Source organism: Pseudomonas sp. MYb2 (assembly GCF_002979955.1).
Taxonomy (GTDB): Bacteria; Pseudomonadota; Gammaproteobacteria; order Pseudomonadales; family Pseudomonadaceae; genus Aquipseudomonas.
Window position 1 is genome coordinate 68,423 of the sequence record NZ_PCQC01000015.1, and the last position, 82,200, is coordinate 150,622.

General features: G+C 60.1%; 84 protein-coding genes. 45 read left to right on the top strand and 39 right to left on the bottom strand.

The window, feature by feature from the left end:
* The first annotated feature begins 30 nt into the window (after positions 1–30).
* The 3 genes from ggt to CQ009_RS21945 all read left to right on the top strand — a co-directional run bounded on the left by ggt (position 31) and on the right by CQ009_RS21945 (position 3,574).
* Positions 31–1,758, top strand: coding sequence for a gamma-glutamyltransferase (ggt, locus tag CQ009_RS21935; protein WP_105708696.1), 1,728 nt, complete (start codon positions 31–33; stop codon positions 1,756–1,758).
* 66 nt (positions 1,759–1,824) lie between these two features.
* Positions 1,825–2,358, top strand: a complete 534-nt coding sequence (locus CQ009_RS21940) for a cysteine hydrolase family protein (protein ID WP_105708697.1) — start codon at positions 1,825–1,827, stop codon at positions 2,356–2,358.
* Positions 2,359–2,554: 196 nt separating this feature from the next.
* Positions 2,555–3,574, top strand: a complete 1,020-nt coding sequence (locus tag CQ009_RS21945) for a lysozyme inhibitor LprI family protein (RefSeq protein WP_105708698.1) — start codon at positions 2,555–2,557, stop codon at positions 3,572–3,574.
* Positions 3,575–3,622: 48 nt separating this feature from the next.
* On the opposite strand, the gene CQ009_RS21950 is transcribed toward CQ009_RS21945, so the two are convergent.
* On the bottom strand, positions 3,623–4,267 hold the full coding sequence (locus CQ009_RS21950) for a TetR/AcrR family transcriptional regulator (protein WP_105708699.1): 645 nt from the start codon (positions 4,265–4,267) through the stop codon (positions 3,623–3,625).
* A 143-nt stretch (positions 4,268–4,410) separates the two neighbouring features.
* Here CQ009_RS21950 and CQ009_RS21955 point away from each other — a divergent pair, with 143 nt between their 5' ends.
* Positions 4,411–4,869, top strand: coding sequence for a GNAT family N-acetyltransferase (locus tag CQ009_RS21955; protein WP_105708700.1), 459 nt, complete (start codon positions 4,411–4,413; stop codon positions 4,867–4,869).
* 126 nt (positions 4,870–4,995) lie between these two features.
* The gene (locus CQ009_RS21960) at positions 4,996–5,631 is read left to right on the top strand and encodes a hypothetical protein (RefSeq protein WP_064390641.1); all 636 of its coding nucleotides are present in this window, start codon (positions 4,996–4,998) and stop codon (positions 5,629–5,631) included.
* Between the two features lie 39 nt (positions 5,632–5,670).
* Here the strand turns inward: CQ009_RS21960 and CQ009_RS21965 are convergent, their stop codons facing one another.
* Both CQ009_RS21965 and CQ009_RS21970 read right to left on the bottom strand, forming a co-directional pair.
* The gene (locus CQ009_RS21965; protein WP_105708701.1) at positions 5,671–6,216 is read right to left on the bottom strand and encodes a hypothetical protein; all 546 of its coding nucleotides are present in this window, start codon (positions 6,214–6,216) and stop codon (positions 5,671–5,673) included.
* Between the two features lie 53 nt (positions 6,217–6,269).
* Complete coding sequence (locus CQ009_RS21970) at positions 6,270–6,587, bottom strand: hypothetical protein (protein ID WP_105708702.1); 318 nt, start codon at positions 6,585–6,587, stop codon at positions 6,270–6,272.
* Between the two features lie 157 nt (positions 6,588–6,744).
* On the opposite strand from CQ009_RS21970, the gene CQ009_RS21975 reads away from it, so the two are divergent.
* The gene (locus CQ009_RS21975; RefSeq protein ID WP_064390638.1) at positions 6,745–8,190 is read left to right on the top strand and encodes a SulP family inorganic anion transporter; all 1,446 of its coding nucleotides are present in this window, start codon (positions 6,745–6,747) and stop codon (positions 8,188–8,190) included.
* Positions 8,191–8,202: 12 nt separating this feature from the next.
* Here CQ009_RS21975 and CQ009_RS21980 read toward each other — a convergent pair whose 3' ends face one another.
* Both CQ009_RS21980 and CQ009_RS21985 read right to left on the bottom strand, forming a co-directional pair.
* Positions 8,203–10,389 carry a GAF domain-containing protein gene (locus tag CQ009_RS21980; protein WP_105708703.1) on the bottom strand — a complete coding sequence of 729 codons (2,187 nt, stop codon included), beginning with the start codon at positions 10,387–10,389 and terminating at the stop codon, positions 8,203–8,205.
* A gap of 184 nt (positions 10,390–10,573) precedes the next feature.
* Positions 10,574–11,092, bottom strand: a complete 519-nt coding sequence (locus CQ009_RS21985) for a carboxymuconolactone decarboxylase family protein (protein ID WP_105708704.1) — start codon at positions 11,090–11,092, stop codon at positions 10,574–10,576.
* 132 nt (positions 11,093–11,224) lie between these two features.
* On the opposite strand from CQ009_RS21985, the gene CQ009_RS21990 reads away from it, so the two are divergent.
* Complete coding sequence (locus CQ009_RS21990; RefSeq protein WP_105708705.1) at positions 11,225–12,040, top strand: AraC family transcriptional regulator; 816 nt, start codon at positions 11,225–11,227, stop codon at positions 12,038–12,040.
* A 3-nt stretch (positions 12,041–12,043) separates the two neighbouring features.
* Here CQ009_RS21990 and CQ009_RS21995 read toward each other — a convergent pair whose 3' ends face one another.
* Positions 12,044–12,937 (bottom strand): DMT family transporter, encoded by an 894-nt coding sequence (locus CQ009_RS21995; RefSeq protein WP_105708706.1) that lies wholly within the window; start codon positions 12,935–12,937, stop codon positions 12,044–12,046.
* A 90-nt stretch (positions 12,938–13,027) separates the two neighbouring features.
* On the opposite strand from CQ009_RS21995, the gene CQ009_RS22000 reads away from it, so the two are divergent.
* Positions 13,028–14,359 (top strand): PLP-dependent aminotransferase family protein, encoded by a 1,332-nt coding sequence (locus CQ009_RS22000; RefSeq protein WP_105708707.1) that lies wholly within the window; start codon positions 13,028–13,030, stop codon positions 14,357–14,359.
* Positions 14,360–14,410: 51 nt separating this feature from the next.
* Positions 14,411–14,806, top strand: a complete 396-nt coding sequence (locus tag CQ009_RS22005) for a cytochrome c family protein (RefSeq protein WP_105708708.1) — start codon at positions 14,411–14,413, stop codon at positions 14,804–14,806.
* 9 nt (positions 14,807–14,815) lie between these two features.
* Here CQ009_RS22005 and CQ009_RS22010 read toward each other — a convergent pair whose 3' ends face one another.
* Positions 14,816–15,694, bottom strand: a complete 879-nt coding sequence (locus CQ009_RS22010) for a LysR substrate-binding domain-containing protein (RefSeq protein ID WP_105708709.1) — start codon at positions 15,692–15,694, stop codon at positions 14,816–14,818.
* A 159-nt stretch (positions 15,695–15,853) separates the two neighbouring features.
* Here CQ009_RS22010 and CQ009_RS22015 point away from each other — a divergent pair, with 159 nt between their 5' ends.
* From CQ009_RS22015 to CQ009_RS22025, 3 genes are all read left to right on the top strand, one after another.
* Positions 15,854–17,155, top strand: coding sequence for an FAD-binding oxidoreductase (locus CQ009_RS22015; RefSeq protein WP_105708710.1), 1,302 nt, complete (start codon positions 15,854–15,856; stop codon positions 17,153–17,155).
* Between the two features lie 52 nt (positions 17,156–17,207).
* On the top strand, positions 17,208–18,296 hold the full coding sequence (locus CQ009_RS22020) for a polyamine ABC transporter substrate-binding protein (RefSeq protein WP_064390629.1): 1,089 nt from the start codon (positions 17,208–17,210) through the stop codon (positions 18,294–18,296).
* Positions 18,297–18,388: 92 nt separating this feature from the next.
* Positions 18,389–18,682, top strand: a complete 294-nt coding sequence (locus tag CQ009_RS22025; protein WP_105708711.1) for a hypothetical protein — start codon at positions 18,389–18,391, stop codon at positions 18,680–18,682.
* Here CQ009_RS22025 and CQ009_RS22030 read toward each other — a convergent pair whose 3' ends face one another.
* The gene (locus CQ009_RS22030) at positions 18,683–20,326 is read right to left on the bottom strand and encodes a sensor domain-containing diguanylate cyclase (protein ID WP_105708712.1); all 1,644 of its coding nucleotides are present in this window, start codon (positions 20,324–20,326) and stop codon (positions 18,683–18,685) included. It abuts the gene before it with no gap.
* A 172-nt stretch (positions 20,327–20,498) separates the two neighbouring features.
* On the opposite strand from CQ009_RS22030, the gene CQ009_RS22035 reads away from it, so the two are divergent.
* Positions 20,499–20,834: a hypothetical protein gene (locus CQ009_RS22035; RefSeq protein ID WP_064390626.1), complete on the top strand. Its 336-nt coding sequence runs from the start codon at positions 20,499–20,501 to the stop codon at positions 20,832–20,834.
* Between the two features lie 73 nt (positions 20,835–20,907).
* Here CQ009_RS22035 and CQ009_RS22040 read toward each other — a convergent pair whose 3' ends face one another.
* Positions 20,908–21,426, bottom strand: a complete 519-nt coding sequence (locus CQ009_RS22040; RefSeq protein ID WP_105708713.1) for a phage infection protein — start codon at positions 21,424–21,426, stop codon at positions 20,908–20,910.
* Positions 21,427–21,549: 123 nt separating this feature from the next.
* The gene (locus tag CQ009_RS22045) at positions 21,550–22,119 is read right to left on the bottom strand and encodes a chorismate mutase (protein ID WP_105708714.1); all 570 of its coding nucleotides are present in this window, start codon (positions 22,117–22,119) and stop codon (positions 21,550–21,552) included.
* Between the two features lie 158 nt (positions 22,120–22,277).
* Here CQ009_RS22045 and CQ009_RS22050 point away from each other — a divergent pair, with 158 nt between their 5' ends.
* The 4 genes from CQ009_RS22050 to CQ009_RS22065 all read left to right on the top strand — a co-directional run bounded on the left by CQ009_RS22050 (position 22,278) and on the right by CQ009_RS22065 (position 26,174).
* Positions 22,278–23,636, top strand: a complete 1,359-nt coding sequence (locus tag CQ009_RS22050) for an MATE family efflux transporter (protein WP_064390623.1) — start codon at positions 22,278–22,280, stop codon at positions 23,634–23,636.
* Between the two features lie 143 nt (positions 23,637–23,779).
* Complete coding sequence (locus CQ009_RS22055; protein WP_105708715.1) at positions 23,780–24,778, top strand: acyltransferase; 999 nt, start codon at positions 23,780–23,782, stop codon at positions 24,776–24,778.
* 92 nt (positions 24,779–24,870) lie between these two features.
* The gene (locus CQ009_RS22060) at positions 24,871–25,428 is read left to right on the top strand and encodes a YceI family protein (RefSeq protein ID WP_105708716.1); all 558 of its coding nucleotides are present in this window, start codon (positions 24,871–24,873) and stop codon (positions 25,426–25,428) included.
* Positions 25,429–25,487: 59 nt separating this feature from the next.
* Complete coding sequence (locus CQ009_RS22065; RefSeq protein ID WP_105708717.1) at positions 25,488–26,174, top strand: GNAT family N-acetyltransferase; 687 nt, start codon at positions 25,488–25,490, stop codon at positions 26,172–26,174.
* A gap of 64 nt (positions 26,175–26,238) precedes the next feature.
* Here CQ009_RS22065 and CQ009_RS22070 read toward each other — a convergent pair whose 3' ends face one another.
* Positions 26,239–26,679 (bottom strand): hotdog fold domain-containing protein, encoded by a 441-nt coding sequence (locus CQ009_RS22070; RefSeq protein ID WP_064390619.1) that lies wholly within the window; start codon positions 26,677–26,679, stop codon positions 26,239–26,241.
* A 162-nt stretch (positions 26,680–26,841) separates the two neighbouring features.
* On the opposite strand from CQ009_RS22070, the gene CQ009_RS22075 reads away from it, so the two are divergent.
* Entirely contained in the window at positions 26,842–27,474 is a 633-nt protein-coding gene (locus CQ009_RS22075) for a TetR/AcrR family transcriptional regulator (RefSeq protein WP_064390618.1), read from the top strand.
* A gap of 345 nt (positions 27,475–27,819) precedes the next feature.
* On the opposite strand, the gene CQ009_RS22085 is transcribed toward CQ009_RS22075, so the two are convergent.
* On the bottom strand, positions 27,820–28,938 hold the full coding sequence (locus CQ009_RS22085) for a P1 family peptidase (RefSeq protein WP_105708718.1): 1,119 nt from the start codon (positions 28,936–28,938) through the stop codon (positions 27,820–27,822).
* A gap of 152 nt (positions 28,939–29,090) precedes the next feature.
* Positions 29,091–30,206: a polyamine ABC transporter substrate-binding protein gene (locus CQ009_RS22090; protein WP_105708719.1), complete on the bottom strand. Its 1,116-nt coding sequence runs from the start codon at positions 30,204–30,206 to the stop codon at positions 29,091–29,093.
* A 110-nt stretch (positions 30,207–30,316) separates the two neighbouring features.
* Between CQ009_RS22090 and CQ009_RS22095 the strand changes: the two genes are divergently transcribed.
* Complete coding sequence (locus tag CQ009_RS22095) at positions 30,317–31,096, top strand: helix-turn-helix transcriptional regulator (RefSeq protein WP_105708720.1); 780 nt, start codon at positions 30,317–30,319, stop codon at positions 31,094–31,096.
* 121 nt (positions 31,097–31,217) lie between these two features.
* On the opposite strand, the gene CQ009_RS22100 is transcribed toward CQ009_RS22095, so the two are convergent.
* Positions 31,218–32,159, bottom strand: a complete 942-nt coding sequence (locus CQ009_RS22100; RefSeq protein WP_105708721.1) for a class I SAM-dependent methyltransferase — start codon at positions 32,157–32,159, stop codon at positions 31,218–31,220.
* A 199-nt stretch (positions 32,160–32,358) separates the two neighbouring features.
* On the opposite strand from CQ009_RS22100, the gene CQ009_RS22105 reads away from it, so the two are divergent.
* Positions 32,359–32,772 carry a response regulator gene (locus CQ009_RS22105; RefSeq protein ID WP_064390613.1) on the top strand — a complete coding sequence of 138 codons (414 nt, stop codon included), beginning with the start codon at positions 32,359–32,361 and terminating at the stop codon, positions 32,770–32,772.
* Between the two features lie 69 nt (positions 32,773–32,841).
* The gene (locus CQ009_RS22110) at positions 32,842–33,510 is read left to right on the top strand and encodes an HAD family hydrolase (RefSeq protein WP_064390612.1); all 669 of its coding nucleotides are present in this window, start codon (positions 32,842–32,844) and stop codon (positions 33,508–33,510) included.
* A gap of 122 nt (positions 33,511–33,632) precedes the next feature.
* Here CQ009_RS22110 and CQ009_RS22115 read toward each other — a convergent pair whose 3' ends face one another.
* Positions 33,633–34,292, bottom strand: coding sequence for an isoprenylcysteine carboxylmethyltransferase family protein (locus CQ009_RS22115; RefSeq protein WP_105708722.1), 660 nt, complete (start codon positions 34,290–34,292; stop codon positions 33,633–33,635).
* Positions 34,293–34,464: 172 nt separating this feature from the next.
* A complete protein-coding gene (locus CQ009_RS22120) occupies positions 34,465–35,361 on the bottom strand; it encodes a LysR substrate-binding domain-containing protein (protein WP_105708723.1) in 897 nt (298 codons plus the stop codon).
* A gap of 113 nt (positions 35,362–35,474) precedes the next feature.
* Here CQ009_RS22120 and CQ009_RS22125 point away from each other — a divergent pair, with 113 nt between their 5' ends.
* Genes CQ009_RS22125 through CQ009_RS22135 form a run of 3 tightly spaced genes read left to right on the top strand, consistent with a single transcriptional unit; the run spans position 35,475 to position 37,755 of the window.
* The gene (locus tag CQ009_RS22125; RefSeq protein WP_105708724.1) at positions 35,475–36,527 is read left to right on the top strand and encodes an aldo/keto reductase; all 1,053 of its coding nucleotides are present in this window, start codon (positions 35,475–35,477) and stop codon (positions 36,525–36,527) included.
* Positions 36,524–37,321 (top strand): SDR family NAD(P)-dependent oxidoreductase, encoded by a 798-nt coding sequence (locus tag CQ009_RS22130; RefSeq protein WP_105708725.1) that lies wholly within the window; start codon positions 36,524–36,526, stop codon positions 37,319–37,321. Before CQ009_RS22125 ends, CQ009_RS22130 begins: the two co-directional genes overlap by 4 nt.
* Before the next feature lie 23 nt (positions 37,322–37,344).
* Positions 37,345–37,755, top strand: coding sequence for an SRPBCC family protein (locus tag CQ009_RS22135; protein ID WP_105708726.1), 411 nt, complete (start codon positions 37,345–37,347; stop codon positions 37,753–37,755).
* A 139-nt stretch (positions 37,756–37,894) separates the two neighbouring features.
* Here the strand turns inward: CQ009_RS22135 and CQ009_RS22140 are convergent, their stop codons facing one another.
* The gene (locus CQ009_RS22140; protein ID WP_064390606.1) at positions 37,895–39,289 is read right to left on the bottom strand and encodes a HAMP domain-containing sensor histidine kinase; all 1,395 of its coding nucleotides are present in this window, start codon (positions 39,287–39,289) and stop codon (positions 37,895–37,897) included.
* Positions 39,267–39,950, bottom strand: coding sequence for a response regulator transcription factor (locus tag CQ009_RS22145; protein WP_064120914.1), 684 nt, complete (start codon positions 39,948–39,950; stop codon positions 39,267–39,269). Before CQ009_RS22145 ends, CQ009_RS22140 begins: the two co-directional genes overlap by 23 nt.
* A gap of 307 nt (positions 39,951–40,257) precedes the next feature.
* Here CQ009_RS22145 and CQ009_RS22150 point away from each other — a divergent pair, with 307 nt between their 5' ends.
* The 5 genes from CQ009_RS22150 to hcnC all read left to right on the top strand — a co-directional run bounded on the left by CQ009_RS22150 (position 40,258) and on the right by hcnC (position 45,169).
* Complete coding sequence (locus tag CQ009_RS22150; RefSeq protein ID WP_064390605.1) at positions 40,258–41,187, top strand: hypothetical protein; 930 nt, start codon at positions 40,258–40,260, stop codon at positions 41,185–41,187.
* A 217-nt stretch (positions 41,188–41,404) separates the two neighbouring features.
* A complete protein-coding gene (locus tag CQ009_RS22160) occupies positions 41,405–41,953 on the top strand; it encodes a hypothetical protein (protein ID WP_241092370.1) in 549 nt (182 codons plus the stop codon).
* A gap of 243 nt (positions 41,954–42,196) precedes the next feature.
* A complete protein-coding gene (locus tag CQ009_RS22165) occupies positions 42,197–42,511 on the top strand; it encodes a (2Fe-2S)-binding protein (protein WP_064390603.1) in 315 nt (104 codons plus the stop codon).
* Positions 42,508–43,917, top strand: a complete 1,410-nt coding sequence (gene hcnB, locus CQ009_RS22170) for a cyanide-forming glycine dehydrogenase subunit HcnB (protein ID WP_105708729.1) — start codon at positions 42,508–42,510, stop codon at positions 43,915–43,917. The genes CQ009_RS22165 and hcnB overlap by 4 nt, the downstream gene beginning before the upstream one ends.
* Positions 43,910–45,169, top strand: coding sequence for a cyanide-forming glycine dehydrogenase subunit HcnC (gene hcnC, locus CQ009_RS22175; protein WP_105708730.1), 1,260 nt, complete (start codon positions 43,910–43,912; stop codon positions 45,167–45,169). The genes hcnB and hcnC overlap by 8 nt, the downstream gene beginning before the upstream one ends.
* A 116-nt stretch (positions 45,170–45,285) precedes the next feature.
* Here hcnC and CQ009_RS22180 read toward each other — a convergent pair whose 3' ends face one another.
* Positions 45,286–47,094 carry a monovalent cation:proton antiporter-2 (CPA2) family protein gene (locus tag CQ009_RS22180; RefSeq protein WP_105708731.1) on the bottom strand — a complete coding sequence of 603 codons (1,809 nt, stop codon included), beginning with the start codon at positions 47,092–47,094 and terminating at the stop codon, positions 45,286–45,288.
* A 262-nt stretch (positions 47,095–47,356) separates the two neighbouring features.
* On the opposite strand from CQ009_RS22180, the gene CQ009_RS22185 reads away from it, so the two are divergent.
* Positions 47,357–48,271, top strand: a complete 915-nt coding sequence (locus tag CQ009_RS22185) for a LysR family transcriptional regulator (RefSeq protein ID WP_105708732.1) — start codon at positions 47,357–47,359, stop codon at positions 48,269–48,271.
* Here CQ009_RS22185 and CQ009_RS22190 read toward each other — a convergent pair.
* Entirely contained in the window at positions 48,261–49,028 is a 768-nt protein-coding gene (locus CQ009_RS22190; protein ID WP_105708733.1) for a substrate-binding domain-containing protein, read from the bottom strand. The two genes, CQ009_RS22185 and CQ009_RS22190, sit on opposite strands and share 11 nt — an antisense overlap.
* Before the next feature lie 12 nt (positions 49,029–49,040).
* A complete protein-coding gene (locus tag CQ009_RS22195; protein WP_105708734.1) occupies positions 49,041–50,333 on the bottom strand; it encodes an MFS transporter in 1,293 nt (430 codons plus the stop codon).
* 427 nt (positions 50,334–50,760) lie between these two features.
* Here CQ009_RS22195 and CQ009_RS22205 point away from each other — a divergent pair, with 427 nt between their 5' ends.
* Complete coding sequence (locus CQ009_RS22205; RefSeq protein ID WP_105708736.1) at positions 50,761–51,066, top strand: RcnB family protein; 306 nt, start codon at positions 50,761–50,763, stop codon at positions 51,064–51,066.
* A 341-nt stretch (positions 51,067–51,407) separates the two neighbouring features.
* Here the strand turns inward: CQ009_RS22205 and CQ009_RS30505 are convergent, their stop codons facing one another.
* The gene (locus tag CQ009_RS30505; RefSeq protein ID WP_371920181.1) at positions 51,408–51,848 is read right to left on the bottom strand and encodes a hypothetical protein; all 441 of its coding nucleotides are present in this window, start codon (positions 51,846–51,848) and stop codon (positions 51,408–51,410) included.
* 163 nt (positions 51,849–52,011) lie between these two features.
* Here CQ009_RS30505 and CQ009_RS22220 point away from each other — a divergent pair, with 163 nt between their 5' ends.
* Together CQ009_RS22220 and CQ009_RS22225 are read left to right on the top strand one after the other, a co-directional pair.
* On the top strand, positions 52,012–52,350 hold the full coding sequence (locus tag CQ009_RS22220) for an FKBP-type peptidyl-prolyl cis-trans isomerase (protein ID WP_064390593.1): 339 nt from the start codon (positions 52,012–52,014) through the stop codon (positions 52,348–52,350).
* A 30-nt stretch (positions 52,351–52,380) separates the two neighbouring features.
* Positions 52,381–52,791 (top strand): hypothetical protein, encoded by a 411-nt coding sequence (locus CQ009_RS22225; protein WP_105708738.1) that lies wholly within the window; start codon positions 52,381–52,383, stop codon positions 52,789–52,791.
* A gap of 217 nt (positions 52,792–53,008) precedes the next feature.
* On the opposite strand, the gene CQ009_RS22230 is transcribed toward CQ009_RS22225, so the two are convergent.
* Positions 53,009–53,386 carry a DUF6124 family protein gene (locus CQ009_RS22230; protein ID WP_105708739.1) on the bottom strand — a complete coding sequence of 126 codons (378 nt, stop codon included), beginning with the start codon at positions 53,384–53,386 and terminating at the stop codon, positions 53,009–53,011.
* 589 nt (positions 53,387–53,975) lie between these two features.
* Here CQ009_RS22230 and CQ009_RS22235 point away from each other — a divergent pair.
* Both CQ009_RS22235 and dmeF read left to right on the top strand, forming a co-directional pair.
* The gene (locus CQ009_RS22235; protein ID WP_064390590.1) at positions 53,976–54,251 is read left to right on the top strand and encodes a metal/formaldehyde-sensitive transcriptional repressor; all 276 of its coding nucleotides are present in this window, start codon (positions 53,976–53,978) and stop codon (positions 54,249–54,251) included.
* A 12-nt stretch (positions 54,252–54,263) separates the two neighbouring features.
* The gene (gene dmeF / locus CQ009_RS22240) at positions 54,264–55,193 is read left to right on the top strand and encodes a CDF family Co(II)/Ni(II) efflux transporter DmeF (protein ID WP_064390589.1); all 930 of its coding nucleotides are present in this window, start codon (positions 54,264–54,266) and stop codon (positions 55,191–55,193) included.
* Here the strand turns inward: dmeF and CQ009_RS22245 are convergent.
* A complete protein-coding gene (locus tag CQ009_RS22245) occupies positions 55,190–56,293 on the bottom strand; it encodes a cytochrome P450 (RefSeq protein ID WP_105708740.1) in 1,104 nt (367 codons plus the stop codon). The genes dmeF and CQ009_RS22245 overlap by 4 nt on opposite strands.
* 78 nt (positions 56,294–56,371) lie before the next feature.
* Here CQ009_RS22245 and CQ009_RS22250 point away from each other — a divergent pair, with 78 nt between their 5' ends.
* The 3 genes from CQ009_RS22250 to CQ009_RS22260 all read left to right on the top strand — a co-directional run bounded on the left by CQ009_RS22250 (position 56,372) and on the right by CQ009_RS22260 (position 59,337).
* Entirely contained in the window at positions 56,372–57,133 is a 762-nt protein-coding gene (locus CQ009_RS22250) for a helix-turn-helix transcriptional regulator (RefSeq protein WP_105708741.1), read from the top strand.
* 162 nt (positions 57,134–57,295) lie between these two features.
* Positions 57,296–58,516, top strand: coding sequence for a putative DNA modification/repair radical SAM protein (locus tag CQ009_RS22255; RefSeq protein ID WP_064390586.1), 1,221 nt, complete (start codon positions 57,296–57,298; stop codon positions 58,514–58,516).
* Entirely contained in the window at positions 58,513–59,337 is an 825-nt protein-coding gene (locus CQ009_RS22260) for a TIGR03915 family putative DNA repair protein (RefSeq protein WP_105708742.1), read from the top strand. Before CQ009_RS22255 ends, CQ009_RS22260 begins: the two co-directional genes overlap by 4 nt.
* Before the next feature lie 284 nt (positions 59,338–59,621).
* Here the strand turns inward: CQ009_RS22260 and CQ009_RS22265 are convergent, their stop codons facing one another.
* The 5 genes from CQ009_RS22265 to CQ009_RS22290 all read right to left on the bottom strand — a co-directional run bounded on the left by CQ009_RS22265 (position 59,622) and on the right by CQ009_RS22290 (position 65,832).
* A complete protein-coding gene (locus CQ009_RS22265) occupies positions 59,622–60,641 on the bottom strand; it encodes a branched-chain amino acid aminotransferase (RefSeq protein ID WP_008086978.1) in 1,020 nt (339 codons plus the stop codon).
* A gap of 245 nt (positions 60,642–60,886) precedes the next feature.
* Positions 60,887–62,260 (bottom strand): dihydrolipoyl dehydrogenase, encoded by a 1,374-nt coding sequence (gene lpdA, locus CQ009_RS22275; RefSeq protein ID WP_105708743.1) that lies wholly within the window; start codon positions 62,258–62,260, stop codon positions 60,887–60,889.
* 4 nt (positions 62,261–62,264) lie between these two features.
* The gene (locus tag CQ009_RS22280; RefSeq protein ID WP_105708744.1) at positions 62,265–63,536 is read right to left on the bottom strand and encodes a dihydrolipoamide acetyltransferase family protein; all 1,272 of its coding nucleotides are present in this window, start codon (positions 63,534–63,536) and stop codon (positions 62,265–62,267) included.
* On the bottom strand, positions 63,537–64,595 hold the full coding sequence (locus CQ009_RS22285; protein ID WP_064390582.1) for an alpha-ketoacid dehydrogenase subunit beta: 1,059 nt from the start codon (positions 64,593–64,595) through the stop codon (positions 63,537–63,539). It lies immediately after the preceding gene.
* Between the two features lies 1 nt (position 64,596).
* Entirely contained in the window at positions 64,597–65,832 is a 1,236-nt protein-coding gene (locus CQ009_RS22290) for a 3-methyl-2-oxobutanoate dehydrogenase (2-methylpropanoyl-transferring) subunit alpha (RefSeq protein ID WP_105708745.1), read from the bottom strand.
* A 185-nt stretch (positions 65,833–66,017) separates the two neighbouring features.
* Between CQ009_RS22290 and bkdR the strand changes: the two genes are divergently transcribed.
* Positions 66,018–66,506, top strand: a complete 489-nt coding sequence (gene bkdR / locus CQ009_RS22295) for a Bkd operon transcriptional regulator BkdR (RefSeq protein WP_008059350.1) — start codon at positions 66,018–66,020, stop codon at positions 66,504–66,506.
* 87 nt (positions 66,507–66,593) lie between these two features.
* On the opposite strand, the gene CQ009_RS22300 is transcribed toward bkdR, so the two are convergent.
* The gene (locus tag CQ009_RS22300; RefSeq protein ID WP_064390579.1) at positions 66,594–67,457 is read right to left on the bottom strand and encodes an MBL fold metallo-hydrolase; all 864 of its coding nucleotides are present in this window, start codon (positions 67,455–67,457) and stop codon (positions 66,594–66,596) included.
* A gap of 91 nt (positions 67,458–67,548) precedes the next feature.
* Here CQ009_RS22300 and CQ009_RS22305 point away from each other — a divergent pair, with 91 nt between their 5' ends.
* From CQ009_RS22305 to CQ009_RS22320, 3 genes are all read left to right on the top strand, one after another.
* A complete protein-coding gene (locus CQ009_RS22305) occupies positions 67,549–67,890 on the top strand; it encodes a helix-turn-helix transcriptional regulator (protein ID WP_016775194.1) in 342 nt (113 codons plus the stop codon).
* A gap of 168 nt (positions 67,891–68,058) precedes the next feature.
* Positions 68,059–69,303, top strand: a complete 1,245-nt coding sequence (locus CQ009_RS22315) for an FAD/NAD(P)-binding oxidoreductase (RefSeq protein ID WP_105708746.1) — start codon at positions 68,059–68,061, stop codon at positions 69,301–69,303.
* A gap of 9 nt (positions 69,304–69,312) precedes the next feature.
* Positions 69,313–70,113, top strand: a complete 801-nt coding sequence (locus CQ009_RS22320) for a sulfite exporter TauE/SafE family protein (protein WP_105708747.1) — start codon at positions 69,313–69,315, stop codon at positions 70,111–70,113.
* 116 nt (positions 70,114–70,229) lie between these two features.
* Here CQ009_RS22320 and CQ009_RS22325 read toward each other — a convergent pair whose 3' ends face one another.
* The 7 genes from CQ009_RS22325 to CQ009_RS22355 form a co-directional block, all read right to left on the bottom strand.
* Positions 70,230–71,510, bottom strand: a complete 1,281-nt coding sequence (locus tag CQ009_RS22325) for a TRAP transporter large permease (RefSeq protein WP_064390576.1) — start codon at positions 71,508–71,510, stop codon at positions 70,230–70,232.
* Positions 71,510–72,037 carry a TRAP transporter small permease gene (locus CQ009_RS22330; RefSeq protein ID WP_105708748.1) on the bottom strand — a complete coding sequence of 176 codons (528 nt, stop codon included), beginning with the start codon at positions 72,035–72,037 and terminating at the stop codon, positions 71,510–71,512. Before CQ009_RS22330 ends, CQ009_RS22325 begins: the two co-directional genes overlap by 1 nt.
* Positions 72,038–72,112: 75 nt before the next feature.
* Positions 72,113–73,084, bottom strand: coding sequence for a TRAP transporter substrate-binding protein (locus CQ009_RS22335; protein ID WP_064390574.1), 972 nt, complete (start codon positions 73,082–73,084; stop codon positions 72,113–72,115).
* Positions 73,085–73,144: 60 nt separating this feature from the next.
* The gene (locus tag CQ009_RS22340) at positions 73,145–74,038 is read right to left on the bottom strand and encodes an SMP-30/gluconolactonase/LRE family protein (protein ID WP_105708749.1); all 894 of its coding nucleotides are present in this window, start codon (positions 74,036–74,038) and stop codon (positions 73,145–73,147) included.
* Between the two features lie 30 nt (positions 74,039–74,068).
* A complete protein-coding gene (locus CQ009_RS22345) occupies positions 74,069–74,893 on the bottom strand; it encodes an NAD(P)-dependent oxidoreductase (protein WP_105708750.1) in 825 nt (274 codons plus the stop codon).
* Positions 74,894–75,093: 200 nt separating this feature from the next.
* The gene (locus CQ009_RS29985) at positions 75,094–75,243 is read right to left on the bottom strand and encodes a hypothetical protein (RefSeq protein WP_162531853.1); all 150 of its coding nucleotides are present in this window, start codon (positions 75,241–75,243) and stop codon (positions 75,094–75,096) included.
* Positions 75,244–75,308: 65 nt separating this feature from the next.
* Positions 75,309–76,595, bottom strand: a complete 1,287-nt coding sequence (locus CQ009_RS22355) for an OprD family porin (RefSeq protein ID WP_064390571.1) — start codon at positions 76,593–76,595, stop codon at positions 75,309–75,311.
* Between the two features lie 315 nt (positions 76,596–76,910).
* On the opposite strand from CQ009_RS22355, the gene CQ009_RS22360 reads away from it, so the two are divergent.
* Both CQ009_RS22360 and CQ009_RS22365 read left to right on the top strand, forming a co-directional pair.
* Positions 76,911–78,566: an MFS transporter gene (locus CQ009_RS22360; protein ID WP_064390570.1), complete on the top strand. Its 1,656-nt coding sequence runs from the start codon at positions 76,911–76,913 to the stop codon at positions 78,564–78,566.
* Positions 78,563–79,705 (top strand): HlyD family secretion protein, encoded by a 1,143-nt coding sequence (locus CQ009_RS22365; protein ID WP_105708751.1) that lies wholly within the window; start codon positions 78,563–78,565, stop codon positions 79,703–79,705. The genes CQ009_RS22360 and CQ009_RS22365 overlap by 4 nt, the downstream gene beginning before the upstream one ends.
* A 115-nt stretch (positions 79,706–79,820) precedes the next feature.
* Here CQ009_RS22365 and copD read toward each other — a convergent pair whose 3' ends face one another.
* Positions 79,821–80,678 carry a copper homeostasis membrane protein CopD gene (copD, locus tag CQ009_RS22370; RefSeq protein WP_105708752.1) on the bottom strand — a complete coding sequence of 286 codons (858 nt, stop codon included), beginning with the start codon at positions 80,676–80,678 and terminating at the stop codon, positions 79,821–79,823.
* A 3-nt stretch (positions 80,679–80,681) separates the two neighbouring features.
* On the bottom strand, positions 80,682–81,044 hold the full coding sequence (gene copC, locus CQ009_RS22375) for a copper homeostasis periplasmic binding protein CopC (protein ID WP_105708753.1): 363 nt from the start codon (positions 81,042–81,044) through the stop codon (positions 80,682–80,684).
* A gap of 138 nt (positions 81,045–81,182) precedes the next feature.
* Between copC and CQ009_RS22380 the strand changes: the two genes are divergently transcribed.
* A complete protein-coding gene (locus tag CQ009_RS22380; protein ID WP_038365564.1) occupies positions 81,183–81,803 on the top strand; it encodes a TetR/AcrR family transcriptional regulator in 621 nt (206 codons plus the stop codon).
* The last annotated feature ends 397 nt before the right edge of the window (positions 81,804–82,200 follow it).

An 82,200-nucleotide genomic window follows, 5' to 3' on the forward strand; every position in this document is an offset into this window, starting at 1 on the left:
ACCCTTGAAAACAAAAAAAGAGATCGACTCATGAAGTACGAACCTTTGGCCAGATCGCTGATTGCGACCTCACTGGCACTCAGCTGTCTCATGGCTCACGCGGCGTCAGTCGCACCGGTTGCCGCCGAAAACGGCATGGTGGTTACCGCGCAGCATCTGGCCACTCACGTGGGCGTCGACGTATTGAAAAGTGGCGGCAATGCCGTCGATGCGGCGGTCGCTGTGGGTTACGCGCTGGCGGTGGTGTATCCCGCAGCCGGCAACCTCGGCGGTGGCGGCTTCATGACCATTCAATTGGCGGACGGGCGCAAGACCTTTCTCGATTTCCGCGAAAAGGCCCCGTTGGCGGCGACGGCCAATATGTACCTCGACAAGGAAGGCAACGTCATTCCCGACCTGAGCACCCGTGGCCACTTGGCCGTCGGCGTACCGGGGACCGTGTCCGGCATGGAACTAGCGCTGAGCAAGTACGGCACCAAACCGCGCAAGGAGATGATTGCCCCGGCGATCAAACTGGCGGAAGACGGTTTCGCGCTGGAGCAGGGTGACGTCGAGTTGCTGGAGTACGCCACCGACGTGTTCAAGAAGGACATGCGCGATTCCGGTTCGATTTTCCTGCACAACGGCGAGCCGATGCAGGTCGGACAGAAACTGGTGCAAAAGGAACTGGGTAAAACCCTGCGGACGATTTCCGAAAAAGGCGCCGATGGCTTCTATAAAGGCTGGGTCGCCGATGCCATCGTCACTTCCAGTCAGGCCAACAAAGGCATCATCACTCAGGCCGACCTCGACAAATACAAGACCCGCGAACTGGCCCCGGTGGAGTGCGATTACCGTGGTTACCACGTGGTCTCCGCGCCACCGCCAAGCTCCGGAGGTGTGGTGATCTGCCAGATCATGAACATCCTCGAGGGCTATCCGATGAAGGATCTGGGCTTCCATTCGGCCCAGGGCATGCATTATCAGATCGAAGCGATGCGCCATGCATACGTGGATCGCAACAGCTACCTCGGCGATCCGGATTTCGTGAAAAATCCCATCGAGCACCTGCTCGACAAGAACTACGCCACCAAACTGCGCGACGCCATCCAGCCACAGAAGGCCGGGGTCTCGGCTGAGCTGAAACCCGGCGTCGCACCGCATGAAGGCAGCAACACCACGCATTATTCGATCGTCGACAAGTGGGGCAATGCGGTCTCGGTCACTTACACCCTCAATGACTGGTTCGGCGCCGGTGTGATGGCCAGTAAAACCGGGGTGATCCTCAATGACGAGATGGACGACTTCACCTCCAAGGTCGGCGTGCCGAACATGTACGGCCTGGTGCAGGGCGAAGCCAACGCCATCGCTCCGGGCAAGGCGCCGCTGTCATCGATGAGCCCGACCATCGTCACCAAGGACGGCAAAGTGGTGATGGTGGTGGGCACGCCGGGTGGTAGCCGCATTATCACGGCGACTTTGCTGACCATGCTCAACGTCATCGACTACGGCATGGGCCTTCAGGAAGCGGTCGATGCGCCACGCTTCCATCAGCAGTGGATGCCGGAGGAAACCAACCTCGAGGACTTCGCCGCCAGCCCCGATACGCGCAAGATTCTCGAGAGCTGGGGCCACAAGTTCGCCGGCCCGCAGGACGCCAACCACATCGCCGCGATTCTGGTGGGGGCACCTTCGCTGGGCGGTAAGCCCGTTGGCAAAAACCGTTTCTACGGCGCCAATGATCCGCGCCGCAACACCGGCTTGTCACTGGGTTACTGAGGGGCGTAAAAAAGGGGCGGGCTCACGTCCGCCCCTGTCTCAAGGACTGATCAAGGAAGGCTCATCATGACCACCGCATTACTGATCATCGACGTCCAGCGCGCCCTCTGCTCGGGCGAATATCAGTGCCATGACATTCACCGGGTGATCGACACCATCAACGGTCTCAGCATCCGCGCCCGCCAGGCAGGTGTGCCAGTGGTGCTGATTCAGCACGAAGAGAAGGACAGCCCCTTGGCCCATGGTGCCGAAGGCTGGCAATTGGCCGAAGGGCTTGAGACATCGCCCAAAGACCTGCGCGTACGCAAAACCACCCCGGACTCGTTCTACCAGACTGACTTGCGCAAACTGCTGCCGAGCGAAGATTTCGAAAAACTGGTCATCTGTGGTCTGCAAACTGATTACTGCGTCAACGCCACCGTGCGTCAGGCCCATCAACTGGGTTATGACGTGGTGCTCGTTGCGGACGCCCATTCCACCGTCGACAACGGCAACATGAGCGCCGAAGACATCATCGCCGAACACAACAAGGATCTGGCGCACCTGACCGGCTCCGTGGCGCGTATCGACGTCAAACCCGCAGCCGACATCACGTTCTGACAACCCACACAAAACCTGTAGGAGTGAGCCTGCTCGCGATAGCAGTGTGTCAGTTGGCGCAGCATCGTCTGACTGGACGCTATCGCGAGCAGGCTCACTCCTACAGTGATTGCGAAACCCTGATTGCCATGTACATCAGGGATTTCCGCTGGCGGCACTGGCATACTGCCCGCCGTCCGAAGAATGGAATCTCTCGATGTTCGCGATCTCCCTGCGTCACGCCTTGCTGCTGACCGCCCTTGCGTTTGCCTCTGTTACCCACGCCAGCAGTTTCGATTGCGCCAGCGCTGCCAGCAAAACTGAAAAAGCCATTTGCGCTGATCCGGATATCTCGCGCCTCGACGAGCAACTCTCGGCGCGCTGGCGGTCGACCCTGGCCAAGGTTGCCGATCCGAAAGCGCTTAAAACGGATCAGCGAGGATGGTTGAAGCAACGTAATCAATGTGAAGACCGGGTTCCCTGTTTGCGCCGGCAGTATTTGATGCGTCTCACGGCACTTGAATACATGGTCAAACCGTTTTCCTGGGACGCCACTTGGCAGCTCATTCCCTGGGGAGTTTCGGAAGGGGCAGAAATCACCACCAGGCGCCAGGATGCTTCTCACATCGCCTTTGATATTTCAGCCGCGAACGGCTCCCACTCGGGGGAACTGGAAGGCATTGCAACGATAAAGGGGACGCAGGCCCGATACGAGCAGGGAGAATGTGTCTTGACCTTCAAGGCTCTCAACGGCCTGATCGATGTAGTACAGGATGGCGCTGATTCCGATTGCGGCGCCGGCATGGGCGTTTACTACGGTGGACGGTATGTGCCATCGAAGCAGGCAGTCTTGGTCGACTATGATTTGCTCACGCTGGGTGTGGCACAAACCCAGCGGGAAAACGCAATGTTGCACACGCTGCTCAAGGACGACTATCAGACGCTACTGCAAAACTGCGGCTTGAAGATGGACGGTGAGTCCTCCGAAGACGTGCCGAACAGTGAGGTCAGCAACTATTGGGTCCGGGGATTGCCATCGAGCAACGCGGCGATTGTCATGCGTGCACCGAATGAGCAGTTCTGGATCATAGTCCTGGTACCCCAGTCCGGGGGTAAAACCCTTGCGCGTTACTACACCAATGTTGCGCAATGGAAAGGGCGTATGCCCGACGTCCTGCACGCCTGGTATGCAAGTAAAGGCGGGGAAGGCCATATGCCTGTGGATTTCATGCCCTGACCCGCATCAATCCTGCTGGCGTCCGAGGGGTTGTGAAACCACAGCCCTTCAAGTTGCAAACAAAACCCCACGAATCTCGCCGGCTCGCGGCGCTACGACCACGCCCTCAAGCACCATACGCGTAATCGTCTGCGCCGCCATTTGATAATCCTCATCCTGCGGCACTTCGCGCCCCGTGATCCGGCCCATTTGCCAGCCAATATTGGTGTACGTCCGCGTCGCCGACCAGATGAACAGCATCAAATGCTCCGGGTCCACCGGCGCGAGCAAACCGCGTTCGATCCAGCTGCGCAGGCATTCAACATTGCGCCGCGCTTCGGTCCGCAACAGATCGCGGCACTCGTCGGGCAACTGTCGACCGCCAAGCAGTAACTCGCCACTGAACACCTTGGCAATCGCCGGATGTTCGCGGGCTATACCAATCCGCGCGGCGACGTAGGCGCGCAGCCCCGTCAGCGGATCATCGCTTTCACGCAGCACTGCCGAGGCCTCCAGCAGCGGTTCGACAAAACCCAGCAGCACTTTGCTGTAGAGGTTTTCCTTGGTCTGGAAGTAATAATACAGATTGGCCTTGGGCACCCCGGCACGCGCCGCGATATCGCGGGTCTGGGTGGCGTCGAAGCCGTTGGCGGCAAACTCTTCGCTGGCGGCGGCGAGGATCAACTGCTCGTTGCGGACGCGGATGGCACTCATGGACACACAGATTGGCTGGACGGCATGAAAAGGTTCTGGCGATTTCGGATTCGCAATATACAAAACTATATAGCGATGAGGCCAGTACACTCGACAGACAGCGCTATGATGATTCGATCATTGATTGGAAACGGAGCGAGGCCATGTCCCTTCATGCTTTGCGGGCCGACGCGACACATCTGGATGCGGTGGCGGCGTTGTTCGACGCTTATCGAAGCTTTTATCAGCAGCCGTCGAACCTTGAGCAATCGCGAGCCTTCATCGCAGAACGCATGGCTGCCAGCGAATCGGCGATTTTTCTCATTCAGGATGAAAACGGTGAAGCGCTGGGTTTCGTGCAGCTGTATCCGACATTCTCGTCAATCGATGCCCACCGCACCTGGCTGCTCAGCGACCTGTTCACTGCACCTGCCGCCCGTGGGCGCGGCGTTGGCCGACTGCTGATGAACACGGCGCGGGATTTTGCCTTGGCGACCGGCGCCAAGGGATTGGTGCTGGAAACCGCCACGGATAACTTCACGGCGCAAGGCTTGTACGAATCCCTCGGCTACGTACGCGACAGTGGTTTCTACACCTACATGCTCGACTTGCGGCAGGGCTGAGCAATTTTTTGCCGATTTCGCCATTTCAGGCTTTCGCTGGAAGGCCGCTCTCTCTAGAATCCGCCCGGCCTTCGCAATGAAGGCTCAATGCCATCATTTGGTCGTGTACACATAGGGACGGACATCATGCAATTCGGGAAAATTCTGGCGCTGGGGCTGGTACTTGCGCTGGGCGGCTGTGCCAGTTTCACCAAAGACGAAGTGGCGCCGGTGACCATGCCGTCGATGGCCAGCTACACCAACAAGCCAAACGTCTACGTCGATTTCGATTTCTATCAGGGCGAGCCGAAAAGTGGTTCCGCCGTGGAAGTGCCGCAGGCACGTGATCAACTGAAACCACAGCTGCAAAAAATTCTTACCGATTCGGGTCTGTTCGGCCGTGTCACTCTGGACGAGTTCCAGAAGCAGCCGGGCGACTACAGCCTGCGTCTGAAAATGTACAACCATCCGCCGAATGCAGGTTCCATGGTGCTGGCCTTCATCAGCGGCTTCAGCATGATGGTGATCCCGGCGTACGGCACTGATCAGTACACCTTGAGCCTGGAAGGCATGGATGGCCAAGGTCAGGCCCTGACCACTGCGAGCAACCACGATGCGGTCGGTACCTGGATCGGCATCTGGTTTATCCCGCTGATGGCCAACACGACTAAAGACGCGGTAAATGACACCTTTACCCGTCAGGTCAACGCGTTGCTCAAGCAAATGGTTGATAACAAAAACCTGAAGTACTCGGCACTCGAAACCGGTATCCCACGGGTTTGAAGCGAAAAAAGAGCCGCAATCGCGGCTCTTTTTTTGCCCTTATTTCAGGGCCTGAATGAACTGTGGATCGCTGTACAGTTCCTTCAGCAAATCGCGCACCATCGGGTTGTAAGCGTTGACCGCGTTCGGGATCGCAATGAAACCGAAGAAGCTGCTGCTCCACTGGCTGCTGACATCTTTGGTGGCGTCGTACACCACATTGTTGCCGTTGAGCAGTGTAAAGCGAGCGGCCAGTTTGCCGTCGCCGGTGCCCATGCCGGCGGACAGTTCGTTCTTCACCACCAGTACTTTCAACTGACGCTGCGCCTGTGGATCGAGCAGACCGGCCTTTCTCAGTTCTTCGGTGATCGCGTCCTGAATGTGCGCCGGGATGCTGCCGGACGGCGAGCGCACCGGGTTGGCGCGGACCACCAGCGAACCTTCACCGGATTCGGCGGTGACCTGAGGATTGCTGATCGCGTGCAGCGGCGGGGTTTGCTTGAGCTTCTGGACGTTCTCAAAGCTTGGCTCGTAGCGGGTCATGGTCATGCCACAGCCTTGCAGTAGCAGGGCCAGCATCGGGATCAACAACAGCGACTTCTTCACGGCAGTTCCTTGCGTGGGAATAGAGGAGGGCGCGAATTATGGGCAGAGTGCCATCATTGAGCAACCTCGTTCGCTTGCACGTTGAGCAAGTGCTCGATCTGCGCCAGTTCCCAGGTACTGAGCAAACTTACCGGGTCGGTGCCAAAACGCTGCCAGTGTTCTAGCGAGCCTTCTTGTCCATCGCCGCTGCGGGCATATTCACAGTGATGTAATTGCCCCCCGGCAAAATCCAGCAGCAGGCGCCAGCCGTCGATATCGACTGTGACCATTGCGGTCTCGACGGGTGCTTCGCAGACTTTGAACGCGAGCACTCCGAGTGCCGCTTCACGCAAACGCTGGCACACCTCGCGGGACGTCAGAAATGCAGACATGTCGAACTCAATGACCAGAGGAGCGCGCCAGCATAAAGCCCGAGCCGACAAGTGTCAGCGTTCACTGGCCCGATCCTGAACAATTCCGTAACATCCGCAACCCTCTTTTCCCCGAACACCTGCGGCCGTACTCGTCGGCCGCTCAGTCAGGTAAGCCATGAAACCGAAACGTCTGCGCGCCGATGTCCTGGCCGGACTCACCACCTCGTTTGCCCTGTTGCCCGAATGCATTGCGTTCGCGCTGGTGGCGCACCTCAATCCGCTGATGGGCCTGTACGGCGCTTTCATCATTTGCACACTGACCGCATTGTTCGGCGGCCGGCCGGGGATGGTCTCCGGTGCCGCAGGTTCGATGGCCGTGGTCATTGTCGCGCTGGTGGTGCAACAGGGCGTGCAGTATCTGCTGGCGACGGTGCTGCTCGGCGGTCTGATCATGATGGCGTTCGGGCTGCTGCGCCTGGGCAAACTGGTGCGCATGGTGCCGCACCCGGTGATGCTCGGCTTCGTCAATGGCCTGGCGATCATCATTGCGCTGGCGCAACTGGAGCATTTCAAGAGCGGTGAGGACTGGCTCAGCGGCACGCCGTTGTACCTGATGACCGGTCTGGTGGCGCTGACCATGGCCATCGTCTACATTCTGCCGCGCCTGACCAAAGCGGTGCCGCCGGCACTGGTGGCGATCCTTGGCGTTGGCTTGCTGGTCTACCTGTTCGGCCTGCCGACCCGCACCCTCGGCGACATGGCGCACATTGCCGGCGGCCTGCCGACGTTCGCGCTGCCGGACATTCCGTGGAACCTGGACACCCTGCGCATCATCGCCCCGTACGCGATTCTGATGGCGCTGGTCGGTCTGCTGGAAACCTTGCTGACCCTGAACCTCACCGATGAAATCACCGAAACCCGTGGCTACCCGGATCGCGAATGCGTGGCGCTCGGTGCGGCGAACGTGGTGTCCGGCGCGTTCGGTGGCATGGGCGGTTGCGCGATGATCGGCCAGACCGTGATCAACCTCAGTTCCGGTGGTCGCGGGCGTTTGTCCGGGGTGGTCGCGGGCGTGCTGATTCTGTTGTTCATTTTGTTTCTGTCACCGCTGATCGAGCGCATTCCGCTGGCCGCATTGGTCGGCGTGATGTTCGTAGTGTCGCAGCAGACCTTCGCCTGGGCGTCGCTGCGGGTGGCGAACAAGGTTCCGCTCAACGATGTGCTGGTGATCATCGCCGTGACCACGATCACCGTGTTCACCGATCTGGCCACGGCGGTGCTGTGCGGGATCATCATCGCTGCGCTCAACTTCGCCTGGCAGCAAGCCCGCGAGTTGTACGCCGATGAGCATCTGGAGAGCGACGGCAGCAAACTCTATCGCCTGCACGGCACGCTGTTCTTCGCCTCGACCACGCCGTTTCTCAACCAGTTCGACCCGGCCAACGACCCGCAAAAGGTCACGCTGGACTGTCGCCACTTGAGCTTCGTCGATTACTCGGCGATCGCCGCGTTGAAAACCCTGCGTGAACGCTACGCCAAGGCCGGCAAGCATGTGCAAGTGTTTCATCTGTCGGAGCGCTGCAAGAAGTTGCTCAAGCGCGCCGGTGTCGATCACGACTGAGTCGGGCGCCGATCAGCCCTTGAGCCAGGTCTTGCCGAGGATGCGCGAGACCTGATCGGCGGAGTAGGGCTTGGGCAGAAAGTCGTAACCTTCGTAACCGCTGCGCGCCAGTTCTTCGCTGTAGCCCGAGGTCAGCACCACCGGCAGGTCCGGGCGTCGCTGGCGCAGCTCTTTGGCCAGCGCGACGCCGCTGATCCCCGGCATCACCACGTCGGAAAACACCGCATCGAACGCCATGGCATCGGCGCCCACCAGTTGCAACGCTTCTTCGGCGTTGGTCGCCCAAGTGGTTTCGTAACCCAGATCCTCAAGGATCTGCTGGGCGAAACGGCCGACATCGAGATTGTCCTCGACCACCAGCACCCGACGGCGGATATCCGCCGTTGGCGTCTCCTTGATTTCGATGTCTTCCGGCGCTGCGACCACGCTGGCGCTGATTTGCGGCAGGTAGAGCGTAAACACCGTGCCCTCGCCAACCACGCTGGATACATCGACGTTACCGCCCGACTGCTTGGCGAAGCCGAACACCTGCGACAACCCAAGGCCGGTGCCTTTGCCGACATCCTTGGTAGTGAAGAACGGTTCGAAAATATGCTCGAGGGTTTTTGCGTCGATGCCGGTGCCGTTGTCGGTCAGGGTAATTGCCACGAACGGACTGCGTGAACCGGCATGCGCACGAATCGCCGGCAACGGTTTGCCGCCTTCCAGTCGCAGCTTCAGCAGACCCTGACCGTCCATGGCATCGCGGGCGTTGAGGGCAATGTTGATCAGCGCGGTCTCGAACTGGCTCAGGTCGGCGCGGATATAGCACGGCTGATCCGGACGCTCGACGCTGATATGAATCTGCGCGCCAGTCACTGATTCGAGCATTTCGCCAATGTTCGCCAGCCGCTCACCGGCATCGACGACTTCCGGGTTCAACGGCTGACGACGGGCGAAGGCGAGCAGTTGGCTGGTCAGTTTCGCCGCGCGTTCGACCGTATCGGACACTGCGCGCATGTAGCGCTGGCGGCGCTCGTCGGAGAGGTTCGGCAGCCGCAGGAAGTCCACCGAGGAACGAATGATCGTCAGCAGGTTGTTGAAGTCATGGGCCACGCCGCCGGTGAGCTGGCCGATGGCTTCGAGTTTCTGCGACTGGCGCAACGCCGATTCGGCATGGGCCAGGCGCACGCTGCGCTCCTCGACCCGCTGCTCCAGCGTGGCATTGAGTTCCTCCAGCGCCAGCAGGCCCTGACGCACTTCGGCGTCGGCGCGCACGCGCTCGATGTGCGCCCAGCAGCGTTCGGTCACTTCACTCAACAGCGCCTGTTCGAACCGCGACCAGGCGCGTGGTTGCTTGTCGTGAATGGCCATCAGCGCGGTCAACCGGCCTTGCTTGATCAGCGGCATGCAAATGGTCGCGGTGAGGCCGATGGCCTGGAATGTCGCCGATTCCTCGGGCGGCAGTTCGGTGCGGTTGTCGTGGATGATCAACGGCTGGCCGGCGTGCAGCAGGGTCACGGCTTTCTCGCCGAAGTCGCGCAAGCTGTAGTGCCCGACGATGCTTGGCGAGCCCGCCGCGGCAAAGTCGCCGCGAATGGTGAAGCCGTCCTCGTCGGCATCCATGTCGGCATAGGCGCAATTGGACAGGTTAAGGTGCTCGACCATCAGGCGCGTGCTCGCGGCGAGAATCGCCTCGGCGTCGCTGGCGTTGGTCACCGCGTTGCCGATCGCCTCCAGCACAGCGAGGCGCTGGTTGAGAAAAACGGTTTGAGTGGTTTCGGTCACAGTGTCGAGCAGGCCGACGATGTGGCCTTGGGAGTCGCGAATCGGGCTGTAGCAAAACGTGAAATATGCCTGTTCCGGGCCCGCGCCGCGGTCCACCACCAGAGGAAAGTTTTCGATATAGGTGGCTTTGCCGGCAAACGCAGCCTCGGCAATCGGGCTGATCTCGCGCCAGGCTTCTTGCCAGACTGTACTGAAAGGACGCCCGAGCGCCTGCGGTTTGTTGCCGAGGATCGGCCTGAACGCGTCGTTGAAGAGAGTGATCAGTTCAGGGCCCCAGACAATCGCCTGAGGAAAATGCGAAGCGAGACAGAGCGAGACGGTGGTCTTGAGTACATCCGGCCAGTGTTCCAACGGGCCGAGGGGCGTGCTCGCCCAGTCGTGCCTGCGTATCTGTTCGGCCATCTCGCCGTTGTCTTGCAACCAGTTTGTCATAGGGGGTCGGGTCTTTCCTGACGTCAGCCTGTGAAAAAAGACCCGCGCGCGTGGTGTTTGGTTTCAGAGCACCAGACCTTGGTTGGCAACGCACACGATTCGAGCCTGTGAACATCATGGCACGGCCAAACGATTTGTGGCGAGAGAGCACGCTCCCTCGCCACCGTTTCGATACAGGCGTTTATCAAGCGTCGATGGCCGGGAAATCAATGTCCGTCAGCGCGGTGTTGTTCAGATAATTGGTCAGGGTCTGAACCGCCACCAAGGCAATCACTTCGATGATTTTCAAGTCATCGATACCGGCGGCGCGGGCGGCAGCGATCTGCGTGTCGCTCAGGTGACCACGGCTCTCGGTCAGTTGGCGGGCGAGGGCGGCGTACGCATTGAGTTCGCCCTGACGCGCCGCGACGATGTCCTGCGCCGACAGCCCCGACTTGCCGGCAAACAAGGTGTGCGCCGCCAGGCAGTAGTCGCAACCGTTGACCTGAGACGTGGCGAGGTACACCGCTTCTTTTTGCTGGGCGCTCAGCGAGGTCTTGCCGAGGATCGCCGAGGCTTGCACATAGGTGTCGAGGGCAACCGGCGCTGTAGCCAGTGTCGCGAACAGATTCGGCAGGAAGCCGATTTTCTTTTTCACGCCTTCCAGCACAGTGCGGGTGGCGTCGGTGGTGGTGTCGAGGTTGATGGTGTTGATGCGGCTCATGGTGATGCTCCGAAAGTCCGGTGCGAAGTGCGCCGGCGATGGAGTGAATGGTAGGCATCGCGAGTAGCGCTTTGGCGGCAAATCGTCGAGGATATGCGACAGATCGTCCAGATATGTCGACGGGAGTCAGCCATGGATCGTTTATCCACCTTGCTCAGCCATTTTGGCGTGAACGCCGGAACCTTTCACAGCGGCACGTTCTGCGGTGTCGCCGTGCACGAGGGCGAACCCGCCGGCCATGTGCATCTGTTGCAAGCGGGTGAACTGCTGGTCAAGCCGGGTAACGAACGTGAGATCCGTCTGACCGAACCGTCGCTGATTTTCTTTCCCCGACCGTTTGCCCATCGGATGTTTGCCGACGAAGCCATGCACAGCCAGGTGGTGTGCGCAACGCTGACCTTTGACGGTGGTTCAGGCAATGCCCTGGCCGCCGCGTTGCCGGATTATCTGGTGCTGAAACTGACTGAAATCCCCGAGTTGGCGAGCACGGTCGAATGGTTGTTCAGGGAAGCTTTCGAAGGGCATTGCGGGCGGATGGCGGTGATGGATCGGCTGTTCGAACTGCTGGTGATTTTGCTGTTGCGTCATCTGATCAGCAGCCGTGAACAGCAACCGGGGATGATCGCCGGGCTGGCCGATGCACGTTTATCGCGGGCCTTGAATTCGATGCATGAGCAGCCGCAAACGCCGTGGAGCGTGGCCGAACTGGCGACGCTGGCGAACATGTCCCGCGCCAGTTTTGCCGAGCAGTTTCGCCGCGTGGTCGGGCAGACACCCGCGGATTATCTGCTGAGCTGGCGGGTCAGTCTGGCGCAGAAGCGTTTGCGCGAAGGCAAGCCGATTGCGCTGATTGCCGAGGAAGTCGGCTACGAAAGTCCGTCGGCGCTGGCCCGGGCGTTTCGGCGCAAGACCGGCCTCAGTCCACGGGAATGGAAAGCCGGTTCCTGAAGGTCATTTGGCGAATCTCTTCGCCCCGGCCACGCACACGATCACACCCAAGGTCACCGCGAGCATGCCGAGGCTGACCTGTTCGTGCAGCAAGGTCGCCGCCAATGCCAGACCGAAAAACGGTTGCAGCAACTGCAACTGACCGACCGCGGCGATCCCGCCCTGGGCCAGACCGCGATACCAGAACACAAACCCGATCAGCATGCTGAACAACGACACATACGCCAGACACAGCCACGCCGACAGGCTGATCTGGCCGAACGAGGCGGGCGCCAGCCACACACTCGACAGCGCCATCAACGGCAACGCCAACACCAGCGCCCAGCAAATCACCTGCCAGCCGCCGAGGCTGCGCGACAGCTTCGCGCCTTCGGCATAGCCGAGGCCGCAGGCCACAATCGCTGCGAGCATCAGCAAGTCGCCGGTGGGCGAGGCGGTCAGCCCCTGAGAGACCGCGTAGCCCACCACCAGCGCACTGCCCAGCACGGAAAACATCCAGAACACCGGCCGTGGACGCTCGCCGCCACGCAGCACGCCGAAAATCGCCGTGGCCAAGGGCAATAATCCGACGAACACAATCGAATGCGCCGACGTCACGTGTTGCAGGGCCAATGCCGTCAGCAACGGAAAGCCGAGCACCACACCGAGCGCCACGATCAGCAACGACAACCACTGATTGCGCGCCGGGCGCCGTTCGCGAAACAGCCACAGCAAGGCCACGGCCAGCACGCCGGCGATGGCCGCACGCAGCACCGTGAGAAACACCGGATCGAATTCCAGCACTGCCAGCCGCGTGGCCGGCAACGAGCCGCTGAAAATCACCACGCCGATAAAACCGTTGATCCAGCCACTGGTTTTTTCCCGGATCGGGGGTTTCAGGGTCGAGGTTCTTTCCATGTCTGATCGCGCTCGGCAGTGGGGTTGCGTTGTGATCATCCTAGGGTCGAGAATCAGCACAATCAAAAAATTGTCATGGATACATCTCGCATGCCGCGTTCGCGCTACAAGACCATCGTGGATGCCTACGCGGCAGACATTCGCTGCGGGCGTCTGGCGCCGGGCACGCGCTTGCCGACCCACCGGCAACTGGCGGCGCAGGAGGGGCTGGCGCTGGTCACTGCGTCGCGGGTCTATGCCGAGCTGGAAGCGATGGGGCTGGTCAGCGGCGAAACCGGGCGCGGCACCTTCGTGCGCGAAACCGTGTTGTCGCCGGGGCAGGGCATCGATCAGAAAGACGTCGCGGTGGGCATGATCGACCTCAACTTCAACTACCCGTCGTTGCCCGGTCAGGCAGAGTTATTGCGCACAGCGTTGCGGCAACTGGCGTTGTCCGGGGACCTGGAAGCGCTGCTGCGATATCAGCCCCACGCCGGTCGCGCCCATGAGCGTGCTTCGGTGGCGCGGCATCTGCTCGCGCGCGGCGTGCAGGTCGATGCCGCGCAAGTGCTGATCGTCAACGGCGCCCAGCAAGGGTTGGCGGTGACGTTGATGGCGTTGCTCAAACCCGGTGATGTGATTGCTGCCGATGCGCTGACCTATTCCGGTTTCAAAGTGCTGGCTGAGGCGCTGCATCTGGAGGTCGTGGCGATCCCGGTCGGCGCGCACGGGCCGGATCTGCAGGCGCTGGAAAAACTCTGCCGCAGCCGCTCGGTGCGCGCCGTGTACAGCATGCCGACCCTGCACAATCCGTTGGGTTGGGTGATGCCGTTAGCGGCGCGCGAACAGTTGGTGGCGATTGCCCGACAGCATGATCTGACCATCATCGAAGACGCGGCCTACGCGTTTCTCGTAGAAAATCCACCGCCTCCGTTGGTGCAATTGGCGCCGGAGCGCACCGTGTACGTGTCCGGCCTTTCGAAGAACATCGCCACCGGTTTGCGCGTCGGCTTCATCGCCGCGCCTGAACCTTCAGTGCCGGCGCTGGAACGCATCATCCGCGCCACGACCTGGAACACCCCCGGCGTGATGACGGCCATTGCCTGTGGCTGGCTCGATGACGGCACGGTCAGCGTGCTGGAAGAGCAGAAACGCAACGATGCAAAGGCACGGCAAGCACTGGCGGCCAAGGTGCTGAAGGGATTGCCGTACATCGGCCATCCGGTTTCGTATTTTCTGTGGTTGCCATTGCCAGAAGATGTGCGCGCCGATCAGATCGTGGTGGCGTTGATGCACGAGCAGATTTCCGTCACCACCGCCGAGCCGTTTTCCGTATCGGCGCATGTGCCCCATGCGATTCGCCTGGCGCTGGGTTCGGTGGACATGGCGGTTCTGCGCCAGGCCTTGACCACGGTCAGGCAGATCATCGGCGCTTACCTGTAAAAACAAATGCTACCCTTGCGCCGCCCGATTCACGCCGATCCGGAACCTTCGATGAACAACACCGCACGCCTGTCCCTCGCCCTGACGCTAACCGCCGCGCTGTTCAGCCCGCTCACTCACGCGGCGGGCGACCCCGCAGCCGGGGCGAAAATCTTCCCGCGTCTGTGCGGTGGCTGCCATCAGGTCGGCGAGTCGGCGCGACCGGGTTTCGGCCCGCAACTCAACGGCATCATCGGCCGACCGGCCGGCACCTCGGCGAACTATGTGTATTCCGATGCGATGAAAAACTCAGGACTGACCTGGAATCGCGAAACGCTGATCGCGTACCTGAAAGACCCGAAAGGCGTAGTGCCCGGCACACGGATGATTTTCTGGGGGCTGAGTGACGAGGAGAAGGTGGAAAACTTGCTGGCCTATCTGCAGAGCTTTCAAGCCACTGCGCCATAAAACTGCGGCTCAAGTCTGAGCCTGATCGGCAAACCACTGCATGACTGAACTGCACCCCGGATGCGCCGCCGAGCCCGGCTGCGGGCACAACGCGTAAACCCCTCCAGTCTTCAACGGCTCGCCAAACGGCACCCGCAACACGCCACGCTCGATCGACTCCGCTGCCAGCGTCATGTCAGTCACCGCCACGCCCAAGCCGCGTGCGGCCGCGTCCAGCGCCAACTCATCCAGATTGAACGGAATGTGCCGGTAATCCTCCAGCGGCTTACCGTCGTTGGCCGCCAGCCATTCGATCCACGCCTGACGATCCGCCGAGCGGTGCAGCAAGGCAAAGCGCTGCAATTCTTCGATCGAGCGCGGTGCATGGGCCAGATTCGGCGAGCACACCGGCACCAGGGTTTCCTCGAACAGCGTCAGGCACGCCGCGTCGCTCGATGGCTGTGGCAGGTAAAGAATGTAGGCATCGCTGTCGCTCGCCGGCTCCACCACTTCAGTCGCCACTGTTTCAATCGCTAGCGATATTTCCGGGTGGCGCAGATAGAAATCGCTGAGCTTGGGCAGTAACCAGCGCACCGCCAGCGACACATGCATGCGGATGCGAAACGGGCGCTTTTGTGGCGCGAGGCGTTCTTCGAGGGTTTTCAGTTGCTCAAGGATGCTGCGGGCGCTGGCCAGTACCAGTTCGCCTTCCGGGGTCAGGCGCAGGCTGCGGCTGGTACGCATGAACAGGGCCACCTTGAAGTGGTTTTCCAGTTGCTGGATTTGCCGGCTCACCGCGCTTTGCGTCAGGCACAGGGTCTGCGCAGCGCTGGTGAAGCTGGCGCAACGGGCGACTTCAACCAGCGTCTGCAAGGCTGGCAGGGAGGGCATGTGACGAATGTTATCCATGCGTTTTCCGAATGGCTCGATGATTTTATAGCGTTGGTCGGTTTGGCGAAGACCTTATAGATTCTAGCTCTGGTCGCGATCTTCTCAAGCGGTGCATGCGATTCACGCATGTAGAACGGGCAGAAGCAAGGCGCAGAACGACAGTCAAAGAGGTGGAGCATGGAAAATGTATGTGGCTGGATCGCGCAAGCCGGCAGCGCACCGCAAGGCGCTCGCCTGAGCGGCGCGCAAAAGGCTGACTGGCTGGTGATCGGCGCTGGCATCACCGGGCTCAGCGCGGCGCATACGCTGGCCGCATTGCATCCGCAGGCGCGCATTATCGTGGTGGATCGGCAGCGGGCGGCGCAGGGCGCTTCGGCGCGCAACTCGGGATTCGTCGTGGCCCATGAACACCCGGCGCACAGCGAATTGATCGGCGAGCCGGGTTTTGCCGGATTTGAAGTCGATACCGCCATTTCCCGCGCGGCCAGCGACGAAGTGCGCCAACGCATTGCCCGGCATGCCATCGACTGCGACTTTCGGGACAGCGGCTATTACTTCGCCGTCAACGACCGCGCCAAACTCGACCACGTCGACGCCAAACTGGCCACGCTGCGGGCCCTTGGGGCGCGGGCGGAATTTCTTCAGGGCGCGGCGTTGGCGCAAAAACTCGGTACCCGTCATTACCAAGCGGCGATCTGGTGCGGCCAAGGCAACGCGTTGCTGCAACCGGCCAAATACGTGAAAGGTTTGCTCAACGCTTTGCCGGGCAGCATTACGCTGTACGAGGACACAGACATCAGCGGTCTTGAACGCCTGAGCCATGGACGCCTGCGCGCCAATTCGGTAGACGGCAGCATTGAGGCGAAACAAGTGCTGGTCTGCCTCAACGCCTTTGTTCCCAGGGTCGGAATCGCTGACACCGCGACGTTCCCGATGGAACTCAGCGCCAGCCTCACACGGCCCCTCACCGAGCAGGAGTTTCAGGCCATCGGTGCGGTTGAGCCGTGGGGCGTGTTGTCGACCCGACCGCTGGGGGCGACGGTGCGGCTCACCCCGGATCGTCGGGTGATGATCCGCAACACCGCCGAATACCGCACGCGCGACCTGTCCAACGGCGAACTGACTTTACGCCGCCAGCATCACGTCCGTGGTCTGCAACGGCGCTTTCCGTTCCTCGGCGAGTCGGACATTCAATACACCTGGACCGGTCACCTGAGCGCGAGCCGCAGCGGTCAGGCGTATTTCGATCGGGTCGAGGAGGGCGTTTTCGCCGTCGCCGGCTGCAATGGTTCCGGCGTGGCGCGCGGCACGTTGTGGGGACGGTTGCTGGCGGAACTGGCCTCGGGCATCGATTCACCGCTGCTGCAATCGGTGATGCACAGGGCCGAGCCGGGCTGGTTGCCGCCGCGTCCATTGTTCGACATCGGCGCAATGTTGCGCATGCGTGTGGAGGCGGTCAGGGCCAGAACAGAAATCTGAATATTCACCCCATTACCCAAGAACAAAAGCCACTCAACTCAGGTGATAGAACATGCGCATCCAGCCACTTTTTCTGACGGTCGTGCTCGCGGCCGCATCGGCAACGGTTTACGCCGATGAAACCGTCAACATCTCCAACTGGAACAGCTACATCGCCCCGGACACCCTGGCCAATTTCACCCAGGCCACCGGCATTAAAACCACCTACGACATTCACGACAGCAACGAAGTGCTGGAGTCGAAACTGATGACCGGCAACACCGGTTATGACGTGGTCAGCCCGTCGAACCACTTTTTGTCGCGGCTGATCAAGGCCGGGGCGATTCAGAAACTCGACCGTTCGCAGTTGCCCAACTGGAAAAACCTCGACCCGGTGCTGATGCAGAAACTGCAGGTCAACGACCCGGGCAATCAATACGGCTTTCCGTACATGTGGGGCACCGCGGGCATCGGCTACAACGTCGAAAAGATCAAAGCCATCTTCGGCACTACGGACGTCACCCGTTCATGGAAGCTGTTGTTCGACGAAGACAACATCAAGAAACTCAGCCAGTGCGGCGTGGCGTTTATCGACAACCCGACGCAAGTGTTGCCGATCACCCTCAATTATCTGGGCCTGCCACCGCACAGCCATGAGCCCGACGATTACAAAAAGGCCGAACAGGCGTTGTTGAAGATCCGTCCGTATATCCAGTATTTCCATGCGTCCAAGTACATCAGCGATCTGGCCAACGGCAACGTCTGTGTGGTGATTGGTTTCAATGGCGATATCGTTCAGGCAGCGGCGAGTGCCCGGGAAGCGAAAAACGGCATCGATATCGCTTACTCGATTCCCGACGAAGGCACGACGTTATGGTTCGACATGCTGGTCATGCCCAAGAGCGCGCCCCACGAAAAAAGCGCCTACGCGTACATGAATTACCTGCTCGAACCGAAAGTCATCGCCAACATCAGCAACAGCATCCACTACGCCAACCCGAACGCGGCGGCCCATGAATTCCTCAATGCAGATGTGCAGCAGGATTCAGCGATCTACCCGCCGAAAAGCGTGCTGGAAAAACTGTTCACCGTGGAAGAGTTGCCGGCAAAGATTGCGCGCCTGACCACGCGGCTGTGGACCAAGTTGAAAACCAATACGTGAGACCGGATGCGGCAACAGGGCGCTGGTCTGACGGGATGATTTGCGCTATTGCTAACAGGGCCGGCACACCGCCGTTACTTGGGAGCAACACGATGAAATTGTTGATGTTGGCCGCGCCGCTGTTACTCGCCAGCGGATTGGCCCAGGCCGCAATCCCGATGTTCAACGCCACATGCCCGGGCAAGATCGAAGTCCACGCCGATGAGGGCGGGCCGATCTACATCAATGGCAAGGAAGGCAAGCTGAAGACATTCAACGACAACTACTTCGAAGCCAAGGGCGCGGGCGTGACCATTTCCTTGAGCATCAACCCCGATGGCTCGGCCGGGGTCTCGTACACCGGCAAGAACAGAGCCAACGGCATTTGCGAAGTGAAGAAGAGCTGATCACGCCACCTGATTTCGGCCTGCCGCTTTTGCCTGATACAACTGCTGGTCGGCGCGCTTGATCAGTGCGCTGTGGCTGTTGTCCGCCGGATCGGCCAGGCCGACGCCGATGCTCACGGTCACATGCTCGACGACCGGGAAGTGCGCTTCGGCGATGGCCACGCGAATCTTTTCCGCAACGACCTCGGGGGTGTCGGGTTGGGCGATTTCCGGGAGCAACACGGCGAACTCTTCGCCGCCGTAGCGGGCGACGAAATCGGTGGTGCGCAGGCTGCTCTGGATCAACTGCGCCAACTGCTTGAGCACGTCATCACCGACGGCATGGCCGTGGGTGTCGTTGATCCGTTTGAAGTGGTCGGCGTCGATCAGCAGCAGCGCAAACGGGCGCCCGGTGCGCCGTGACAGCAACGTGTACTCGGTGAGTTTTTCGTCGAAGCGCCGACGGTTGTAAACGCCGGTCAAGCCATCGTGAACGGCCAGGCTGAGCAGTTCGGCGTTGGCCTGGGTGAGGGCGGCGGTGCGTTGGGCGACGGTGGCTTCCAGCGAGGCGTTGGCCTCCTGCAGTTCGCGCTCCTTGCCGAGCAGTGATTGCGTCATCGCATCCAGTGACTGGCTGAGCTGGGCAATTTCCTGCACCGGATGCTCGAGGGGAAAACGCGCACCGGGTTCGTTGCGCTGAACCTGTTTGGCCGAACGCGCGAGCTGTTCGATCGGACGGCTCAGGTACAGCGCCAGGTAATACGCGACCAGACCGAAAAGCACCGCCGCGACGACACCCAGAATCAGCAATTTATACAGCAGCAGGCGTGCCGGTTGCAGCGCGGTTTCCAAAGGTTGGCGCACGGCAATCGACCACGACAGCGCGGTACTCGATGGCGTCGGCACGGTGACCATGCTGGTCAGGTAGCCATCGCCCACCGACCAGCCCGGCGCAGGCGAATTATTCGCCGCCAGTTGCTGGCCCATCAATGCTTCGGGGTACAACACCTTGCCGTCGTGATCGACGATCAACGCTTCGATGTCCGGTGCGGAATTCTTATGGGAAAACGCCGCCGATTCGACAATTCGCGTCACCCAGCTCCAGTGCGCATGAGCACCGAGTACGCCGATGACCTGGCCTTCGGCATTGTGAATCGGCGCAGCGAAATCGATGAAGCGCAGCGGTTCGCCATTCGGCATGCCCGGCAGCAATTTGGCCAGCAGCACGGCTTCATGGGGATCGCCGGTGTATTCGCCGCGCAAGCCGGCCTGGAACCACGGGCGCTGTTGTACCGATTGCCCGACCAGCAAATTGTTGACCGCTTGATGCACGTTACCTTCAGCATCGGTGACGCCCATCCACGCATATTCGTTGCGGGCCTGGGTGCGCAATTGCATCGATCTCAGAATCGCCGGGTTGTCCAGATCGCCGCGCTCCAGGTGCGGTGCGCGGCTGAGCAGATAAACCTCCAGTTGCCGCTCGCGCAGTTGCTCGCCCAATAACGAGGCGGCCGAACGGGCGGTGTTGAGCAAGGCATTGCCACTGGCCTGTTTCATTTGTTCGGTGGCGATATGGCCGACATAGAAGCCCACGCTCAACAGCGTCAGCAGGGACAAACCGGTAAACCAGAGGGTGAGGTGGCTGCGCAGACTGGCTTTGAGCATGGGCGATGTCGGTCTTGATTGGCGTGACGCCATGGTATGCGACATGGTCGATGGGCTGCCAGCAAAGTGCTGGATGAAACTTGTCGAGGTTGATACCAATGAGCCATCATTTTCGGTAAGGTGTGCGCCGCCCGAGAGACGGATCCCGGGCGTTTTCCTATGGAGTTAAACCGTGAAGTACTTCAGCAAAGTAGTCGCCGCCGCTCTGTTCGGTGCGGTTCTGGCAGGTTGCACCGGCACCCCGATGAACACCCAGCAGTACGACAGCAGCCAATACACCGTGGTTGGCCACAGTGAAGCCACCGCCACCGGCCTGCTGCTGTTCGGCGTGATCCCGATCCAGCAGAACAACCGCTTCGTCCGCGCCCAGACCGCTGCGATCAAAGCCAAGGGCGGCGACGCCATGATCAACACCCAAGTTCAGGAAAACTGGTTCTGGGCCTGGGTTCTGACCGGTTACACCACCAAGATTTCCGGTGACGTGGTCAAGCTCAAGACCGTGCAATAAGCCCCGGTTGAATGCAAAAAAGCCCGGCTGATCAGGCCGGGCTTTTTTGTGGGCGTGCGGTACAACTATTCAATCATGCGACGCGGCGCTCGATCAGGCGATCGGAACCACCTTCAGCGACGCGGCGCTCAATCAGGCGATCGGAACCACCTTCAGCGACGCGGCGCTCAATCAGGCGATCGGAACCACCTTCAGCAACACGGCGCTCAATCAGGCGATCGGAACCACCTTCAGCAACACGGCGCTCAATCAGGCGATCGGAACCACCTTCGGCAACGCGGCGCTCGATCAGACGATCCGAGCCACCTTCGGCAACGCGGCGTTCGAGCAGACGATCCGAGCCACCTTCGGCAACGCGGCGCTCGATCAGACGATCCGAGCCACCTTCGGCAACACGGCGCTCGATCAGACGATCCGAGCCACCTTCGGCAACGCGGCGCTCGATCAGACGATCCGAACCCCCTTCAGCCAGACGACTTTCAATCAGCTTGTCCGAACCGCCTTCGGCGATCAGGGTGTGAGCCGGAGTGGCGGCAAAAGCGTTAACTGCGAAAACCGAGAAAGCGATGCTGAGGATGGTTTGGCGTTTCATGATCGTGTGCTCCAAAAGGTTGTTTGTTTGTCTGGAGCCGATCTTACGCCGCGGATTTTTTATGAGAACTTCATTGGCGTGATGGTGACTATCAACGCCAACGATGTTTGCCAATCCCCCGGATTACGGGGTCTTCACCCGAACACACAATTCCCCGGTAGCACGCGTCAGCGCCAGTTCATGCAGCGCATCCCTGGTCAGACCGCTGCGTGCCTCGGCCAGCCATGCCGGGCAATTAGGGTCTTGGCGATAGGGCGTGAATTCGGCGTACTGCTGCAATAGACGGGTCTGCAGTTCGTCCAGTTGCGGGCGAATCTGCCCGGCGAGATCCGGACGCGGCGTATCCGGCGCCGCTCCGACGGCTTGCCACTGTGCGAGCAAACCGTACTGCACCAGTTTGTTCGCCTCCATTTGCGCGGCGAGCAGTTGCGCCACGTCTTGCGGGTCAAGCTTGCGTTCGCTGGCCAGCGTGCGGGCGTTGGCGATCACCTGCGCTTCACGGGGGCTGTCTTGAATCGGCTTGCCGCTGTCCCATTTGGTCAGCGCGACGAGATCGCCGATGTTCAGGCGTTCGTTCAGTGTTTCCAGTAACGGTTTCAGCGCTTGCGGTTGGCTGGCTGTCGGGGCTGCCTGGGCGGTCGCGGCGCAGAGGACGAAGAGCGTGCCGGTCAGCACGTGGGGCAAGCGGGGCATGGACAAAGCCTCTTTGAAGAAATTGGAAGTGCACGGTTATTTACCACAGCCGGGCGCCGACAATAAACGTCGGTGTGAAATGTTAATTGCACCCCACACGCAACTCACCGAAGCTATCCTTCATTAGCCCTCCCGCCGTCGAGATGGACCTCCAGTCAATGCAAACCCCCGCTGCCGTCAAACCCCTCTGGCACACCTACCTGTTGTTCCTCGCGCCCATGGTGCTATCGAACTTTCTGCAGTCGATGTCGGGCACGGTCAACAGCATCTACATCGGTCAGATGCTCGGTACTCAGGCGCTGGCGGCGGTGTCTGGGATGTTTCCCATCGTGTTCTTTTTCATTGCTCTGGTGATCGGTCTCGGTGCCGGCGCAGGCGTATTGATCGGCCAGGCGTGGGGCGCGCGTGAGCCGCACATGGTCAAGGCGATTGCCGGGGCGACGCTGTTGCTCGGCGTACTGATCGGTCTGGTCGCGGCGGTGCTCGGCAGTGTGTTCGCGCGCCAAGCGTTGACCGGGCTGGGGACGCCGGCGGATGTGCTCGATGATGCGGTGGCGTATGCCCATGTGATGCTGTGGATCTTGCCGTCGCTGCTGGTGTTTGTGCTGTTTACGCAATTGCTGCGCGGGGTGAGCGATACGTTGTCGCCGCTGTTGGCGTTGATCGTGTCGACGTCGGTCGGTCTGGCGCTGACGCCGGCGTTGATTCGCGGCTGGTTCGGCTTGCCGCAACTGGGCATTCAGAGCGCGGCATACGCGGGGCTGGCCGGTAATCTGGCGGCGATGGCGTGGCTGGCGTGGCGGCTGATTCGCACCGGCCATCCGCTGGCGCCGGACCGCGAGTTCTTTGCCGCTTTGCGGCTCAATGGGGCGATTCTCGGCAAGGTGCTGCGCATCGGTCTGCCGACCGGGGTGCAGATGATTGTGCTGTCGCTTTCGGAATTGGTGATCCTTGCACTGGTCAACCAACACGGCTCGCAGGCGACGGCGGCGTATGGGGCGGTGACGCAGATTGTCAACTACGTGCAGTTCCCGGCGCTGTCGATCGCGATCACCGCCTCGATTCTTGGCGCTCAAGCCATCGGTGCCGGACGCCTGGAACGCATGGGGCCGATTCTGCGCACCGGACTGTTGATCAACGTGTGCCTGACCGGTGGCTTGATTGTGCTGGGTTATCTGCTGTCGCACTGGCTGCTCGGGCTGTTCCTCACTGAAGAGCCAACCCGGGTGATGGCTGAACATCTGCTGCACATCATGTTGTGGAGCCTGCTGGTGTTCGGCTTTCAGGCGATCATCGGCGGCATCATGCGCGCCAGTGGTACGGTGCTGGTGCCGGTCGCCATCGCGATCATCTGCGTGGTCGGCGTGCAACTGCCAGCGGCGTACTGGCTCGATGCGCAATATGGTTTGCAAGGCGTGTGGATGGCGTTTCCCGTGGCGTATCTGAGCATGCTGGTGTTGCAGACGCTGTATTACCAGCTGGTCTGGCGGCATCAGAAGATCGAGCGGCTGGTGTAGAAGCTGCCGCAGGCTGCGAACAAGAACAAGATCACCGGATCGCAGTCTGCGGCAGCTCCCGTAAGGGTGGATTTTCTGCTGTTATCCGGGGAGAAAGCATCGTAGGTTACGCGCCATAACTATAAGGACGTTTGAGGGTGTAAATGGGGGCTTTTCGACTGCTGTTGGCGGTGCTGGTTGCCGTTTCGCATATGGGCGTAACCGTCGCCGGGCTCAATCCCGGTGTGGTGGCGGTGATTTCTTTTCTGATCATCAGCGGTTTTGTCATGACCTCGCTGATCGAGCGCAACTACAGCTCAACCGGTAAAATCGCATCGTTCTATCTAGACAGGGCCCTGCGCCTGTACCCGCAGTTTCTGTTCTATTTCATCGCATCATGCATCGTGGTGCATGTGCTGATGCCCGGTTCGGCACCCGACCTCGAACTGACGGTGCCGCGCGTGGCCGCGAGCCTGTCCATGGTGCCGCTGGGCTTCTATATGTTCGGGGTTTCGAGCCTGTGGATTCTGCCGCCCGCGTGGTCGTTGGGGCTGGAGATGTGTTTTTACCTGGTGATTCCCTTTCTCCTTGTCTTCAAGTGGCGCGGCGCTGCGTTCGCTTTGTCTGTCGGCGTGTTTGTGCTGGCGTGTTTCGGTTACATCAACACCGATTATTATGGCTATCGCTTGTTGCCGGGCGTTCTGTTCATGTTTCTGTGCGGCAGCTATCTGTACAAAGCCAACAGCAAAGGATTGGTAGTGGTGGCCGCGACAGCGATCAGTGCCGGGCTGTTGTTTGTGGCGATCATGGCGGGCGTGATTGAACGCCAGCCTTACAACGCCGAGGTGACGCTGGGCACCGCGCTGGGTATCCCGGCGGTGTATTGGCTGAGCAGGCTCAAGTATCACCGAGCCGACGAGTTCCTCGGCAACCTCAGCTATGGCGTGTTTCTCAATCACTTTGTGCTGATTTACTGGCTGCACGGTTTCTGGTCAGGGACGTACGATGCAGCAATCATTCTGGCTGTGTTGCTGGTCGCTTTTTTGTGCAGTGGCCTGACTTACTACTGCATCGAACGGCCAGTGTTGAAATTGCGCCATCGGCTTCGGGCAGGTGTGCGGCCGGGCGCCGCTGATGTTCGCAGCGCTGAAGCCCTGGTCTGAGCGCAGGCACGCCAGTCTGCACTGGCGTAACCGGCGGATGTTTGCTTAAGTCAATCGAGGCCCTCGATGTCAGGCGCCGACCGGAGAATCCCATGTCGATCCGATTGCTGCTGGCAGCCGCGTTTGTCCTGTGCGCCATCCCCGCTGCGCAGGCTGTCGAGTACACCCGGGTCAACACCCACGCCAGTCAGATCAGTTTCACCTACAACCAGATGGGCACGCGGATGTACGGCACCTTCGCCAGGTTCGAAGCGACGCTGGATTTCGACACTGAGCATCTCGACCGCGCCCACACCACGTTGCAGATTGACCTCACCAGCATCGACGCCGGCAGCGAGGACGCCAACACCGAACTGGTGAAACCGGCGTGGTTCGACACGGCAAAATTCCCCGTGGCAGTGTTCGAATCGAGCCACTTCACTCTGCTCGCCGGGAACCGTTATCTGATTGCCGGCCAACTGACCCTCAAAGGCATCACCCGCGATGTGCAAGTGCCGGTGGAATTGAAACCGGACAGCGCCATCGGCATTTTCGACGGCGAGTTGCTGCTCAAACGCGACGAGTTCGGCCTCGGCGCGGGGGAGTGGGCGGACAGCGTGGTGTCCAAGGACATCGCGATCAAATTCAAGGTGGTGGCGCCACAGCAGTGAGTCCGCTGGCTGGGGTGACAAGGTATGATGTCGCGGTTTTCTGCCGGAGTTCACCCGCCATGCCACGCATCACCCACTACAAGTCCCCCTGCCCGGAAGGCGTCAACAGCCAGATTCTGCAGATGGTCGTCGACTACCTGACGGACATCAGCGCCGTGGGCCTGGGCCCGAGCAATCTGCTGTACAACGTCTATCAGTACGCGGTCGGCTATGAGGTGCATTTGTATCTGGAAGCGTTGAACGGCGAGAAGGGCACCGAAGTGGAATTGCTCGTCGCCACTGCTGAGGACGACCCGGAACAGGTCACCGGTTTCCTCCTGTACCTGCCGGTGCAGGGCGATTGGGAAGCGTGCAGCGTTGCCTACATGGCGGTGCGCGAAGGGCATCGGCGTCAGGGCGTGGCGCGGGCGCTGATCAGCGAAATGGTCGGGCGCTATCCCCACGCGGAACTGGCCTGCACCGTGGGTAAAGTCCCGCACTTCGAAGCCTTGGGTTTTGAAGTGATCGGTTCACGGGAAACGCAGGTATTGATGAGCACCCGGCATTACCGCAGCAACGGCCTGCGTGGATTTATTGACACCACGCCGATTTACCGGTCGCTGGAAGTGCAGCAGATCCACACCTATCTGCTGCAGAAAAACGGCAAACGCGCGATGCTCGACGCTGAGAAACAACGCGACCGCCACCTCGATCAGACCAGCCGCCATGTCGAGGAATTTGTCCGCCAGCGCCTGACCGTGCACTGACATCTCATCAGCGAAAAAGCCCTTGCCGTGAATTCCGTAGCAAGGGCTTTTTTGTGTCCGCGATTCAGCCGAGTTTGACGTTCATGGTGATCCGCGCCGTGAACACTTTTTTGCCCTCGGTATCGTGAATGTCGACGGTTACGATTTTGTCGCCCTCGCTTTGCCAATCCACGCCTTCACCGCTGGCCACTGCCGTCACATCGGTTTTCGCCTTGGCCAGATATTCCACGCTCATGCCTTTGGGAATCCAGCGTGCGCCGGCCGGGATCGACACATCGGTCATCATTCCGGCGGCGAGTTCGGCGGCGTTGCACATTGCAATGGCATGCACGGTACCCAAGTGGTTGGTGATCTCACGGCGGAACGGTACTTGCACCGTCGCCGCGTTCGCGCGCAACTCGCTCACCAGTGGGTTGATGGTGCTGAAGTAGGGCGCGAACTGACAGGCCATCTGACTGAAGGCCTGCGCACCCACACTATTGAACATGCTAAGAGATTGACTCATGGAAAGCCTCGCGGAAGATGATTAACCGAATGATGTTCCGTAACAGAATATGATTCTATAACGGAACGGTATTCTGTCTGCGGTAAATCTGTCAACCTATGCGTGTTTTTGGCACGGGCACGGCAAGTGCCTTTCAACTCCAATCTCCAGGCAGTGAGCCGCATGGACACCGTAGATTTACTTGAACGCAGCTACCCCGGCCGCCGTGCCGAACTCAAGCGCGACATCTTTCGCAAGGCGCTGAGCCTGTTCAACGAGCAGGGGATTGAAGCCACTACTATCGAAATGATTCGCGCCGAGTGCGACACCAGTGTCGGGGCGATCTATCACCATTTCGGCAACAAGGAAGGCTTGGTAGCGGCGCTGTTTTTCACCGCGCTGGAAGACCAGGCGCGCCTGCGCGATGCCTATCTGGAGGCGGCGCAAACCACCGAGGAAGGCGTGCAAGCGCTGGTGTTCAGCTACGTCGATTGGGTCGAACGTCAACCGGAGTGGGCACGCTTCCAGTACCACGCTCGATTTGCCGTGACCAAAGGGCCGTTCAAGAACGAATTGGCGGAGCGCAACAAGACGCGCAATGTGCGTCTGCGCGACTGGCTGGCCGAATCGGGGCGCGCTGCCGAGCTCAAGGCGCTGCCCGCAGAACTGTTGCCGTCGTTGATCATTGGTCAGGCCGACAGTTATTGCCGCGCCTGGTTGGCCGGACGGGTGAAGGGCAGCCCGGCGGAATATCGCGAGTTGCTGGCGCTAGCGGCCTGGTGCTCGATTCGCACCGATTCGCTGCCGGACAGCTGATTTGCGCAGACAAAAAAAGAGCCTCAAAGCTCTTTGATGGGGAGGAAGTGGAGCCCGTGAGGCTCAAGATGCGCATGCAGCAAGGCACAGGCTTGATTGGGGTTCAGAGCACCCGTGCCTACGCAGCGCTCGAAGAGCTGAGCCGCTGCGTAATTCCATCCTGGGAGTGTGCAAGTGGCGGCTCAAGTACCGCCAGTCGCCCGGGCAACTAGACGCTGGCCTCTTTCATGAATGTTCACAGACTCCCTGTAGGAGCTGCCGAAGGCTGCGATCTTTTGATCTTGTCTTTTAAAAGCAAAATCAAAAGATCGCAGCCTTCGGCAGCTCCTACAGTGTTTTGCGGTGTCAGCGGGCGCCGGGCCAGCCTGATTTTTCGAGGGCAGCGAGCAGGGTGTCGGCGTCGAGTCCCGGTACTGAATGCCCGTTGCCCTCGGTGCTGTCGCTGGCCAGCAAGGCATTGATGATCGCTTCTTCAACCGCTTCGGTTGCGGCCAGGAACAGCTCGCTGATGTGGTCATTGTTGACCATGCGCAAACCGTCGCAGGTCGGCGCGCCTTTGCCTTCGTAGGCCGCCGGCGGAACATGAGCGTTGCCAGTGGCAAAAGCGATAAAGATGTCGCCGCTGTGATCCTCGTTGCCACCGCCGGTGCGCGCCAGACCCAGGCTCGCGCGCTGTGCCAGACGTGTGCACTGATGCGGCAACAGCGGCGCGTCGGTGGCCAGGCAGACGACAATCGAACCCATGCCCGGATGCGGCAACGATGCTCGCAAGAACGGCGAGTTTTTCTGTTCCATATAACGCCCGACCGGGTAGCCATCGACTCGCAACTCATTGCGTATACCGTGGTTGGCCTGCACGATCGCGCCGACGGTCCAGCCGCCCTGCACAGCGCTCAAACGCCGCGACGAGGTGCCGATGCCACCCTTGAATTCGTGGCAGATCATACCGCTGCCACCGCCGACGGCACCTTCCATGACGGAACCGTCGACGGCGGCGGCGAGCGCTTCTGCGACGTGTTCGGGGTGGACGTGAAAGCCGTTGATGTCGTTAAGCAAACCGTCAAAGGTTTCCAGTACCACCGGCATGTTCCAGTAGAGGCGACCGTCGTCGGGTTGCTGCTGGCGATCCAGTGCAATCAAGGCATCGCGCACCACGCCGAGGCTGTGGGTGTTGGTGAACGCAATCGGGCTGGTCAGCAGGCCCGCCTCGCGAATCCATTCAAGCCCGGTGGCGTCACCGTTGCCATTGAGCACATGTACACCGGCAAAACACGGTTGCAGATTGGTCGAGCCCGGGCGCGGTTCGATCAGCGTGACGCCGGTGCAGATGTCGCGCCCGGCGCTGCTGCGGCCGCGCACATTGCTGTGGCCGACGCGTACGCCGGGGACGTCGGTGATGGCGTTGAGCGGGCCGGGCGGCAGCTGGCCGATGCGGATATTGAGGTCACGGGCGCGAGGTTTCATTGATGGTTATCTCTCTAAAAAAGTCTGAGTTGCTCACCGTCCCCTGTAGGAGTGAGCCTGCTCGCGATAGCGTCGGCACTTTCAATACACCGGTGCCGGATCCACCGCTATCGCGAGCAGGCTCACTCCTACAGAGGGGAAATGTGTTGGATTCACTGGCCGTTCTTGACCTTGCTCCACACCCGCGTGCGCACGCGCTCGGTGGCTTTGGGCAAGGGTTCCAGGGTGTACAGCGTGGCCATCGCCGCAGCAGACGGATAAACCGCCGGGTTGTCCCGAGTCGCTGCGGCTACCAACGCTGTCGCCGCGCGATTGCCATTGGGATAAGACAGATGATCACTGACCGGCGCGATCACTTCCGGGCGCAGCAGATAGTCGATAAACGCCAGACCCTGAGGACGATTCGGCGCGTCCTTGAGCAGCACCAACGTGTCGAACCACACCGGCGCGCCTTCCTTGGGCAGGCTGTAGGCGATCTTCACGCCGTTGTTGGCCTGCTCGGCATTGGTCTTGGCTTCGAGCATGGCGCCGGACCAGCCGACCGCCACGCAAATGTTGCCGTTGGACAGGTCGCTGATGAACTTCGATGAGTTGAAGTAGGCAATGTGCGGGCGCAGTTTCAGTAGCAGCGCCTCGGCTTTTTTATAGTCTTCGGGATCGGTGCTGTTGGGTGGCAGACCGAGATAATGCAGGGCAACCGGCAGCATCTCCGACGGCGAATCGAGCATCGCCACACCGCACTGGCCGAGTTTGGCGAGGTTGTCTTCGTTGAACACCAGCTCCCACGAATCCACCGGCGCCTTGTCACCGAGCGCGGCGCGAACCTTGTCGACGTTGTAACCGATGCCGTTGGTGCCCCACAGGTACGGCACCGCGTACTGATTGCCGGGATCGTTGTTGGCCAGTTTCGCCAGCAGGTCGGCATCGAGATTCTTCCAGCCCGGCAGTTGCTCGCGCGGCAGCGGGGCGAGGGCGCCGGCCTTGATCAGCGTCGGCAGGCTGAAATTGCTCGCTACCACAACGTCGTAACCGCTGTGGCTGGTCATCAATTTGCCTTCGAGTACTTCGGCACTGTCGAAAGTGTCGTAGACCGCTTGGATACCGCTGTCGCGCTGAAAGTCGTGCAGGGTGGCCGGGCCGATGTAGTCGTACCAGTTGTAGACGTGCACGCTCGGCGCATCGCCGGCCATAACGGTCGAGCCGGCGCCAATACTGGCGAGCAGGCCCAGGTTGAGGCCCAGGTTGATATAGCCACGGTGACGACGCATGATGCGGCACTCCTGGCCTGTGCAGGCCGGTGATGAACAGGAGTGGTCAGCCTATCGGGCCGGTCGCGCCGGACCCATTCCCATCATGGGTTACTCAAAAGGGGTAGTGCGTGGACGCGTTGTTGCAGGAAATGCCGGTGCATCAAAGTCTGGCACGGGTGTTTGCCGACGTCGGGCAGGACGGCTTCTGGCGTGCGCTGGTCGACACCTTGCGCTTGCTGGTGCCGCTGGACAACGCGCTGGTGGCGTTGATGAAAGCGGGGCAGGCACCGCAATTGCTGATCGACTTCGACAGCAAGGGTCGATCCGACGAGCAGGAAGAACTGGCCGGGTACACGGCCGGGATGTACTTGCTCGATCCGTTCTATCTGACCGCGTCCACCGGCATTGCCGATGGCTTGCACAGCCTGGCCTCGGTGGCGCCGGACCAGTTTCTGCACAGTGAGTATTACCAGAGCTACTTTCGTTCGGTGGTGGGCGAAGACGAGTTGCAGTTCATGATCAACGTCGACGGCGGCGTGCTCGGTTTGTCACTGGGACGCTCGACGACGTTCACTATGGCTGAGCAAGGCCGCTTGCTCTGCGTGCGCGACTGGGTGTTGGCGGCGATGCGTCGACACGTGCAACTGGTGCCGCCGCAAGGGCCGCCTGCGGAAGGGGTGGCGGGGGATCTGGCGACCTTGCTTGACCGCTTCGATGCGCGGCTGACGGTGCGCGAAGTCGATACGGCACGGCTGATCTTGCAGGGCTTTTCCAGCAAGGCGATGGCCCAGCAGATGGGCATCTCGCCGGAAACAGTGAAGGTGCATCGGCGCAATCTGTATCACAAGCTCAATGTCACCGGGCATGGTGAGTTGTTTGCCCTGGTGCTGCGCCCACCAACTCCCTGACCCAACACAATCCCCCTGTAGGAGTGAGCCTGCTCGCGATAGCGGTCTATCAGTCAAATAAGTGCTAACTGACACACCGCTATCGCGAGCAGGCTCACTCCTACAAGGGATCTTCGGGGTGTCAGGGAGTGCGGTGGAAGATCAGGGCCTTGAGTCCGCTTTCAGGATCGACATCCGCAAACTCCGGCGGATTCTGCAGCCGCTGCTCAAAGCGCAACCCCGGCGCTTCCTGCGTCACGCCATCAATCAGAAAGTCCGAACCGAACGCCGGGTCGTTCATGCAGGCCAGCACGGTGCCTTGCGCCGTCAGCAATTCCGGCAAGCGGCGCAGCACGCGCTGGTAATCCTTGGTCAGTAGAAAACTGCCTTTCTGGAACGACGGCGGGTCGATGATCACCAGATCGTACGGGCCGCTGTTGATCACTTTGCCCCAGGATTTGAACAGGTCGTGGCCGAGGAAACTGACCTTGCTCAAGTCGTGGCCGTTCAAACGGTGATTGTCGCGCCCGCGACTCAAGGCTGCGCGGGACATGTCCAGATTGACCACATGATCGGCGCCGCCCTCGATCGCGGCCACGGAAAATCCGCAGGTGTAGGCGAACAGGTTCAACACACGCTTGCCGTTGGCCTGCTCGCGCACCCAGTTGCGACCGTAGCGCATGTCGAGAAACAAACCGGTGTTTTGTTTGAGGCCCAGATCGATCCGGTACTGCAGACCTCCCTCGACGATAGTCATTTCGTCGATCTCGGCGCCCAGCAGCCATTCAGCCGTGCTTTGCGGCAAGTAACGATGCTGGATCAACAACGTGTGCGCGCCGCACTGCTGCCACTCCGGTGAACGGCTGATCTCCAGCAGCAAGCGCTTGAGGTCGTCCAGTTGGTCGGGCAGCGGTTCCTTGAACAACGACACCAGCACCACGCCTTGCAGCCAGTCCACGGTCAACTGCTCCAGCCCCGGCCAGCAACGTCCGCGCCCGTGAAACAGGCGACGGGTTTCGCTCGGTGCCGCCGCAAGCGCAGGCAACAGATGGGCGTGGAGGGTGGCGAGGGCTTCAGGGTTCATCGGTCAGGGTCGGCAAACAAAAGGGCCGGCATTTTAACCACAAATGCGCCGTTGCGAACGATTGCCGCTGACGGGCAAAAGCGCCGTTTCGCAAAAGACCTGTATCAAAAATGAATTTCTGTAGAGCCCGCTGCTCATACCAGATAAGCAGCGGATTCAAGCCGCTAAATCGTTAATGCAATTCAGGGAGTGCAGTTTCATGTGCCCAACACCGACGGCGGACGCGCACCTTCCTGACGGATTGATTCTGGTGGTTGAGGATGATCCGTTGATTCTGGAGTTTCTCTGCGAAATTCTTCAGGAGGAAGGTTTCAAGGTCGAGCCGCACACCAGTGCTGACGCCGCATCGCTTTATCTGGAGCAACACGCCCAGCAAGTGGCGTTATTGCTCACCGATATCACCATGCCCGGCACCCTCAATGGCGCCGATCTGGCCAACCTGGTCGGTGACCGCTGGCCGGACAAGCCGGTGATGGTCATGTCCGGCTATGAAACGCCGGAGACCTCCGGGGTCAAGCATTCGGTGGCGTTTATCAAAAAGCCTTGGGCTATCGGCCAGTTGCTCGACTGTGTGGACAGCGCGTTCAAGTCCAAGGCCCCGCGCCTGCACTGACACGTTGGGTGAATCGGTCCGGCAAGTGCTACATTGCTGGCCCGGTTTCTAGCCAAAGGATGCGACGTTTTGTCTGCTCACGATTCTGTTTTCGATCGCGCATTCGGCGCGTTCCTGTTCGACATGGACGGCACCGTCCTCAACTCCATCGCCGCTGCCGAGCGCATCTGGTCCGCTTGGGCGGTGCGTCATGGTGTTGACGTGGAAACATTCCTGCCGACCATCCATGGTGCGCGTGCCATCGACACGATCAATCGCCTGAACCTGCCCGGCGTTGATGCCGAGGCGCAAGCGGCGTTCATTACCCAAGCGGAAATCGAAGACGTTGAAGGCATTGTCGAGATTCCCGGCGCAGCGGCGTTTCTCGACAGCTTGCCGAAAGAACGCTGGGCGATGGTGACCTCGGCGCCACGGGATCTGGCCTTGCGGCGCATGGCGGCAGCGGGGATTCCTGCGCCTGCGGTGATGATCACTGCGGAAGATGTGCAGGCGGGCAAGCCTGATCCGGCCGGCTATTTACTGGCTGCCAAACGTCTTGGCCTGGAAGCGCGTGATTGCCTGATTTTTGAAGACGCCACTGTCGGCATTCAGGCTGCCGAAGCGGCCGGTGCACCGCTGATGATCATCACCACCACGCACCAGCATGCGCTGGAAACGGCGCATGCGACGTTGGCCAGTTATGCTGCTGTTCAGGTCGAAATCGACAGCGACGGCAAACTTCACCTGCAAAAAAACTGACACAACACAATCCCTTGTAGGAGTGAGCCTGCTCGCGATCGCGGTGTGTCAGAGAAACAGATTTGACTGACACATCGCTATCGCGAGCAGGCTCACTCCTACAGGGTGACGGTGTTCGCAAATCAATAAACCCCAGGCACCAAACGCCAACTTCTCGCGCAATAAGCGTCGTACTCAACCCCAAACTGCGCACGCAGCAGCGCCTCCTCCGAATGAATCCGGGCAATCAACGGGATCAAGGTCAGCGCCGCCAGCAACAGCCCGACCACCGAACGAAACGCCAGCGCCCAGCCCACGGCATTGATCACCAATCCCAGATAACTCGGGTTACGCAGGTGCTGATAAATGCCCTCGGTGACCAACCGATGCCCCGGCTGAATCGCCACCAAGCCACTGAAACGCCGCCCCAGCACAAACACCGGCCACAATCGCAGCACGCCACCGACGATAAACAACAAAGCACCGAGCCAGCGCACGCCTTCACCACCGAAGGTCCAGACATTCACCCGGTCGCAGTAGGCCGGCAAGAATCCGCTGACCAGACCAATCACGCCAAAGGCCGGAATCACCCAGCGATTGGCGCGGTCTTCACGCTCGCCAGCACTGAGGTTGACCTCGCTGAACAGTGAAGCGATCACCATGGCCATCGTCGCCAGTGCCACGATCACCAGCGAACCGTGGGAAAAGAACATCGCCACACCGCCAATGCCCCACACCGCCAGACCCAGCCAGGCGAGGGTGGCGAGGACTGCGACGACGGTCATTTGCGCAGACATTTTCATGGTCAACTCACGGCTGGGTGCGTATCCGTTGAGTGTAGAACGCCCGAGGGCAATGGTTGTGGCTGCTGGCCTCATCGCGGGCAAGCCCGCTCCCACAGGGATTTGCGGCGTACACAAAGTTCAGGCTCACCCATGAACCTGTGGGAGCGGGCTTGCCCGCGATGAGGCCCGTTCAGTCAGCGGAAATCTCATTACCTGTCAAAACGGTGCGGAAAGTCTCGACCAACGGCCGCAAGTTGATCCGGTGCCACGCCGCCCACAACGGCGTGGTCAATGTCAGCCACGGCAGTTCACGCAACACCACCCCCGGCGGGGCGTTATGGCTCAGGCCTTTCTGAATCATCGCAATCCCCAACCCCGACGCCACCAGCCCCAGCGCAGTAAACGGTTCGCTCGCCTGCATGCGCACATCCGGAGTGAAGCCCGCGCGGATGCACGCGCTGACAAACTCATCGTTGGCATCCTGACGCGGCTGCACGCCGATCCATTCCTGCTCGGCCAGATCCTCGGGGCTCAGCACGTTCTGCTGGGCTAACCGATGATGCTCCGGCAAGGCCAGCAGCATCGGATCATCGAGCACTTGAAAACCCAGCAGATCCGGGTCGTCATCGGTCGGCGGCTCACTCACCAAGGCGATATCGAGACTACGCTGTCGCAAGCCTTCCAGTTGCTCGGCGGAACTGAGGTTGTACAACGCGACGTGCACATTCGGCCGATCGGCGCGCAGCACGCGCAAGGCATTGGGCAAAACTCCGGCGTGCATGGCGTTCTCGATATAGCCGATGCACAGGCCGCCTTCTTCACCGCGACCGAGGCGTTTGCCGAGGGATTCCAGGCGATTGGCGTGGGTCAGCAGGGCGCGGGTTTCAGCAAGGAAGGTCTGGCCGTCGCGGGTCAGGCGAATGCGTTGCTGGCTGCGCTCGAACAGGGTCAGCCCCAGGCGCTCCTCGAGCTGGGCGATTTGTCGGCTCAGCGGCGACTGGGAAATATGCAGCCGTTCGGCGGCGCGGCCGACGTGTTCTTCCTCGGCGACTACAACGAAGTAGCGCAATTGGCGGATGTCGATCATGTCAGACCTATAGGGACTCAAGTGCTGCAGATTATGTCTTGGACGGTCTCGGTGCCGCAATCTAGGATCTGCTCAACGGTCACGCAGACCCAGAACCTATCGAGGAAAAACCCATGAGCTTGAAAGACAAATTGCCCGGCCAACTGGGCTTCGGCACCGCCCCGTTGGGCAACATGTTCCGCGCCATTCCGGAAGCGGAAGCGCAAGCCACCGTGCATGCGGCGTGGGAGGCTGGCGTGCGTTATTTCGACACTGCGCCGTTTTACGGATCCGGCCTGTCGGAGATCCGCCTCGGCGAAGCACTCAAGCAATACAAGCGCGACGACTACGTGCTCAGCAGCAAAGTCGGTCGGGTGATTCTCGATGAAATCGAAGACGCTAGCGCCCGCGATCTCGGCGAAAAAAGTGGCGTGTTCGAACACGGTCGCCCGAACAAGATCGTCAATGACTACAGCGCCGACGCGACTATGCGGTCCATCGAAGACAGCCTCAAGCGCTTGCAGACTGATCGCCTCGACATCGTCTGGGTGCACGACATCGCCCAGGACTTCTACGGCGATCAATGGCTGGAATACTTCAACCAGGCGCGTACCGGCGCGTTCAAAGTGCTGACCCGCTTGCGCGAAGAAGGCGTGATCAAGGGCTGGGGCCTGGGCGTGAACAAAGTCGAGCCGTGTGAACTGACCCTCGATCTCACTGAAGCGCAACCGGATGGTTTCCTGTTGGCCGGTCGCTACACGCTGCTCGACCACGAACGTCCGTTGCAACGCCTGATGGATGCGGCGCTGGCACAGAATGTTGAAATCGTCGTCGGTGGCCCTTACAGCTCGGGCATTCTGGCCGGTGGCTCGCACTTCGAATACCAGCACGCCAGCCCTGAAGTCATCGCCAAGGTTGAGCAGATCAAACGCATCGCCGCTGCTTACAACGTCGATATCAAAGCCGCTGCGCTACAGTTCTCGCTGGCCAATCCCGCGGTGGCTGCGGTGATTCCGGGGGCGAGCAAACCGGGGCGGATTGCTGAAGATGTCGCGGCGTTGTCGGCGGTCATTCCTGCCGGTTTCTGGCAGGCATTGCGTGAAGCGAAACTGGTTTCTGAACGGGCGCCGTTGCCGGATCACAAGATCGCAGCCTTCGGCAGCTCCTACATGGGAGGTGTGCAATGAAGATTGACTTGGGTGGCAAACTGGCGATTGTCAGTGGCAGTACGGCGGGCATTGGTCTGGGCATCAGCCAGTCGTTGGCCGAAGCCGGGGCTACGGTGGTCGTCATTGGCCGCGACACCGGCAAGGTCGAACAGGCGCTGGCGAGCATTCGCGAGAAAGTCCCTGGCGCGCAATTGCGTGGTTTGACGGCGGATCTGGGCACCGCCGAAGGCGCGCAAAAGCTCTTCGCCGCCGAACCGCGTGCCGACATTCTGGTGAACAACCTCGGTATCTTTAATGATGTGGATTTCTTCGAAGCGCCGGACAGCGAGTGGACGCGTTTCTATGAAGTCAACGTGATTTCCGGCGTGCGCCTGGCGCGGCATTACGTGCCGGCGATGGTCGAGCAGGGTTGGGGCCGGGTGATTTTCCTGTCCTCGGAATCCGGTGTGGCAACGCCTGCCGACATGATCAATTACGGCGTGACCAAAAGCGCCAATCTGGCGGTATCCCACGGTTTGGCCAAACGTCTGGCTGGCACCGGTGTAACCGTCAATGCGATCCTGCCGGGGCCAACCTTCACCGATGGCCTGCAAGACATGCTCAAGGATGCCGCTGCCGAGTCCGGGCGCAACCTGCGCGATGAAGCCGACGCCTTTGTACTCAAGGCCCGCCCGACCTCGATCATCCAGCGTGTCGCGGACGTTGAAGAAGTTGCGCACCTGGTCACCTACATCGCTTCGCCGCTGTCCTCAGCCACCACCGGCGCAGCCTTGCGCGTCGATGGCGGCGTGGTCGACAGCCTGACGATCTGAATTCCCGAGAGAGACGTTTATTTATGCCTACAGCATCCGCAACCATCGATATTCCGGCCTCGGCCGATCAGGTCTGGCAATTGATCGGCGGCTTCAACACGCTGCCCGATTGGCTGCCCTTTATTCCCAACAGTGAACTGAGCGACGGCGGCCGCGTGCGCACGCTGCAAACCGCTGACGGCGGCGTGGTGGTCGAGCGTCTGCAAGCGTTCGATAACGCGGCGAAGACCTATAGCTATTCGATTGAACAGGCGCCGTTCCCAGCGACGGATTATCTGGCGACGATCAAGGTTGAAGCCCAAGGGCAGGGCGCACGGGTGACGTGGTCGGGGCGTTTCAATGCCAAAGGCGTGAGCGATGAGGAAGTGGTGGCGCTGTTCAGCGGCATCTATCAGGGTGGCCTCGAGGCACTGCGCGCCAATTACCCCGCTTAATCAAACAGCACAAAAACCTGTGGGAGCTGGCTTGCCAGCGATAGCGGTGGTTCAGTCACCTTATACGGCGGCTGACCAGCCCCCATCGCTGGCAAGCCAGCTCCCACAGGGACCGCGTCGATTTGGAGTATCGGCAGAATCAGGAGTTCTCGATCAGGCTCTGCCGGCAATCGAGCAGCAGTTTCGCCCCGCCCAGATCGCTGCTGCCGACTTCCAGACTGAAGCCGTGCAAGCTGACAATCGCGGCGACAATCGACAATCCGAGACCAAAGCCACCTTGCGGCTGCCCACCCTCGGCGCGATAAAACCGCTGGAACACCGCCTCACGCTCAGCCTCGGGAATCCCTGGCCCGGAGTCGTGCACTTCAATCCGCGTCTGCCCACCCGCGTTTACACCACGCAACATCACCGTGCCGCCCGGCGGGGTGAACTTGATCGAGTTGCTCAACAAATTCGCCAACGCTTCAAACAACAGCGCCCGATCACCGTTCAGCGCTGGCAACGTCTCCGGCATGTTCAAGTCGAAACGCAGTTCGCCTTCCTCGGCCAGCGGCAGGTAAAACTCGTGCAGCTCTTCCAGCAATTGCACCGGATCGAGTTCGACAAAACCTGAGCGGCGCTGCCGGTCCTCCAGCTCGGAAATCCGCAGCAACCCGCGAAACCGCGCCATCAGCGTGTCAGCTTCGGCCAGCACCAGATCCAGTTGCGCCGCTTCCTGCGAGCCTTCGCCGGCCTGTTGCTGCATGCGGTAAAGCTGCGCGCGCAGGCGGGTCAGTGGCGTGCGCAAGTCATGGGCGATGTTGTCGCAGACGCCTTTGACTTCATTCATCAAGCGCTCGATGCGTTCGAGCATGGCGTTGACAATGGCGGCGAGCATGTCCAGTTCATCGCGGCGATTGGACAGCGGCAAGCGGTGCGTCAGATCGCCGGCAACAATCGCCTGCGCGCTGGCCTGAATCGCGCGAATCCGCCGCAACGGCCGGCGTCGCAGCAAATGCCAACCGGCAATCCCCGGCAGAATCGTCAGCGATACGCCCCAGAACAACGCGTGCAAAATGATCCGCGTCACCGCGAACAGCGAGCCGTTGTCGCGCAACAACACCAGCCAGCGACCGTCGCGGGTTTGTGTGGCGACGGCGTCGCAGCTGTCATTGGGCAGGGTCGGGTCGTCGGAGTTGGCGCAATCGGCGAGCATGTGGATCTTGCCGTCCAGCGGCAGCCCCTCGGGGATCTGCTGCAACGCGCCGCCGAGGTAAACGCCGTCGGCATCGAACAAGCCATAGGCGTCGATGCCGCGAATGTCGAAAGTCATGCTGGCGGCGAGGGCGTCTTCCAGCTGTGCGCCGCGAAAGTGCGAAAACAGGTGCTGACGTTGCATCAGCGAGTGTTTGGCGAGGTTGTCGAGGTAGCCGGAGACCTCGTAATACATGACCCCCATGAGGATCGCGCTCCACGCCACGAACAGCGAACTGTACAGCGCCAGCAAGCGGCTGCTGGAAGAGCGCCAACCGTCAGACGGGTTCGGCAATGACATAACCCGAGCCCCGTACCGTGCGGATCAGCGGAACATTGCCCGCCGCGTCGATTTTCTTGCGCAGGCGACCAATGTGCACGTCGATCAGGTTGGTGCCGGGGTCGAAGTGATAGCCCCAGACTTCTTCGAAAATCATCATCCGCGAGAGAATCTGGCCGCTGTTGCGCATCAGGAATTCGAGCAGTTTGTATTCGGTCGGCAGCAGCGTCAGCACTTGCTCGGCACGCCGCGCCTCATGGCTGATCAAGTCGAGTTCAAGGTCGGCCACCTGCAACGTTGTCGCTTGAGTGGCGCCGCTGTTCTGTCGACGCAGCAAAACTTCAACCCGTGCGGCCATTTCATCGGTGGCGAACGGTTTGGTCAGGTAATCATCGCCGCCGGCCCGCAAACCACGTACACGCTCGTCGACATCGGAAAGGGCGCTGATCATCAGAATCGGGGTGGCCACGCCCATGGTGCGCAGGGTGGTGACGATGGCCAGGCCATCGAGTTCGGGCAACATGCGATCAAGGGTGATCAGGTCGTAGTTGCCGCTGACAGCGCGGTCGAGGCCTTCGCGGCCATTGTCGACCCAGTCGACGTCAAGCCCGTGGCTGCTCAGTTCGGCGACGATTTCCCGGGCGGTCACGGCGTCGTCTTCGATGGTCAAGATACGAGTCATAGGCAGGCCTGTTGATCGGTTCAAACGGAATGGCTGCATTTTGCCAAGAAAATCCGTTGACGCTTTAAATTAACTTTCATGTTCACCTGTCACAAACGCAAATTTCGAGCGTGATGGGTATTCGAGGCCAATGCATAAAACCCGCTGTTATCCGGCAGTTGTTGCAATTTGCAAGGTTTTCGGAAGTTCATTCTTTATAACTAGCTGAAATTAAACGACTTATTTAATTCTCGCGACTGGCACGGTCACTGCAATTCCTCTGATGACGAGTTGTAACACCATTTTTCATGCCTGGAGCAGAACAACAATGAATAGATCCCCTGATGGGTTTTATCCCGCCGTTGAAGAGTCGAGCAGCGTTTCGGGCGTGTCCTGGGGCGCGATTTTCGCCGGTGCTGCGGCTGCCGCAGCCCTGTCGATGATTTTGGTCCTGCTCGGTTTCGGTTTGGGTTTCTCTGCCGTTTCACCGTGGGCCGGAGAGGGCGTCAGCGCCAAGGGCCTGGGCATTTCAACGATTGTCTGGTTGGCGGCGACGCAGATCATCGCTTCCGGTATGGGCGGCTACATCGCCGGTCGCCTGCGGGTGAAGTGGGCGAACATGCACGGTGACGAGGTGTATTTCCGCGACACCGCGCACGGCTTCCTCGCCTGGTGTGTGGCGACGCTGGTCACCGCAGTGCTGGTGGTCGGCTCGGTCAGCAGCGTCATCAGTGGTGGTGTGCAGGCCGGTGCCAGTGTGGCTGGCGGTGCAGCCGGTGCCATGACCCAAGCGGCCGGTACTGCTGCGGCGAACACCGACAGCAACCAGTACGGTTACTACATCGACAGCCTGTTTCGCGACGACCGTCCGGCCTCCGTCAGCGATGACGCTGCGCATGGCGCCGTGGCCCGGATCTTCGCCCAGAGCCTGGCCAACGGTCAGCTCAGCGCCGAAGACCGTACTTATCTGGCACAACTGGTCGCTCAGCGGACCAACCTGACTCAGGCCGACGCCGAACGTCGTGTCGATGAAATCTACGCGCGTACTCAGAAAGCCCTGGCCGACGCCAAGCTGAAAGCTCAGCAAGCCGCCGACACCGCTGCGAAAGTCGCTGCCTGGACCTCGCTGTGGATGTTCATCTCGTTGCTGGCTGGCGCGTTCTTCGCCAGTTTCGCGGCCACTTTCGGCGGTCGTCGTCGCGATGCGGTCGAGTACGTTGAAGTCGACACCTACACCACGACCACTCCAGTCCGTTAAACAAGGAGCATCACCATGCGCTCACTACTGCTGTTTTTCCTCGGCGTACCGATCCCGATCATCATCCTGATCGCCCTGTTCGTGCACTGATTGCTCCATTGAGGCCCATGCCTCGGCCGCTTCCACCTTAGGGTGGAAGCGGCTTTTTGCTTTCTGACGGGCAACAAGGCGAGAATCCGCATCGGCAACGGGTCGGCCGTTGCGCGCATGTTTAAGGATGAATACGTTGGACAGGCAAGCAATCAAACGACGAGTCGTCGAAATGCTCGAGGGCGGGCATTCCAGGAGCGAAACCTTCAAGGCGCTGTCGGGCGGCAAGGTCAAGGATCGAGTGCTGGCGGGCTGGATCGGCGGGCGTCGCGATCCCGTCCTCAGAAAACGCCACGCCGTTAAAGTCAACATCCTGGTCGCGCTGATGGGCATCTGGGGACTGCTCGGGGGGATAGCCGGGCTTGTGCAAATCAATGACGGCGGCATCGTTATGGCGGTGGCCATGGTGTTGATTGTCGGCGTAATTCCGCTGTTGTTTGCATGGGGTTTTTATCAGGGCATCGCGGTCGTTTACACAATCTACATCACCTTCACGATCAGTCAGATTCCGCGAGAATTGGCAGGCTTCAGTGAAGAACCCGTGTCGACTCTGCTCGGCGTGGCTTTCATTCTGGCCATGGTGTTCTACGCCGCCTGGGTCAAATCGCTGCTGTTCCCGGACCTCGCCATGATCGGCCCGAAGAAGATCAAAGGGCAGTTCGTCTTCACCAATTGATCGTTGGACAATCCAACCGCTTTCACTGGCCTGGATCAATATTTCGTCCGGCGATATCGCCTACCGTAAATGATCCAAGCCTTTGCCGCGGTATCGACTACATTGCCTGTACGCGCACCAGGTTGCGCTGACGGAGTACCGCAGTCAGACCCTCAAAATGCATTAGAACAACGGGTCGGCACGGTGTAGTGCAGCAAGGAGCTGGCGCAAAACTCCACTGAAATTTTCACGGAAGATCATTCAATGCACTGCCAAGAAAGAACCTTCGATATCCAGCCCTTGGCGCAGGCGGATATGACTGTCCACATCAACGGCCAAGCGGTCAGCGCTGCTATCGGCGAAACCGTCCTGAGCGTCATTCAATCCCTCGGCGTACGCCAGATTGCCCGCAACGATCATGACCAGATCAGCGGCGCCTATTGCGGTATGGGCGTGTGCCAATGCTGCCTGGTGAAAATCAACGGCCGGCACAAGCGCCGCGCCTGTCAGACCGTGGTACGCGACGGTATGCGCATCGAAACCCAGGTCAACCGCATCGTTGCGCAGGAGGTCGTATGAACCTGCAACCGGTGATTGTCGGCGGTGGCCCGGCGGGAATGGCAGCCGCCATCGAGCTGGCATGCCACGGTGTGCGCAGCACCTTGCTTGAAGAGGCTTCGCGCCTCGGCGGGGTGGTCTATCGCGGGCCGCTGCGTGACGGTGTGCAACTGGATTACCTCGGTCCGCGTTACTCCGAAGCGCTGGGCAAACTGCACGGTGAATTTCAGGAACAGTCGGGGCTGATCGACGTGCGCCTCAACCATCGGGTGGTCGGCGCCGAAGGTACTCGCGCCCTGGTAGTGCTGGACGGTGACGAGCAACTGCGCGAGATCGAATATCCGCAATTGCTGCTAGCCGCCGGTTGCCACGAACGCAGTGTGCCGTTCCCCGGCTGGACGCTGCCGGGCGTCATCATGCTTGGCGGTCTGCAACTGCAAATCAAAAGCGGCGTGGTCAAGCCGCAAGGGCCGGTGATCATCGCCGGCACCGGGCCGTTGTTGCCGTTGGTGGCGACGCAGTTGCATGCCTCGGGCGTCAGCGTCGCGGGCGTGTATGAGGCGTGTGCGTTCGGCAAGATCGCCCGTGAGAGCCTGGCGTTGCTGAACAAACCGCAGTTGTTCCTCGACGGCTTGAGCATGCTTGCCTACCTGAAATTGCACGGCATCCCGATGAATTACGGCTGGGGCGTGGTTGAAGCCCATGGCGAGGACGAACTGAAAAGCGTCAGCGTCGCGCCGTACTCGGCCACGTGGGAACCGGACATGAGCCGCGTCGAGCGTTTCGAGGCCAAGACCCTCGCGGTCGGTTACGGCTTTATTCCGCGCACCCAACTGAGTCAGCAGATGGGCCTGGATCACGGCTTCAGTGACGACGGTTATCTGCGCGCCAACGCCAACCTCTGGCAGCAAAGCAACGAGCCGCACGTGCATTTGGCCGGTGACATGGGTGGGATTCGCGGCGGTGAAGCGGCGATGCTTGCCGGCAAGATCGCGGCGACTTCGATCCTGCTGCAACGCGGTGTCCTCGAAGAAGAACTGGCCCGCGTGCGCCGCGACCGTTATCTGGGCAAACTCAGAGCCATCGTGCGTTTTCGCGCCGCCGTTGATCGCTATACCGAGCGCGGTGTCGGACAGACCGCTTTGCCCGCCGCCGACACGGTGATCTGCCGTTGCGAACACGCCACCCGTGCCGACATCGATCTGGCGCTGGAGCAGGGCGTGCAAGACATCGCCAGCCTGAAAATGCGCACCCGCGTAAGCATGGGCGATTGCCAGGGGCGCATGTGCGTCGGCTATTGCAGCGACCGGTTACGCCAGGCCACCGGGCGCAAGGATGTCGGTTGGCTGCGCCCGCGTTTCCCGATTGATCCGATTCCTTTTTCCGCGTTCCAGTCCGTCGGCACGGAGGCCGCTGCCCATGAGTAAGTTCTATGACGTGATCATCGCCGGTGGCGGCGTGATCGGGGCGTCCTGCGCCTATCAATTGTCCAAGCGCAAAAACCTCAAGGTCGCGCTGATCGATGCCAAGCGCCCCGGCAACGCGACGCGTGCTTCGGCCGGTGGTTTGTGGGCGATCGGTGAATCGGTCGGCCTCGGCTGCGGGGTGATTTTCTTCCGCATGATGTCGGCCAACCGCAAGCGCGAAACCCAGGGCGCGGCGGTGGCGGTGGACGCGAGCACGCCACACATTCTGCCGGAGTCATTCTTTGATTTTGCCCTGCAGTCCAACGCCCTGTACCCGGGGTTGCACCGCGAGCTTAAAGAACAGCACGGGATGGATTTCAAGTTCGAAAAGACCGGGCTGAAATTCGTCATTTATGACGATGAAGACCGGCTCTACGCCGAGCACATCGTCGGCTGCATTCCGCACCTGGCCGATCAGGTGCGCTGGCTCGATCAGGCGGCGTTGCGCGAGTCTGAACCGAGCGTCAGCCATGAAGCACGCGGGGCGCTGGAGTTTCTCTGTGATCACCAGGTCAGCCCGTTTCGCCTCGCCGACGCCTACATGGAAGGCGCGCGGCAGAACGGCGTCGACATTTTCGTCAACACCAACGTCACCGGCGTGTTGCACCATGGCAGCCGCGTCACTGGAGTGCAGACGGCCGAGGAGGGCGTGTTCCACTGCAAGACCCTCATCAACGCGGCGGGCGCGTGGGCGGCGGATCTGAGCGAGTGGGCCAGCGGCATTCGCATTCCGGTCAAACCGGTCAAGGGCCAGATTCTGTTGACCGAGCGTATGCCGAAAATCCTCAACGGCTGCCTGACCACCAGCGACTGTTACGTGGCGCAAAAGGACAACGGCGAAATCCTGATCGGCAGCACCACCGAAGACAAAGGCTTCGACGTCACCACCACTTACCCGGAAATCACCGGGTTGGTGCAGGGCGCGGTGCGCTGTTTGCCGGAACTCAAGGATGTGAATCTGAAACGCACGTGGGCGGGGTTGCGTCCGGGTTCGCCGGATGAATTGCCGATACTCGGGCCGATGCGTGGGGTGGAGGGTTACCTGAATGCCTGCGGCCACTTCCGTACCGGGATTCTGACTTCGGCGATTACTGGCGTGCTGCTGGATAAGCTGGTCAACGATGAGCCGCTGCCGCTGGATATCACGCCGTTTTTGGCGGATCGCTTTGAGGTCACGCCAGTCAAGCAAGCGCCCGAACTCGAACTGGCCTGAAACAATCCCTGTAGGAGTGAGCCTGCTCGCGATAGCAATCTGTCAGTAACGAATAAGTTGACTGAAACACCGTCATCGCGAGCAGGCTCACTCCTACATTTGGATTCTGGCAAGGTTCAGGATTTGCGTGATTCTTCTTCCAGTTGATCGGATTCGAACAACCGCGCCAGTTCCGCCCGGGCTTCCTGGGCGGTTTGCAGGACTTTCGCCGCATCGTCGTAAATCGCGTGTTGCGCCTCCAGCACCTGTTCGTCGTGGTGTTTGAAACGCTTGATCCGCGCATCGGCCTGGGCCTGGGTCAAACCGAGGCCAACCAATGTGCGCCGGCTCATTTCCAGACTTGAGTAATACGTTTCCCGAATCGCTTCAGCGCCCACATCGACCAACCGATGCACATGCTGACGGTTACGTGCCCGAGCGATGATCTTCATGTGCGGATAGAGCTTGCGCACCACCTCGGCCGTTTTGATATTGGTCTCCGGATCATCTGTGGCAATCACGAAATATTCCGCCTCGCCGACCTTGGCCGCGTTGAGGATTTCCGGGCGCATCGGGTCGCCGTAGAACACCGGCACACCGCCGAAACTGCGCGACAGTTCGATGGTTTCCACCGAGGTGTCCAGCGCGACGAACTTGATGTTCTGCGCCCGCAGGATACGCGCGACGATCTGGCCCATCCGGCCCATGCCGGCAATCACCACGCGTGGGGCTTCGGTGTCGATCTCACGATATTTTTCCGGCACTTCCACCGGCTGCACTTTCGGGCTGACCAGTCGCGCGCAGATCAGCAGCAACAACGGCGTCAGCGCCATCGACAGGGTGATGGTCAGCACCAGCAAGTCATACAGGCGTGGTTCGAACAGACCCTGATCACGACCGATCTTGAACACTACAAAAGCGAACTCACCACCGGCCGCCAAGACGATACCGAGGCGGATCGCACTGACCTTGTTCAAGCCACCGGCCAGACGCCCGACGACAAACAGCAGCGGTAACTTCAAACCGATCAACAGCAGCGTCAGCCCCAACACAGTGATCGGCGCACTCAACAGCAAGCTAAGGTTGGCGCCCATGCCGACGCTGATGAAAAACAGCCCGAGCAGCAAACCTTTGAACGGCTCGATCTGCGCTTCCAGTTCATGGCGATATTCCGAATCCGCCAACAGCAAACCGGCAAGAAACGCCCCCAACGCCATCGACACGCCGACCAGATCCATCAGCCACGCCGTGCCGATCACCACCAGCAACGCGGTGGCCGTGGAGACTTCCGGCAGACCGGTTTTCGCCACCACGCGGAACACCGGACGCAACAGATAACGTCCACCAACCACCACCACGGCGATGCCGCCGAGCACTTGCAAGGCGTGATTCAGATCTTCGGCGGTGCTGGTGGTGTGATTGCCACCCGCGAGCATCGGCACCAAAGCAATCAACGGGATCGCGGCGATGTCCTGGAACAGCAGAATCGCAAATGCCAGACGTCCATGGGGGCTGGTCAGCTCTTTTCGTTCGGCGAGGCTTTGCAGACCGAACGCCGTGGACGACAAGGCGAGTCCGAGGCCGAGCACAATCGCGCTGTTCAACGGTTGGCCGAACACCGACAACGCCAGCACGCCGATCACCGAAGCGGTCAGCAGCACCTGCGCCAGGCCGACGCCGAATACCGATTTGCGCATCACCCACAAGCGTCGCGGCGACAGTTCCAGACCGATGATGAACAGCAGCAACACCACGCCGAGTTCGGAAATGTGCGCAACGCTCTGTGGATTGCCGATCAGGCCCAGCACCGACGGGCCGATGATCACCCCGGCAAACAGGTAACCGAGCACCGCGCCCAGTTGCAGACGTTTGGCCAAAGGCACGGTGAGCACGGCCGCGAACAGAAACACGACGGCGGCTTGCAACAGATTGCCTTCATGGGGCATGGGGGAACTCCTGACAACGGTACGGCGGGGGGTGACAAGGATAAGGGCTACAGCGACTTTTCATCCACCGAAGATCCCCTGTAGGAGCTGTCGAGTGCAACGAGGCTGCGATCTTTTGATCTTGCTTTTGCCTTCGAAGAAGCAAGATCAGAAGATCGCAGCCTGCGCCAGCTCCTACAGGGGATTTTCGTTGTTACTGTGATAATTTGCATCAATTGGTTACATTTATAGCCTAAGCAAATCAATCTCTGCGAGTCCCGCCATGGCCATCAACTTCGACCTCAACGACTTGCAAGCCTTCCGCGCCGTGGTCGAGCAGGGCAGTTTTCGCAAGGCTGCCGACACCGTGCGCCTGTCGCAACCGGCGCTGAGCCGGCGCATCGAAAAACTCGAAGACGCCCTCGGCGTGAAGCTGTTCGAGCGCACCACACGCAAGGTCAGCCTGACCCAGGCCGGACGCGGTTTCATGCCGAGTGTCGAGCGCTTGCTGGATGATCTCGATATCGCCCTGCTGGGGATCAGCGAGGTGGCATCGACGCGGCTGGGCCACGTCACCGTCGCCTGCGTGCCTTCGGCGGCGTACTACTTCATGCCGCGGGTGGTCGCCCGCTATCACCAGCAATTCCCGCGGATCAAGGTCAAAGTCCTCGATTCCAGCGCCCACGATGTCTTGAGCGCGGTGGTCAATGGTGAGGCGGATTTCGGTCTGAGTTTCTTGGGTACGCAGGATGCCAAAGTCGATTTCGAAGCGCTTGTGCAGGAGTGCTATGTCGTCGCCTGTCGCCGCGATCACCCGTTGGCCGGGCGCAACAGCGTGACGTGGGACGAGTTCTATCAGCAGGATTACATCTCGCTGGACAAAACCTCAGGCAACCGCTTTTTGCTCGATCAGGCCTTGAGCACCGTGGTGCCGCAGCGGCAGAGCATCTGCGAAACCAAACATGTGACGACGATGATTGGTCTGGTCGAGGCGGGATTGGGAGTGGCGGCAGTGCCGTTAATGGCGATGCCGGGGCCGGATCATCCGATCCTGACACGTATTCCGCTGACCGATCCGCAAGTGATGCGCAGTGTCGGCATCATCAAGCGCCGGGGCCGTACGTTGACCCCGGCGGCACTGGAACTGGAGCGGCTGGTGGTGGAAATGAAAGTCCAGCCGCCAACGATCAACGCTTGACCGAATCCAGCCCGGTGGCCTGCACGTCAGGTTGCGCAGCCGGTGCGGCGAGGTAGGCGAGCAGGGCTTTCGCCTCTTCCGGATGTTGCGCGCCGACCGGAATGCCGGCAGCAAAACGCGTCACTGACTGCACCGATTCCGGAATCTTCGCGACGAAGCTCACGCCCGGCACCGGTAGCAGTTCGCTGACCTGCTGGAAGCCCAGTTGATAGTCACCGGTGGCAACCACCGAGCCCACCGGGACTTTCGCAATCATCTTGGCCTTCGGTTTCAGTTGATCTTCGATGCCCAGTTTCTTGAACAACTGCTGCTCGATGTACACGCCGCTGGCGCTGTCGGAGTAGGCCACCGACTGCGCGTCGAGTAAGGTTTTCTTTAGATTGTCGACGCTGCTGATGTCCGGTTTCGGCGCACCTTCGCGCACCACCAGGCCGATCCGCGAATCCGCCAGTTCTACACGAGAAGCCGGGTCGACCTTGCCTTGCTTGATCAAATCATCGAGGGCGTAGCCGACCATGATTACCACGTCGGCGTGTTCACCGCGTGCGAGGCGATTGGGGATCGCTTCCGGTGCCTTGCCCATCGACGGACCGAGTTGGGTGTCGAGGGTGTTGCCGGTGGCGGCAGCGAATTTCGGCCCGAGGATTTTGTAGGCGGCGGTGAAGCCACCCGACGTCATCACGTTCAGCTGTTCAGCGTGTGCCAGGGTGCTGAAAGCGCAGAGGGCGATGGCGGCGAAGTTAAAGAGTTTTTTCATGGTCATGGTTCCTTATGCTGCGACCGGTTGCAGACGGCCGCCTGCGCGGCGATAGAGGTACAGCGTGGCGCACAACGCGCACAGCGCACCGATGCTCATCCAGTAACCCGGCGCGGCTTTGTCGCCGGTGTACTGAATCAGGAAGGTCGACATTGCCGGGGTGAAACCGCCGAAAATCGCCGTCGCCAGGCTGTACGCGAGGGAGAAACCGGCCACGCGCACTTCCACCGGCATGATCTCGGTCAGCGCCGGAATCATCGCGCCGTTGTACAGGCCGTAGATGAACGACAGCCACAGCAGCGACAGCAACATGTGGCTGAAGCTCGGGGCCTGCACCAGGTACGACAGCGCCGGATAGGTGGTGGCCAGTGCCAGCAGCGACATCGCGATCAGCACCGGACGACGACCGATGCGATCAGACAACATGCCGCCAATCGGCAACCAGAAGAAGTTCGACACACCCACCAGCAAGGTCACCAGCAGCGCATCGGACGTGCTCAGGTGCAGCACGGTTTTACCGAAGGTCGGCGCATACACGGTGATCAGGTAAAACGCGGTGGTGGTCAGGGCGACCATCAGCATGCCGCCAAGCACCACGGCCCAGTTCTGACCGAGGGTGCGGAACACTTCGCCCATGCTCGGACGGTGTTTGCGCGCGGCGAATTCTTCGGTTTCCGCCAGATTGCGACGCAGAAAGAAGATGAACGGCACGATCATGCAGCCGACGAAAAACGGAATCCGCCAGCCCCAATCGGCAATCACGTCCGGCGCCATCCACGCGTTCAACGCGTAGCCCAGCGCAGCGGCAACGATGATCGCCACTTGCTGACTGGCTGACTGCCAAGCGGTGAAGAAGCCTTTACGGCCCGGGGTGGCGATCTCGGACAGATACACCGAAACCCCGCCCAATTCGGCACCAGCGGAGAAGCCTTGCAGCAGGCGCCCGATCAGCACCAACGCCGGCGCAAACAGGCCGATGCTTTCGTATCCGGGCACCAGCACAATCAATATCGTACCGCTGGCCATGATCGACAGCGTAACGATCAAGCCCTTGCGGCGGCCGACATCATCGATGTACGCGCCGAGCACGATGGCTCCCAGTGGACGCATCAAAAAGCCTGCGCCGAACACCGCAAAGGTCATCATCAGGGAAGCGAACTCACTGCTCGCCGGAAAGAACACCGCCGCGATCTGCGTGGCGTAAAAACCAAACAGAAAGAAGTCGAACTGTTCGAGGAAATTACCCGAGGTGACCCGGAAAATGGCACCGGCCCGCGAGCCGCCGTGTGGGATTGAGGCTGTCATAACAAAGGACTCCACCGCTTTTATGACGTGCGCCACGGAGAGGCAGCGCACGGTTCTTATTGAGGCGGATGGTGGCCCAGCTGTAACAGGATGTTAATTGCATTATTGGCATGCATTGATGTGCAAAGCGGATCAATGTGCTCGACGCATGCTTTTTGTAGGAGCCGAGCTTGCTCGCGAAAGCGGCGGATCAGGCAATGACGAGGTTGAATGTATCGGCCCTATCGCTGGCAAGCCAGCTCCCACAGGTTTTCGGGGTGCCCGCAACTTTCGCTAACACCCTGGCCCCTCGTGGGAGCTGGCTTGCCAGCGATGGCGGCCTGACTGACGACTACAATCCCCGAGCCCTCCCAGGCAAAAAAACAAGGAATGATTCCCGAACCATACAGTCCGAGTTCAGGTATCACACATCAATGGAGGTTCACCGATGAACAGCAAAACCCTAATCGCCAGCCTGGCCCTCGTCGCCGGCATTGCCGGGATCAGCCCACTTGTTCAAGCGGCGCAAACCTCAAGCGAGCCCACCGTTCAATCCCCGGTCAGCGACCGCGAACTCAAGGTCAACGACCGCGCTCCGGACATTTATCAACGCAGCGAAAAAGCCATCGACTGGAAAACCAAAGGCCTGAAAAAACCGGTTGATCAGGCGCAGTGGGTGCAGATCAATGACCAGTACGTCATGGTGATGATCACCAACGGGACCATTGTCGAGATGCAACCGGTTCCGCGTTGAGTCTCCAGCGCTAATTGGCCATGGACGGATGATTGCAATCGAGCGCCGTTCGGGTAAAACCCTTGGGGCGTTTCGAGTGACTGCAAGTCAGGAGCAATCGGTTGGACAAGAAACCGCTTTATCGCAAAGTAAACACGCGCACTTGGGGGGGGCGACGTAATGAATCGGTCGCGCATTATCGCGATCAGCGCAATACCAAGACCGAAAGTCGCCGCGAAGCATCGCGAGGTTCAATGCATCCAGGCAAACGATACGGGCTGGATTACACGCCGCTGTTCCGGTTCTTGTTATCCCGGGTGGGTGGCCATTGGGATCGGATTTTCAGTGAAGCGGTGTCTCGCCTAGATCGTCCCGATCCGCTGTTCTGGATGGTTGCCATTCGGGAAGACGAGCGCAAAGACATCGTCCGATTGGGCGAGTCGAGCTACTTCAGTGGCCTGTACGTCGATGAAAAGAACCATCTGCAAATCGTCAATCCCGACTTGAAGGCCGAGAACATGACGCCGGGTTGCCAGTGCTGCACTCACACCTTCAACGGCGTTCCATTTGGCCAGCCTGCGAATTGAACGGGCCATTCCAACCGCTGTGCGGGCAAAATACTGGCTGCGCTTGATCCGCTCGGCGTCGGCGGCCTGATGAATATTGCGACCTTCGGCGGCGCGGCTCAACAAGTCGCGGTATTCGGCGAGTTGCCGACGCAAACCGCGTTCGCGCCAAACCAGCAGGGCAATCATGGCCAGCATGATCGTGCCGACGGCAAGGCCGATCCAGAGCTGAATCATTTCGGCGCTGCCTGCATGGCGAATCGATCCGTGGAGTAGTGGCGGTTGGCTATGTTAATGCTTCATCACTCGACTCGGATACAGCGTTGATCTGCGCGTGCGGGTTGCCAATGACCGGCAATTCTGGGAAAACGGCGGCCTGCTGAACAATAGAGTGATTGTTATGAATGATGAACTGCAGGTAATCGATCTTCAGGTGGGCGAGGGCAAAGCGGCGGTCAAAGGCGCGCTGATCACCACCCAATACACCGGCTGGCTGGAAGACGGCAGCGAGTTCGATTCTTCCTACAGCCGAGGCAAACCTTTTCAGTGCGTGATTGGCACTGGCCGGGTCATCAAAGGTTGGGATCAAGGGCTGATGGGCATGCAGGTGGGCGGCAAACGCAAACTGCTGGTGCCGGCGCATCTGGGCTATGGCGAGCGAACGATGGGCAAGATTCCGCCGAATTCGAATCTGCTGTTCGAGATTGAGTTGCTGGAGGTTTTGACGCGGGAGGATTGATCACGAGGATAACGATCGGGAGCCGGGTAAATGGATGTTGATCAGATTATTTACAAGGCAGTCGCGTGGCTGAGTCAGGGGCATGAAGGGCGGCGAGGTCCGATTCACAACATCGAAATCGTGTTGATGGGGCTCGGCTGTATTTTCGCAATGTTCGTATCGAAAAGTGCCCTGGCAAAACGCAAAGCTTTCACGGCCAGCACTGCACAGACCTTGAAAGTGGCAACCCTGAAGGCGACGTCCTTTACCGAGAAAAGTGGACGGCAGGTCAAAATTTCAGGCTTATTGCTTGGGGAAAGTGACGCCTACATCGTCAAAGTGACGCATGAGAATGAGGAGGGTGAAATCGAATCATCCAGTGATTTACTCCCTACGCTGGAGGACGTTGAGGCTTATCTCAGGGCTCATACTCCATTCATCCTGGCGGATTTTCGGCGGTGAATGCGCAAGCGCCTTCGCGAGCAGGCTCACTCCCACATTGGCATGGCGGTGTACTCAAATGCTGTGAGCCACCGCGAAGCTGTGGGAGCGAGCCTGCTCGCGAAGAACGATTACGCGGTCGATCAGGCTGCGTGCGCCATTTCGGCCAGTTCATCGAGTTGGGCGAGGGCGGTGACGGCGCAGGCGACAACCTGTGCATCTGTTTTGTTGGTCATGGTCATTGCCTCTGGTCGGGTTCGAGTTTGTCGAGGGCGCGGTTGACCGCGAGCTCGCCGAGCATGACCACTTGCTGGATGCCTAGCAGGGTGTTGCGGTAGGGCGTTTCGAGCAGGCCGGCGAAGTCGCTGAGCATGATGCTGGCCGAGGCCATGGATTCGCAGGCGTGGGCCAGCAGGGATTCGGTGTCCATGTCCGGGGCGACGAGGAACATGGTGCTGGGCGTTCGCTGGGGTGGGGCGGGAGGTTTGAGGTAGTGGTCGAGGGCACGTTCGGCGGCCTCGTTGAGTTTTGTCGGGTCGAGCGTGGAGTAGGGGGATACTGGATCTGATTCGGTTGTGGCATCCGCTTCTGGCGGATTTGGCGTTACTTTTAACATTTCGGAGGTTTCCAAAGTGATGCTGACACCACCTCGCGACTAAACCAGAAGGTGGCAGCTATGCACAGGTTAGTCGACCGGAAACCCACCCAAACCGGCGCACCCGAAGGCGCCCTGCGCACAGCTACCATTGAGTGAGGTACCGAAATACCTACTGTCTGGAATATTATGCAGTTTGAATAGATTACCGAGCGACTAAACCCGATCACTGAACATTCAGTGACGCGAACCAAGCTACCGGCAGCCCTCAAACCGCACAAGCCGGCGGATTCTGGCGTAGTTGTAGGCAAAGGCGCAAGGCGCTGTAGCCCGCACGATGATGCCGAAATGATGCTGCGTTTTTCCGGCCGCCAGCGCCGAACCCATAACTTTTCGACACCACAAAAACCTGTGGGAGCGGGCTTGCCCGCGAAGTGGCCGGCACATCCAGCAACTCTGCAGTCAGGTACGCCGCCTTCGCGGGCAAGCCCGCTCCCACAGGGGGGGAGTTGTTCACAAAACCGCTTCCAACCCTGAACACCTGACCGGTCTTGCCATTGTCGAAGCCATCGATGATCATCCTCGCCATATAGGGGTAGGGGGTATAGGTATGTCGCACATTCACCAACACAAAGACGAACTGCTCAACCGCGTACGGCGGATAGCCGGGCAGGTGCAGGCGGTCGAGAAAGCGCTGGAGGGTGATGCCGATTGCGCCAAGACGCTGCATCTGGTCGCGGCAATTCGCGGTGCGGTCAATGGGCTGATGGAGCAATTCATCGAGGCCCACGCCCGCGAACACGTTGCCCTTGCGGGCCTGCGCGACGACGAACGCGCACAGGGCGTTGAAGAATTGCTGCAAGCCATCCGCCGTTACTCCAAATAGAGCGCAGACATCATGACTCTGACTCCGAAAGCTGAACACTTCAGTCACGACCACCAGTTTCTCGGCGCTTCTCACGATGAAAATGGCCGCCGCACCTTGTGGGTCGTCGTGCTGACATTCGTGATGATGATTGCCGAGATCGCCGCCGGTTACGTCACCGGTTCGATGGCGCTGCTGGCCGACGGTTTCCACATGGCCACCCACGCTGGCGCGTTGGGCATTGCCGCGGCGGCGTACGGCTTCGCCCGGCGCAACGCCCACAACCGCCGCTACAGTTTCGGCACCGGCAAGGTCGGCGATCTGGCCGGTTTTGCCTCGGCGATGATTTTGGGGCTGGTCTCGTTGGGCATTGCCGGTGAGTCCGTTTTGCGTTTGTTCCAGCCCACCACGGTGGCGTTTGGCGAGGCTACGGTGATCGCGATTGTGGGCCTGGCGGTGAACCTGATCAGTGCCTTCCTGCTGATGGGGCCTCACGGTCATGACCACGGCCACGCGCATGCTCATGGCCACGATCATCATCACCATCACGACAACAACCTGCGTTCGGCCTACGTCCATGTACTGGCCGATGCCTTGACCTCGGTGCTGGCGATTGCCGCGTTGCTGGCCGGGCGTTATCTGGGTTGGGTGTGGCTGGACCCGGTGATGGGGATTGTCGGTGCCATCGTCATTGCCAAGTGGGCGTACAACCTGATGCGCGACAGTGCTGCGGTGTTGCTCGACGCCACCGATGAGCCGGTGGCTGCAGAGATTCGCCAGCTGCTGGAATCCTCCAACGACGTGCGCATCAGCGACCTGCACGTCTGGCAAGTCGGCCCGCAGGCGCGGGCGGCGATCGTCAGTGTGGTCGCGGCAGCGGATGTCACGGCGCAAGCGATTCGCGAGCGGTTGGCGCCAGTGCATGAGCTGGCGCATCTGACCATCGAGCTGCGTAACGCTTAAGCCGTGGCTTCGCTGAACATCGGGATGCGCCCGTTGAGAGACGGGCGGTACTGCCAGTGCAGCCGGTTCGGGTCGACGCCGTGAGCGAGGAGTTCGCTGACCGTCGCACTGGCGATACTCATCGCCAGCAACTGCCCCGGGCAGTGATGCCGGCCACTGCCAAAACTGAAACTGCGCCGATTCGTGCGCTCCAGCAAAAACGCGTCGGGCTGTTGATTGAGCGCCGGATCGCGATTGGCCGAGGCCAGCAGCACCAGAATCACATCTCCAGCCTCGACCCGAACGCCATCAATCTCACAAGCCTGAGCCACAAACCGTCGGGTGTTTTGCACTGGCGGGTCGAAACGCTGCACTTCGGCCAACAACGCCTGCGTCGGTGCGTCGCGCAACTCAGGTTGCCGTCGCAACGCCAGCAGCGCGTTGCCGATCAATCCCGCAGTGGCTTCATGAGTCTGTGAACAAAGTCCGATCAGATTGGCAATCAACGTTTCTTCGGCGCCCTCAAATCGCTGCTTGATCGCCGACAGCAACGCGCTATCCGCTTGCGCCAGCAACTCGATGAAATAATCGCGCAACCGCTCCGCCGCCGAATGTGCGGCCATCAGCTGCAGGTCATTGCTCAATGGCGACAGGCAGGTGACGAAGTCGGCGGTCAGCTCACTGACGGCTCGACCCTGTGCCGGGGTGAAGCCGAGTAGCGCCGCAACCACGCACACCGGGCCGCGAAACATGGCTTTATACAGGCCGTCGGTGTTTACAGTGATCAGTCGCGCGGCTACCAATGCTCGTACTTGGGCCTCATCAATCAACTCAAGCGCAGGCTCGATCGCCGAACGCGGGCAGCGCTGACGCTCGCCATCATTCATCCGCATCAATTGCCCGAACACCTCGCCCGCCATGCCCGAAGCAATCGCCGTGGGCACCGGTTCCTGCGCCGGACGCACCCGGCAATCGGTATGCGTCAGCACCGCACACACCGCCCGGGCACTGCTGGCGACCCATAGTCTCAGTTCGTGATGAAACGTGAATCCGCCCTGAGCACGCAGTCCGGCGTAATAAAGATAGGGGTCGGCATGAGTCGCAGCGCTGATCGGGTCCATGGTTCGCAGCCTTGTCGTCGGGAAAGTGATGCGAGTATCGTCAGTGCTCAACGGTGATGATTCGTCGGGGAGCGAAATATGCACGCAGAACATCAAGACATCGGCGTCTCGCAGGTGGCTGCCGCCATCGCGGAGCCGGCGCGAACGAAAATCCTCTGCTCGCTGATGGACGGCCACGCGCGCACCAGCACCGAGTTGGCGGCCATCGCCGAAGTCAGCGCGTCTACCGCCAGCGCGCACCTGGCCAAGCTCAAGGATCTGGCGTTGGTGCGCCTGCACGTGCAGGGTCGTCATCGTTATTACAGCCTGGCCGACCAACGCGTGGCCCAGGCGCTGGAAGCGTTGATGGTGATCGGCCAGAGCGCCACACCGACTTTCAAACCGCACACGCCGGATCGCCTGCAATTCGCCCGCACGTGCTACGACCACATGGCGGGGACGCTGGCGGTGTTGCTGCATGACCGTTTGCTCGAGGCGGGGTGGCTGGACGAGTCGGACGAGCAAGCGTATTGCTTGAGCGACAGTGGCGCGGCGTTGTTCGAAGGCTTGGGCATTGAAGTGCAGGATTTGACTACGTTGCGGCGCAAGTTTGCCTGCCCGTGCCTGGACTGGAGCATGCGCCGCCCGCATCTCGGCGGGTCGTTGGGGGCGGCGCTGTTGCAAACCGCATTGAAGCGCAAGTGGCTGACGCAGGATCTGGACAGTCGGGCGTTGGCGTTGACGGTGGTGGGGCGCAGGGAAATCGCCGTGCGGTTTGGCGTTGAGTTGGCGAATGAAAATGGCCAGATCAAAAGATCGCAGTCTGCGGCAGCTCCTACAGGGCGGGTGTACACCCGATGAAAATCGGGTGCATCCGATAAATCCCGATCCCGAATCTACGTAGGAGCTGCGGGACGCTGCGATCTTTTGATCTTCGCTCTAAGCCGACGAGGGGTCGTGCCCAACCTTGTGCCCACGTTCGCGACGCTATACTGTATATCCAAACAGTAAAGAGCCCGCGCCATGCAAATCATCGACAAGCTGAGCATCCTCGCCGACGCCGCCAAGTACGACGCGTCCTGTGCGAGTAGTGGCGCGCCCAAGCGCAGCTCCGAGGGCAAGAGCGGGCTGGGCTCGACCGATGGCATGGGCATCTGCCACAGCTACACGCCCGACGGACGTTGCGTGTCGTTGTTGAAAATTCTGCTGACCAATTTCTGCCTTTACGATTGCCAATACTGCGTCAATCGCCGCTCCAGCGACGTACCGCGGGCCCGCTTCACACCCGAAGAGGTGGTGACGCTGACCCTGGACTTCTACCGGCGCAACTGTGTCAGCGGGCTGTTCCTCAGCTCCGGGATCATCCGCTCGGCGGACTACACCATGGAGCAACTGGTGCGGGTGGCGAAGCTGTTGCGCGAAGAACATGAGTTTCGCGGCTACATCCATCTCAAGACCATTCCCGACGCCGACCCTGCACTGATTGAGGAGGCGGGGCGCTACGCCGATCGTCTGAGCGTGAACATCGAACTGCCCACCGATGCCAGTTTGCAAACCCTGGCTCCGGAGAAAGACATCGCTTCGATCAAGCAAGCGATGAACACAATTTACACCGGTGTGCAGACCGTTTTGAACGAACCGCGTTCGGCGAAGTTCGCCCCTGCCGGGCAGAGCACGCAACTGATTGTGGGCGCCGATGACACTGACGACAGCACGATCTTGCACAGTGCTCAGTCGTTGTACGGCAACTACCGTTTGCGTCGCGTTTACTATTCGGCCTTCAGTCCGATCCCCGACAGCCCGAAAAGCGTGCCACTGGCCGCGCCGCCGCTGATGCGCGAGCACCGTTTGTACCAGGCCGATTTCCTCCTGCGCAGCTACGGTTACCGTGCCGACGAACTGCTCAAGGGGCCGGGCAATCTGGCCTTGGACATCGACCCGAAACTGGCGTGGGCGTTGCAGAATCGCGAGGTGTTCCCACTGGATCTGAACCGCGCCGAGGCGTCATTGATCGCGCGTATTCCCGGCATTGGTTTGCGCACCACCGAACGTCTGGTCGAGCTGCGCCGACAACGCAAGATCCGCTACGAAGATGTCGCACGCATGCGCTGCGTCCTGGCCAAGGCCAAACCCTTCATCATTACCAGCGACTACCATCCGCAGCAGGCCGAGGTCACCAGCCACTTGCTCTATCAGCAATTACGCGACCGGCCGATGCCGCAACAGATGGGGTTGTGGGGATGATCAATCTCGACTGCGACGATCTGTTCGACACCTGGCGTCAGCAGGCACGCTGGCTGCTCAGCCATGAAGTCGATCCGAGCCTGGTGAGCTGGGCCTCGGAAGGCGTGGGCGATCTGTTTGCCAGTGATGCCCCTGTGCCTGAAGGGCAAGGTCCATTTATGGCGAAGATCCCGCGTGTACTGCTCGAAACGCTGGAGCACGCCGCGCAATACCGTGGTGATCAACGCTGGAGTCTGTTGTACGAAGTGTTGTGGCGCGTCAGCCACGGTGATCGCACGGCAATGATGGCCGGTGACAAGCTGGGCAGCGAGTTGCAGCGGCGAATCAAACAAGTGCGCCGCGAAGCTCATCACCTGCATGCGTTTGTGCGCTTCATTGAACGGCCGAAAAACAGCCAAGGCCCGCAATACGTGGCGTGGTACGAACCGGCTCACGACATCCTGCTCAGCGCCAGCGAGCATTTCGTCGGGCGCATGGGCCAGCATCGCTGGCTGATCGCTACGCCGCGTGACGGGGTTTATTACGATGGCGAACAACTGATCCATCAGCGCCAATGCCCGCTGGAATGGCAGCAACTGGCGCAGAATGTCGACGATCCTCACGGTGATCTGTGGCTGACTTATTACAGCCACATCTTCAATCCGGCGCGGTTGAACGAGAAGGTCATGCAGGGGCATTTGCCGGCGCGGTTCTGGAAAAATCTGCCGGAGGGGGAGTTGATTCCGGGGTTGATTACGCAGGCGCGGATGGGCAAGCAGCAGAATGGGCAGGCGAGCGGGATTGCCAACCGTGCAGGCAAACGGATTGCCTTTAAGAGCTAAAAGCCTACCCTCACCCCAGCCCTCCCGAAACGTCGGACCGCTCATAGGGAGAGGGGGCCGACCGAGGTGTTCTCGCGTACTACATTGACCTGAACGATCAAGTCGAACTCAGGTTTTGAAAAGCACAAAAATCGGCTCCCTTTCCCCCTCGCCCCCCTGGGGGAGAGGGCTGGGGTGAGGGGGGAAGGATCGCCAGCACGCCACACATATCCCGCCAAACGCCACAAAAAAAGCCCCCCACCAATCACTCGGTGGAGGGCTTTTCTACATCAGCAGCCGTCAGATCAAACCTTGACGATCCAGCCCGCTGGCGCTTCGATGTCGCCGGTCTGCACGCCCGTCAGCTCTTTGTAGAGCTTCTGGGTCACTGGGCCGACTTCGGTTTCGCTGTGGAACACGTGCAGATGGTCGTTGTAGCTGATGCCACCGATCGGAGTGATCACTGCCGCAGTACCACAGGCACCGGCTTCCTTGAAGTCCGACAGCTTGTCGATCAGCACGTCGCCTTCAACCACTTCCAGACCCAGACGGGACTTGGCCAGTTCGATCAGCGACAGGCGGGTGATGCCTGGCAGAACCGACGGCGAGTTCGGGGTGATGAACTTGTTGTCGTGGGTGATCCCGAAGAAGTTGGCCGAACCGACTTCTTCGATCTTGGTGTGGGTCATCGGGTCCAGGTAGATCGCGTCGGCGAAGTTGGCTTTCTTGGCTTTCGAACCCGGCATCAGGCTGGCGGCGTAGTTGCCACCGACCTTGGCGGCGCCGGTGCCTTGTGGGGCGGCGCGGTCGTAGCTGGAGATCTGGAAGTTGTGCGGGGTCAGGCCGCCCTTGAAGTAGGCGCCGACCGGGATGCAGAAAATCGAGAAGATGAACTCGGGTGCCGTGCGCACGCCGATGTTGTCACCCACGCCGATCACGAACGGACGCAGATACAGCGCGCCGCCGGTGCCGTACGGCGGAATGAAGCGCTCGTTGGCGCGAACCACGGCTTTGCACGCTTCGATGAACTGCTCGGTGTCGACTGTCGGCATCAGCAGACGCGCGCAGCTGCGTTGCATACGCAGAGCGTTCTGGTCCGGGCGGAACAGGTTGATCGAGCCGTCCTTGCAACGATAGGCCTTCATGCCTTCGAAGCACTGCTGGCCATAGTGAAGGGCAGTCGAGCCTTCGCTGATGTGCAGCACGTTATCTTCGGTCAGGGTGCCTTTGTCCCACTCGCCATCGCGAAAGTACGACAGATAGCGTTTGTCGGTCTTGATGTAGTCAAAACCCAGCTTGTCCCAATTGATGCTTTCGTTACCCATGACACCCTCTATCACTGAACAACCGTCGAAACGGTTCAAGGCTTCTGACGTTTTTTGGATGGGCACAACAATACTTCATTCTTGAGCGGTTTCGCAGCCGGAATTCGCTCCACTGATCGTTCCCACGCTTGATCGTTCCTACGCTCTGCGTGGGAATGCCTCATCGGACGCTCCGCGTTCGGCTTTTGGGACGCAGAGCGTCCCCGGCTGCATTCCCACGCAGAGCTTGGGAACGATCAACGCAGCTACAGGTGCAACGCATGCCCGAGGGCACGCAACGCCGCTTCCTGCACCGCTTCACCCAAAGTCGGATGCGCATGAATGGTGCCGCCGATGTCTTCCAGCCGCGCGCCCATTTCCAGGCTTTGCGCAAACGCCGTCGACAACTCGGAAACCCCAACGCCCACCGCTTGCCAGCCGACAATCACATGGTTATCCCGACGAGCGACCACGCGCACGAAACCGCTTTTCGACTCCAGTGTCATCGCCCGGCCATTGGCCGCAAACGGAAAACTGGAAACAATGCAGTCCAGCCCCGCAGCTTTAGCCTCGTCCGGCGTCTTGCCGACCACCACCAGTTCCGGGTCGGTGAAGCACACGGCAGCAATGGCAGTCGGGTTGAATTCACGGGTTTTGCCGCTGATCAACTCGGCAACCATTTCGCCTTGGGCCATGGCGCGATGGGCCAGCATCGGCTCGCCGCTCAGATCGCCGATGGCGTAGACGTTGCGCATGCTGGTCTGGCAGCGGCTGTCGATCTTGATCGCCGAGCCGTTCATGTCCAGATTCAACGCTTCAAGGTTCCAGCCCTGGGTATTGGGTTTACGACCGACAGCCACCAGCACCTGGTCTGTTTCCAGATTAAGGGTTTCGCCTTCAGGGTCGCGCACCTGCAACATGCCGTCGAAACCCAGCACACTGTGTTTCAAGTACAACTTAACGCCGAGTTGCTTCAACGCGTCATGCACCGGTTGCGTCAGTTCAGCGTCGTAAGCCGGCAGGATACGATCCTGCGCCTCGACCACGCTGACCTCGGCGCCGAGCTTGCGATAAGCAATGCCCAGCTCCAGACCGATGTAACCACCGCCCACCACCACCAGACGTTTTGGCACGGATGTCGGCGCCAACGCTTCGGTGGAGGAGATGACCGGCCCGCCAATCGGCAGGATCGGCAGATTGACGCTGGTCGAACCGGTAGCGAGTACCAGGTGCTCGCACTGGATGCGCGTGTCGCCGACATCCACGGTTTTACCGTCGATGACTTTGGCCCAGCCATTGATGACCTGAACCTTGTTCTTCTTCAGCAACGCCGCGACGCCGGTGGTCAGGCGATCAACGATGCCGTCCTTCCACTCGACGCTTTTAGTGATGTCGAGCGTCGGCGCGGCAACGCTGATGCCCAGCGCCGAATGCTGATTGTGATGCTGAGTCTGGTGAAACTGCTCAGCCACGTGAATCAGCGCTTTCGACGGGATGCAGCCGATGTTCAGGCACGTACCGCCCAGCGATTGGCCTTCCACCAGAATGGTTGGTATGCCCAGTTGCCCGGCGCGGATCGCCGTCACATAACCGCCGGGGCCGCCGCCAATAATCAGCAGCGTGGTGTTCAAAGTCTGCATTGCATCACTCCACAAACAGCGTTGCGGGTTGTTCGATCAAGCCGCGAATGGCCTGGATGAAGAGTGCCGCGTCCATGCCGTCGACCACGCGGTGATCGAACGAGCTGGAGAGGTTCATCATCTTGCGGATCACTACCTGGCCTTTGACGACCATTGGCCGTTCGACGATTTTGTTGACGCCGACAATCGCCACTTCCGGCAGGTTCAGCACCGGCGTGCTGACGATGCCGCCCAGTGCACCGAGGCTGGTCAGGGTGATGGTCGAGCCGGACAGCTCATCGCGACTGGCCTTGCCATTGCGTGCGGCGCTGGCCAAACGGGAAATCTCGGCGGCGCTGTCCCACAGGCTGCGCGCCTCGGCGTGACGCACCACCGGCACCATCAGGCCGACATCGCTTTGCGTGGCGACGCCGACATGCACCGCGCCGAGGCGGGTGATGACTTGGGCTTCGTCGTCGTAACGGGCGTTCATTTGCGGGAAGTCGCGCAGGGCGACGACCAAAGCGCGGACGAGGAACGGCAGCAAGGTCAACTTGCCACGGCTGGCGCCGTGTTTTTCATTCAGATGCGCACGAAGTTCTTCAATCGCGGTAACGTCGATTTCTTCGACATAGCTGAAGTGTGCGGCACGCTGAGTAGCGTCCTGCATGCGCTGGGCGATCTTGCGGCGCATGCCGATCACTTGAATCTGTTCTTCGTCGTTACGCTGGGCGTAAGCGGCGGCGACTGGTGCCGAAGCGTTCGACTGACCTTGCGCCAAGTAGGATTCAAGGTCTTCGTGCAACACACGACCGGCCGGGCCGGAACCGCGCACCAGACGCAACTGAATACCCAGATCCAGCGCATGTTTGCGCACGGCCGGAGAGGCGAGCGGGCGTTCGTCTGCTTCGCGAGCAACCATCGGGCCTTGGCAAACCGCAGCCGGACGCGACGCGGCTGGAGCAGGTTTGCTCTCAACAACGGTTTCAACTTTCGGCGCAACCAGTGCTTCTTTAGCCGGCGCAGGTGCGGCGGACTCTTTCAAATTACCGGCACCTTCAACCTCAATGCTGATCAGCACACTGCCAACCGCCATGACTTCACCCGGCTGACCACCGAGGGCAATCACTTTGCCGTGCACCGGCGAGGGAATATCGACCATCGCCTTGTCGGTCATCACGTCTGCCAGCACCTGATCTTCAACGACCAGATCGCCCACTTTGACGTGCCACTGCGACAGTTCTACTTCTGCGATGCCTTCGCCGATGTCCGGCATCTTGATAACGTGCGTGCCCATTCAGACCTCCATAACCCGTTTCAACGCCGCGCCCACTCGGGACGGCCCTGGGAAATACGCCCACTCTTGCGCGTGCGGGTAGGGGGTGTCCCAACCGGTGACGCGCTCGATCGGCGCTTCCAGGTGATGGAAGCAATGCTCTTGCACCAACGACACCAGTTCGGCGCCGAAACCGCAGGTGCGGGTGGCTTCGTGAACCACCACGCAGCGGCCGGTTTTCTTCACCGACTTGACGATGGTGTCCAGATCCAGCGGCCACAGGCTGCGCAGGTCGATGACTTCAGCGTCGACACCGGATTCTTCGGCAGCGACTTGCGAGACGTACACGGTGGTGCCGTAAGTCAGCACGGTCACGTCCTTGCCCGGCCGGGTGATCGCGGCAACGTCCAGCGGCACGGTGTAGTAACCGTCCGGAACCTGCGCTTGCGGGTGTTTCGACCAAGGCGTTACCGGGCGGTCGTGGTGGCCGTCGAACGGGCCGTTGTACAGGCGTTTCGGCTCAAGAAAGATCACCGGGTCATCGTTTTCGATGGAGGCGATCAGCAGGCCTTTGGCGTCATACGGGTTGGATGGCATCACGGTGCGCAAGCCGCACACCTGAGTGAACATCGCCTCGATGCTCTGGCTGTGGGTCTGGCCGCCGTAGATGCCGCCGCCGCAAGGCATGCGCAGGGTCATCGGTGCGGTGAACTCGCCAGCCGAGCGATAGCGCAGGCGCGCCGCTTCGGAAATGATCTGGTCGGACGCCGGGTAGACGTAGTCGGCGAACTGAATCTCGGCGACCGGACGCAAACCGTAGGCGCCCATGCCGACGGCCACACCGACGATGCCGCTTTCCGAGATTGGTGCGTCGAACACCCGCGAGGTGCCGTACTTGGTCTGCAGGCCTTCGGTGCAACGGAACACGCCGCCGAAATAGCCGACGTCCTGACCGAACACCACCACGTTGTCATCACGCTCAAGCATCACATCCATGGCCGAGCGCAGGGCCTGGATCATGGTCATGGTGGTCGTGGTCATGGCGGTTTCCAACTGAATATTGTTGTTGTGGTCGTTCATGTCAGATCCCCAACTGCTGACGCTGGCGCTTCAAGTGCTCCGGCATCTCTTTGTAGACGTCTTCGAACATGGTCGCGGCGCTTGGAATCTGGCCACCGGCGAGGGTGCCGTACTGTTCGGCCTGTTTCTGCGCGGCAATCACTTCGGCTTCGAGTTCGGCGCTGACGGCGGTGTGTTCTTCCTCCGACCAGTGACCGACCTTGATCAAGTGCTGTTTGAGACGGGCGATCGGGTCGCCGAGCGGGAAGTGGCTCCAATCATCGGCCGGACGATATTTCGACGGATCGTCGGAGGTCGAGTGCGGTCCGGCGCGGTAGGTGACCCATTCGATCATGGTCGGGCCGAGGTTGCGGCGGGCGCGTTCGGCAGCCCAGGCGGATGCCGCGTAAACCGCGTAGAAATCGTTGCCGTCAACGCGCAGCGAAGCGATGCCGCAGCCGACGCCGCGTCCGGCGAAGGTGGTGGCTTCACCACCAGCGATAGCCTGGAAGGTCGAAATCGCCCATTGGTTGTTGACTACGTTGAGGATCACCGGCGCGCGATAAACGTGAGCGAAGGTGAGGGCGGTGTGGAAGTCCGATTCGGCGGTAGCGCCGTCGCCGATCCACGCCGAGGCGATTTTGGTGTCGCCCTTGATCGCCGAGGCCATGCCCCAGCCCACGCCCTGAATGAACTGCGTGGCGAGGTTGCCGGAAATGGTAAAGAAACCGGCGTCCTTGACCGAATACATGATCGGCAACTGACGGCCCTTGAGCGGATCGCGCTCGTTGGACAGCAGTTGGCAGATCAGGTCGACCAACGGCACTTCGCGGGCCATCAGAATGCTTTGCTGACGGTAGGTCGGGAAGCACATGTCGTCGATGTTCAGGGCCAGGGCCTGAGCGCTGCCGATGGCTTCTTCGCCAAGGCTCTGCATGTAGAACGACATTTTCTTCTGACGCTGGGCGACCACCATGCGGTTGTCGTAGATGCGCGTCTTGAGCATGGCGCGCATGCCTTTACGAAGGATCTCGACCGGCACGTTCTCAGCCCATGGGCCGAGGGCGTTGCCCTGATCGTCAAGCACGCGAATCAGCCCACGGGCCAGGTCGGCGGTGTCGGCAGGTTCTACATCGACGGGAGGTTTGCGCACCGTACCGGCATCGGTCAGATGCAGGTAGGTAAAATCGGTTTTGCAGCCTGGACGGCCCGAGGGTTCAGGGACGTGCAGACGCAGCGGTTCATACGCTTGGGTCATGGCTTCTACGCTCGATCTTGTGAATTTCTTGTAGTGAGCTGGCAGTCATTCTTCGGTAGAAGAAATCTTGTCCTACAACAATCATAGGCCCGGGCAAGAAGAATATTTATCTCTGTTTCGTTGCGCTGGAGACGATTTGCAGATAGAAATTCTGCATAAACATAAAAAACAGGTGGTTTTGTCTCATGCGCAAACTGGACCGTACCGATATCGGCATTCTCAACAGCCTTCAGGAGAACGCGCGCATTACCAACGCCGACCTCGCGCGCTCGGTGAATCTGTCGCCGACACCATGCTTCAACCGGGTCAAGGCGATGGAAGAATTGGGGCTGATTCGCGAGCAGGTAACGCTGCTGGATGCCGACCTGCTGGGGCTGCACGTCAACGTGTTCATTCACGTCAGCCTGGAAAAGCAGGTCGAGGAAGCGCTGCAGCATTTCGAGGAAGCCATTTCCGACCGCCCGGAGGTGATGGAGTGCTACCTCATGGCCGGAGACCCGGACTACCTCATCCGGGTCCTGGTACCGACGATTCAGTCGCTCGAACGCTTCATGATGGACTTCCTGACCAAAGTGCCGGGTGTGGCGAACATCCGTTCCAGCTTTGCGCTGAAGCAGGTGAGATACAAAACTGCATTGCCGCTGCCGGCAAACGGTTTGACGTTGGGGACGTGAAGATCAAAAGATCGCAGCCTGCGGCAGCTCCTACATCGGATTCGCATTTCTCCTGTAGGAGCTGCCGCAGGCTGCGATCTTTTGACGTTAAAGCTTGTCGATCGGGATCTTCAAATAAACCACGCCATTGTCCTCAGCCGCCGGCAGGTTCCCAGCCCGTACATTCACCTGAATCGCCGGCAACAATAACGTCGGCATACCCAGCCCGGCATCGCGCTTGGTGCGCATTTCGACGAACGCTGCTTCATCAATCCCGTCATGCACATGAATATTGCTTTTGCGCTGCTCGCCGACCGTGGTCTGGCACTGCGAGGCGCGACTCTCGGGCGGATAATCGTGGCAAACGTAGAGTTTTACGCTGGCGGGGAAGGCCAGCAGTTTGTGGATCGAGGCAAACAGCTGATGGGCATTGCCGCCGGGAAAGTCGCAGCGCGCCGTGCCGACATCGGGCATGAACAGCGTGTCACCGACCAGAATCTGCTCGCCATCGATCAAATAAGCCATGTCCGCCGGGGTGTGGCCGGGGACGTGCAGAGCGGTGGCTTTAAGGTTGCCGATGCGGAACGACTCGTTCGGCGCGAACAGGTGGTCGAACTGCGAGCCGTCGACGCAAAACTCCGGCTCCAGATTGAACAGCGCCTTGAACACGTGCTGCACTTTGCTGATCGATTCACCGATGGCGATCTTGCCACCCAGTTCCCGGCGCAGATAGGGCGCGGCGGACAGGTGATCGGCATGCGCGTGGGTTTCCAGCAACCACTGCACCTGCAGATTGTGTGCGCGAACGAAGGCGATGATCTTGTCGGCCTGGGCGGTGCAGGTACGTCCGGCGGCACCGTCGTAGTCGAGTACCGGATCGACGATTGCACATTGCCCGCCGTCGGCTTCATAGACCACATAGCTGTAGGTCGAGGAGGCGGAGTCGAGGAAAGCTTCAATCTGTGCGGACATGGACACCAACCTGAACATGGAAAATGGGTTGCAACACTTTATCTAAAAACATAATGTTCGCAGCTTAAGTGACCTTGAAGGCATCGTGCAAATGCAATCCAGTCTGACCGAATGTGAAGTCGCGCAACTGCGTGCCTCGGCCTCCAAGGCCTGCGCGCTGCTCAAGGCCTTGGCCAATGAAGATCGCTTGCTGATCCTCTGTCAACTGACCCAGGGCGAACGCAATGTCGGCGAACTGGAGAAAATGACCGGTGTGCGCCAGCCGACCCTGTCTCAGCAACTGGGCATCCTGCGTGATGAAGGGCTGGTCGCGACCCGGCGCGAGGGCAAGTACATTTTCTACGGGCTCGCCAGTCACGAAGTGATTCAAGTGATGAAGACCCTGTCGGGGCTTTATTGCGGTGCCGTCCTCAAAAGCTGGGAACAGCCATAAATGCCAGCCTTCACACCATCCCCCCTGTAGGAGTGAGCCTGCTCGCGATAGCGGTGGGTCAGCCAACATATTTATCGACTGATACACCGCTATCGCGAGCAGGCTCACTCCTACAATGGATTTGTGTGAAGGCTGAGAAATCCTTGCGTGCAGCAAAAGGAACAAGCAATGAACGATCAACACTGGGGCCCATCCATCAGTGCGGACATCGTGGTCATCGGCGGTGGTACGGCCGGCATCGGTTTTGTCGCCAGTCTGCTAAAGCGTGATCCAGGGCTGAGTATCACGGTCATCGAGCCGAGTACTCACCATTACTACCAACCGGCGTGGACGCTGGTCGGCGGTGGCGCCTATGACGTGAAAAACACCGCAAGACCGATGAGCAAGGTCATGCCCCGGCAAGCGAACTGGTTACAAGCGGCGGTCACCGCGATCGACCCGGACCAGCGCCTGCTCACCCTCAACGATCAACGCACCGTCAGCTATCAAAACCTGATCGTCTGCCCCGGCCTGCGTCTGGCCTGGGAGAAAATCGAAGGTTTGCAGGAAAGCCTCGGCCACCACGGCGTCACCTCCAACTACAGCTATCAACACGCGCAATACACTTGGGATCAGGTGCAGAAACTGCGCGGCGGCAAAGCCCTGTTCACCCAGCCGGCGATGCCGATCAAATGCGCCGGCGCGCCGCAAAAGGCGGTGTATCTGTCCTGTGATCACTGGCGCAAAGCCGCTGTGCTGAACAACATCAATGTCGAATTCAATCTGGCCGGCGCCGCGCTGTTTGGGGTGGCGACGTTCGTGCCGCCACTGATGAAGTACATCGAGAAATACAACGCGCAACTGGCGTTCAATTCGAACCTGGTCAAGGTTGACGGCCCGGCGAAAACCGCGTGGTTCGAGATCAAGGATGCCGACGGCAACCTCACTCGCGTGGCGAAAATCTTCGACCTGCTGCACGTGGTGCCACCGCAGGTTTCGCCCGACTTCATCGCGCAAAGTCCGCTGGCCGACGCAGCCGGCTGGTGCGAAGTCAACCCGCACAGCCTGCAACATCCGCGTTATCCCGAGGTGTTCGCACTCGGTGATATCTGCGGTACCAGCAATGCGAAAACCGCCGCAGCGGTGCGCAAACAAGTGGTCGTGGTCGCGGAAAACCTGCTGGCCCTGCGTCAGCAATTACCGCTGCCGCTGAAGTACGACGGCTACGGCTCGTGCCCGCTGACAGTGGAGAAGGGCAAGGTGATCCTCGCCGAGTTCGGTTACGCCGGCAAGTTGCTGCCGACCTTCCCGATGGACCCGACCGTGGCGCGGCGTTCCGCGTGGTTTCTCAAGGCGACGCTGCTGCCGTGGTTCTACTGGAACGGCATGCTCAAAGGCCGCGAGTGGCTGACAGGTCTGTCAAAGGTCGACTGAGAAAACCCTATGTTGCTGGCAAGTCTGTTTGGTGTGGTGATGGGATTGCTCCTCGGTTTGACCGGGGCCGGCGGCGGGATTCTTGCGGTGCCGGCACTGGTGCTCGGCCTTGGCTGGACGATGACGCAAGCCGCGCCGGTGGCGTTGTTTGCGGTGGGCAGTGCGGCGGCGGTCGGCGCTATCGACGGCCTGCGTCATGGTCTGGTGCGCTATCGCGCGGCGTTGTTGATCGCGGCGTTGGGCGCAGTGTTTTCGCCGTTGGGGATCTACTTCGCGCATCAGTTGCCGGAGAAGATTCTGATGATTCTGTTCAGTCTGCTGATGGTCATGGTGGCTTGGCGCATGCTGCGCCGCGAGCGTCAGCAGGAAGGGCCGAGTGATCACGGTCACGCCAGTTGGGGTCAGAAGAATTGCATGCTCAATGAAGAAACCGGGCGCTTTGACTGGACGGCCAAATGCACCGCGACCCTGGCGGCTTTAGGCGCGATCACCGGGGTTGTTTCCGGATTGCTCGGTGTCGGTGGCGGCTTTTTGATTGTGCCGGCGTTCAAGCAACTGACCGATGTGCAGATGCGCGGGATTGTTGCGACGTCGTTGATGGTGATCAGTCTGATTTCGGCGATTGGCGTGATCGGATCGTTTCACGCCGGTGTGCGAATCGACGGGCAGGGCGCGGCGTTCATCGTCGCCAGCATTGTCGGCATGATCATCGGCCGCAAGCTCTGTGCGCGAGTGCCGGCGCGGGCGTTGCAGGTGGGATTTGCCAGTGTCTGTCTGGTGGTGGCGGGGTATATGTTGTTGCGGGCGTGAGTATTGGAAGATCAAAAGATCGTCCGATCGCGGCCCGAGCCTTCGGCAGCTCCTACAGGGATTGCGTTTCCCTGTAGGAGCTGTCGAGTGAAACGAGGCTGCGATCTTTCAGGTTGTTACAACACCAGGTGCGGCAACCACAGCGAAAGTGCCGGCACGTAAGTCACCAACATCAACACCAGGAACAGCACGGCATAGAACGGCAGCAGCGCTTTCACGGTGCTCTCAATACTCACTTTGCCCACCGCCGAACCGACAAACAGCACCGCACCCACCGGCGGCGTTATCAGCCCTATCCCCAGATTCACCAGCATGATCATGCCGAACTGCACCGGGTCCACACCGATGCCGAGAATCACCGGCATCAGGATCGGCGTGAGGATCAGGATCAGTGGCGCCATGTCCATCACCGTGCCGAGCAACAGCAGCATGACGTTGATGCACATCAGGATCACGTAGCGGTTGTCCGACAGGGTCAGGAACAGCGTGGTGATTTTCGCCGGGATCTGCATCAGGGTCATGATGTAGCCGAAGCTCGCGGCGAAACCGATCAGGATCATCACGATCGAAATCGTCCGCACCGTGCGGTGCATCAGTTTCGGCAGCTCGCGCCACTTGTAGTCGCGATAGATGAACATGGTGACGAAGAATGCCCAGAGCACGGCGATCGCCGCCGACTCGGTCGCGGTGAAGATGCCGGACAGGATGCCGCCGAGGATGATCACCATCGCCATCAGGCCCCAGAGGGCTTCGCCGACGATTTTCAACGCCTGGCGCATCGGGATCACTTCACCCTTGGGATAATCGCGCTTTCTCGCGAAAATCAGACACAGCACCATCAGGCAGGCGCTCATCAGCAAGCCCGGCACGATGCCCGCCATGAACAGCGAGGCAATCGAAACCGTGCCACCGGCGGCCAGGGAGTAAAGCACCGAGTTATGGCTGGGTGGGGTCAGCAGGGCTTGCACCGAACCGCTGACGGTCACGGCGGTGGAGAAGTCCCGTGGATAGCCCTTGCGTTCCATTTCCGGAATCAGCACCGAACCCACCGACGCCGTGTCGGCCACCGACGAACCGGAGATCGCGCCGAAAAAGGTCGACGCGACGATGTTGACCAGCGACAGACCGCCGCGGACAAACCCCACCAGCACCCCGGCACACGCCACCAATCGACGGGACATGCCGCCCTCGGCCATGATCGCACCGGCGAGCACGAAGAACGGAATGGCCAGCAGCGAGAATTTGTTCACCCCCGAAGCGACCTGGATCATCACCGCCTGGAACGGAATGTCGATCCACCATGCACCGATCAGCGCGGCCGCGCCGAGCGCGTAGGCGACCGGCATACCGATCAGGATCAATACGATAAAACTGCCCAGCAGTATCAGAGCGTCCATTAAGCGGCACCTTCACTTTCTTCAACCAGGTCGAACTGCACGACGCGTCGTTTGCTCTGGTCACCGAGCAAGAGTTTTTCCACAACGAAAATCAGCGTGAGCAAACCGCCCAGTGGAATCGGCAAATAGGTCACGCCAACCCGCAGGTCGGGCAGGGCGGCCATGAACTGGTTCCAGGTGGACATGCACAGTTTGGCGCCCCAGATCGTCATGAAAATGCAGATCGCCGCCATGAGTAACTGGGAAAAAATCGCCGCTGCGGATTTCAGTTGCGGCGGCATGCGGTCGGTGAGCATCGCCACCGCCATGTGCGCGCCAGCGCGATAACTGGCGGCAGCACCGATAAAAGTGAACACCATCATCAGCAGAATCGCTGTGGGTTCCGGCCAGCTCGAACCGGTGCCCAGCACATAGCGGGCAAACACGCCCCAAGGGATCATCAGGGAAATCGCCAGGACGGAAAGGCCGGCGACCCAGATGCACGTCATGTAAATCTTGTCGTTGATACGCAGCAGCAAATTCTTCATCGGGTTCCACCGTAACCGGACGCGCCTCAAACATCGGGCGCGTCGGGCCTTTTCATGAGTATGGAGTGGGAGGCGTTACTGAACGGCTTCGATCTTTTTGATCAGATCGGCATACGGCGCGCCGTATTTCTCCCGAACCGAGGCGGTGGCGTCGTAGAAGGGTTTCTTGTCGACGGTGATGAACTCGACGCCGGCAGCCTTGAGTTTTTCTTCGCTGGCAGCGGATTTCTTGTCCCACAGCACGCGTTCTTCAGCCTGGGCAGCCTTGGCGGCTGTCTTGACCAGCGCCTGTTGATCCGGGGTGAGTTTTTCCCAAGTGATTTTCGACATCACGATCGGCTCGGGCAGGATCAGGTGACCGGTCAGGCTATAGAATTTGGCGTTCTGGAAGTGGTTGTGTTCAAGCAGGGTCGGCGGGTTGTTTTCCGCGCCGTCGATCACGCCGGTCTGCAGGGCGCTGAAGATCTCGCCGGTGTCCATGGCGATGCCGTTACCGCCCATGGCGTTCATCATGTCGATGAACATCGGGTTGCCCTGGACACGGATTTTCATGCCTTTGAGGTCTTCGAGTTTGCGTACCGGTTTCTTGGTGTAAATGCTGCGTGTGCCGCCGTCCATCCACGCCAGGGCCACCAGGCCGAATTCGGAGTTGGTGATTTTGCCGAGGATTTCGTCGCCTACCGGGCCATCGATGACGTCACGCATGTGTTTCTGGTCGCGGAAGATGAACGGCATGTTGAACACGTTCACGTCCGGCACTACTGGGCCGACGATACCCAGGCTGACGCGCGACAGCTGCACCGCGCCGACCTGCATCTGCTCGATGACTTCCTTTTCCGAACCGAGCACACCGCCGGGGAAGTACTTGAAGGTCAGCTCGCCGTTGGATTCTTTGGTCAGGGTCTTGCCCATGCTTTCTTCGGCTACGACGGTCGGGTAACCGGCGGGGTGAATGTCAGCGAATTTGAGTTCCAGCGCCTGAGCGGCACCGGCAAAGGTGAACATCAGTGGAAGTGCAGCGGCGAGCAAGGTGCGTTTGAAGTTCATGGGGGTGAGTCTCCAGTCTTGTTATTGTTGTGTTCAAGGCGCAGCGGTGCAGCAGAGGGTTTAAAGCCAATCGTTGAACAAGGGTTCCGGAAGGCCTTTGACGCCTGGCTTCAAGGCGAACACGCCGCCGGCCAGAGATTGCGGATCGCGGTCATCGCCGGGACGGATCGAGGCGACGAACAAGGTGTCCATCCCGCTGCCACCGAAGGCGCACATGGTGGGTTTTTTCACCGGTACGGGCAGCGAGTAGTCAAGGCGCCCATCCGGCGTGAAGCGATGGACGAGGCCGGCGTCGTTGGCGCAGATCCAGTAACAACCTTCGGCGTCCACGGCAGCGCCATCGGGGCGACCGGGGAAATGGTTCATGTCGACGAAAACGCGACGATTCGACGGTGTGCCAGTGTCCGTGTCGTAATCGAACGCCCAGATCAGTTGCACGTCGGGATGCGAATCGGACAGGTACATCGTCTTGCCGTCGGGGCTGAAACCGAGGCCGTTGGGCACGATGAAACCGTCGAGTTGCGCTTCGACCACCCCAGACTGCCCGGCGCCGTAACGATAGAGCCGGCCTTCGGGGGCATTCAGGCCCATGTTCAACACCATGCTGCCAGCCCAGAACCGGCCCTGACGGTCGCAGCGACCATCGTTCAGACGCATGTCTTGGCGGCTGTGCTCGACGCTGGCCAACAACTCACTGTCGAGGCTGCCGTCGCTGTGCGGGTGCAGATGGAAGAATCCGCTTTCCATGCCGGCCACCCAGCCGCCACGGCTGTGGCGGGCAATGCAGGCGAGCATTTGCGGGGTTTTCCAGGCATGCACATGCCCAGTGTCGGCGCTCCAGCGTTGCAGGCCGCCGTTGGGAATATCTACCCAGTACAGCGCATTTTCCTCTGCCACCCAGACCGGGCTTTCGCCTACGGCGTTGCGGGCATCGACGATCAATTCGGCTTGCATACTCATTCCTTTGCGTCGTTATCAGAGTGATCAGTCGCCGAACGGACCTGCCGCGACAAAGGCGCCGCCCTGATAGATCCGCGCCGGGTCATCGGCGGCCGGCATGGGTTGCGCTTCGACTTTTTCACGGAACACTTCCGAGCTGTCCTTCGCTTCGAAACCGAGGTGGCTGGCGAAGCGGTTGTCCCACCAGACGTCCTTGTTGTCGGACATGCCGTAGACAATCGTGTGACCGACGTTCGGCGTGTACAGCGAGTGTTCGAGCAATTGCGTGAGGTCGTCGAAGCTCAGCCAGGTGTGCATCATTCGACGGTTTTGCGGCTCGGGGAACGAGGAGCCGATGCGGATGCTGACGGTCTCGATGCCGTAGCGATCGAAGTAGAAACTGGCCATGTCTTCGCCGTAAGACTTGGACAATCCGTAGTAGCCATCGGGGCGGCGGGCGGAGCTGGCATCGAGCGGCTCGTCCTGTTTATAGAAGCCGATCACATGGTTGGAGCTGGCGAAGATCACCCGCTTCACGCCATGTCGGCGCGCGGCTTCATAGATGTGAAAGACGCCGCAAATGTTAGCGCCGAGGATTTCTTCGAACGGGCGCTCAACGGAGACGCCACCAAAGTGCAGGATTGCATCGACGCCTTCGACCAATTGGTGCACGGCGTGTTTGTCGGCGAGGTCGCAGACGACGATTTCTTCGCGCTCATCGCTAGCCGGAGCGAGGGCGGCGATGTCGGACAGACGCAGCACGTTGGCATAAGGGCGCAGGCGTTCGCGCAGAACTTTGCCCAGGCCACCGGCAGCGCCGGTCAGCAGCAGGCGATTGAATGGAGCGCGGGGAGTAGAGGTAGACGTCATGGCAATCCCTGGACATATTGTTATTAGGGTTGTTGTAGGTTGTCGTATGACTGCGCTGAAGTATCGGTAGGGTTTCCGGAACTTGTCAACGCGACTTTTGGTGTAGATGACGGAAGGCCCGGTTGTCTTTTCGATCACCACCGTTCCGTATTTGCAATGCAATCCCATGTGGGAGCGAGCCTGCTCGCGAAAGCGCTGTGTCAATCAACATCAATGGTGAATCTGCCGCCGCCATCGCTGGCAAGCCAGCTCCCACAGGTATCAGCGTTGTTTTCAATTACTGCATTCACCACAAAATCCTGTGGGAGCTGGCTTGCCAGCGATGAGGCCGGTCCAGGCAACACTTGCATCGACTGACACGCCGCCTTCGCGAGCAGGCTCGCTCCCACAGGGAAACTCGGTGTGGCGACTGGCTTTACAACAACGAAATCGGATAACTGATAAAGATCCGGTTCTCATCGAACTCGTTGGTGCTGAAGTCCCGGCGAATCGTTGCGTTACGCCATTTCACGTTGAGGTTCTTCAGCGGCCCGCTTTGCACGGTGTAGGCCAGTTCCGACTCGCGGCCCCATTCCTTGCCGTCAGTAATTGTTCCGGTGTGCACGTTATCGCCGCTGATGTAGCGGTTCATCAGCGTCAGGCCGGGAACGCCGAGGGCGACGAAGTTGTAGTCGTGACGCAACTGCCACGAGCGTTCCTTGGCGTTGTCATAACTGGCGTTGTAACTGTCGTTGGCGAGGGTGCCGCCGCTGGTGCCGTTGACCCGCATCCACGCGTCGTCGCCGCTGAGTTTTTGCAGGCCGACGTAGAAGGTGTTGCCACCGTATTTGGCCGAAAGCAGGGCGAACGCGGTCTTGTTGTCGAGGTCGCCGGCCTGGGCGCTGCCGTCTTCCTTGCCGGTGAAGAAACCGAGGTTGGCGCCCAGGGTCCAGTCGCCCAACGGCTGGCTGTGGCTGAGGTTGAAATACTGCTGTTGGTAGATGTCGCTGAGTTCGGCGTACCACACGCCGACCAGGGTGCGCTTGTCGTTGAAGGTGTATTCGCCGCCGCCGAAGTTGAAGCGGTCTGATGTGAACGCGCCGCGGCCGTTCATCGACATGTCTTCCATGCTCGCGTCGTTGCGTGGGCTGTTGCCGCGGAACTGACCGCCGTAGACGCTCAGGCCATTGATCTCGGTGGAGGTGATCTGGCCGCCGCGAAAGGTCTGCGGCAGGGAGCGGCCATCGTCGGAGCGCAGGATCGGCAGCACCGGCATCCATTCGCCAACCTTCAATTCTGTCTTCGAGACCTTGGCTTTCAACGCCACGCCGAGGCGGCCGAAATTATCCGCCGGACGCCCGTCATCGTGGATCGGCAACAGTTGCGTGCCGCCGGTGCCTTTGCCGCCATCAAGCTTTTGCGAATACATCCCCAGCACATCGAGACCGAAACCGACGGTGCCTTGGGTGAAGCCGGATTTGGCGTCGAGGATGAAGTTCTGCGTCCACTCTTCGGCCTTGCCCTGGGCATTGGCCGGGTTGACGAAGTTGCGGTTGAAGTAGGCGTTGCGCAGGTTCAGCGTGGCTTTGCTGTCTTCGAGAAAGCCTTCGGCATCGGCGCTCATCGGTAGGGCGAGGGCCAGGCTGCTGCAGCCGATCAGGCTCAGGGTGGAACGGTTGGAGAAGCGAGTTGGGCGGACGGAATTGCGGACAAGTGTGCTCACTGTGACGCTCCCTGTTTCGTTTGTTGTTTTTATTATTTGTCATACGTCGTCGTACAACATGGCTGCGGATATTTCCTAGGTTTTGCCGGAATGTCAACAGCAAGTTATACGATGACTTGCCGTCGCGACGCAGATCACTTTGTAGGAGCTGCGGCACGCTGCGATCTTTTGATCTGGCTTTTTAAAAAAACAGGATCAAAAGATCGCAGCCTCGTTTCACTCGACAGCTCCTACAAGGATCTGTGTTGTCCATGGGATGTGTGTTACCGGTGAATTTGCGGCAAACTTCACCCACGTTCCGCACAAGGCCTTTCCATGGATCAATACGCCCCGCGCAACTGGCAGCCCCACGAAAAGCCCAGTCTGCCCGGTTCCCCCTCGACGCCGTTGCACTCCAATCCCAAGCGCCTGGCCTATGCGCTGGTCGGTGTGCTGGTGGCATTGACCGGTGGTTTGGGTAATTCGCTGGTGGTCGCCAACCTGACGTATCTGCAGGGCGCCCTCGGCGCAACCACCGCAGAAATGGCCTGGCTGCCGGCGGCGTATGTGATGACCAACGTGTCGATGAACCTGCTGTTGGTGAAGTTTCGCCAGCAGTTCGGTTTGCGCGCATTCACTGAAGTGTTCCTGGTGCTGTATGCGCTGGTGACCTTCGGCCATCTGTTCGTCAACGATCTGAATTCCGCCGTCGCAGTGCGTGCGGCGCACGGCATGGTGGGCGCGGCGCTGAGTTCGCTGGGCCTGTATTACATGGTCCAGGCATTCCCGGCGAAATGGCGGATGAAGGCGCTGGTGCTGGGTCTTGGCACCTCGCAACTGGCGTTGCCGCTGGCGCGCTTGTTCTCCGAAGACTTGTTGCAGATTGCCGAGTGGCGTGGCTTGTACCTGTTCGAATTGGGCATGGCGCTGCTGTCGCTCGGTTGCGTGTTGATGCTCAAGTTGCCGCCGGGCGATCGTTTCAAAACCTTCGAAAAACTCGATTTTCTGACCTTCGCGATTCTCGCTACGGGCGTGGCGTTGTTGTGCGCGGTGCTGTCGCTGGGGCGGATTGACTGGTGGCTGGAGGCGGACTGGATCGGTGTTGCCCTGGCTTCGTCCATCGCGCTGATTCTCGCCGGCCTGGCCATCGAACATAACCGTAGCAACCCGATGCTGATGACCCGTTGGCTTGGCAGCGGAACGATGATCCGCCTGGCGCTGGCGGTGACCCTGATTCGTATGGTCACCTCGGAGCAGTCCACCGGGGCGGTGGGCTTCATGCAAAACCTGAACATGGGCTACGAGCAGTTGCACAGCCTGTACGTGGTCATGCTGATTGGCAGCGTCGCGGGGCTGTTGACCAGTGCACTGACGATCGACCCCAAACACCTGTTGATGCCGCTGATCATCTCCCTGGGTCTGATGGCCACCGGGTCGGTGATGGACAGTTTTTCCAACAACCTGACCCGCCCGCAGAACCTGTATTTCAGCCAGTTCCTGCTGGCCTTCGGCAGCACGTTTTTCCTCGGCCCGACCATGGTTCTCGGCACGCGCAACGTGCTGACCAATCCGCGTAACCTGGTGAGTTTTTCCGTGCTGTTCGGGATCTGCAATAACCTTGGCGGCCTGCTTGGCGCAGCGCTTCTGGGAACTTTCCAGATCGTCCGGGAAAAATTTCATTCCAGTCAAATCGTTGAGCATCTGACGCTGTCTGACCCTTTAGTGGCAGCACGCGTGCAGAGCGGCGGCTCGGCGTACGGTTCGCTGTTGGCCGATCCGAGCCTGCGCAATCTCGCGGGTATTCGCACCCTGTCCAATGCCGCTACCCGTGAGGCCAACGTGCTGGCCTATAACGACGTGTTCATGCTGATCGCCGTGATTGCGGTGCTGACCATGATCTGGCTGTCCATTCGTGCGCTGTGGCTGATGAGCACCACCAAAGCCGTCGCCCCTGCGCCATCCACACCTTCGAGCGGTGCCACTTCTTCATGACCGAACCGACCACCACGACCACCAATGCCATTGCCGCGACGCCCGAGGGTGTGGCGCCGCCGTCATCGCCGAACACCGAGCCACGCTCGCTGCGAGTGCGGATCATCTCTTCGCTGGGCTTCGCCGCGATTGCCATCGTTGGCGTGCTGATCGTGCTTTATGCCTGGCAATTGCCGCCGTTCAGCAGCGCGGTCGAGACCACGGAAAACGCACTGGTGCGCGGGCAGGTAACGATCATCGGCCCGCAGCTCGCCGGCTATGTCTATGAAGTGCCGGTGCAGGATTTCCAGTACGTGAAGGCCGGGGATTTGCTGGTGCGTCTGGACGACCGCATCTATCAGCAGCGCCTCGATCAGTCGTTGGCGCAACTGGCGGTGCAAAAGGCTTCCCTGGCCAACGTGGTGCAGCAACGCAACAGCGCCGAGGCGACGATAAAATTGCGTCAGGCCGTGCAGGCCGACAGCGAAGCGCAATTGCGCAAAAGCGAGGCCGATCTGCGCCGAAATCAGGAATTGGTACGCGACGGTTCAGTGTCCAAGCGTGAGATGGATGTGGCACTCGCAGCCAATGCGCAAAGCATTGCGGCGGTGGCGCAAGCCAAGGCCAATCTGGAAATCGCCCGGCAGGATCTGCAAACGGTGATCGTCAATCGCGGCTCGCTGGAAGCGGCGGTGGCCAGCGCCGAAGCGGCGGTGCAACTGGCGCGGATCGATCTGTCGAACACGCGCATCGTCGCCCCGCGTGACGGTCAGCTCGGGCAGATCGGCGTGCGCCTTGGCGCCTACGTCAACTCCGGGGCGCAGTTGATGGCGTTGGTGCCGAACCAGAAGTGGGTGATCGCCAACATGAAGGAAACCCAGATGGATAACGTGCGCGTCGGGCAACCGGTGCGCTTCACCGTCGATGCGTTGAACCACCGCAAATTCACCGGGCACGTGCAGCATATTTCGCCGGGCACGGGGTCTGAATTTGCCTTGTTGCAGGCGGATAACGCCACCGGCAACTTTGTGAAAATTGCTCAGCGGGTGCCGGTGCGGATCACTATTGATCCTGATCAGCAGGAAGAGGAACGGTTGCGTCCGGGGATGTCGGTGGTGGTCAGCATCGATACCGCAGCCGGCGACACCCAACCCCACTGACCCAATGCATAACCTTGTGGGAGCGAGCCTGCTCGCGAAAGCGTCGTATCAGTCACATTTCTTTATCTGACACACCGCTTTCGCGAGCAGGCTCGCTCCCACATTTGAACTGTGTTTATCCAGTGATCATCGGGGGCAGGGTGCCGAGTAGCGAGACGGCGGCTACGGCGCCAATGCCGAGCAACCATTCAAGCATCACGCTGCGTCGCAGGGTGCCCATTCGTTGTTCGCAGTCATCGATGCGCAAGCGGTTGAACAATGCCAACCCGAGCATCGCCAGCACAATCATTGCCTTGATCAGCAGAATCAAGGCAAACCCGCTGAACAACGGCGTCGGCCACCACTGGCCGGTCAACACGCGCACGTTGATCAAACCGGTGATCAGCAGCCCGGCGACCAGCGCATAACCGACCCCGCTGAAACGCCGCAAAATCGCCGGCATCGGCTCCGTCGGCTGACGCAGAATCAGCACCAGCAACAACAGTCCGCCGAGCCACGCGGCCACGCAGGTCAGATGCACGATCTGGTTGAGAATCAGCAATTGCCCACTCAGCCCGTTGAGCATCGCCCCATGCCCGACCGGTGCCAGGGTCGCCAGCAACAACGCGCTCAAGCCCAATCGCAATGGCGTGCTTGAACGCCAAGGTGTGAACAGCAACGCCAACAGCACAGCATTGATCAGCAGATGCCAACGCCACACCTGACCAAAAAACGTGTGGCCCAGCACCAGCGAAACTGTGTCCGGATCAAACGCCGCCGCTGCCGAACCGGCCATGCTCGCAGTAATCAAAAGTGCCCAGGCAATTCCGCTGAGCAGCGCCACAGCAGCCAGCCAACGCGCCAGTCGCGCCAGGTGCCGGTCCACTTGCGGCGCTTCATCCTTGAGCAGCAACGGCCTGAACAGCCAGGGCCCGAACAGCATCAACACCACGATGAAATGCACAAAGCGGCACAGCACCAGCGCTTCACTCATGAATTACTGGCCAACCTTGAACTGATAAGCGCCTTCGCTTTTGTGCGTATCGACCGACACCGCGTGCCATTCGACTTTGTATTCGCCAGCGCTCAGCGGTGCGGCCGGGGTGACGATCAGGGTTTTCTTGTCGCCTTCGGTGGTCAGCGGCTTGATCGCGACCGGCGCGCCATCCTTGGTCACGGTGACTTTGGTGAAACTGGCCTCGACACCTTCGGAAAAGGTCAGGCGCAAATCGGCCGGGGCGGCGACGGTGCTGTCGGCGGCCGGGGTCTGGCTTTTCAGGTGAGCGTGGGCGAATACCGAGGATGCGGCGAACAGTGAAGCGAGCAGGGTAGTGGTGGTCAAGACGTTCTTGAACAGCATCGTAGATACCTCTGAGACAGGATCGAAGAGCCTCAGTTTAGCCATCCAGCCGCGTCAGTACGAAGTTTTGTTTACAGCGTTAGCCCGCGCACCAGAGCGGATGCTAGTCTTGGGCAACGCTGTTGTCAGGGAGCCCTCATGGGCAATCACAAGATCGAGATTCGTCGCAGTAACGTCGAAAAAATCCTCCTGGCTGCGGAGAAAGTCTTCGCCGAAAAAGGCTTCGGTGGCACCGCCATGGCGGATATTGCCGCCGAGGTGCAACTGCCGCGTTCCAACCTGCATTACTACTTCAGCACCAAGAGCGAGCTGTACAGCGCGGTGCTGTTTGATCTGCTGGAAGTGTGGAAACAGGACGCGCTGTGCTTCGAGATGTTCGACGACCCGCGCGTGGTGTTGAGCAGTTACATCCGCGCCAAGATGAACCACTCGCGCAGCCGCCCGTACGGCTCGAAAGTCTGGGCCAACGAAATCATCCACGGCGCGCCGACGCTGGGCGAGGCGCTGGATGTCAGCCTGTATGACTGGGCGAAGATGAAGGAGGCGAAGATTCGGCAGTGGGTCGAGGACAAGCGGATTCTGCCGGTGGAGCCTTCGAGTTTGCTGTACATGATCTGGGCGTCGACACAGCATTACGCCGACTTTGATCATCAGGTGAATATTCTCAACGAGCATCAGCCGCTGTCGGACATGCAGTTTGAGCGGGCGGTGCAGACGGTGACGAGTGTGATCTTGCGTGGGATCGGACTGGAACCCTAGAAGCAGACCCTCACCCCAGCCCTCTCCCGGAGGGAGAGGGAGCCGATCGAGGTGTATTTAGAGGTACATCGACCTGAAAGACCGGGTTGATTATGGATTCAAAGCAGTCCTTGCCAGTTCATGCATCGGTTATGGATTCAAATCAATCCTTGCCTATGAGTCCTGTCGATTATGGATTCACAGCAGCACTATCAGGTCGGCGGAGTTTCGCAGCATCCCCCAATCAGTCCCCTCTCCCTTTGGGAGTGTATGTACCGGACACATGGTGGACGGGTGTTCGGAGACATGGTGGACACATTTTAATAGACACATTGCTCATCACCAAGGAGATGACCTGTGTCCTGGGAAGAGGTGTCCACCGTGCAGCTTCGTTCAGAATTCGTGCTTTTGGCTCGGC

Bases quoted from the DNA above. Each gene is read 5' to 3' on its own strand.
- CQ009_RS22365 (WP_105708751.1), top strand. From the start codon at position 78,563: ATGACCGAACCGACCACCACGACCACCAATGCCATTGCCGCGACGCCC.
- CQ009_RS22100 (WP_105708721.1), bottom strand. From the start codon at position 32,159: ATGAACCCTGAAGCCCTCGCCACCCTCCACGCCCATCTGTTGCCTGCG.
- CQ009_RS22065 (WP_105708717.1), top strand. From the start codon at position 25,488: ATGCCACGCATCACCCACTACAAGTCCCCCTGCCCGGAAGGCGTCAAC.
- CQ009_RS22345 (WP_105708750.1), bottom strand. From the start codon at position 74,893: ATGACGTCTACCTCTACTCCCCGCGCTCCATTCAATCGCCTGCTGCTG.
- CQ009_RS22125 (WP_105708724.1), top strand. From the start codon at position 35,475: ATGAGCTTGAAAGACAAATTGCCCGGCCAACTGGGCTTCGGCACCGCC.
- CQ009_RS22285 (WP_064390582.1), bottom strand. From the start codon at position 64,595: ATGAACGACCACAACAACAATATTCAGTTGGAAACCGCCATGACCACG.
- CQ009_RS22335 (WP_064390574.1), bottom strand. From the start codon at position 73,084: ATGAACTTCAAACGCACCTTGCTCGCCGCTGCACTTCCACTGATGTTC.
- CQ009_RS21985 (WP_105708704.1), bottom strand. From the start codon at position 11,092: ATGAGCCGCATCAACACCATCAACCTCGACACCACCACCGACGCCACC.
- CQ009_RS22070 (WP_064390619.1), bottom strand. From the start codon at position 26,679: ATGAGTCAATCTCTTAGCATGTTCAATAGTGTGGGTGCGCAGGCCTTC.
- CQ009_RS22165 (WP_064390603.1), top strand. From the start codon at position 42,197: ATGCACTGCCAAGAAAGAACCTTCGATATCCAGCCCTTGGCGCAGGCG.
- CQ009_RS21995 (WP_105708706.1), bottom strand. From the start codon at position 12,937: ATGGAAAGAACCTCGACCCTGAAACCCCCGATCCGGGAAAAAACCAGT.
- CQ009_RS22045 (WP_105708714.1), bottom strand. From the start codon at position 22,119: ATGCCCCGCTTGCCCCACGTGCTGACCGGCACGCTCTTCGTCCTCTGC.
- CQ009_RS22085 (WP_105708718.1), bottom strand. From the start codon at position 28,938: ATGAAACCTCGCGCCCGTGACCTCAATATCCGCATCGGCCAGCTGCCG.
- copD (WP_105708752.1), bottom strand. From the start codon at position 80,678: ATGAGTGAAGCGCTGGTGCTGTGCCGCTTTGTGCATTTCATCGTGGTG.
- CQ009_RS22380 (WP_038365564.1), top strand. From the start codon at position 81,183: ATGGGCAATCACAAGATCGAGATTCGTCGCAGTAACGTCGAAAAAATC.
- CQ009_RS22250 (WP_105708741.1), top strand. From the start codon at position 56,372: ATGCACGCAGAACATCAAGACATCGGCGTCTCGCAGGTGGCTGCCGCC.
- CQ009_RS22305 (WP_016775194.1), top strand. From the start codon at position 67,549: ATGCAATCCAGTCTGACCGAATGTGAAGTCGCGCAACTGCGTGCCTCG.
- CQ009_RS22030 (WP_105708712.1), bottom strand. From the start codon at position 20,326: ATGCTCAAAGCCAGTCTGCGCAGCCACCTCACCCTCTGGTTTACCGGT.
- dmeF (WP_064390589.1), top strand. From the start codon at position 54,264: ATGACTCTGACTCCGAAAGCTGAACACTTCAGTCACGACCACCAGTTT.
- CQ009_RS22190 (WP_105708733.1), bottom strand. From the start codon at position 49,028: ATGAAAAAACTCTTTAACTTCGCCGCCATCGCCCTCTGCGCTTTCAGC.
- CQ009_RS22315 (WP_105708746.1), top strand. From the start codon at position 68,059: ATGAACGATCAACACTGGGGCCCATCCATCAGTGCGGACATCGTGGTC.
- CQ009_RS22075 (WP_064390618.1), top strand. From the start codon at position 26,842: ATGGACACCGTAGATTTACTTGAACGCAGCTACCCCGGCCGCCGTGCC.
- CQ009_RS22090 (WP_105708719.1), bottom strand. From the start codon at position 30,206: ATGCGTCGTCACCGTGGCTATATCAACCTGGGCCTCAACCTGGGCCTG.
- CQ009_RS22010 (WP_105708709.1), bottom strand. From the start codon at position 15,694: ATGGATAACATTCGTCACATGCCCTCCCTGCCAGCCTTGCAGACGCTG.
- CQ009_RS22015 (WP_105708710.1), top strand. From the start codon at position 15,854: ATGGAAAATGTATGTGGCTGGATCGCGCAAGCCGGCAGCGCACCGCAA.
- CQ009_RS22040 (WP_105708713.1), bottom strand. From the start codon at position 21,426: ATGAAACGCCAAACCATCCTCAGCATCGCTTTCTCGGTTTTCGCAGTT.
- CQ009_RS22330 (WP_105708748.1), bottom strand. From the start codon at position 72,037: ATGAAGAATTTGCTGCTGCGTATCAACGACAAGATTTACATGACGTGC.
- CQ009_RS21990 (WP_105708705.1), top strand. From the start codon at position 11,225: ATGGATCGTTTATCCACCTTGCTCAGCCATTTTGGCGTGAACGCCGGA.
- CQ009_RS22150 (WP_064390605.1), top strand. From the start codon at position 40,258: ATGAATAGATCCCCTGATGGGTTTTATCCCGCCGTTGAAGAGTCGAGC.
- CQ009_RS22120 (WP_105708723.1), bottom strand. From the start codon at position 35,361: ATGATCGACATCCGCCAATTGCGCTACTTCGTTGTAGTCGCCGAGGAA.
- CQ009_RS22225 (WP_105708738.1), top strand. From the start codon at position 52,381: ATGGATGTTGATCAGATTATTTACAAGGCAGTCGCGTGGCTGAGTCAG.
- CQ009_RS22050 (WP_064390623.1), top strand. From the start codon at position 22,278: ATGCAAACCCCCGCTGCCGTCAAACCCCTCTGGCACACCTACCTGTTG.
- CQ009_RS22280 (WP_105708744.1), bottom strand. From the start codon at position 63,536: ATGGGCACGCACGTTATCAAGATGCCGGACATCGGCGAAGGCATCGCA.
- CQ009_RS22260 (WP_105708742.1), top strand. From the start codon at position 58,513: ATGATCAATCTCGACTGCGACGATCTGTTCGACACCTGGCGTCAGCAG.
- CQ009_RS22290 (WP_105708745.1), bottom strand. From the start codon at position 65,832: ATGACCCAAGCGTATGAACCGCTGCGTCTGCACGTCCCTGAACCCTCG.
- CQ009_RS21940 (WP_105708697.1), top strand. From the start codon at position 1,825: ATGACCACCGCATTACTGATCATCGACGTCCAGCGCGCCCTCTGCTCG.
- CQ009_RS21955 (WP_105708700.1), top strand. From the start codon at position 4,411: ATGTCCCTTCATGCTTTGCGGGCCGACGCGACACATCTGGATGCGGTG.
- CQ009_RS22055 (WP_105708715.1), top strand. From the start codon at position 23,780: ATGGGGGCTTTTCGACTGCTGTTGGCGGTGCTGGTTGCCGTTTCGCAT.
- CQ009_RS29985 (WP_162531853.1), bottom strand. From the start codon at position 75,243: ATGCAAGTGTTGCCTGGACCGGCCTCATCGCTGGCAAGCCAGCTCCCA.
- CQ009_RS21975 (WP_064390638.1), top strand. From the start codon at position 6,745: ATGAAACCGAAACGTCTGCGCGCCGATGTCCTGGCCGGACTCACCACC.
- CQ009_RS22180 (WP_105708731.1), bottom strand. From the start codon at position 47,094: ATGCCCCATGAAGGCAATCTGTTGCAAGCCGCCGTCGTGTTTCTGTTC.
- CQ009_RS21960 (WP_064390641.1), top strand. From the start codon at position 4,996: ATGCAATTCGGGAAAATTCTGGCGCTGGGGCTGGTACTTGCGCTGGGC.
- CQ009_RS21945 (WP_105708698.1), top strand. From the start codon at position 2,555: ATGTTCGCGATCTCCCTGCGTCACGCCTTGCTGCTGACCGCCCTTGCG.
- CQ009_RS22130 (WP_105708725.1), top strand. From the start codon at position 36,524: ATGAAGATTGACTTGGGTGGCAAACTGGCGATTGTCAGTGGCAGTACG.
- CQ009_RS22245 (WP_105708740.1), bottom strand. From the start codon at position 56,293: ATGGACCCGATCAGCGCTGCGACTCATGCCGACCCCTATCTTTATTAC.
- CQ009_RS22360 (WP_064390570.1), top strand. From the start codon at position 76,911: ATGGATCAATACGCCCCGCGCAACTGGCAGCCCCACGAAAAGCCCAGT.
- CQ009_RS22340 (WP_105708749.1), bottom strand. From the start codon at position 74,038: ATGCAAGCCGAATTGATCGTCGATGCCCGCAACGCCGTAGGCGAAAGC.
- CQ009_RS22235 (WP_064390590.1), top strand. From the start codon at position 53,976: ATGTCGCACATTCACCAACACAAAGACGAACTGCTCAACCGCGTACGG.
- hcnB (WP_105708729.1), top strand. From the start codon at position 42,508: ATGAACCTGCAACCGGTGATTGTCGGCGGTGGCCCGGCGGGAATGGCA.
- CQ009_RS22300 (WP_064390579.1), bottom strand. From the start codon at position 67,457: ATGTCCGCACAGATTGAAGCTTTCCTCGACTCCGCCTCCTCGACCTAC.
- CQ009_RS22160 (WP_241092370.1), top strand. From the start codon at position 41,405: ATGAATACGTTGGACAGGCAAGCAATCAAACGACGAGTCGTCGAAATG.
- CQ009_RS21950 (WP_105708699.1), bottom strand. From the start codon at position 4,267: ATGAGTGCCATCCGCGTCCGCAACGAGCAGTTGATCCTCGCCGCCGCC.
- CQ009_RS22000 (WP_105708707.1), top strand. From the start codon at position 13,028: ATGCCGCGTTCGCGCTACAAGACCATCGTGGATGCCTACGCGGCAGAC.
- CQ009_RS22320 (WP_105708747.1), top strand. From the start codon at position 69,313: ATGTTGCTGGCAAGTCTGTTTGGTGTGGTGATGGGATTGCTCCTCGGT.
- CQ009_RS22220 (WP_064390593.1), top strand. From the start codon at position 52,012: ATGAATGATGAACTGCAGGTAATCGATCTTCAGGTGGGCGAGGGCAAA.
- CQ009_RS22195 (WP_105708734.1), bottom strand. From the start codon at position 50,333: ATGACAGCCTCAATCCCACACGGCGGCTCGCGGGCCGGTGCCATTTTC.
- copC (WP_105708753.1), bottom strand. From the start codon at position 81,044: ATGCTGTTCAAGAACGTCTTGACCACCACTACCCTGCTCGCTTCACTG.
- CQ009_RS22115 (WP_105708722.1), bottom strand. From the start codon at position 34,292: ATGAAAATGTCTGCGCAAATGACCGTCGTCGCAGTCCTCGCCACCCTC.
- hcnC (WP_105708730.1), top strand. From the start codon at position 43,910: ATGAGTAAGTTCTATGACGTGATCATCGCCGGTGGCGGCGTGATCGGG.
- CQ009_RS22230 (WP_105708739.1), bottom strand. From the start codon at position 53,386: ATGTTAAAAGTAACGCCAAATCCGCCAGAAGCGGATGCCACAACCGAA.
- CQ009_RS22025 (WP_105708711.1), top strand. From the start codon at position 18,389: ATGAAATTGTTGATGTTGGCCGCGCCGCTGTTACTCGCCAGCGGATTG.
- CQ009_RS30505 (WP_371920181.1), bottom strand. From the start codon at position 51,848: ATGATTCAGCTCTGGATCGGCCTTGCCGTCGGCACGATCATGCTGGCC.
- CQ009_RS22020 (WP_064390629.1), top strand. From the start codon at position 17,208: ATGCGCATCCAGCCACTTTTTCTGACGGTCGTGCTCGCGGCCGCATCG.
- CQ009_RS22265 (WP_008086978.1), bottom strand. From the start codon at position 60,641: ATGGGTAACGAAAGCATCAATTGGGACAAGCTGGGTTTTGACTACATC.
- ggt (WP_105708696.1), top strand. From the start codon at position 31: ATGAAGTACGAACCTTTGGCCAGATCGCTGATTGCGACCTCACTGGCA.
- CQ009_RS22205 (WP_105708736.1), top strand. From the start codon at position 50,761: ATGAACAGCAAAACCCTAATCGCCAGCCTGGCCCTCGTCGCCGGCATT.
- CQ009_RS22255 (WP_064390586.1), top strand. From the start codon at position 57,296: ATGCAAATCATCGACAAGCTGAGCATCCTCGCCGACGCCGCCAAGTAC.
- CQ009_RS22105 (WP_064390613.1), top strand. From the start codon at position 32,359: ATGTGCCCAACACCGACGGCGGACGCGCACCTTCCTGACGGATTGATT.
- CQ009_RS22325 (WP_064390576.1), bottom strand. From the start codon at position 71,510: ATGGACGCTCTGATACTGCTGGGCAGTTTTATCGTATTGATCCTGATC.
- CQ009_RS22185 (WP_105708732.1), top strand. From the start codon at position 47,357: ATGGCCATCAACTTCGACCTCAACGACTTGCAAGCCTTCCGCGCCGTG.
- lpdA (WP_105708743.1), bottom strand. From the start codon at position 62,260: ATGCAGACTTTGAACACCACGCTGCTGATTATTGGCGGCGGCCCCGGC.
- CQ009_RS22135 (WP_105708726.1), top strand. From the start codon at position 37,345: ATGCCTACAGCATCCGCAACCATCGATATTCCGGCCTCGGCCGATCAG.
- CQ009_RS21980 (WP_105708703.1), bottom strand. From the start codon at position 10,389: ATGACAAACTGGTTGCAAGACAACGGCGAGATGGCCGAACAGATACGC.
- bkdR (WP_008059350.1), top strand. From the start codon at position 66,018: ATGCGCAAACTGGACCGTACCGATATCGGCATTCTCAACAGCCTTCAG.
- CQ009_RS22145 (WP_064120914.1), bottom strand. From the start codon at position 39,950: ATGACTCGTATCTTGACCATCGAAGACGACGCCGTGACCGCCCGGGAA.
- CQ009_RS21970 (WP_105708702.1), bottom strand. From the start codon at position 6,587: ATGTCTGCATTTCTGACGTCCCGCGAGGTGTGCCAGCGTTTGCGTGAA.
- CQ009_RS22005 (WP_105708708.1), top strand. From the start codon at position 14,411: ATGAACAACACCGCACGCCTGTCCCTCGCCCTGACGCTAACCGCCGCG.
- CQ009_RS22140 (WP_064390606.1), bottom strand. From the start codon at position 39,289: ATGTCATTGCCGAACCCGTCTGACGGTTGGCGCTCTTCCAGCAGCCGC.
- CQ009_RS22060 (WP_105708716.1), top strand. From the start codon at position 24,871: ATGTCGATCCGATTGCTGCTGGCAGCCGCGTTTGTCCTGTGCGCCATC.